This window comes from Pseudoalteromonas sp. SWXJZ94C (assembly GCF_015864385.1).
GTDB lineage: Bacteria > Pseudomonadota > Gammaproteobacteria > Enterobacterales > Alteromonadaceae > Pseudoalteromonas.
In genome coordinates this window covers 1-115343 of the sequence record NZ_JADYXF010000007.1, presented here as the reverse complement: position 1 = coordinate 115343, position 115343 = coordinate 1, and the positions used below count along the sequence as shown (strand labels likewise).

105 protein-coding genes, 2 tRNA genes and 1 pseudogene (1 of these 108 running past the window's edge) are annotated in these 115343 nt (G+C 38.6%); 47 read left to right on the top strand and 61 right to left on the bottom strand.

Translation table 11 applies throughout. The features are described 5' to 3' along the window. The 3 genes from I6F65_RS04700 to I6F65_RS04690 all read left to right on the top strand — a co-directional run. Positions 1 to 988, top strand: partial view of a murein hydrolase activator EnvC gene (locus I6F65_RS04700; RefSeq protein WP_197111728.1) — the 3' portion only. Its footprint begins 152 nt before the window's first position; only the last 988 of its 1140 coding nucleotides appear in the window; the start codon falls outside the window, past its left edge; it ends in the stop codon at positions 986 to 988. Between the two features lie 34 nt (positions 989 to 1022). Continuing rightward, positions 1023 to 2282 (top strand): S41 family peptidase, encoded by a 1260-nt coding sequence (locus tag I6F65_RS04695; RefSeq protein ID WP_197111727.1) that lies wholly within the window; start codon positions 1023 to 1025, stop codon positions 2280 to 2282. A gap of 98 nt (positions 2283 to 2380) precedes the next feature. Then, the gene (locus I6F65_RS04690) at positions 2381 to 3130 is read left to right on the top strand and encodes a divergent polysaccharide deacetylase family protein (RefSeq protein ID WP_197111725.1); all 750 of its coding nucleotides are present in this window, start codon (positions 2381 to 2383) and stop codon (positions 3128 to 3130) included. A gap of 188 nt (positions 3131 to 3318) precedes the next feature. On the opposite strand, the gene rpoH is transcribed toward I6F65_RS04690, so the two are convergent. From rpoH to ftsY, 4 genes are all read right to left on the bottom strand, one after another. Then, positions 3319 to 4182 (bottom strand): RNA polymerase sigma factor RpoH, encoded by an 864-nt coding sequence (gene rpoH, locus I6F65_RS04685; protein ID WP_166108810.1) that lies wholly within the window; start codon positions 4180 to 4182, stop codon positions 3319 to 3321. 296 nt (positions 4183 to 4478) lie between these two features. After that, positions 4479 to 5465 (bottom strand): permease-like cell division protein FtsX, encoded by a 987-nt coding sequence (gene ftsX, locus I6F65_RS04680; RefSeq protein WP_197111723.1) that lies wholly within the window; start codon positions 5463 to 5465, stop codon positions 4479 to 4481. Next, positions 5462 to 6139: a cell division ATP-binding protein FtsE gene (gene ftsE, locus I6F65_RS04675; protein WP_024612449.1), complete on the bottom strand. Its 678-nt coding sequence runs from the start codon at positions 6137 to 6139 to the stop codon at positions 5462 to 5464. Before ftsE ends, ftsX begins: the two co-directional genes overlap by 4 nt. Positions 6140 to 6223: 84 nt before the next feature. Further along, positions 6224 to 8605, bottom strand: coding sequence for a signal recognition particle-docking protein FtsY (gene ftsY / locus I6F65_RS04670; protein WP_197111721.1), 2382 nt, complete (start codon positions 8603 to 8605; stop codon positions 6224 to 6226). A 210-nt stretch (positions 8606 to 8815) separates the two neighbouring features. On the opposite strand from ftsY, the gene rsmD reads away from it, so the two are divergent. The 14 genes from rsmD to I6F65_RS04600 all read left to right on the top strand — a co-directional run bounded on the left by rsmD (position 8816) and on the right by I6F65_RS04600 (position 24535). Beyond that, positions 8816 to 9421, top strand: a complete 606-nt coding sequence (rsmD, locus tag I6F65_RS04665) for a 16S rRNA (guanine(966)-N(2))-methyltransferase RsmD (RefSeq protein ID WP_024612447.1) — start codon at positions 8816 to 8818, stop codon at positions 9419 to 9421. Positions 9422 to 9566: 145 nt separating this feature from the next. Then, complete coding sequence (gene rpsU / locus I6F65_RS04660) at positions 9567 to 9782, top strand: 30S ribosomal protein S21 (RefSeq protein ID WP_002957797.1); 216 nt, start codon at positions 9567 to 9569, stop codon at positions 9780 to 9782. Positions 9783 to 9801: 19 nt separating this feature from the next. After that, positions 9802 to 10248 (top strand): GatB/YqeY domain-containing protein, encoded by a 447-nt coding sequence (locus tag I6F65_RS04655; RefSeq protein ID WP_008171091.1) that lies wholly within the window; start codon positions 9802 to 9804, stop codon positions 10246 to 10248. Positions 10249 to 10489: 241 nt separating this feature from the next. Further along, positions 10490 to 12241, top strand: a complete 1752-nt coding sequence (gene dnaG, locus I6F65_RS04650; protein WP_197111719.1) for a DNA primase — start codon at positions 10490 to 10492, stop codon at positions 12239 to 12241. Between the two features lie 124 nt (positions 12242 to 12365). Next, positions 12366 to 14213: an RNA polymerase sigma factor RpoD gene (gene rpoD / locus I6F65_RS04645; protein ID WP_166108807.1), complete on the top strand. Its 1848-nt coding sequence runs from the start codon at positions 12366 to 12368 to the stop codon at positions 14211 to 14213. A 67-nt stretch (positions 14214 to 14280) separates the two neighbouring features. After that, a complete protein-coding gene (prmA, locus tag I6F65_RS04640; protein ID WP_166108806.1) occupies positions 14281 to 15162 on the top strand; it encodes a 50S ribosomal protein L11 methyltransferase in 882 nt (293 codons plus the stop codon). A 281-nt stretch (positions 15163 to 15443) separates the two neighbouring features. After that, positions 15444 to 16415, top strand: coding sequence for a tRNA dihydrouridine synthase DusB (gene dusB, locus I6F65_RS04635; protein WP_197111742.1), 972 nt, complete (start codon positions 15444 to 15446; stop codon positions 16413 to 16415). Positions 16416 to 16434: 19 nt separating this feature from the next. Next, positions 16435 to 16725 carry a DNA-binding transcriptional regulator Fis gene (gene fis, locus I6F65_RS04630; protein ID WP_002957804.1) on the top strand — a complete coding sequence of 97 codons (291 nt, stop codon included), beginning with the start codon at positions 16435 to 16437 and terminating at the stop codon, positions 16723 to 16725. Between the two features lie 190 nt (positions 16726 to 16915). Continuing rightward, positions 16916 to 18502, top strand: coding sequence for a bifunctional phosphoribosylaminoimidazolecarboxamide formyltransferase/IMP cyclohydrolase (gene purH, locus I6F65_RS04625; RefSeq protein ID WP_166108804.1), 1587 nt, complete (start codon positions 16916 to 16918; stop codon positions 18500 to 18502). Between the two features lie 106 nt (positions 18503 to 18608). Then, the gene (locus tag I6F65_RS04620; RefSeq protein ID WP_024610498.1) at positions 18609 to 19430 is read left to right on the top strand and encodes a class I SAM-dependent methyltransferase; all 822 of its coding nucleotides are present in this window, start codon (positions 18609 to 18611) and stop codon (positions 19428 to 19430) included. Between the two features lie 15 nt (positions 19431 to 19445). After that, the gene (gene purD / locus I6F65_RS04615) at positions 19446 to 20729 is read left to right on the top strand and encodes a phosphoribosylamine--glycine ligase (protein ID WP_166108803.1); all 1284 of its coding nucleotides are present in this window, start codon (positions 19446 to 19448) and stop codon (positions 20727 to 20729) included. Between the two features lie 117 nt (positions 20730 to 20846). Further along, the gene (locus I6F65_RS04610) at positions 20847 to 23387 is read left to right on the top strand and encodes an EAL domain-containing protein (RefSeq protein ID WP_166108802.1); all 2541 of its coding nucleotides are present in this window, start codon (positions 20847 to 20849) and stop codon (positions 23385 to 23387) included. Between the two features lie 22 nt (positions 23388 to 23409). Continuing rightward, positions 23410 to 24219, top strand: coding sequence for a DUF2797 domain-containing protein (locus tag I6F65_RS04605; RefSeq protein WP_166108801.1), 810 nt, complete (start codon positions 23410 to 23412; stop codon positions 24217 to 24219). 22 nt (positions 24220 to 24241) lie between these two features. Then, entirely contained in the window at positions 24242 to 24535 is a 294-nt protein-coding gene (locus I6F65_RS04600) for a DUF4144 family protein (protein ID WP_166108800.1), read from the top strand. Between the two features lie 12 nt (positions 24536 to 24547). Here the strand turns inward: I6F65_RS04600 and I6F65_RS04595 are convergent, their stop codons facing one another. The 6 genes from I6F65_RS04595 to I6F65_RS04570 form a co-directional block, all read right to left on the bottom strand. Next, complete coding sequence (locus I6F65_RS04595; protein ID WP_166108799.1) at positions 24548 to 25465, bottom strand: histone deacetylase family protein; 918 nt, start codon at positions 25463 to 25465, stop codon at positions 24548 to 24550. A gap of 403 nt (positions 25466 to 25868) precedes the next feature. Next, positions 25869 to 27410 carry a serine hydrolase gene (locus I6F65_RS04590; protein WP_197111717.1) on the bottom strand — a complete coding sequence of 514 codons (1542 nt, stop codon included), beginning with the start codon at positions 27408 to 27410 and terminating at the stop codon, positions 25869 to 25871. A gap of 15 nt (positions 27411 to 27425) precedes the next feature. Next, the gene (locus I6F65_RS04585; RefSeq protein ID WP_197111715.1) at positions 27426 to 27920 is read right to left on the bottom strand and encodes a gamma-glutamylcyclotransferase family protein; all 495 of its coding nucleotides are present in this window, start codon (positions 27918 to 27920) and stop codon (positions 27426 to 27428) included. Between the two features lie 26 nt (positions 27921 to 27946). After that, on the bottom strand, positions 27947 to 28597 hold the full coding sequence (locus tag I6F65_RS04580; RefSeq protein WP_024592503.1) for a LysE family translocator: 651 nt from the start codon (positions 28595 to 28597) through the stop codon (positions 27947 to 27949). A gap of 11 nt (positions 28598 to 28608) precedes the next feature. Continuing rightward, entirely contained in the window at positions 28609 to 29382 is a 774-nt protein-coding gene (locus I6F65_RS04575; RefSeq protein WP_166108795.1) for a hypothetical protein, read from the bottom strand. A gap of 29 nt (positions 29383 to 29411) precedes the next feature. Beyond that, entirely contained in the window at positions 29412 to 29897 is a 486-nt protein-coding gene (locus I6F65_RS04570) for a CreA family protein (RefSeq protein ID WP_166108794.1), read from the bottom strand. A gap of 240 nt (positions 29898 to 30137) precedes the next feature. Here I6F65_RS04570 and I6F65_RS04565 point away from each other — a divergent pair, with 240 nt between their 5' ends. After that, entirely contained in the window at positions 30138 to 30467 is a 330-nt protein-coding gene (locus tag I6F65_RS04565; protein ID WP_024610490.1) for a 5-carboxymethyl-2-hydroxymuconate Delta-isomerase, read from the top strand. A 487-nt stretch (positions 30468 to 30954) separates the two neighbouring features. Here the strand turns inward: I6F65_RS04565 and I6F65_RS04560 are convergent. Both I6F65_RS04560 and I6F65_RS04555 read right to left on the bottom strand, forming a co-directional pair. Beyond that, positions 30955 to 31031, bottom strand: a tRNA-Ile gene (locus I6F65_RS04560). Between the two features lie 243 nt (positions 31032 to 31274). Next, positions 31275 to 31772 carry a hypothetical protein gene (locus tag I6F65_RS04555; protein ID WP_024610489.1) on the bottom strand — a complete coding sequence of 166 codons (498 nt, stop codon included), beginning with the start codon at positions 31770 to 31772 and terminating at the stop codon, positions 31275 to 31277. A gap of 232 nt (positions 31773 to 32004) precedes the next feature. Between I6F65_RS04555 and I6F65_RS04550 the strand changes: the two genes are divergently transcribed. Beyond that, positions 32005 to 33624 (top strand): L-lactate permease, encoded by a 1620-nt coding sequence (locus I6F65_RS04550; RefSeq protein WP_331461415.1) that lies wholly within the window; start codon positions 32005 to 32007, stop codon positions 33622 to 33624. 123 nt (positions 33625 to 33747) lie between these two features. Here I6F65_RS04550 and I6F65_RS04545 read toward each other — a convergent pair whose 3' ends face one another. After that, entirely contained in the window at positions 33748 to 33906 is a 159-nt protein-coding gene (locus I6F65_RS04545; protein WP_033024301.1) for a YqaE/Pmp3 family membrane protein, read from the bottom strand. Between the two features lie 70 nt (positions 33907 to 33976). After that, positions 33977 to 34546 carry a BON domain-containing protein gene (locus tag I6F65_RS04540; protein ID WP_197111713.1) on the bottom strand — a complete coding sequence of 190 codons (570 nt, stop codon included), beginning with the start codon at positions 34544 to 34546 and terminating at the stop codon, positions 33977 to 33979. Positions 34547 to 34864: 318 nt separating this feature from the next. Here I6F65_RS04540 and I6F65_RS04535 point away from each other — a divergent pair, with 318 nt between their 5' ends. After that, positions 34865 to 35527 (top strand): LiaF domain-containing protein, encoded by a 663-nt coding sequence (locus tag I6F65_RS04535; RefSeq protein ID WP_024610486.1) that lies wholly within the window; start codon positions 34865 to 34867, stop codon positions 35525 to 35527. Between the two features lie 92 nt (positions 35528 to 35619). On the opposite strand, the gene I6F65_RS04530 is transcribed toward I6F65_RS04535, so the two are convergent. Continuing rightward, positions 35620 to 36036 carry a VOC family protein gene (locus I6F65_RS04530; protein WP_166108791.1) on the bottom strand — a complete coding sequence of 139 codons (417 nt, stop codon included), beginning with the start codon at positions 36034 to 36036 and terminating at the stop codon, positions 35620 to 35622. A gap of 275 nt (positions 36037 to 36311) precedes the next feature. On the opposite strand from I6F65_RS04530, the gene suhB reads away from it, so the two are divergent. After that, entirely contained in the window at positions 36312 to 37115 is an 804-nt protein-coding gene (gene suhB / locus I6F65_RS04525; RefSeq protein WP_024610484.1) for an inositol-1-monophosphatase, read from the top strand. Between the two features lie 44 nt (positions 37116 to 37159). On the opposite strand, the gene I6F65_RS04520 is transcribed toward suhB, so the two are convergent. The 6 genes from I6F65_RS04520 to queA all read right to left on the bottom strand — a co-directional run bounded on the left by I6F65_RS04520 (position 37160) and on the right by queA (position 43828). Next, positions 37160 to 37969 carry an ABC transporter substrate-binding protein gene (locus I6F65_RS04520; protein WP_166108790.1) on the bottom strand — a complete coding sequence of 270 codons (810 nt, stop codon included), beginning with the start codon at positions 37967 to 37969 and terminating at the stop codon, positions 37160 to 37162. Between the two features lie 326 nt (positions 37970 to 38295). Further along, positions 38296 to 39243 (bottom strand): protein translocase subunit SecF, encoded by a 948-nt coding sequence (secF, locus tag I6F65_RS04515; protein WP_166108789.1) that lies wholly within the window; start codon positions 39241 to 39243, stop codon positions 38296 to 38298. Between the two features lie 9 nt (positions 39244 to 39252). Continuing rightward, positions 39253 to 41112, bottom strand: a complete 1860-nt coding sequence (gene secD / locus I6F65_RS04510; protein WP_024610481.1) for a protein translocase subunit SecD — start codon at positions 41110 to 41112, stop codon at positions 39253 to 39255. 19 nt (positions 41113 to 41131) lie between these two features. Then, positions 41132 to 41470, bottom strand: a complete 339-nt coding sequence (gene yajC / locus I6F65_RS04505; protein ID WP_024610480.1) for a preprotein translocase subunit YajC — start codon at positions 41468 to 41470, stop codon at positions 41132 to 41134. A 26-nt stretch (positions 41471 to 41496) separates the two neighbouring features. Next, a complete protein-coding gene (gene tgt, locus I6F65_RS04500; protein WP_166108788.1) occupies positions 41497 to 42624 on the bottom strand; it encodes a tRNA guanosine(34) transglycosylase Tgt in 1128 nt (375 codons plus the stop codon). Positions 42625 to 42796: 172 nt separating this feature from the next. Next, positions 42797 to 43828 (bottom strand): tRNA preQ1(34) S-adenosylmethionine ribosyltransferase-isomerase QueA, encoded by a 1032-nt coding sequence (queA, locus tag I6F65_RS04495; RefSeq protein ID WP_166108787.1) that lies wholly within the window; start codon positions 43826 to 43828, stop codon positions 42797 to 42799. A gap of 200 nt (positions 43829 to 44028) precedes the next feature. On the opposite strand from queA, the gene I6F65_RS04490 reads away from it, so the two are divergent. After that, the gene (locus tag I6F65_RS04490) at positions 44029 to 46545 is read left to right on the top strand and encodes an EAL domain-containing protein (protein ID WP_197111711.1); all 2517 of its coding nucleotides are present in this window, start codon (positions 44029 to 44031) and stop codon (positions 46543 to 46545) included. Positions 46546 to 46746: 201 nt separating this feature from the next. Next, positions 46747 to 46959 (top strand): hypothetical protein, encoded by a 213-nt coding sequence (locus tag I6F65_RS04485; protein ID WP_024610477.1) that lies wholly within the window; start codon positions 46747 to 46749, stop codon positions 46957 to 46959. A 90-nt stretch (positions 46960 to 47049) separates the two neighbouring features. Here the strand turns inward: I6F65_RS04485 and I6F65_RS04480 are convergent, their stop codons facing one another. From I6F65_RS04480 to I6F65_RS04450, 7 genes are all read right to left on the bottom strand, one after another. After that, positions 47050 to 47976 (bottom strand): hydrogen peroxide-inducible genes activator, encoded by a 927-nt coding sequence (locus I6F65_RS04480; RefSeq protein ID WP_166108785.1) that lies wholly within the window; start codon positions 47974 to 47976, stop codon positions 47050 to 47052. An 82-nt stretch (positions 47977 to 48058) separates the two neighbouring features. After that, entirely contained in the window at positions 48059 to 49327 is a 1269-nt protein-coding gene (locus tag I6F65_RS04475; protein WP_024610475.1) for an inorganic phosphate transporter, read from the bottom strand. A 39-nt stretch (positions 49328 to 49366) separates the two neighbouring features. Further along, positions 49367 to 50044: a TIGR00153 family protein gene (locus I6F65_RS04470; RefSeq protein ID WP_024610474.1), complete on the bottom strand. Its 678-nt coding sequence runs from the start codon at positions 50042 to 50044 to the stop codon at positions 49367 to 49369. Positions 50045 to 50194: 150 nt separating this feature from the next. Next, positions 50195 to 50896, bottom strand: coding sequence for a phosphate signaling complex protein PhoU (gene phoU, locus I6F65_RS04465; protein ID WP_024610473.1), 702 nt, complete (start codon positions 50894 to 50896; stop codon positions 50195 to 50197). A 46-nt stretch (positions 50897 to 50942) separates the two neighbouring features. Next, the gene (gene pstB / locus I6F65_RS04460) at positions 50943 to 51770 is read right to left on the bottom strand and encodes a phosphate ABC transporter ATP-binding protein PstB (protein ID WP_024610472.1); all 828 of its coding nucleotides are present in this window, start codon (positions 51768 to 51770) and stop codon (positions 50943 to 50945) included. A 27-nt stretch (positions 51771 to 51797) separates the two neighbouring features. Continuing rightward, a complete protein-coding gene (gene pstA, locus I6F65_RS04455; protein ID WP_024610471.1) occupies positions 51798 to 53447 on the bottom strand; it encodes a phosphate ABC transporter permease PstA in 1650 nt (549 codons plus the stop codon). A gap of 15 nt (positions 53448 to 53462) precedes the next feature. Further along, positions 53463 to 55697, bottom strand: coding sequence for an ABC transporter permease subunit (locus I6F65_RS04450; RefSeq protein WP_024610470.1), 2235 nt, complete (start codon positions 55695 to 55697; stop codon positions 53463 to 53465). A gap of 380 nt (positions 55698 to 56077) precedes the next feature. On the opposite strand from I6F65_RS04450, the gene I6F65_RS04445 reads away from it, so the two are divergent. Then, positions 56078 to 56584, top strand: coding sequence for a glycine cleavage system protein R (locus I6F65_RS04445; RefSeq protein WP_024610469.1), 507 nt, complete (start codon positions 56078 to 56080; stop codon positions 56582 to 56584). Between the two features lie 177 nt (positions 56585 to 56761). On the opposite strand, the gene I6F65_RS04440 is transcribed toward I6F65_RS04445, so the two are convergent. From I6F65_RS04440 to I6F65_RS04410, 7 genes are all read right to left on the bottom strand, one after another. Continuing rightward, a complete protein-coding gene (locus I6F65_RS04440) occupies positions 56762 to 57217 on the bottom strand; it encodes a hypothetical protein (RefSeq protein WP_024610468.1) in 456 nt (151 codons plus the stop codon). A gap of 193 nt (positions 57218 to 57410) precedes the next feature. Continuing rightward, positions 57411 to 60530 carry an efflux RND transporter permease subunit gene (locus I6F65_RS04435; protein WP_024610467.1) on the bottom strand — a complete coding sequence of 1040 codons (3120 nt, stop codon included), beginning with the start codon at positions 60528 to 60530 and terminating at the stop codon, positions 57411 to 57413. Between the two features lie 8 nt (positions 60531 to 60538). Continuing rightward, positions 60539 to 62131 carry an efflux RND transporter periplasmic adaptor subunit gene (locus tag I6F65_RS04430; protein WP_197111710.1) on the bottom strand — a complete coding sequence of 531 codons (1593 nt, stop codon included), beginning with the start codon at positions 62129 to 62131 and terminating at the stop codon, positions 60539 to 60541. After that, complete coding sequence (locus I6F65_RS04425) at positions 62121 to 63497, bottom strand: TolC family protein (protein ID WP_197111708.1); 1377 nt, start codon at positions 63495 to 63497, stop codon at positions 62121 to 62123. The genes I6F65_RS04430 and I6F65_RS04425 overlap by 11 nt, the downstream gene beginning before the upstream one ends. A gap of 259 nt (positions 63498 to 63756) precedes the next feature. Next, positions 63757 to 64119, bottom strand: coding sequence for a hypothetical protein (locus I6F65_RS04420; RefSeq protein WP_331461414.1), 363 nt, complete (start codon positions 64117 to 64119; stop codon positions 63757 to 63759). 94 nt (positions 64120 to 64213) lie between these two features. Further along, positions 64214 to 64828, bottom strand: a complete 615-nt coding sequence (locus I6F65_RS04415) for a paraquat-inducible protein A (protein ID WP_166108779.1) — start codon at positions 64826 to 64828, stop codon at positions 64214 to 64216. 2 nt (positions 64829 to 64830) lie between these two features. Continuing rightward, positions 64831 to 66099, bottom strand: coding sequence for an EAL and HDOD domain-containing protein (locus I6F65_RS04410; RefSeq protein WP_024610462.1), 1269 nt, complete (start codon positions 66097 to 66099; stop codon positions 64831 to 64833). Between the two features lie 168 nt (positions 66100 to 66267). Here I6F65_RS04410 and I6F65_RS04405 point away from each other — a divergent pair, with 168 nt between their 5' ends. The 3 genes from I6F65_RS04405 (at position 66268) to I6F65_RS04395 (ending at position 68611) form a co-directional block, all read left to right on the top strand. Then, positions 66268 to 67017 (top strand): ABC transporter substrate-binding protein, encoded by a 750-nt coding sequence (locus I6F65_RS04405; protein ID WP_024610461.1) that lies wholly within the window; start codon positions 66268 to 66270, stop codon positions 67015 to 67017. A gap of 79 nt (positions 67018 to 67096) precedes the next feature. Continuing rightward, complete coding sequence (locus I6F65_RS04400; RefSeq protein WP_166108777.1) at positions 67097 to 67663, top strand: alkylphosphonate utilization protein; 567 nt, start codon at positions 67097 to 67099, stop codon at positions 67661 to 67663. A gap of 135 nt (positions 67664 to 67798) precedes the next feature. Beyond that, the gene (locus tag I6F65_RS04395; protein ID WP_166108776.1) at positions 67799 to 68611 is read left to right on the top strand and encodes an META domain-containing protein; all 813 of its coding nucleotides are present in this window, start codon (positions 67799 to 67801) and stop codon (positions 68609 to 68611) included. Positions 68612 to 68670: 59 nt separating this feature from the next. On the opposite strand, the gene I6F65_RS04390 is transcribed toward I6F65_RS04395, so the two are convergent. Beyond that, positions 68671 to 69510, bottom strand: a complete 840-nt coding sequence (locus tag I6F65_RS04390; protein ID WP_024610459.1) for a 23S rRNA (adenine(2030)-N(6))-methyltransferase RlmJ — start codon at positions 69508 to 69510, stop codon at positions 68671 to 68673. A gap of 238 nt (positions 69511 to 69748) precedes the next feature. Between I6F65_RS04390 and zapB the strand changes: the two genes are divergently transcribed. From zapB to I6F65_RS04350, 8 genes are all read left to right on the top strand, one after another. After that, entirely contained in the window at positions 69749 to 69979 is a 231-nt protein-coding gene (gene zapB, locus I6F65_RS04385) for a cell division protein ZapB (RefSeq protein ID WP_024610458.1), read from the top strand. After that, positions 69979 to 70284 (top strand): cell division protein ZapA, encoded by a 306-nt coding sequence (locus I6F65_RS04380; protein WP_024610457.1) that lies wholly within the window; start codon positions 69979 to 69981, stop codon positions 70282 to 70284. The genes zapB and I6F65_RS04380 overlap by 1 nt, the downstream gene beginning before the upstream one ends. A 63-nt stretch (positions 70285 to 70347) precedes the next feature. Further along, on the top strand, positions 70348 to 71370 hold the full coding sequence (locus I6F65_RS04375; RefSeq protein WP_197111706.1) for an MBL fold metallo-hydrolase: 1023 nt from the start codon (positions 70348 to 70350) through the stop codon (positions 71368 to 71370). Positions 71371 to 71425: 55 nt separating this feature from the next. Then, positions 71426 to 72898, top strand: a complete 1473-nt coding sequence (locus I6F65_RS04370) for a LysM peptidoglycan-binding domain-containing protein (protein ID WP_024610455.1) — start codon at positions 71426 to 71428, stop codon at positions 72896 to 72898. 65 nt (positions 72899 to 72963) lie between these two features. Then, on the top strand, positions 72964 to 73452 hold the full coding sequence (locus I6F65_RS04365; RefSeq protein ID WP_024610454.1) for a peptidylprolyl isomerase: 489 nt from the start codon (positions 72964 to 72966) through the stop codon (positions 73450 to 73452). Between the two features lie 21 nt (positions 73453 to 73473). Further along, positions 73474 to 74202, top strand: a complete 729-nt coding sequence (locus I6F65_RS04360; protein ID WP_166108772.1) for an SDR family NAD(P)-dependent oxidoreductase — start codon at positions 73474 to 73476, stop codon at positions 74200 to 74202. Between the two features lie 10 nt (positions 74203 to 74212). Next, complete coding sequence (locus I6F65_RS04355) at positions 74213 to 75052, top strand: amidohydrolase (protein WP_197111704.1); 840 nt, start codon at positions 74213 to 74215, stop codon at positions 75050 to 75052. A 49-nt stretch (positions 75053 to 75101) separates the two neighbouring features. Beyond that, a complete protein-coding gene (locus tag I6F65_RS04350) occupies positions 75102 to 75473 on the top strand; it encodes a hypothetical protein (protein WP_166108770.1) in 372 nt (123 codons plus the stop codon). An 88-nt stretch (positions 75474 to 75561) separates the two neighbouring features. Here I6F65_RS04350 and I6F65_RS04345 read toward each other — a convergent pair whose 3' ends face one another. From I6F65_RS04345 to I6F65_RS04330, 4 genes are all read right to left on the bottom strand, one after another. Beyond that, a complete protein-coding gene (locus I6F65_RS04345; protein ID WP_024610450.1) occupies positions 75562 to 76737 on the bottom strand; it encodes a mandelate racemase/muconate lactonizing enzyme family protein in 1176 nt (391 codons plus the stop codon). Positions 76738 to 76763: 26 nt separating this feature from the next. Beyond that, positions 76764 to 77531 carry a class II aldolase/adducin family protein gene (locus I6F65_RS04340; protein ID WP_197111702.1) on the bottom strand — a complete coding sequence of 256 codons (768 nt, stop codon included), beginning with the start codon at positions 77529 to 77531 and terminating at the stop codon, positions 76764 to 76766. Between the two features lie 142 nt (positions 77532 to 77673). Further along, a complete protein-coding gene (locus I6F65_RS04335) occupies positions 77674 to 77997 on the bottom strand; it encodes a c-type cytochrome (RefSeq protein WP_197111700.1) in 324 nt (107 codons plus the stop codon). Positions 77998 to 78190: 193 nt separating this feature from the next. Next, positions 78191 to 78730, bottom strand: coding sequence for a DUF2058 domain-containing protein (locus tag I6F65_RS04330; RefSeq protein WP_197111699.1), 540 nt, complete (start codon positions 78728 to 78730; stop codon positions 78191 to 78193). Positions 78731 to 78928: 198 nt separating this feature from the next. Here I6F65_RS04330 and I6F65_RS04325 point away from each other — a divergent pair, with 198 nt between their 5' ends. Continuing rightward, a complete protein-coding gene (locus tag I6F65_RS04325; protein ID WP_197111698.1) occupies positions 78929 to 80077 on the top strand; it encodes an MFS transporter in 1149 nt (382 codons plus the stop codon). Here the strand turns inward: I6F65_RS04325 and I6F65_RS04320 are convergent. Together I6F65_RS04320 and I6F65_RS04315 are read right to left on the bottom strand one after the other, a co-directional pair. Next, the gene (locus tag I6F65_RS04320) at positions 80044 to 80544 is read right to left on the bottom strand and encodes a prolyl-tRNA synthetase associated domain-containing protein (RefSeq protein ID WP_197111697.1); all 501 of its coding nucleotides are present in this window, start codon (positions 80542 to 80544) and stop codon (positions 80044 to 80046) included. The genes I6F65_RS04325 and I6F65_RS04320 overlap by 34 nt on opposite strands. 1 nt (position 80545) lies before the next feature. After that, complete coding sequence (locus I6F65_RS04315) at positions 80546 to 80941, bottom strand: hypothetical protein (RefSeq protein WP_024610445.1); 396 nt, start codon at positions 80939 to 80941, stop codon at positions 80546 to 80548. Between the two features lie 167 nt (positions 80942 to 81108). Between I6F65_RS04315 and I6F65_RS04310 the strand changes: the two genes are divergently transcribed. The 4 genes from I6F65_RS04310 (at position 81109) to I6F65_RS04295 (ending at position 88112) form a co-directional block, all read left to right on the top strand. Next, positions 81109 to 81184 (top strand) — tRNA-Ala (locus tag I6F65_RS04310). A gap of 181 nt (positions 81185 to 81365) precedes the next feature. Next, the gene (locus I6F65_RS04305) at positions 81366 to 82628 is read left to right on the top strand and encodes a PotD/PotF family extracellular solute-binding protein (protein ID WP_024610444.1); all 1263 of its coding nucleotides are present in this window, start codon (positions 81366 to 81368) and stop codon (positions 82626 to 82628) included. After that, a complete protein-coding gene (locus I6F65_RS04300) occupies positions 82628 to 85846 on the top strand; it encodes a hybrid sensor histidine kinase/response regulator (RefSeq protein WP_166108764.1) in 3219 nt (1072 codons plus the stop codon). Before I6F65_RS04305 ends, I6F65_RS04300 begins: the two co-directional genes overlap by 1 nt. Positions 85847 to 85904: 58 nt before the next feature. Further along, a complete protein-coding gene (locus I6F65_RS04295; RefSeq protein WP_197111738.1) occupies positions 85905 to 88112 on the top strand; it encodes an EAL domain-containing protein in 2208 nt (735 codons plus the stop codon). Between the two features lie 83 nt (positions 88113 to 88195). On the opposite strand, the gene I6F65_RS04290 is transcribed toward I6F65_RS04295, so the two are convergent. After that, on the bottom strand, positions 88196 to 89443 hold the full coding sequence (locus I6F65_RS04290; RefSeq protein ID WP_024610441.1) for a glutamate-5-semialdehyde dehydrogenase: 1248 nt from the start codon (positions 89441 to 89443) through the stop codon (positions 88196 to 88198). Then, positions 89440 to 90546: a glutamate 5-kinase gene (gene proB, locus I6F65_RS04285; RefSeq protein ID WP_024610440.1), complete on the bottom strand. Its 1107-nt coding sequence runs from the start codon at positions 90544 to 90546 to the stop codon at positions 89440 to 89442. The genes I6F65_RS04290 and proB overlap by 4 nt, the downstream gene beginning before the upstream one ends. A gap of 871 nt (positions 90547 to 91417) precedes the next feature. On the opposite strand from proB, the gene I6F65_RS04280 reads away from it, so the two are divergent. Next, complete coding sequence (locus tag I6F65_RS04280; RefSeq protein WP_166108762.1) at positions 91418 to 93265, top strand: sodium:proton antiporter; 1848 nt, start codon at positions 91418 to 91420, stop codon at positions 93263 to 93265. 70 nt (positions 93266 to 93335) lie between these two features. Here I6F65_RS04280 and I6F65_RS04275 read toward each other — a convergent pair whose 3' ends face one another. The 15 genes from I6F65_RS04275 to cutA all read right to left on the bottom strand — a co-directional run bounded on the left by I6F65_RS04275 (position 93336) and on the right by cutA (position 109038). Next, positions 93336 to 93974, bottom strand: coding sequence for a tetratricopeptide repeat protein (locus I6F65_RS04275; protein WP_024610829.1), 639 nt, complete (start codon positions 93972 to 93974; stop codon positions 93336 to 93338). Positions 93975 to 94085: 111 nt separating this feature from the next. Beyond that, entirely contained in the window at positions 94086 to 95399 is a 1314-nt protein-coding gene (locus I6F65_RS04270; protein WP_197111696.1) for an adenylosuccinate synthase, read from the bottom strand. A gap of 213 nt (positions 95400 to 95612) precedes the next feature. Then, positions 95613 to 96491, bottom strand: a complete 879-nt coding sequence (gene hflC / locus I6F65_RS04265) for a protease modulator HflC (RefSeq protein WP_024610827.1) — start codon at positions 96489 to 96491, stop codon at positions 95613 to 95615. A 5-nt stretch (positions 96492 to 96496) separates the two neighbouring features. Continuing rightward, positions 96497 to 97666 (bottom strand): FtsH protease activity modulator HflK, encoded by a 1170-nt coding sequence (gene hflK, locus I6F65_RS04260; RefSeq protein ID WP_024610826.1) that lies wholly within the window; start codon positions 97664 to 97666, stop codon positions 96497 to 96499. Between the two features lie 100 nt (positions 97667 to 97766). Further along, positions 97767 to 99056: a ribosome rescue GTPase HflX gene (gene hflX / locus I6F65_RS04255; protein ID WP_166108761.1), complete on the bottom strand. Its 1290-nt coding sequence runs from the start codon at positions 99054 to 99056 to the stop codon at positions 97767 to 97769. Positions 99057 to 99072: 16 nt separating this feature from the next. After that, on the bottom strand, positions 99073 to 99336 hold the full coding sequence (hfq, locus tag I6F65_RS04250) for an RNA chaperone Hfq (RefSeq protein WP_024610824.1): 264 nt from the start codon (positions 99334 to 99336) through the stop codon (positions 99073 to 99075). A gap of 80 nt (positions 99337 to 99416) precedes the next feature. Next, positions 99417 to 100334, bottom strand: a complete 918-nt coding sequence (miaA, locus tag I6F65_RS04245) for a tRNA (adenosine(37)-N6)-dimethylallyltransferase MiaA (protein WP_024610823.1) — start codon at positions 100332 to 100334, stop codon at positions 99417 to 99419. Positions 100335 to 100344: 10 nt separating this feature from the next. Then, positions 100345 to 102189 carry a DNA mismatch repair endonuclease MutL gene (mutL, locus tag I6F65_RS04240; protein WP_166108760.1) on the bottom strand — a complete coding sequence of 615 codons (1845 nt, stop codon included), beginning with the start codon at positions 102187 to 102189 and terminating at the stop codon, positions 100345 to 100347. A 37-nt stretch (positions 102190 to 102226) separates the two neighbouring features. Further along, entirely contained in the window at positions 102227 to 103570 is a 1344-nt protein-coding gene (locus tag I6F65_RS04235; RefSeq protein WP_024610821.1) for an N-acetylmuramoyl-L-alanine amidase, read from the bottom strand. 58 nt (positions 103571 to 103628) lie between these two features. Continuing rightward, entirely contained in the window at positions 103629 to 104093 is a 465-nt protein-coding gene (gene tsaE / locus I6F65_RS04230; protein WP_166108759.1) for a tRNA (adenosine(37)-N6)-threonylcarbamoyltransferase complex ATPase subunit type 1 TsaE, read from the bottom strand. A gap of 249 nt (positions 104094 to 104342) precedes the next feature. Next, positions 104343 to 105683, bottom strand: a complete 1341-nt coding sequence (accC, locus tag I6F65_RS04225; RefSeq protein ID WP_024610819.1) for an acetyl-CoA carboxylase biotin carboxylase subunit — start codon at positions 105681 to 105683, stop codon at positions 104343 to 104345. A 26-nt stretch (positions 105684 to 105709) separates the two neighbouring features. Beyond that, positions 105710 to 106165 (bottom strand): acetyl-CoA carboxylase biotin carboxyl carrier protein, encoded by a 456-nt coding sequence (gene accB, locus I6F65_RS04220; RefSeq protein WP_024589567.1) that lies wholly within the window; start codon positions 106163 to 106165, stop codon positions 105710 to 105712. A gap of 37 nt (positions 106166 to 106202) precedes the next feature. After that, on the bottom strand, positions 106203 to 106655 hold the full coding sequence (gene aroQ, locus I6F65_RS04215; RefSeq protein ID WP_024610818.1) for a type II 3-dehydroquinate dehydratase: 453 nt from the start codon (positions 106653 to 106655) through the stop codon (positions 106203 to 106205). Between the two features lie 227 nt (positions 106656 to 106882). Continuing rightward, positions 106883 to 108718: a protein-disulfide reductase DsbD gene (locus I6F65_RS04210; RefSeq protein ID WP_166108758.1), complete on the bottom strand. Its 1836-nt coding sequence runs from the start codon at positions 108716 to 108718 to the stop codon at positions 106883 to 106885. After that, entirely contained in the window at positions 108718 to 109038 is a 321-nt protein-coding gene (gene cutA / locus I6F65_RS04205; RefSeq protein WP_024610816.1) for a divalent-cation tolerance protein CutA, read from the bottom strand. The genes I6F65_RS04210 and cutA overlap by 1 nt, the downstream gene beginning before the upstream one ends. A gap of 178 nt (positions 109039 to 109216) precedes the next feature. Here cutA and I6F65_RS04200 point away from each other — a divergent pair, with 178 nt between their 5' ends. The 6 genes from I6F65_RS04200 to I6F65_RS04175 all read left to right on the top strand — a co-directional run bounded on the left by I6F65_RS04200 (position 109217) and on the right by I6F65_RS04175 (position 113476). Further along, positions 109217 to 109693, top strand: coding sequence for an FxsA family protein (locus tag I6F65_RS04200; RefSeq protein ID WP_024610815.1), 477 nt, complete (start codon positions 109217 to 109219; stop codon positions 109691 to 109693). Positions 109694 to 109802: 109 nt separating this feature from the next. Next, positions 109803 to 110090 (top strand): co-chaperone GroES, encoded by a 288-nt coding sequence (locus I6F65_RS04195; protein ID WP_007580032.1) that lies wholly within the window; start codon positions 109803 to 109805, stop codon positions 110088 to 110090. A 48-nt stretch (positions 110091 to 110138) separates the two neighbouring features. Next, entirely contained in the window at positions 110139 to 111785 is a 1647-nt protein-coding gene (gene groL, locus I6F65_RS04190; protein ID WP_024610814.1) for a chaperonin GroEL, read from the top strand. 199 nt (positions 111786 to 111984) lie between these two features. Then, positions 111985 to 112398, top strand: a complete 414-nt coding sequence (gene rnk, locus I6F65_RS04185; protein ID WP_024610813.1) for a nucleoside diphosphate kinase regulator — start codon at positions 111985 to 111987, stop codon at positions 112396 to 112398. Positions 112399 to 112597: 199 nt separating this feature from the next. After that, positions 112598 to 113029, top strand: a complete 432-nt coding sequence (locus I6F65_RS04180) for a VOC family protein (RefSeq protein WP_024610812.1) — start codon at positions 112598 to 112600, stop codon at positions 113027 to 113029. A gap of 9 nt (positions 113030 to 113038) precedes the next feature. Further along, positions 113039 to 113476 carry a hypothetical protein gene (locus I6F65_RS04175; protein ID WP_024610811.1) on the top strand — a complete coding sequence of 146 codons (438 nt, stop codon included), beginning with the start codon at positions 113039 to 113041 and terminating at the stop codon, positions 113474 to 113476. Positions 113477 to 113489: 13 nt separating this feature from the next. Here I6F65_RS04175 and I6F65_RS04170 read toward each other — a convergent pair whose 3' ends face one another. Then, entirely contained in the window at positions 113490 to 114965 is a 1476-nt protein-coding gene (locus I6F65_RS04170; RefSeq protein WP_024610810.1) for a bifunctional ADP-dependent NAD(P)H-hydrate dehydratase/NAD(P)H-hydrate epimerase, read from the bottom strand. A 307-nt stretch (positions 114966 to 115272) separates the two neighbouring features. Beyond that, positions 115273 to 115343: pseudogene (locus I6F65_RS04165) on the bottom strand (elongation factor Tu); the annotation flags it as partial.

The following is a 115343-nucleotide window of genomic DNA, read 5'->3' as shown; positions in this document are numbered from 1 at the left end:
ACGTAAAAAAATAGCTAAATTACAAAAAAGCCTCAAAAGTCACGAACTCGATATAGCTAAAAACGCCAAAGCCTTAAACATGGCAGAGCAATCAGTTAAAGAAACCCAACAACAACAAAAACAGCAGCAGCAAAAAGCTGGACAACTTGATGAAAAGCATACTGAATTTCAACGCATTTTAGCCGCGCAAATAAAAAGCGCGTATATGGCTGGTGGCGATGACTACTCTAAAATGATGTTGAACCAAGAAGATACGGCTAAATTTGAACGAACACTTAGCTACTACAATTATTTAAATAAAGCGCGAATAGAACAAATTGAAGAGTTAAAAGAACTTCAGCAGCAAATAGTACAAAACCAAATTGAACTTGCTAAAACAGAGCAAAAATTAGTCGCCTTACATGATGAACAAAAAAGACGACAAACAGCGTTAGTTAGTGCGCAAAAAGAACGACAAACTAATTTTAAAAACTTAAAAGCACAGATCAACGGCACCAAAAGTTCGATTAACTATTTAAAAGAAAACCAACAAACCTTAATTACCACCATCGAAGAACTCGAAAAAGAAAAAACACAAAAAATAGAATTACTCGGGCTAAATAAAAGTAAAGGCAAACTAAACTGGCCAAGTAAAGGTAAATTAGAGCATACGTTTGGTCAGCGCAAACATGGTGGCATTGATTGGAAAGGCGTATTAATCGGCGCAAAAGAAGGTGCAAATATTAACAGTGTGCAAAATGGACAAGTTGTATTTGCTGATTGGTTAAAAGGTTATGGTTGGGTAATAGTTGTAGATCATGGTGAAGGTTTTATGAGCCTATACGGTCATGCTCAAACACTTCTAAAAGATGTGGGCGATATGGTACGTGAAGGCGAAACCCTTGCTTTAGTTGGGCAAAGCGGCGGACAAGCCAGTTCTGGTCTATACTTTGAAATACGCCATAAGGGACGTGCAGTAAATCCTGTAAAATGGTGCAGACGAATTTAATTAAATTAACCGCTGCGCCGCACTGGAGCAGCTAATGAATAATAAAACCACTACCCCATACACTTTAAAAAATACAAACACAGGCTTAGCACTAAGCCTGTGTTTGCTTATCTTAATAATCCTCTTGGTACTGTCGAACAACGTATTTGCAAGTTCAGTAAAAGAATTAAAAAATAAAAAAATCAATGAGATTTTATTTAATATTCAAGCTTATTATGTAGAAGATTTAGCACTTAAAAACAGTGAGCATATAGAATATGACAACCAACAATTTGAGCTTTTATACGCAAAACTCGATCCCTACTCTAAGTATTTAGATGAGCAAGAACTCACCGCGTTATTTGATAATACAAATGGACGCTATACCGGTTTAGGAATTGAAGTTAAAAATATTGAAGGAAAAATGACTATCGTAGATGTTGTTAATAACTCACCCGCTAAAAATGCAGGCGTTTTACCTAACGATATTATTATAAGTGTAAACAAGCAAACTATTGAAAGTCTTACAATTGATCAAGTAGCAGCTTTAATAAGAGATAGTGAATTTGCAAATATAAACCTAACTGTGCAACGAAATAAAAATAATATTTCTTTTAATGTGACTCGAACTGAAATAAACCTAGAAAGCGCTACAAGCCAACTTTTAGACTCCGGTACCGGTTATTTGGCAATTAATGCTTTTTCTAATCACACATTACATGAAGTGGCTATGCAGGTTGCTGCAATGCAAAGTAACTATGGTCACTCACTTAAAGGGCTTGTTATTGATTTGCGTGATAATCCAGGAGGGACATTGCAAAGTGCAGTAGCAGTATCTGATTTGTTCTTACAAAGCGGCACTATTGTTACAACCAAAGGACGCTTTTATGACGCTAATCAAGCTTTTTACGCTAAGCGTGGAGATATTTTAAAAGGAGCGCCAATCGTGGTGCTTATCAACGAAAATTCAGCCTCTGCCGCCGAAATTTTAGCTGCGGCTTTAAAAGATAATAAACGCGCTAAAATTGTAGGAAGCCAATCGTTTGGCAAAGGGTCAGTACAAACACTCATTCCTTTAGCTGACGGAAATACAGCAATAAAACTCACTACCGCTAAGTACTTCACACCATCGGGAGCATCAATAGATGGCATAGGTATAACGCCCGACGTGGCGATTAATCAAACAACTCTTTCACAAAGCAATAAAGCCGTTATAATAAAAAATGAACAAGCTAATGGTACTCAGCAATTACACTTTGATAATTTAGCCGATCTACAATTAGTTAAAGCAAAACAATTACTCAGTATGCAATAAACGAGCTTTATTTAGGGCTATGTACTGACATTAAAAAGATAATAATAATTATAAACGTGAAAACTATACCGGTGAAAAACATAAATATAAGAATAATAATGTCGTTTTTATTCGTTGTTTGCTTTGCATCTACTGCTGTTAAAGCTAAACAAATAGCGATAGTGATTGATGATATAGGCTATCACCAACGAGATTTAGAATTTCTCTCCTTACCTGGGCAATTGACGTATTCAATTTTGCCTCATACCCCTTATTCACAAATTTTTGCAACACTCGCCAGTCAATCAAATAAAGAATTATTATTACACATACCTATGCAGGCATTAAATGGCAAAGAACTAGGTCCGGGCGGGCTCACGTTAAATATGAATAAAAAGCAGCTTCAACAGACGCTCGGTACGGCTCTCGCAAGCCTACCGCAAGTAAAAGGCGTTAATAATCATATGGGATCAGCACTAACGCAACAAAGCCAGGCAATGCAGTGGACGATGGAAGTACTTAAAAAACGAAACTTATACTTTTTAGATAGCCGCACAACGGGTTTAAGCCAAGCCCAAAACGCCGCTAACTTTTTGGGTGTTGCGAATATTAGCCGCCAAGTATTTTTAGACAATATAACCACAACAGAGCAATTACAACTCAGATTAAATGAGTTAAAACAACAAGCAACAGATCATAACTTTGCCATTGCGATTGCCCATCCCTACCCTGAAACTATTGAATTTCTACGCCATGCATTGCCTAGACTAACAGAACAAGGTTTTGAATTAGTACCTGTGTCGCAGTTGGTTGAGCGAAAGTATATTCAGTTAGCGCAATCTGAGGGAAAGGCGGGAAATGCTAGATAAGTCATAACGCTTAACTCAAAACAAAAAGCACTTAAAGCGGTGTTAATTGAATACTTAAATATTGGCATTTAAACTTATGATATTTATTACTACTTAGCATCTGCTATTTTTTGTTTTTATAAGGCTTAAAAGCAAAAAAGCCCCGCATTTTCATGCAGGGCTTTTTAAATTTTGTAGCTTGAGCAGTATTAACTCATAGCGCTTTGTAGCTTTTTCATCGCTGTTTTTTCTAATTGGCGAACACGTTCAGCAGATACACTGTACTTTTGCGCAAGCTCTTGCAGTGTTGCCTTGTCATCTGACAACCAACGAGCACTAACAATATCTTGCGAACGTTCGTCTAGTGTTTTAAGTGCACTAAACAAACGAGTATGTGCTTGCTCTTTCCATTGTTGTTGCTCAACGTCGTCAGCTAAATCGGCTGCGCCATCTGTTAAATACTGTACTGGTGAGTAAGTGCTTGTTGGCGCGTTATCATCATCGTCACCAGTTAAGTCAAAGCCCATGTCTTGGCCGCTCATACGCGACTCCATTTCACGAACTTCTTTTTCACTTACACCTAGCTCGCTAGCTACAGTGCTAACCTCTGATTGGTTAAACCAACCTAAACGTTTTTTATTTTTACGAAGATTAAAAAACAATTTACGTTGCGCTTTAGTGGTCGCAACTTTAACTATGCGCCAGTTTTTAAGCACAAACTCATGAATCTCTGCTTTAATCCAATGCACTGCAAACGATACTAAACGAACACCCACTGCTGGGTCGAAACGTTTAACCGCTTTCATCAGGCCTATATTGCCTTCTTGGATTAAGTCTGCTTGTGGTAAACCGTATCCCGAGTAGCTTTTAGCAATATGTGCTACAAAGCGTAAATGCGACATAATGAGTTGCTTGGCAGCACTAAGATCGCCTTCGTCTTGAAGCCTTTTAGCAAGTTCTTGCTCTTGTTCAACTTTAAGCATAGGGATAGTGCTTACCGCTTGAAGGTAACCGTCCATGCTTGCGCTTTGTTGTCCGACTGTAAGTGCCATTGCGTATAAATCTTTACTCATTTTTCACCTCGGTGATAAACATTTGAAACTATCTTAGCACTCTTTCTCTAAGAGTGCTAACCCCAATTTAAAACTTTTTTGAAGTATAAATCAAGGAGTTTTTTAGTATGTATTTAGTCTACTATAAGCGACTGAATAAGTGATGAATTAAGGGATTGCAGGAGGTTAACCTCAGCGTATCACCTTATTTACAACTCATTACTTTACGGGAGGATAGTACATAAATATGACAGTTTTAATAACGCGAGGTACAACCCAAGTCGATACTATACGCGTATCAAGTTGGGTTGGTTCACTTATACTTTATCGGGTTCTATTTCTTTAATATACCGATTTACAGATAAATACGAGCCTACAAAGCCTAAACTTGTAGCAAGTAAAACTAAAAAACCGAACTCTTTTAATGTTAAACCAATTAGCGAAAAGCTGGTTTGGTAAACCCCTGCTACACTGCTAACAGCGCTCGACAGCCACCACATCATTAAAGCTATACAAATAAAAGCAAATAAACCACCTATTACGCCATACCAAATACCCGTCCATAAAAATGGCGCATGAATAAATGTATTAGTAGCACCAACTAATTTCATCACTTGGATCTCTTCTTTTTTATCCATAATTGATAAACGAATAGTATTACCAATAATTAGCGTGACGGAAGTAAGTAATAGTAACGTTATAGTAATTACACTTTCTTTTAATAAACTAAGTAATGCATTTAAGCGCTCTAACCAAGCTATATCGAGCTTACCAAAGTCTACCTCACGTTCACCTTCTAATTTAGTTAAAAGCGCTTTAGCTGCGTTAGGTTGACGATGACGCTTGGTTGGTGTTATCAACACAACATCTGGAAGCGGGTTGCTATCTAAATACTCTAGCGCTTGCCCAAAACCCGATACATCTTTAAATTCTGTTAATGCTTCTTGCTTTGAAATAAATGCAACGCCTTCCACTTCTGGGTATAGCGCCAAGCGTTTTACTAGCGTTTGCGTTTCTTGCTCGCTCATACTTTCTTTTACAAACAACGAAATTTCGCTCGCTTCTTCAAACCCACTACTTACTTGCTGAACGTTTTTAACGACCAAATAAAGCGTCGCCGGTAAAGTTAAACTTAAGCCCAACACAGCAATTGTCATTAACGAAGCTAATGGCGTACGCCACATTTCACCTAAGCTATGTACACCTTGGCGAAAAATATTAATAATAAAAAAGTAGCCGCCCGCTAATACAGATTTTTTTTGCTTTTGGTTTTTATTTGTTCGACCTTTAAAAAGTAAACTCATAAAGCCCCCTCAGCTAGCGGATCTTGGAGCATTCGACCATCTTTTAACGTTAGGCTTCTATACTTCATTCGTGCAACTAAACCTAAATCATGGGTGGCAATCAATACTGTTGTACCGTGCTTATTAAAGTCTTCAAATAATCGTAAGATTTCCATTGAAAGTTCAGGATCAAGATTACCCGTTGGCTCATCGGCTAATAAAATTGGCGGTGAGTTTACAATAGCGCGAGCAATACCTACGCGTTGCTGCTCTCCCCCTGAAAGCATAGATGGATGACATTTAATCTTATCAATTAAACCCACTTTATCGAGCGCTCCATGTACACGCTTTGCGATTTGATTATGGTGAGTACCTTCAATGATCAAAGGTAAGGCAACATTATCAAATACAGTGTAGCGCTCTAATAAGCGATGATTTTGAAAAATAATACCTATGTCACGACGAGCATAAGGAATTTGACGCGAGTTAACCTTATTTAAATCAACACCGTTGATAAAAACACTTCCCGCAGATGGGCGTTCCATTAAGCTAATTAGCTTTAATAGCGTACTTTTACCTGCGCCACTGTGACCGGTTAAAAATGCTAGTTCTCCAGGTTTAATATGAAAATTAACTTTTTCAAGGGCACGATGCCCTCCTGGGTAGGTTTTACTTACTTGCTGAAAATTTATCATTTTTTATTATGCCAACTCCATTAACACATTAATAAAATTGGTATTCCTCGCAATTAAAAAGGGAGCAAGCTCCCTTTTGGTAAATTAAACGTCGTCCTCATCTTGGCTAAATAATGCATCAATAAAGTCATCGCTTTTAAAGGCGCGTAAATCATCAATACTTTCACCAACACCAATGTAACGAATTGGAATATTAAACTTATCAGCTACCGCAAAAATAACACCACCTTTTGCAGTTCCATCAAGTTTTGAAAGCGTAATTCCCGTCAAACCAACACATTGGTTAAACAAGTTTACTTGGCTAATTGCATTTTGCCCCGTGCCTGCATCGATCGTTAACATAACTTCGTGAGGTGCATCTGGGTCAATTTTTTTCATTACTCGTGCTATTTTTTCAAGCTCTTGCATCAAATTGTCTTTATTTTGCAAGCGACCAGCTGTATCGGCGATTAACACATCAACCTTGCGCGCTTTAGCAGCTTGAAATGCATCAAAAATAACAGACGCACTATCAGCACCAGTGTGCTGTGCAATAACAGGAATACTATTGCGCTCACCCCATACTTGCAATTGCTCAACTGCTGCGGCTCTAAATGTATCGCCAGCAGCAAGCATCACAGATTTACCTTCACTTTGAAACTGCTTTGCAAGCTTACCAATAGTCGTTGTTTTACCAACTCCATTTACACCAACCATTAATATAACAAATGGCTTTTTATCAGCAGGTATTACCAAAGGTTGCTCTGCAGTTTTAAGCATAGTTGCCATTTCTTGCTTCATAAGCTCGTAAAGTGCATCGCCATCTTTTAACTGCTTGCGGTTAGCTCCATCAGTTAATCTGTCAATCAACTTCATGGTTGTATCAACGCCTAAATCAGCGGTTAATAACTGAGTTTCAAGCTCTTCAAATAAATCGTCATCAATCTTTTTACCACTAAATACAGAAGCAAAACCTGAGCCTATATTAATACGTGTTTTTAATAAGCCTTTTTTAAGACGAGAGAAAAAACCTTCTTTTTTAGGCTTCTCCTTTTTAGATTCATCGTTAGCTAATTTTTCTGCTTCGATACGCTCTTGTTCTAAACGTGCAACTTCTGCTTGTTCTGCCGCTATACGTTCTTGTTCTAAACGTTCAGCTTCTGCTTGCTCTGCTGCAATACGTTCTTGCTCTAAACGTTCAGCTTCTGCTTTTTCAGCCTCAATACGTTCTTGCTCTAAACGTGCAGCTTCTGCTTGCTCAGCCGTAATGCGTTCTTGTTCTAAACGTGCAGCTTCTGCTTGCTCTGCCTCAATACGTACTTGTTCTAAACGCTCAGTTTCTGCTTTCTCTGCCGCAATACGTTCTTGCTCTAAACGTGCAGCTTCTGCTTGCTCTGCTGCAATACGTTCTTGCTCTAAACGTGCAGCTTCTGCTTGCTCTGCCGCAATACGTTCTTGCTCTAAACGTTCAGCTTTTGCTTTCTCAGCTGCAATACGTTCTTGTTCTAAACGTGCAGCTTCTGCTTGCTCTGCCTCAATACGTACTTGTTCTAAACGTGCAGCTTCTGCTTGCTCTGCCGCAATACGTTCTTGCTCTAAACGTGTAGCTTCTGTTTTCTCAGCCGCAATACCTTCTTGTTCTATACGGGCAGCTTCTGCTTTTTCAGCCGCAATACGTTCTTGCTCAAGACGCATTTGCGCTTCTTGTTCTGCTAAACGTGTTTGCTGTTCTAATTGCTGCACTTGAGCATCAGCTTGTTCTTTTGCTAATAACTCTGCATTTGCTTTCTCAATCGCTAACTTCTCAGCTTGCTCTGCTTCGCGTTTTTCATCAGCAAATCTTACTTGTTCTAAACGGTTAGCTTCAGCTTTTTCAGCGGCTATACGTTCTTGCTCAAGACGCATTTGCGCCTCTTGTTCTGCTAAACGTGTTTGCTGTTCTAATTGCTGCGCTTGAGCATCAGCTTGCTCTTTTGCTAATAACTCTGCATTTGCTTTCTCAATCGCTAACTTCTCAGCTTGCTCTGCTTCGCGTTTTTCATCAGCAAGTTTTACTTGTTCTAAACGTTCAACCTCAGCTTTTTCAGCCGCAATACGTTCTTGCTCAAGACGCATTTGCGCCTCTTGTTCTGCTAAACGTGTTTGCTGTTCTAATTGCTGCGCTTGAGCATCAGCTTGCTCTTTTGCTAATAACTCTGCATTTGCTTTCTCAATCGCTAACTTCTCAGCTTGCTCTGCTTCGCGTTTTTCATCAGCAAGTTTTACTTGTTCTAAACGTTCAACCTCAGCTTTTTCAGCCGCAATGCGTTCTTCTTCGAGGCGCATAGCTTGTGCTTGCTTAGCTTCAATGCGCTCTTGCTCTAAACGTTCAGCTTCTTGTTGCTCAGCTAACGCTTGTTGGTTTTCAGCCTCATTTACTTGTTCTGCTTGTTTTTCATCTGACTTACCAAAACCGAACCAAGACAGGAATTTATTTTTTTTTGCCATACTTGCTAATAACCACTTATAAAAATCTGATAAACTAAAATTTGAAAATAGCTTGGCAATGCCTAGCAATATAGTTGCCGGCCAAACAACCGTTCAAAACGTGAATGCTAAATAGTAACACTTTTAATGCGGATGAAAAATGAAGCTATACATAATCTATGTACAATATTATCTGAGCTAAATCTCAGATACCATTTTTTAGTGAGCTAAATGAGAAAAAAAACAGCGCAAAATAAAGCAATTAGTAAATCCAGCGATGGCTTTATTAGAGTAATCAGCGGCCAATTTCGTGGCCGTAAGCTCCCAGTAAAAGACGTACAAGGTTTGCGACCTACGACCGATCGCATAAAAGAAACGGTATTTAACTGGCTAATGCAAGATACTCGAGATACAAATGTACTCGACTGCTTTGCAGGTTCTGGTGGTTTAGGATTTGAAGCGCTTTCTCGCTTTGCTAAAAGCGCACTATTTGTTGAACTAGACCATTGTGCAGCTAAACAACTTGAGCAAAACATTAGCACCCTAAAACTACAAAATGCACAAGTAAAGCACATCAATACATTGTCTTTTTTAGAACAAAAAAACTTAAACGAACCATTTAATCTTGTTTTTGTTGATCCTCCTTTTCGTAAAGATTTAGCACAAATAAGTTGTGATTTACTAGAAAACAACCAATGGCTTAACGCCCAAGCGTTAATTTATGTCGAAGTTGAATCTGAATTAAACACTTTCACCCCACCAAGCAACTGGTTGTTAATTAAAGAAAAAAAAGCAGGTCAAGTATTTTGCAGACTGTATAAGCGTCAAACAAATTAATACTATTTTAGATGATGCGTTTCTGTTAATATTGTCCTTTACATGTGGTGTTGCTTCGGATTACAATACCGCACCATTTTTGAACCACTTGATCAATGTTTGATCAACTTGAGCAACGCTCATAATTTAGGTAGGTGAATTTTTAATGCCAGTAATTAAAGTAAGAGAGAACGAACCGTTTGACGTAGCACTTCGTCGCTTCAAGCGTTCATGTGAAAAAGCAGGAATCCTTTCAGAAGTTCGTCGTCGCGAGCACTATGAAAAACCAACAGCTGAACGTAAACGTAAAAAAGCTGCTGCAGTTAAACGTCACATGAAAAAACTTTCTCGTGATAACGCACGTCGCGTTAAATTATACTAATATATTAGGTCTTGTATAAATGAGCCTTTTAATAACGCTAAAAGATGCGCAAAAAGATGCGATGAGAGCCAAAGACAAATTACGTCTTAACCCTATTCGCATGGTACTTGCTGCAATCAAGCAACGTGAAATTGACGAGCGCATAGAACTAGACGACGCAGGTATTACCTCCGTTATAGTGAAGCTTGTTAAACAACGTCGTGACTCTTACACTCAGTACAAAGATGCTGGGCGTGATGATTTAGCTGATATTGAAGCTAGTGAGATTACAGCACTTGAAACTTTCTTACCTCAAGCATTGAGTGAAGAAGAAATCATTGCTCTCATTGATGCGGCTATTGCTGATACTAACGCAGCAGGTATGCAAGACATGGGTAAAGTAATGGGTATAATCAAAAGCAAAGCTGAAGGTCGCGCCGATATGGGCAAAATCTCTGGTTTAATTAAGCAACGATTAACAGCCTAATACACCCACATACATTAAAGTATGATTGAAGCAAACCGAGCCTAGCGCTCGGTTTCTTCGTTTAAAATTTATTTAAAGTACATTTATATCCGAAGTTAAAAACGAAATTATTTATACCTACCCTATTTATTTAGCTGTCATTTTGGTAAGTTAAAACACACTTTTTTTTGCGCTAAGTTTGTATGAAAAGTAAATTTCGCTTTCGTTATTCATCTCATCATCTCAGGACTTTATTTTACTAATGGCTGGAAAGATCCCACGTAATTTTATAGACGACTTACTTGCCAGAACCGATATTGTCGACCTAATAGACTCAAAAGTAGGTCTAAAAAAAGCAGGTAAGGATTATCAAGCTTGCTGCCCTTTTCATAACGAAAAATCGCCTTCATTTACCGTATCGCAAGATAAGCAGTTTTATCACTGTTTTGGTTGTGGTGCTAATGGCAATGCTATTTCATTTGTAATGGAATACGAAAAACTTGAATTTGTTGATGCTATTGAAGAACTTGCGAGCATACTTAATTTAGATGTTCCTCGCGAACAAGGTACAAGCTCTGGACCTGAACGTACTGCAGCGCAAAAACGTTCTGACTACGATTTAATGCTTCATACCGCGCGCTTTTATCAACACCAATTAAAACACCATAGTAATTCTGCAGCCGTTATTGAATACGTAAAAGGTCGTGGTTTAAGTGGTGAAATAGTTAAAAAATTCATGATTGGTTATGCTCCAAGTGAATGGGATGGTTTATGCCTACAACTTGGTCGTAACAAAGAGCAAAAAGAGCAATTGGTTGAGCTAAAACTTGCCTCAGAAAAAACACCTGGCAGACAATTTGATTTTTTCCGCGACCGCTTAATGTTTCCTATCCGAGATAAACGCGGACGTGTGGTTGCTTTTGGTGGTCGTGTAATGCAAGCCGATCAAGGTCCTAAGTACCTTAACTCACCAGAAACCCGTATTTTTCATAAAGGCTTTGAATTATATGGTTTATATGAGGCTAAACAAGCTCATAAAAAACTTGATCATGTACTTATTGTTGAAGGTTATATGGATGTTGTAGCACTTGCTGAGCAAGGTATTGAATATGCCGTAGCCGCACTTGGTACCGCAACAACTAGCGAGCATATGCATACACTTTTTAGAACAACAGATAAAGTTATTTGTTGTTACGACGGTGACCGTGCAGGCAAAGATGCAGCATGGAGAGCGCTCGAAAATGCATTACCTTACTTAAGTGATGGTAAGGCGTTAAATTTTGTCTTTTTACCTGATGGCGAAGACCCAGATTCTTTAGTACAAAAAGAAGGTAGAGGACAATTTGAACAACGCTTAAGCGAAGCCGATGATTTTACCAAAGTACTCTTTAAAAAACTCAGCCAAGAAATTGATTTAACCCTTGATTCTGGTAAAGCTAAACTACTTAGTGCTGCATTACCGTTAATAGAAAAAATACCAAGTGAATTTTATCAAGAAAATATTCTTGAACAACTTGGTAGATTAATTGGTCGAACACGTGAGCAACTTAATAATCGTTTAAAAACACCTAAGCAACAACATTCAATTGAGCGTAAATTTAAAATAACACCTATGCGTCAAGCTATTGGTATTTTAATTCAACACCCAAAAATGGCTAAAAGCATTCCTTATTTGCCTGATTTAGCGCAAATGAATATTGCCGGTATTGGATTATTATTACGCTTACAAGAACAAGCGTTAGAAAAAGACGACGTTACTACTGCGCAACTACTTGAATTTTTCAGAGGAACGGAAGATTACGAGCCATTAATTAAGCTTGCGACGTGGCAACATCAGATAAATGAAGACCATTTAGAGACTGTTTTTAAAAATACTTTCAAATTTATTGAAGATCAGTGTTTAAATTATCGACTAGAGACCTTATTAATAAGAGACAAGACACAAGGTCTAAATAGCGATGAAAGACTTGAATGTCATTTGTTAATGACAGCGTTAAAAGCGACTAACAGCTAGTCAAATTTGATTTGTGCTGTTATACTACGCTATTCACTGCGTCACATTATACTAGTTAGCTTTAATGCAAGCTACATGATGGCGCCTGTTGTATCAACTTATCAGAGTGGAAGAAACAATCTCTATGGATCCAACTCCTCAGTCACAATTAAAACTTCTGATTCAGAAAGGTAAAGAGCAAGGCTACTTAACTTTTGCAGAAGTAAATGATCACCTTCCACAAGACATTATAGACTCAGATCAAGTAGAAGATATCATAAGCATGATTAATGACATGGGTATTAAGGTTAGCGAAAACGCGCCTGATGCTGATGAATTAATGATGCAAGAAACAACGACAGACGAAGACGCAGCTGAAGCTGCCGCTGCAGCCCTTGCGACTGTAGAAAAAGAAATCGGCCGTACAACGGACCCGGTACGCATGTATATGCGTGAAATGGGTACTGTTGAACTTCTGACCCGTGAAGGCGAGATTGTTATCGCTAAGCGTATCGAAGAAGGTATTAACCAAGTACAGATTTCTGTTGCCGAGTATCCTGAAGCTATCACTTACCTACTTGAACAGTGGGACAAGTTTGAAGCTGAAGAAATGCGTTTAAGCGACATTATCGTTGGTTTTATCGATCCTAACGAAGATACAGCGCCAATTTCAGCAACTAATATTGGTTCAGAATTAAGTGCTAAACAGCTTGATGATGATAAAGACGATAAAGACGATGCTGATAGCGACGATGAAGATGAAGAAGAAATTGACACAGGACCAGATCCTGAAGAAGCTCGTATTCATTTCGAAAATTTACGTGATTTATATAATAAAGCACGTGATACATTTGAAGCTAAAGGTCGTTCGCATCCTGAATCTCAAGCCGCCATTTTTGAAATTGGTGAGCTTTTCAGAACGTTTAAATTAATACCTAAACAGTTTGATCGCATGGTTAATAACATGCGTGAAATGATGGACCGTGTTCGTATTCAAGAACGCCTTATCATGAAGCAAGCTGTTCAAATTGCTAAATTACCGAAGAAAACGTTCGTTAAGCATTTTGCTAACAACGAAACTGATGCTTCGTGGGTCGATTTAGAAATTTCAGGTAACGAAAAATACTCAGCTAAACTTGAAGAAGTTAAGCCAGAGATTATTCGCAGCGTTAATAAATTATCTGTTATTGAGCAAACAACAGGTTTAAGCATTGAGCGTATTAAAGACATTAACCGTCGAATGAGCATTGGTGAAGCGAAAGCGCGCCGTGCGAAAAAAGAGATGGTTGAAGCTAACTTACGTCTTGTAATCTCAATTGCGAAGAAATACACAAACCGTGGCTTACAATTCTTGGATTTAATTCAAGAAGGTAACATTGGCCTGATGAAAGCGGTTGATAAGTTTGAATATCGCCGTGGTTATAAGTTTTCTACTTATGCTACGTGGTGGATACGCCAAGCAATCACTCGCTCTATTGCTGACCAAGCAAGAACTATCCGTATCCCGGTACATATGATTGAAACGATTAATAAACTTAACCGTATCTCTCGTCAAATGTTACAAGAAATGGGTCGTGAGCCAAATCCAGAAGAATTAGCTGAACGCATGATGATGCCTGAGGATAAAATCCGTAAGGTACTTAAGATTGCTAAAGAGCCAATTTCAATGGAAACACCAATTGGTGATGATGAAGATTCTCACTTAGGTGACTTTATTGAAGATACAACTATTGATTCGCCAATCGATTCGGCAACAATGGAGTCTCTTCGTGGCGCAACTAACGATGTACTTGCAGGCTTAACAGCCCGTGAAGCTAAAGTACTGCGTATGCGTTTTGGTATTGATATGAATACCGACCACACCTTAGAAGAAGTAGGTAAACAGTTTGACGTAACACGTGAGCGTATTCGTCAAATAGAAGCGAAAGCGCTGCGTAAATTACGCCACCCTTCTCGTTCAGATTTACTGAAAAGCTTTTTAGACGCTAAATAATTTAGCGCTACTATATAAACTAAAAAGGCCGCTATAGCGGCCTTTTTTCTATTTGAAGGAAATAATAATGGCTTGGATCCAAATTCGTATTAATGCTAATGCTGAAAATGCCGATTTAATTAGTGATTTACTCGTTGAAGCTGGCAGCGCTTCGGTTACCTTTATCGATGGCAAAGATACTCCCATTTACGAACCTAAAATAGGCACTGTGCAGTTTTGGGCTGATACGACTGTTATAGGCTTATTTGATGCAAATCATGATATGGATAGCGTCGTTGCGCTAATACAAGCTGACGAGTCACTTACAAACGAATTAGTGTATAAAATTGAGCAATTAGAAGACAAAGATTGGGAACGCGAATGGATGGATAACTTTCATCCTATTCAATTTGGTGAAAAGCTGTGGATTTGCCCTAGCTGGCGTGATATTCCTGACCCTGATGCGGTAAATGTATTACTTGACCCTGGTCTTGCATTTGGTACTGGAACACATGCTACAACTGCACTGTGTCTTAAGTGGTTAGAACAACAAGATTTGCACGGTAAAACGGTAGTTGATTTTGGTTGTGGCTCAGGCATTTTAGGGATTGCAGCTATAAAGTTAGGTGCAGAGCGTATGATTGGGATAGATATTGACCCACAAGCGCTAGAAGCAAGCTTAGATAATGCTAACCGAAATGGTGTTGCTGATAAGCTAGAAGTATACCTTCCTGAAAACCAACCAGAGTTTAGTGCTGATATTGTAGTAGCTAATATTTTAGCGCAACCACTTCGTGAATTACATAGCGTTATTTTAGGCTTACTTAAGCCCGGTGGCAAAATTGCTATGTCTGGAATCTTAGAAGAACAAGCTCAATCAGTTGCTGATATTTACGCGCCTTTTATTACGCTAGATGATATTGCTGTTGAGGGTGATTGGACACGTGTAAGTGGCACTAAAAAAGCATAACTCTCCTCCAATACAAATTTAGAGTATTAACTCAAAACTCTTATGTAAAGCCTGTATTTAACAGGCTTTACTATTTTTTTACATAATAAAAAATAAACTGATTTTGTTGCAAAAACAAAACATGCTCAATTTTCAAACAAATTAAGCGATTCCTCATGAGGTTATCAAATGTCAATACGGAAAGAGCAAAAAAAAGTCACTTTTGTTCAATTTATAGCCTTTGATTTTTGTGAAAAAAACCGTAAACTTAGCGCCCCTTGAAAAGAGGCCTATTGAATATAGTGCGTATCGGTAAATACCAACTTGAGAATAATGTAATTGTCGCGCCAATGGCAGGCATTACAGACAGACCATTTAGACAACTTTGTCGCCGCTTAGGTGCGGGGCTAGCTGTGTCTGAAATGCTATCGTCAAATCCAAAGGTTTGGAAGACCGAAAAGTCGATGAATCGTATGGATCACAGCGGTGAATCGGGTATACGCGCGGTGCAAATTGCAGGAGCAGATCCTGAGCTTATGGCGCAGGCCGCACAATTCAATGTTGCTAACGGTGCACAAATCATAGATATCAATATGGGGTGCCCAGCAAAAAAAGTGAACAAGAAACTCGCAGGCTCTGCCTTATTACAGTTTCCTGAACTTGTGGAAGAGATTATTGATGCGGTAGTAAATGCCGTTGATATACCTGTGACACTTAAAATCCGTACAGGATGGGATCCGGATAACCGTAATGGTGTAGAGATTGCGAGAATAGCTGAACGTTATGGCATTGCATCACTTGCTGTACATGGGCGTACACGCGCATGTATGTATAAAGGTGAAGCTGAGTACGCTACGATTAGGGATATAAAACGTTCAGTGTCGATTCCTGTTGTTGCTAATGGTGATATTACATCACCAGAAAAAGCAAAACAGGTATTAGACTATACGGGTGCAGATGCCATTATGATTGGTCGAGCCGCCCAAGGTCGCCCTTGGATATTTAGGGAGATAGACCACTATTTGCGAACTGGGGAACATTTACAGCCACCTGCTATTTGCGAGGTGCGCAGTATTTTAATGGAGCATTTAACTAATCTTCATATGTTTTACGGTGAGCCAATGGGAGCGCGAATTGCTCGTAAACATGTATCTTGGTATTTGCAAACGCATGACAGTGATGGTCAGTTTAGGCGAGTATTTAATGCGCTCGATAATCCACAGGCACAAGTTGACGCATTAGAGCAATACTTTAAAACACTAGCAGCTAATTAAGAAAGAAAGAGACTAAATGATGTTCGAACAAAACGTGACTTCTCCATTTATCACTAACCCTCATGTTCAGTCACACGAGAAACCGCAGCCATTGCGTGATGCAGTAAAAAAAGCTGTTCACCACTATTTAAAACAGCTTAACGGTCAAGATGTGCAAGATGTTTACGACCTTGTTCTTTCTGAGCTAGAAGCGCCATTACTTGAAGAAGTAATGACATACACACGTGGTAACCAAACACGTGCAGCTATTTTACTAGGTATCAACCGTGGTACTTTACGTAAAAAGCTTAAAAAATACGGCATGAATTAATATGCTGGCTGCAATTTATTGCAGCCATTATTAAAAAAGCACCTTAGGGTGCTTTTTTTATGCCTACAGTTTATTAACTAAATTGCAAAATGCTCACGCTTATTGAGCCTTTATAAGTCGTTTTTTGAGTAGTAATCAGTTAAAATGCCCGCTTCTAAGCTAGCTCATTAACTGAGGAAATCAAACTACAATGGATACTCATCGTCCCATTCGTCGCGCACTATTAAGTGTGTCTGATAAAACCGGTATTGTTGAATTTGCCCGCGCACTAGAAGCGCAAGGTGTTGATATATTATCAACAGGCGGCACATGTAAACTTCTTGCTGATAATGGCATTAAAGTGACTGAAGTGTCTGATCACACAGGTCATCCAGAAATCATGGATGGTCGTGTAAAAACACTTCATCCAAAAATTCACGGCGGTATATTAGCCCGTCGCGGACAAGATGAAAACGTAATGGCAGATAACAACATTTCTGCTATCGACATAGTTGTAGTTAACTTATACCCCTTTGCGAATACTGTCGCTCAAGAAAACTGCAGCCTTGAAGATGCTATCGAAAACATTGATATTGGCGGACCAACAATGGTTCGTGCAGCCGCTAAAAACCATAAAGATGTAACAATCGTGGTAAACGCGAGCGACTACGACCGTGTTATTAGTGAAATGCAAAACAACAATGGCTCAACAACGTACAAAACACGTTTTGACTTAGCGATTGCTGCTTACGAGCACACTGCCGCATACGATGGCATGATTGCTAATTACTTCGGTAAAATGGTTCCTGATTACACCGAAGAAGCTGCAGTAGAAACTAAATTCCCACGTACTATTAATATGCAGTTCACTAAAAAGCAAGATATGCGTTACGGTGAGAATTCTCATCAAGATGCTGCTTTTTATGTTGAAAGTGACATTGCTGAAGCATCAGTTGCCACAGCAACTCAACTGCAAGGTAAAGCACTTTCGTTTAATAACATTGCAGATACCGACGCAGCACTTGAGTGTGTTAAAGAATTTGACGTACCAGCGTGCGTAATTGTAAAGCACGCTAACCCGTGTGGTGTTTCAATTGGGGGCAATATTCTTGAGGCATACGAGCGCGCTTTTAAAACAGACCCTACATCAGCATTTGGTGGCATTATTGCCTTTAACCGAGAGCTAGATGCCGCAACTGCACAAGCAATTGTTGACCGTCAGTTTGTTGAAGTAATTATCGCACCAAGTATTTCGAGCGAAGCTGCAAAAATTGTTGAAGCTAAAAAGAACGTTCGTTTATTAGAATGTGGACAGTGGACAGGTAAAGCCGCTGGCCAAGATATTAAACGCGTTAACGGCGGCATTTTAGTTCAAGACCGCGATTTAGGCATGGTTACGCAAGGCGATTTAAAAGTTGTTTCTAAGCGCCAACCTACAGAGCAAGAACTTAAAGATTTACTGTTTTGCTGGAAAGTAGCTAAGTTTGTTAAATCAAACGCAATTGTTTATGCCCGTGACGGTATGACCATTGGTGTAGGCGCAGGCCAAATGAGCCGCGTATACTCAGCTAAAATTGCAGGCATTAAAGCAGCAGACGAAAACCTTGAAGTTAAAGGTTCAGTTATGGCATCTGACGCATTCTTTCCATTTCGTGATGGAATTGACGCAGCAGCCGCCGCTGGTATTACTGCGGTAATTCAGCCTGGTGGCTCAATGCGTGATGAAGAAGTGATTGCAGCCGCTGATGAAGCTGGCATGGCAATGGTACTTACTGGTATGCGCCATTTCCGCCACTAATCACACAAAGGGTTAAACGTTAGTTTAGCCCTTTTTGTTTGCTATAAATTCACGTATTCTGACTATTCAATAACCTATTTAAAATTATAATGTGAAGGAACAAACGATGAAATTTGCGCTAAAATCGCTACTTGTAGCCACACTAACGATGACATCGACTATGGCTTTGAGCCATAACCACGAATCAAGCCTTGAGCATGCTCTTCAATCAAGTGAACGTAGTGCTAAAAGCAGTGCTCGTGACGAATATCGTCATCCGGCTCAAACACTTGCATTTTTTGGCTTTAAACCAACCATGACAGTTGTTGAAATTGCGCCAGGCGGCGGTTGGTATAGTGAAATTTTAGCGCCAGCACTAAAAGAGCAAGGCACTTATTATGCCGCGCACTTTCCTGCTGATTCATCAGTTGACTACTACCAACGCTCTCTTGCGGGCTTTAAACAAAAAGTAGCTGAAGATGAGCGCTTTAGTAGCGTTAAAATTACTGAGTTTGCACCTGTAACACATTTAGATATTGCGCCAGCTGACAGTGCCGATATGGTTTTAACTTTCCGTAATGTACATAACTGGTACATGGGCAAAGATAAAAGCGGTGCATTAAGTGCATTCCAAGCTTTTTATAAAGCCCTTAAACCAGGTGGTACATTAGGTTTAGTTGAACACCGTTTAGCTGAAGAACGTGCTGATGAAGATCAAAAAACATCAGGTTATATGAAGCAGAGATACGTAGTAGACCTTGCTGAGCAAGCTGGGTTTGAGTTAGTAGCAAGCAGTGAAATAAATGCAAATCCAAAAGATACAGCCGATCACCCTAAAGGTGTATGGACACTACCACCAAGCTTACGTTTAGGCGAACAAGATGCCGACAAATATAAAGCCATTGGTGAAAGTGACCGAATGACGCTGAAATTTAAGAAACCGCTTTAAATAGGAATTTTCGCCATGAATGTTTTAGTCATTGGCAGCGGCGGCCGCGAACACGCACTTGCGTTTAAAGCCGCTCAAAACACCAAAGTAAATACTGTATTTGTAGCCCCTGGTAATGCAGGTACTGCACTTGAACCAAAACTTGAAAACGTAGCAATAAACGTTGACGACTTAGATGGTTTACTTAGTTTTGCACAGCAAAACAATGTAGAGCTTACTATTGTAGGTCCAGAAATACCGTTAGTACTGGGTGTTGTTGATAAGTTTCGTGAACATAACATGGCTATTTTTGGCCCAACGGCAGGCGCAGCCCAGCTTGAAGGTTCAAAATCGTTTACTAAAGATTTTTTAGCACGCCACAATATTCCATCAGGCGATTATCAAACGTTTGAACAAATTGACCCAGCCCTTGCTTATTTAAAAGAAAAAGGCGCGCCAATTGTTGTAAAAGCAGATGGTTTGGCTGCGGGTAAAGGCGTAATTGTAGCAATGACGGAAGCCGATGCCGAAGATGCTATTCGCGATATGCTTGCGGGTAATGCTTTTGGCGATGCGGGAAGCCGTGTTGTTATTGAAGAATTTTTAGAGGGTGAAGAAGCGTCTTTCATTGTAATGGTTGATGGCAAAAACGTATTACCTTTTGCAACAAGCCAAGATCATAAACGTGCATATAATGGCGATGCAGGTCCTAATACTGGCGGCATGGGTGCATATTCACCAGCGCCAGTTGTTACTGATGAAATCCACCAGCGAATTATGAATGAAGTGATCTACCCAACGGTAGAAGGTATGGCAAGCGAAGGCCATCCGTACACAGGATTTTTATACGCAGGTTTGATGATTGACGAAACAGGTACCCCTAAAGTAATTGAATACAACTGCCGATTTGGCGACCCTGAAACTCAACCAATGATGCTACGCTTACAATCAGACTTAGTTGAATTGATTGAAGCAGCTAACCGTGTTGAACTTGATAAAACAACGATTAAGTTTGATTCTCGCGCAGCTGTAGGTGTTGTACTCGCAGCTAAGGGCTATCCTGGCGATTACCCTAAGGGTGATGCTATATCGGGCTTACAAGTTGACTACCCTGCTGGTGAAAAAGTTTTTCATGCGGGTACTAAACAAAGTGGCGAAGACGTAGTAACTGCTGGCGGACGTGTATTATGCGCAACAGCGCTTGGTAATACAGTCACCGAAGCACAACAACGTGCCTATGAGCTTGTTAAACAAATAAGCTGGGATGGCATGGAATACCGTACAGATATTGCTTATCGAGCCATTGCTCGCGAGCAATAAATTAATATACTGATAGAAACTTATTGGTTTTATTAATTAATTTAACTATAAAAGCGCAGTTTACCTGCGCTTTTATAGTGCTACACTATTTAAAAGGGCTTTATAAGTGCGCAAACGTTGGAACTAAGAACTTTACGTTATCATGCAATTGCTGTTGCCATACTAATATTCATATTTTTTATCATTAGTACATTGGCATCAAACCTTATCGTGCCCACAAAATATACAATCGATAAAACAGCCCCAGTATATCTTCAATATGCTTACTATCTTGATGAAAGTAAAACACTCACATTAGATGATATTCTCCGCCAACCAGAACTGCTTACACATGACTCCTTGTCTAAAATATCATGGAGCTTTACACAGCAAAATTATTGGTTGTTTATTGATTTAGAAAACAAAAGCTTAAAAAAAGAAAGCATAGTCGCCCACTTTGACAACCCCATGGTCGATCACCTAACAGCTTATCTCTTAACAAAAGAAAATAAAGTAATTGATACGTTCAAGCTTGGCGATAAAGAAGACTTGCCTACGTTGTTTCAATACAGTGTGCCACATATTCGCTTTTCGCTTGATAGTAAATCATCCCAACGCTTGGTAATTAAAGTAGATACTGTTGGTATTAGTAAAACCCCTGTAAACCTATATCGGAATAAAGAATTTATCGATTTAGTACGCTCGCAAGCAGGCCTTTGGGGAATATTTGTTGGCGTAATGCTTATGGCTGCGCTTTACAATTTAGTGCTCTATTTTGGTATTAAAGACCGCGTTTATTTAATTTATATTGGTTATATTATCAGCGCAATACTCCTAATGGGATCAGTCCTTGGCTTTGGTTTTTATTTATGGCCTTTAGAGTGGCAGTTATATTTTAATGAAAAAGTGGTCTTTGGTAACCATGCTGTCTCCTTTTTTACCCTTGCGTTTTGTACAATGTTTTTGCGCTACCATAAAGACAAATGCTGGCGTTATAAAATGAGCATTATACTACTGTCTATTATGTTTATATTGGCAGTAATTAGCTTATTGATTCCCGAAAATGTAGCCGCTCCTATCTTCTTTTTTGTAATGGGACTGCTTTATATTTCGTGTATTATTTTAATATATAACAAATTACGAAGTGGTTTTAGATGGGCTAAATTTTATGTTTTCTCGTGGATACCTTTAATATTTGGTGCAGCAATTCAAGCAATGGAATTGACTGGTTTTCTGCCTTATAGCTTTGCCACGCGCAATGCCTTTTTAGCCGCTATATTGTGTGAGGTTATATTAATGGCGATGGCACTTGCAGACAGAGTACGCTATCAACGCGAATATGCGCTTTACCTTGCTACGCATACACAGCAAACTAAATTACTTAATAGCTCAAAGCTAAAGCAAGCATTTATGGCACTGCAAGCCCAAAGCCGTTCAACAACATTGTGTTTTATTAAAATACGTCACTTTAACTCGCTCAATACTATAATTACGCCCTCTCAAGGCTACGCACTTACAAAATATATAGCAAAAGAGCTCGAACTTGAATTAAGTCACGAACGCGAATTTGCAAATCTCGAAACTGATTTAAATACTAGACGACGCTTAGCCGACTTAAGCAGCGGCGTATTTGCCTTTATCTCAACTAAAACACAAAGCCAAGAAATACTAGAAAGCCTGCTTACAAAAATTATTAGTAGTTTGCCCAAGCAATATGAAATTAAAGGATTAAACCTGCAGCTTAATTACAGCATAGGCATTAGCTCTGCGGGTAAAAGTAACGACTTTGAGTATTGGTTAAAGCGTGGTTACTTAGCGCTTAAAGATGCCAAGAGCAACACTAATCAAATAGGTTCATCCTCAAGCGATAATAATTTAATGATGGATGTGACTCTAGCTGCCAAGTTGCAAAAAGCGATACAAATGAACCAACTAGCGCTTTATTATCAACCTCAAATAAATTTACTCGATAATAAAGTAAGTGGTGCTGAAGCATTATTACGCTGGCCCAATCCTACTTTTAGCAATTTACCTATTGAAGAACTAATTACCCTTGCTGAGCACACCGGTATTATTAATGAACTCACCCTGTGGGTTATTGAACAGGCTTGTAAGGATATTGTTGAATTTACAAAAAGTGGCTACGTTGATCATACTATCAGCGTAAACTTGAGTGCTAAAAATTTAACTATTAATAACTTAGCCGAAAAAGTAGAAAACATTTTAATTAAATACCAAGTCCCTGCACACTTACTTAAATTTGAACTTACCGAGTCAGCCTTTGTAGAAAGCCAAGAAGCACTTATTAAATTAGTTGATAACTTAACTGCTCTTGGAATTAAAGTTGTTCTTGATGACTTTGGAACAGGTTACGCGTCACTTAGTTATTTAGTTAATTATCACTTTAGTGAGCTAAAAATAGATAAGTCATTTGTATTTGATTTAATTAATAATCATACCCATCAAGTTATTGTACAAACAGCGATTGATATGGCGCATAAGCTTAATTTATCAATCACAATTGAAGGTGTTGAAACGCTAGAAATACATCTGTTACTTAAAGATATGAATGCCGATAGAACACAAGGTTACTTATACGCAAAAGCACTGCCTTACACCGACTATTTACACTTCTTAAAAAGCCAATATAGCTTAAAAATGTTAGACTCCTCTTTTTAACATCTTTAGGGGCCAAGTAAAGATGCAAGGCACACTGCGTAAATTAAAATCGAGCTTAACCGAACCAGTACAATATCACTTACCTGTAGGTGAACACCTAGTAGACTTAAATGCATTTATAGGTAAAGAGCTTACGCTTACCTTTAGCGGAACCATTTTATGTTCTAACTGCGGTAAAAAAACCAAAAAAAGTTATTCTCAAGGTCACTGTTTTGTATGCATGCGCAAGCTCGCTAGTTGCGATATGTGTATTATGAAACCAGAAACCTGTCACTACGACCAAGGCACGTGCCGAGAGCCACAGTGGGGCGAAGAAAACTGCATGATCCCACATTATGTGTACCTCGCTAATACTTCAGGGTTAAAAGTGGGTATTACTCGCCATACACAAATACCGACTCGTTGGGTTGATCAGGGGGCGACTCAAGCATTGCCTATTTTTAAAGTGCAAACTCGCCTGCAATCAGGTTTAGTGGAAGTTGCATTGGCTGAGTTTATTGCCGACAAAACTAATTGGCGCAATATGTTAAAAGGTCAAAACGAAGCAATTGACTTAAAAGCAGCTGCAGCCGAACTGATCCCACAAATTAGTGAAAAGCTAAACGAGCTAAGTGAGTTATTTGGCGCAACAGCAATAGAACAACTTGATGAAGATGTGATTGATTTAGATTTCCCAGTAACCGAATACCCAACAAAAATCAGCTCATTTAACTTTGATAAAGACCCTGTTGTAAGTGGTGTTTTACAAGGTATTAAAGGTCAGTACTTAATCTTTGAAAAAGGCGTTATTAATATTCGTAAATTTACGTCTTACGAAATAACGGTAGGCTAAAGCGCCTAAGGAGTTATATTAAATGCTTAATCAATTTCCACAGCTCGTTATTGTTTATAACGAACTTGAAATAGCTCACACACCACAAGAGCGCGAAGAACACTTACACAGTGTTACACCAAGCGACTTAACTGATGTAGTTATACTTAATAAACGTGGTGAGTACTGCACTTTAAAAAATGCACCGCGAGAGCCGTTAAGCGCAGAGCAACTTGCAGTACTCGTAACAAGTTACTTATTAAATGAAGGGCATTGTTGTTTAAGTAAAATAACAACCCTAAGCGTTGAGCAAGCATTTAACTTACTTGAGCTATAAAGCGCAGCACAATTAAACCTCGGTAAGCACTTTTATATGCGCTACAGCACTTCTACCCAAAGCTGATAGCGCATAGCCACCTTCTAAATACGAAATAACCCCTTTGCAGCCGCCCTCTTTAGCAACACCACATAGTTGCTCGGTAAGCCAAATATAGTCATCCTCTACAAATTTTAAGCTTGCCATATCGTCTTCTAGGTGTGCATCAAACCCTGCACTTATAAAAAGTAACTCAGGCTTAAACGCTTTTAATTTTGGTAACCATTGCTGAGTAAACACGTCTTTTAGGTCGTCGCCATTACTGGCAATTGGCAAAGGAGAATTAACGACATGGCTATTATTTTTAACCGCTGTATTTGGGTAAAACGGATACTGAAATAACGAGCAAAGCAGTACGTTTTCATCATCAATGAAAATGTCTTGTGTGCCATTACCGTGGTGTACATCAAAGTCCGCAATCGCAATGCGTTTAACCCCTTTGCTTTGTGCGTACTTAACGGCAATAGCTAAATTATTAAACACACAAAATCCAGATGATGAATCTTTATTCGCATGATGCCCTGGCGGGCGTACTGAGCAAAAAGCAGCATCGAGTTTATCGGCAAGTATTTCATCAACAGCTAACAACCCTGCCCCCACTGCGCGTTCAATCGCTTTAAACGAATCGGGGCACAGCCAAGTATCGCCGTCTAAATTAGCGAGTCCTTCGGTTGGTAGTGTAGTTTCTACGTGTTTAACTAAAGCCTCATCGTGAGCAAGTAAATAATGCTCACGCTCGGCTTTAGGTGCTTGAAGGTGTGTTAAGCCAACATCTACACCGCTGGCTAATAATCTATCGGTAATTGCATCTAAGCGCTCTGGGCACTCAGGATGGTCGTCTATCATTTTATGCTTACGGCAATGAGGATGTGAAATAACTGCTGTACGCATAAAGTGCTCCTAACCAAAGTAAATTGAATGCTTAATATAACAAAGCCACCGACGGGTGGCTTTGCGACTTTGGTTTATATCGATACTTTAAATATTGATACTTTAAATATCGGTACTTTAAATACTAGGGTCTGTTGATCTTTGCGGATTAAAATTTGTTCAAACTAGGGGCTATTTAATCGCGGCGCGAGATTTGTAACCTAGTGGGCTAAGTCAAAACCGAGCAACAAAGAGTAAATAGCCCCTAGGAAGAACCCTTTGGGCAGCGCCTGTTTGGTATTAATGCTACGTTATCGCCTATTTATGGGGAATAACCACACTGTATAGGCTCTGCCTTGCCTAAATACCAAACAGACTGCTGCAAATTTAACCTTGAAAGATCAACAGACCCTAATGTTATTAGCTATTTTGCTTTTAAATGTAGGTTTCTAAAATCAAAGCTAAAGTCGGTAACTTGTGTTGATACTGCACGCATTTTAGCGCTGTTTACACGGTTTTGTGAGCTCATTTCAAAACGAATAAATGCATCCGCTTCAAGTAGCTTTTCATCCCACTTAACAATAAATGTATTACCAGTGTAATGCTCAAGTGTGCCTTTTAAGCGCTTGGTATGCGTAAAATCAATATGCAATTTACTATCAAGTTGTTCAATAATTACATCGCCATACCAATCATCATGTAATGTACCGGTATAGTTAATATTTGGTAATTGTGGTTGATAGTCAGCGGGTGCTTCTGGTTTTGCATGAGCATACGCGTGTTGTTTGCCTTCAAAATGACTTTTAGCTAAATCCTCTACCCAGTCTTTATCTTCAAGCTCAAGCGCATCTTCAAGTACTTCATGGGTTACCGCCGAAAGCGCACCAAAAGCTTGTTGATTAGATAAAATAACAATACCGAGTTTTTTCTCAGGCAATAAAGTAACTTGCGATACCATTCCTAAAATACCACCGCCGTGACCTAGCTTTTTAAAGCCATGGTAGTCTTCAATGCTCCAACCTAATCCATAACCTCTAAACTGTTGATGATACGACTCAAACGCGCTTTTAGACGCCATAGACGTAATATGTGGGTGCCACATTTGCGCTTGTTGTTTTTCGCTAAACAACTGCTCGCCACTTGGCATTTTACCGCCTGCTAATTGCGTACGAAGCCATTGGCTCATATCGCTTACACTTGAAGCAATTGCACCTGCACCTCTAAAATCTTCTAAGTAGTTCACAAAAAATGGATGAAGCGTACCATCCATAGGAATATGACCTGTAGCCCAGTTTTTATTGCTTTTTGGAATACGTGAAAAGCCCGCCCGTGAGTTGTCCATGTGTAGCGGTTGTAATATATTTTTTTCGATATAATCGTTCCAGCTCATACCCGACACACGTGCAACTACTTCACCAGCGGTAACAAACATCAGGTTGTTATAAGCGTATTTACTACGAAAACTGCTCGCTGGTTTTAAATACTGTAATCCCGCTAAAATTTCATCAACTGACTTGTCGGTACTTGGCCAAATCATTAAATCGCCTTGCCCAAGCCCTAGCCCACTGCGATGGCTTAATAAGTCACGAATACGCATTTCGCGTGTTACGTATGAGTCGTATAATCTAAACTCTGGTAAATGATCAATTACGCGGTCATCCCAGCTTAATTTCCCTTCATCAACCAACTTGGCAAGTGCTGCTGTTGTAAACGCTTTCGTGTTTGAAGCAATACCAAACAAGGTGTCTTTGTTTACTTTTTTGTTGGTATCGAGATTAGTTACACCAAAACCTTTAGCAAAAATTACTTTATCGTTTTCAACAATGGCGACTGCCATACCGGGTACGTCAAAACGCGCCATTGAGGCTTTAATAACGTCGTCAATTTTGTTGGTATCAACTTGTGCCCAGCTGCTAAACGTAGTGCCTGCTAGTAGTGCAATTGCGGCAAGTTTGGTTAATTTCATATCAATCCTATTTTATTATTGTTGATGAACTGCAAATTCAATTGCTGCGCGCTCTTGATTGGTATCGCTTTTTTGTGCGCGATTTAATATCGCATCACTGTATTCTTTTGGTACGCCCGCTTCAAGTGATCCGCGATGAACGTGTTTTATGTACCAATCGTATGGGAGTACATCGCTGTCGTGTGTATTAGCTATATAACAATGTGCAGTTACAGCCTCACCCGTTAAAAGCGTTGGGGCTATATCTACGCAGTCGTAACCTACGCCCTCAATACCATCTAAAATAACTTTTTCATCTTCATTAAGCTCATAAATAACGCCGTAAACCAGCGCACCTTTTTTATCGCTTGGGCAAATACTGCATTTGCCTGAGCCATCTTTAAATAGCATATCAAAAGTTAGCTCGTAACCTTTAAGTACCGCGGTTCCTACACGCTTTACATTAGGTAAGCGCGCTAACAAACGGTTAGATGACATATTAGAACCAAACGAAAAATTATATAACGGCATTTTATCTCCTGTACTTTTTAAATAAGTTAAATAACAACACGTACTGCAAGGGCAATTAAAATAACGCCAATTCCACGGTCAAACCAATAACCACGTCGCTGGAAAAAACCCCTTACGCTATTTCTAGAAAGCATTATTGACAGCATTGAAAACCACGCCCAAGTAGCCAGTGCCATGTATACGCCGTAACCTACCTGTACACTAGTGGGTGTTGTTGGGCTAATCACGAGTGTAAATAACGACATAAAAAATAACGTTGCCTTTGGGTTTAATGCATTTGTTAAAAAGCCACGCCTAAAAGCAAGCCAAACGGGTTCCTCTTGAACGGTTTTGTTTTTAATATCGTTTTCAATATTGCCTTCATTATTGTCTTTAATACTTGTAGGAGGTTTTGCTGCTCTAAGTGCTTGTACGCCTAAGTAAGCTAAATAAGCACCTGCAAGATATTTAAGCGCCATAAATAAATTAGGTGATTGCGTTAAAATAAGCGCAACACCTAAAACACAATATGCAACATGTAGTAAAATAGCAGCACCAACACCTGCGCTTGTCCACAATGCGTTACGCCTACCTTGTTGCACGCTTTGCTTAAGCACTACGGCAAAGTCAGGTCCAGGGCTTGCTACTGCAAAAAAATGAGCAATAACAATCAGTAAAAATTCATCTAAGTATTCCACGCATGTCCTTGCTAGTTTGGCGAATAAGCTAGTAACAGCGGGTTAGCCGAGTTACTTATCAGTGCTTTAATTTCTTTTTGTGCTTTTTTAAATTGGCTGCGTAAATGCGGTTTTAAATGCTTTTTAGAGTCTTTATCGTTTTTAAAGTAACTAATAAGTGCATGCATAAACACGGTGTGTGTTTCACTTAGTTTAGCTTCACGGTTAGCGTATGGGTTGTAACAAGAACCACAACCGCCCTTAAACTGATACACCGTGTTGCTCATCATCACACCAAACCCTAAAAAACAGGCAAGCGCATCGGCAGCTTGTGGTAAATACTCTTTACCACCTGGCGGTAACACACCAACGTGATGAATAAGTATGGTGGCAAGCGTGCCTGCATAACTTGCCACTAAATCCTGTGGCTGATTAATCTGATTAGGATTAAAAGAAATATTAATAGTATGGCTAGGCGGCACAATTAAGTGGCTTCCTTCTCCACGTATTTCATTGCTAAATTCAAAGTGCGGAAAAACCTGAGGCTGTAATTGCTGAGGTGCAACTAGCTGAATAGGCCACGCGCTCATACCTGCATAATTAGTAACGCGGGTAAAAACGTTCGTCGCCATTTCTTCAATACTCGATACCGAATCAGGAAAAAACGCTGCTGTCGGCAATACTATTTTTGTTTGCTTAGTAAAGTACTCAGCATCAAAATTCTCTACCGCCCAAATAAACGTATCAATAAGCCATTGCTGTTCTTGATCTTCCAATAATGGTGCCGATTTAAATAAAGCTAACATAAGGTGCTCTTATAAGTTTTAGTGCTAGTTTAGTTTTTTTGTGTAAGCGCCCATTCCCACGCTTGAGTGTTATACAGCGGTACAGTAGATAACGCATGATGATGACTACCACTAGATTCTTTAGTTGAATACGATAAGTACAATAATGTACGGTTTTCGGCATCGTAAATGCGGCGCACTTTTAATGATTTAAATAAAATACTTTTAGACGATTTAAATACCACCTCGCCCGACTTACTTCGGTCAATTTCTTGTAACTGTTCTGCTGTAATTGGCCCAGTTTGTCGACACGCAATAGACATATCAGATGGATCTGAAAAATCTAAATCAGCCTCAATGTGGCTAATGTGGCAAGTAACGCCTTTGATGATTGGATCTTGCTGCGAATTAACAACTACATCTTTGGTAGTAAACAATCCTAAACTTACCGATGCTACATCATCAGAGCAAGCACTTAACGTAATAACGGCACTTGCAAGCACAGCCAAACGTTTAAATTTTTGTGGTAATTTCATACTCATCCTTAATAGCTTATTAAAAAGTGAAATGTTGAGCCCATTATTTAAGTTAATACAATTTAGTACCTGTTAATAAGTTTGGGTTCACATGTATGTACTTATATTAACATCAAAAATAAATACGGCTAAATTACTTTAGAGTAAAGGTTTTCAGCCGTTCAGGGGTTAGCGAGCATCAGTGTATTTGGTATAATAAGGCTCGCACCGCAAGTAATAACTTATAATAGGAAAGCCGAAATGCCGCATATTATTATTGAACACTCAGAAGATCTTCCTGTATTACCACAGGTACTCGTAGAGAAAATTCATACCACCGCGTTCCAAAGCAACTTATTTGATTTAGAAACCATAAAAACACGCGCTATTGTTTATCAGCAGTATCAACTTGGTGCAGGAAAATCAGGATTTATACATATTGCGGTACATATTTTAGAGGGAAGATCGATTGAAGAAAAACAAATGCTGAGTGAAAGCTTACTCGATTGTTTAAAAACTTATTGCCGAGATTCAGACAGCTTAAGCGTTAATATTTACGACATTAAGCATGAGATATATCGTAAAAACTAATTAACTCTTTTAGTCCTTAAGCAAAAAACTGACTCTAATTACTAAAAAATCCCAGAGGGGTTTTTTAGTAATATTTGATAAAATAGAAGCTTTCAAAGAGGTGCGATTAAAGATATAAATGGTTTTATGTTTGCCCATTATTAAATTTTTCTCGCTTTAATTTTATAAAGCAATATTCGTAAGTATTTTTAGTGACAAGTTCATTACCAGCTAGAATTTAATTTCAAATAAGCTCTTCAAAATTGTCATATGCAAACCTACCTTCCCCTAGAGTTACACTCTTTTCATCAATACCAATTAGTTTTAGTTTTAAAGATAAAGATAAAGATAAAGATAAAATGATATGTCGCAGAAAAAATGTAATCAAAATCTGATATTGAACTAATTTAGTTAAATTTAAAAAGCATGCTATCTATTTTAAATTAATAGTAATTGTTAAATCTAGATAAAGTATTTGGTTGATATTTACTTGGGAAGTTTGTAAAAGTGGTGGCCCCTCCCAGACTCGAACTGGGGACCTAACGATTATGAGTCGTGTGCTCTAACCAACTGAGCTAAGGGGCCAACTTTTATATAACTGTAAAACAGTTAATTTTTGAAGCGTTCAATCACAGAGCGACTAAAGCGGACTGCAGTATAAAAACTTTTTAGGTGCTTGTCACTACCAAAAACCTTTATTTTAACAATCAATAAGCTAACTGCTTAAATAGTAATCTTTTTAGCGGGTATATGTATTAAATATAGATATTTTTTACTTTAATGATTATTCAAAAAGCCTTACTTAAATAAAAGTTAGTGTTCTGGTGGTTACTTTTTAAGTAAAGCAAACATATATGTGTAAGCGTACAGGGCTGTAAAAAAAATACTTGGGGCTACAGTAAGTGCCAAATTAGGTGTTTGGTTTATAACATTAACCGTAATAACCAAGATTGACTGCACAAAAATTGGAATGATTGGGGCAAATAACGTTCCTGCCACCCTCTTATTGTTTAAATACGAAGCAGATAAATTAATCGCGTTATTAAAACTTTGTCGTATGGCTATATTTTGAGGTGTTTTAGAATGGAACATACAAATAATAGGGCTTACAAAAGCTAAAGATACATAACTCGTTTTATACTTATTTACGACTTTCTCTAAAATAAAAGTAAAAAACAGGGTCACAAAACCACTGTATGAGCCTTGTACCAGAGCAGCTTGTAGCGTAACTGACTGAGCAATATCATCTGCGCTATTTGCCCAATAAGCCCAACCAAAATAAAAAACAAATGACACGATGCCAGATAATATAAGACGACTATTCAATTAAACCTCTTAGAGCATTTTTATACACGATGACTAAATAAAAGATAGGCGTTTATTGTAGTCAAAAATAAACGTTTAAGTCGAAATTTTATTATTTTAAGTAAAACGCTACATTACATTCATAAAAAATAAGATCCATATCATAGTTATTACTAAATCTTGATACTTACATACTGAATAAGAGTATATTTTATACAAAGTATAATTAATTCTACTATAAGAGTTTTTAAGTATGATGTGGTATCAAGATACTAATCCGTTAAATGGGCTATGGTTATCAGCTTTGGTTGCCGTACTCCCTATCCTTGTCTTTTTATTATGCCTAGTGGCTTTCAAAATGAAGGGCATAACAGCAGGTATTATTGCACTTATTTTACAGGTAATTATCGCTATGTGGCCTTTTGGTATGCCTGTGGCAAGTATTGCTGGTGCGGGGTTTTTAGGCGTGCTTACTGCAATTTGGCCTATTGCTTACATAATAGTGCTGGCAGTGCTACTTTATCGTTTGACCGTAGCAAGTGGCCGTTTTGATACTGTGCGAAACAGTATTGCAGGTATTTCTGCTGATCAGCGTATACAAGTACTTCTTGTTAGCTTTGGTTTTGGTGCGTTTCTTGAGGGTGCTGCGGGGTTTGGCGTTCCAATCGCAATCTGTGCTGCGTTATTGGTGCAACTCGGGTTTAAGCCCGTTAAAGCAGCAATGCTTTCTTTAGTGGCAAATGTTGCTGCCGGCGCATACGGCGCAATAGGTATTCCTGTTATCGTTGCTGCAAAAGTTGGGGGCGTTAACCTAGCTGATTTATCATTCGATTTGGTATTAGTACTTCAACTCGTTTCTTTTGCAACCCCTTTCATTTTGGTGATGATTCTTGATGGATGGCGTGGATTTCGTGAAACCCTGCCAATAACCTTAGCCGTGAGCGTTACATATAATGTATCACAAGCTTCTCTATTAATATTTCTTGGACCTGAACTTGCCGATATTCTTCCTGGTCTCCTTGCTATGGTAATGATTGTTATTGTAGGTCGCTTTTGGAAACCTTCACACATTTACCGCGAGAATAACAGCCCAGCGCCAACTCCTGTAAAAGAGAGTTTTAAAAAAATACTCGTAGCATGGAGCCCATTTTATATTCTAACCGCAGCAATTTTTGTATGGAGCATTCCTGCTTTCAAAGCGCTTTTTTTGGAGGGAGGTGTATTGTCCTCCCTCGTTTTAAAATTTTCACTACCAGGAATTACCGGTGTTATTGTCTCAAGTGGTGCTACCCAAGCAAGTACTGCAACATGGGCTTTTACACCAATTAACGCCACTGGCACTGCTATTCTTGTTGCTATCATCATCATTTTTGTTACGACTAAGCAATTACACCTAACTGATGTACTAAAAACATTCAGTAAGACTGTCTGCGATCTTTGGCAATCAATTGTGCTTATTGCTTTGATTCTTGCGTTAGCGAATATTGCTAACCTTTCGGGAGGAACAGCCTCTATTGGTAACGCTCTGGCCGCTGTTGGGATCGCGTTTCCGCTTTTATCTCCGATTATTGGCTGGTTTGGCGTGTTTATTACCGGCTCTGTTGTTAACAACAATACTTTATTTGCCCAGCTTCAATCGATTACCGCAACTAAAATAGGTGTCGATCCAACATTATTAGTCGCTGCAAATACTGCGGGAGGAGCTGTCGCTAAAGTCATTTCGCCACAATCTATTGCAATTGCAGCAGGTGCAGTGGGGCTTACGGGTCGTGAAGGCGATATTCTTAGGGCATCAATTAAATACAGCTTGGGTATGCTTGCATTTTTGTGTGTGTGGGTAATGCTTTTATCGCTTGTTACTCACTCATTATAAATATTGTATTTAAGTAGTAATACTAAAGGTTAAAAATATAGTGTTCTATGTGAGTCAATTAATTAAAGTACAGCTAGGTAAAGCTCACTTTAATTAATTGACTACACAACAAGCCGCGTGGGATTACTTTTTCGCAATAATATAAATTGCATGTATTAACCCGGGGAAATAACCAAGCAGCGTTAATACAATATTTAGCCAAAAGTGTAAACCTAAGCCAACTTGTAAAAACACACCCAGTGGCGGTAGTAAAACAGACAAGATGATACGAATGATATCCATCATTAAACTCCAGTAAAGTTAAGTGTTAAAAAGCAAAAACCCAGCGGTGCTGGGTTTTCATAATGCAAAATTATTCAGCAACGATAGCTAGTTTATCTACTACGTCACGAACATCTTCAGCATTTTTAGCAATTTTAACTGCTAGCTGCTTTTCGGCTTCTGACTTAACAGAACCATTTAGGGTAACTACACCGTTGTCGGTATCTACATCAATATCTGTACCGCCAACTTCCGAGTCAAATAAGAAGCGAGTTGTGATTACTGTTGTGATTTTAGCGTCGGTTAGGTCGTTATCATCATTGTCGTTCATCATGCTTTTATCAGTGTTTTTCGCATCCATGTTGTTAACAACCGTTAGGCTATTATCAACGTCGGTTACGCCGTCTAGGCTAAGTACAAGTTCTTCAGCAAGCTCTTTATCTAGTTCGCTATTTACTTTACCTGTAAGTACTACCTTTCCATTTTTTACATCAGTGTTAATGTCAAAGTTGTTTAGATTAGTGTTCATAAGAAGCACTGTTTCTGCCTTACCATCAATCCAAGCATCTTTACTTTCGTTTTCCCAGCTGTTTGCTTGGGCACTCATAGCCGTAGTACCAAGAACTAAAGCCGCGATAATAGATTTGTTAAATGTTTTCATAATCTTTCTCCTTTTGATTAAAGACACTTTAACTAATGCGAACTTCACGCCAACCTTATTTAAATATATATATCAACAACTTAAAAAATAATAACCATAAACACTATGATCGTTGTGAGTAATTATTTACAGGCTTATCGGTAAAAATTTCTCAAGTAGTGAAAATAGCTAGATAATTGCTGTTTTGGTTAATCTATCGTTAATATAACAAATACATTTTTAATACATAAAACTTAAGTAATTGATTAATTAAAGCTTTATATTTGGTACGTGCCTTGCTTATACATAAACAATAGTTAATATAATAAGGAATGCCCCATGTCAGTAAAACTAGAAGATCGTCCAATAGAACAGGTACGTGAACAAGTGATTGATCAATTAATTTATAATTACAGCCATGGAGTTATTTCTGTTGATGCATTTGAACGACGTTTAGATAATGCGATGGATGCAACCAACAACAAAGCCCTACTAATGCTGGTTGAAGATTTAACGCTTAATACTGATCAACAATATAAAGCTGAAAAACAATCTCAGTTTTCGCCAAACTACAGCGCGCAGCAAACAAGTGATGATGACTTTACGCTGCGCAGCATTTTAGGCTCTAACGAGCGCAGCGGTCAGTGGGTCGTGCCAAAAAATATATATTTGAGTAACTTTATGGGATCGGTTGTACTTGATTTTACTGATGCCATTTTTGCTCATCAAAACGTAACTATTCATGTTAACTGTATTTTTGGCAGTGATGAAATTTACGTACCTGAGCACGTAAATGTAGTCTCTAAAATGTTTTGCATTTTAAGTAGCCTTGAAAATAAGTCGGTCTCACTAAACAAGCGCCAAGGTCCAACAATTCATATTGAAGGAAAAGCGGTAATGGGATCGGTTGAAGTAAAAATAAAACGTACTATAAAAGAAAAGTTTATAAGCTTTGCTAATGAGCTAAAAGCACAACTAGGTGGTGGTTCTACGCATCAATAGTTAGCGTTAAAAATTATATCTACAATATAAATCACGTATTTACTTTATTAGGCACCGCATGCTGCGGTCTTAATATCCACGACTAATATGCGTCATAAGTCGTTATTCCTCTCACTTGGAATATCACTTAAGTATTCAACAAATTCAATTTCGAAGCCCGCTGGGTCAATAAAATAAACGTTTTTTCTAAATGGGTTTTCACTTCCTTTTTTAGCTACTTTAAAATCGGCTTTTTGTAAACGCTGTACTGTAGCATCTAAATTATTTGTCACGTAGGCAAAGTGCGCAAAGCCAACTTGATGCCCTGATAAATCTCTATTTTCACCCTCCCCGTGATCGCTTATTGCAATGTATTGCGTCGCATCTCCAAAGTGTACCCAACGCCTTGGTTTACCATACCAAGTACCAGTTCCCTCGCTTCTTATAAACCAATACGGAAATGCTGCTTGGTAAAATTTAAGCATACTATTTATATCATTCGCGACTAAGTTTACGTGCTCTAAATACATAATGTTGTCCTATCAATTAAGTTAGGAACACGGTAAAACCTCAAGCTAACTTTAGGTAAAGCATTATTTAAAATTAATTCGATTTGATTAATACACAAAGGAACATAATGACTTATTAATTGCTCATTATTATTTTTTAAAAATATATAAATTTTCAATATAGTATAAAAAACAAACATAAGTATTTAGGGTTTATTGTTTACTTTATGTCAAAAGTCGCTAAAATACGCCGGCTGAAATATATAAACGTTCTTTTACAACCCAAAGGTAATACCATGCATCCAATGTTAAACATTGCGGTTCGCGCTGCGCGCAACGCAGGCAAAATTTTACTTCGCGCAAGTGAAGATTTATCAAAAGTTGAAGTGCAACAAAAAGGCGCTAACGATTTAGTAACTAACATTGATAAAGAAGCCGAAGCCGTAATTCGCGACACAATTTTACAGTCTTACCCTACTCACTCAATTGTTGGTGAAGAACTAGGTGAGCATAAAGGCAAGGATGATGATTACCAATGGATTGTAGATCCTATCGATGGAACAACTAACTTCATCAAAGGTATCCCTCATTACGCGGTCTCTATCGCACTTAAAGTTAAAGGTCGTTTAGACCAAGCCGTTATTTATGATCCAATTCGTGGTGAGCTTTTCACTGCATCTCGCGGTCAAGGCACTCAACTTAATAGCAAACGTCTACGTGTAAGCAAAACTACGGTTCTTGCGGGCACTGTACTTGCAACTGGTTTCCCTTTCAAAAATAAACACCACATGGATGCATACACAGAAGCATTCAAAGCATTGTTTGCACACACAGCTGATATTCGCCGTGCAGGTTGTTCTGCATTAGATATGGCATATGTTGCTGCTGGTCGTGTTGATGGCTTTTTTGAAATTGGTTTAAAACCTTGGAATTCTGCAGCGGGCGAACTTATGGTTAAAGAAGCTGGCGGTATGGTTGTAGATTTTGCTGGTGGTAATAACTATAACCACAGCGGTAATATTATCTGTGGTTCACCAAAACTTACTCAAGCAATTATTCGTGAAATTCGTCCAGTACTAACTGAGTCGTTACTTCGCTAATAAATAGCATGACGAAAAAGGAGCTTAGGCTCCTTTTTTTGTGCTTAAAAATAAGGGTTATCTAGCTTAAGTTCTACTGTTTTACCTTTTGCGTAAGGTAATGTATTTAAATCCTTTGCAAAGTATTCATCAAACAACGTATCAAACTCACCATTTTTTTGCATTATTTTAAGCCCTTTTTCAATTGCCACTGCAAGCTCTGGCTTACTATTTGATACAAAATAATAGAATCCTGTTGGGTAACTTATATATAAGTTAGGTATTATCACTAGGTTGCTTTGTTTATTAGCTAGAAGCTCTGAATTAACCTCGATAAATGAACGTGGAAAGTAATCAATACGCCCTGCACTTGTTAAGGCAAACATAGCTTGATAATTTGCAAGCGGCCTTATATGTAAGCCATTAAACGCCATTATTTTTGTATCTGGCCAATCATGACCTTGCACCGCAGAAAGCTTACCTAACTGCTCTAAACTAGTAATACCTTTAAATCTAGTAACGCTGTTTTTACTTGTTAATAACGCCCTTTTACCTATGTAGCCTTTAAATAATGGGATTTTAATCGCAATAGCTAGAGACTCTCTCTCGGGGCTGCTCATACTCCAGTATAAATCTAAATTTTTTGTATCTAGCGCTATTAAAGTGCGTTGTTGATGGGGATGAATTAAAACGGGGTTAATCTCTGCAGGGTATTGTGCGCTCACCAATGCTTTTTCTAATAGCTCGTTAAGGTAATCGTCACGAGCATATTGCACACGCTGCTCCTGCGCTATATTTACTATATTTACCTCACTCGCTAAAGCGCTGCATACAAACAAACTTACTACGTTAATCAAATACTTTAATGGCAACATAATTATCACCTTAGTTATTATCGGTAGTTTTAACAGTTATTATTGATAGTTTAAATTATCGCGTTATTTAAGCTAAATAGCTTCCAGCGCCTAAATATAAGATAACGATGAAGATATTATGTAACTGTACTTATTAATAACCGCGCTATTAATACTTATTTTAAATACATAGTACATAGTACAGAGTTACACTCATGGTGTGCTCTACAAAGTTAGCACTGTTTATTCATACTTGCACAGTAAAGCTAAAAAATCGTGAACATAAATATATTACAGACAATAAAAAACCGCTCAATGAGCGGTTTTTTAAAGTAGTTACAAAACCATTACGGCATAGCGTCTTGGTCTGCGCCTTCTTTTTCAATTACTTCTGGTATTAAATCTTCTTTACTTACACCCATCGCAATAGCAACAGAGCTCGCAACATAAATAGAAGAATAAGTACCAATAAATACACCAAACAGCAATGCAGTTGCAAAGCCATGAATAGTTTGTCCGCCCCAAGCAAACAAGGCAATCAATACTAAAATAGTGGTGATTGATGTTACAAGAGTACGATTAAGTGTTTGAGTAAGTGAAATATCTATAATCTCTACTGTATCGTCGATACGTACCTTACGGAAGTTTTCACGTATACGGTCTGATACAACTATTGTATCGTTAAGTGAGTAACCAATTACCGCAAGAATTGCCGCTAATATAGTTAAGTCAAACTCCAAACCTAGTATCGAAAATAAACCGACAGTAATAATAACATCGTGTAATAGTGCACCTACCGCACCAACAGCAAAACGCCATTCAAAGCGAAATGCAACGTAGATTAAAATACAAATAAGCGCAGTTAACATGGCTAGGCCACCCTGCTCTTTTAAGTCTTCACCTACACTTGGACCTACAAACTCAATACGGCGCATTACTACGCTGTCATCAGCTTTTTTTAGGGCATCAATTACTTGGTTACCAATTACTTCGGCTTTTACATCGTTACCACGTGGTGCTAAGCGAACTAAAATCTCTTGGCTTGAACCAAATAGTTGCACCGATGCATCTGCAAAGCCGTTATCAGCTAGTGCATCACGTACTTTTTTAAGGTCTGCTGGTTGTGAAAAACCAACTTCTACAGCAGTACCGCCTGTAAAATCTAAACCAAAGTTTAAACCCTTAACAAAAATTGATGCAAACGACGCTAAAATTAATAACGTCGAAAAGCCCATAGCCACTTTGCGAAGAGACATGAAACGAAGGGTTCTACTACCCAAACTTAAAATTTGCATGTCTGCTCCTTAAATCGAAAGTTTATCAACACGTTTACCACCAACAAATAAGTTGATTACCGCACGGGTACCAACAATGGCCGTAAACATTGAAGTTAAAATACCAATCGCAAGTGTAACCGCAAAGCCTGCTATTGGACCTGTGCCCACTGCAAACAGTATAACGGCAGCGATCAGAGTAGTGATGTTGGCATCAAATATGGTGCTAAATGCGCTATCGTAACCAAAATGAATCGCCTGTTGAGGGCTACGACCATCGGCTAGCTCTTCACGTATACGTTCAAAAATAAGTACGTTAGCATCTACAGCCATACCAACCGTCAATACAATACCTGCGATACCAGGCAGAGTAAGTGTAGCGCCTGGAATTAAAGACATAACACCTACAATCAGCACTAAGTTAGCCGCAAGCGCAAGGTTTGCAACCATACCAAAGCCTTTGTAGTACACAAGCATAAACACAAGTACAAACGCAAAACCAAGTGCAACCGCAGTCATACCCGCTTCAATATTTTCTTGGCCTAAGCTTGGACCTACTGTGCGCTCTTCAACAATTTGAATTGGCGCTACAAGTGCTCCAGCACGTAGTAATAAACTTAAGTTATGCGCTTCAGCAGGATTATCAATACCAGTAATACGGAACGAGCGATCAAGACGAGCTTGAATAGTTGCTACGTTAATGACTTCTTCAACCTTAATCGGTGGAAGTGCTTTACCGTCTGAATCTTTTTTACCTGATGGCTTGTACTCAATAAATACCGTTGCCATGCGCTTACCAATAGCACGTTTGGTAAAGGCATTCATTTTTGCCCCACCTTTGCTATCTAACGTAATACTTACTTGTGGGCGTTGGTATTCATCAGCGCCAGATTGCGCGCCAGTTATATGGCTGCCTTCTAAAATAATACGTTTTTTAAGAACCACAGGATAACCGTCGCGGCTCATAATCATTTCAGTGCCTGCAGGAATTCGACCTTGGGCAGCAGCACTTGCATCGGCATTTTCGTCTACTTCACGAAATTCAAGTGTTGCCGTAGCGCCTAATATTTCTTTAGCGCGAGCAGTGTCTTGAATACCTGGAAGTTGAACAATAATACGCTCAGAACCTTGACGCTGTACGTTTGGTTCAGCAACACCAATTTGGTTGATACGATTACGAATAATCGTTTCATTTTGCTTGATAGCGTAGTCACGAATTCCTTTGAGTTTTTGCTCACTCATCGTCGCAAAAAATGCTTTATCGTTACTGCTGTCATCAATGTAAACGTTTAGTGGGTAGCGAGTTTCTAAAACACTTTCAGCTGCGTTTTTATCTTCCTCGGTACGCATTTCTACACGCATACGCTCAGAACCGGCTACACGTCGAACACTACGGTAACGTAGTTTTTCTTCGCGTAAATCACTACGAAAATCTTGTTCCATTTGCTCAAGTTGGTTATCAACCGCCGTAGCCATGTCGATTTCCATAGTGAAATGTACACCACCACTTAAATCAAGACCGAGCTTCATTGGTTCTCCACCAACCGCTTTTAACCACGCTGGTTGAGCTGGAGCCATATTTATAGCAGAAATGTAGTCGTCGCTAAGTGAGTCGCGCAGCACATCATGCGCTTTTAGCTGCTCTTCAACATTTTTTAAACGAACTAAAATTTGTCCATCTTCAAGTACTGTTGATTTAGCGGTTACGTTATGTTGTTTGAGGATTGAATTTACTTTGTCTACAACACTGAGATCGACATCAGCGCCTTTAGCACCTGAAACTTGTATAGCCGGATCGCGACCATACAAGTTTGGAGAGGCATATAAAAGGCCAATGGCTACCACAGCTAAAACAAGTAAATATTTCCAAAGTGGAAACTTGTTTAACACGGAAACGTCCTTATTATTTTTATAGCGACTTCATTGTGCCTTTTGGCAATACCGCAGATACAGATGACTTTTGTACTGTTACTTCTGCTTGCTCATTTAGTGAGATAACGATGAAGTCTTTATCTTCAGATATCTTTATAATTTTACCCACTAAACCACCTTGAGTAAGTACTTCATCACCTTTAGCCATCGCATTCATTAAGCTTTTATGCTCTTTAACACGATTAGCTTGTGGGCGATAAATCAAAAAGTAAAAAACTAAACCAAAAATAGCTAACATTATTAGCATTTGCATAGTTCCGCCGCCAGCGCCAACAGCTCCAGCACTTGCGTGTGCGTTTGAAATAAATAAACTCATGATACTTCCTCTTTAATTTTTAAGTTTTAATTTGTGATATTAGCAAGCTCTGGCACATCTTGGCCTCGGCGAGCATAAAAATCTTTTACGAATTCTTCTAATTTACCTTCGCTAATCGCGTTACGTAAACCTTCCATAACACGTTGATAGTAACGTAAGTTATGAATTGTATTTAGTCGTGCACCTAAAATTTCGTTACACTTATCAAGGTGATGTAAATACGCGCGTGAATAGTTTCCACACGTATGGCAATCACACTCAGGGTCAAGTGGACCAGTATCTGTTTTATGCACAGCGTTACGAATTTTAACAACACCGGTAGTAATAAATAAGTGACCGTTACGAGCGTTACGCGTTGGCATAACACAGTCAAACATATCTATACCACGGCGAACCGATTCAACTAAATCCTCTGGCTTACCAACACCCATTAAATAACGAGGTTTGTCTTCTGGCATTTTAAACGCGCAATGATCAAGAATATTCATCATTTCGTTTTTAGGCTCGCCTACCGATAAGCCACCTAATGCATAGCCATCAAAACCAATGTCTTCAAGACCGGCTTGCGATTGTGCACGTAACTCTGGGTACATACCACCTTGAATTATACCAAACAAAGCAGATGGGTTATCGCCATGACCTTCTTTAGAGCGCTTAGCCCAACGAAGAGATAGCTCCATAGAGTCTTTCGCTTCTTTTTCGGTAGCAGGGTATGGTGTACATTCGTCAAAAATCATAACGATGTCTGAGCCTAAATCACGTTGTACTTCCATTGATTTTTCTGGCGACATCATAATTTTTTCACCGTTTACCGGTGAGCTAAATAACACACCTTCTTCGGTAATTTTACGCATTGCACCAAGGCTGAAAACCTGAAAGCCACCTGAATCAGTTAGAATTGGGAAATCCCAATTCATAAAGTCATGTAAATCACCGTGTTGCTTGATGATTTCAGTACCTGGGCGAAGCATTAAATGAAAAGTATTACCTAAACATATTTGTGCACCGGTTGCTTTTACTTCATCCGGTGTCATACCTTTAACAGTACCGTAAGTACCTACAGGCATAAATGCGGGTGTTTCTATAACACCACGGTCAAAAATCAAGCGGCCGCGGCGCGCTTTTCCGTCAGTACGGTCTAATTCAAATTTCATATCATCCTCAATGTCAGAAAAACAGTCCAACAAGCTATAATTTAACCGCTCGATTCTACCCTTTTTGCTAAGTTAATACTATTAGCTGCGGTGAATTCGATCTCGATTAACTATCCTAAACACAAACCCCAACAACGTTGCTGGGGTTTTTAATCATTTTGGTTGAGCTTAATTACTTACGAGTTAAAAACATTGCATCACCATAACTAAAAAAGCGATATTGTTTTTCAATCGCGGTGTTGTATGCATTCATTATGTTGTCTTGCCCGCTAAATGCACTAACAAGCATAATAAGTGTTGATTCTGGTAAGTGAAAATTAGTTATCATGGCATCAACAACGTTAAACTGATAACCCGGGTAGATAAATATATCTGTATCACCAAAGTAAGTATCTAATTTACCGCCATGTACCTTTGCTGCAGACTCTAATGAACGAACCGACGTTGTACCTATAGCAATAACTCGACCGCCTCGAGCTTTAGTTTGCGCCACTGCATCTACAACTTCATCAGGTACTTCTATATACTCTGAGTGCATAATATGTTCATCAACACTGTCAACTCGTACAGGCTGAAACGTACCAGCACCAACGTGCAGAGTAACAAAAGCCATTTGAACGCCTTTACTTTTAAGCGCTGCCATTAACTTATCATCAAAATGCAAGCCAGCAGTAGGGGCTGCTACAGCACCTGGTTTTTCACCATAAACTGTTTGATAGCGCTCACGGTCTGCTTCATTGTCTGGACGGTCTATGTACGGCGGTAATGGCATATGACCAATATCGTTCAGTATGTCGAGAACATTTTGACTATGATCAAACTCAAGCTCAAATAATGTATCGTGACGCGCAACCATAACTGCTTTTGCTTTACCTTCAAGAATGACTTCGTTGCCTGGTTTCAATGATTTGCTTGCGCGCACATGCGCAAGTACACGATGCTCATCAAGCACTCGCTCTACTAACACTTCAACTTTGCCGCCAGACGCTTTTTGACCAAACATGCGTGCAGGTATTACTCTGGTGTTATTAAACACCAATAAGTCATTTTCATTTACTAATTCAAGTATGTCGCTAAATACTTTGTGCTCAACCACTCCACTTGGTCCATCGAGACTAAATAAGCGACTACTCGTTCGATCCGCTTTAGGAAAACGAGCTATTAATTCATCAGGTAAGTCAAAGCTAAAATCAGCCACGCGCATAATCGGTTATCCACATCATTTAAAATCGCGCCAAGTGTATAACTATCGTGTATTAAGCTCAAGAAATCGGTCTAACTTCTATTAATTTAAAAAAAGTATTTTAAATATGTACTTACGCTGAATTACCTTGTTCTTATCAAAAAATATCATTACTCTAACTTCGTTAAATAATTTTAAGTTTTGGTAGGAGTACCCAGCACGTGGAAAATCAGCTTAAGTTGCTAATATTAAATGCAAGTAGTGCTGAACGACGTACTATTCGTACCACTTTAAATAATTTAAATGTATTTAATTTTATTGAAGCGCAAGACAGCCAACAAGCTTTAAAAATCTTAAAACAACAACCTGTCGATATTATTATTACTGGGCTAAATGTTGGTAAAATTGATGGTTGGCGCTTTTCACGAATGATTCGTTCAGGCTTATTAAAAACCCCTAAAAATACGCCAATATTACTTATTCCCCCTATCTATTGCGAGCGAATAGCTGAAACAACGGCACGCAGTTATGGTATTGATGCAGTATTACCTTTTGAACATCAAGACATGTTGCCACAGGTTTTAGCTAATGTACTGTCAACTCATTTAGAAAAAAGCAGTAGATTAAACCTATTATTATTAGAGCCACTTCAAAGCAAAGCCGATAGCATTAGTGAAGAACTCAAACTAAATTTTGCAATTACACATGTAACATCATGTAAATCAGCTCTTAATGCTTATAACCAGCAACAATTTGCAATAGTACTTTTAGATGCCACTGCAGACAGAGCCGATAGAGCTAGCGTGTTAGTAGAAAACATTCTGCAACACAACTCTAAACAAGCCATTGTGACAATTATAGATAATGCTGATGCCGACTATGCCGAGCGACTTTTACTATCTGGCGTTACTGATTTTATTCGCGCACCTTACGACTCTTCTTTTTTAAATAAAGTCTGTGATCACGCTGCTCGCCGCGAAGATTTTATGGTTAGCTACGCTGAGTTTGCTCATAAAGTAGAGCAACTAAGCTTAAGCGAAATGAAATATAAAGAGTTGTTCTCTGCCCACCAACGTATTTTATTACATTTAAATACCGTTGTGCTTGAGCTTGATCAGCAAGGTCATATTCGCTTTATAAACCCAGCATGGGAAACACTAAGCGGGTTTGGCGTTAAAACGTCTTTACAGAAATCATTAACTGATTTTTGTACTGACGAGTGTCGAAAAAAATTACAAAGTACAATAAATGATATTCTGCATGGTGGTGAACAAAAACAACAGATTGAAGTTAAAATAAATCAAAAGAATGGTAGTAAAATTTGGGTTGAATGCAGGCTACAGCTTATTAAAAACAGCCATAATAATGCCACTATTACAGCGACAATCGATAATATTCATGAACGAAAGCAAGCTGAACTACAACTGCGTCATTTAGCATTGCACGACACTCTTACCGGTTTGCACAATCGCTATTACTTTGACCAACAACTTAATCGTATATGCCAACCTAAACATACACACTCAAATATCGAACATGCTTTAATTTATATCGATCTTGATCATTTTAAAATAATAAATGACAGCCAAGGTCATCACCAAGGTGATATTGTTTTAAAAGAAGCGGCAAGGTTGTTTAAAGAAAATATTGGCGATGAACATCTTGTTTGCCGAATTGGTGGAGATGAATTTGCTGTAATCTTAACCAACATGAACTTACTTGAGGCGCACTTAGTTGCTGAGGGCGTATGTAGCGCAATCGAAAAACATGCTTTTAAATCAGACGATCAAGTTTATACAATAAGTTGTTCTATTGGTTTAGCTCAAATAACATCAAAAAATTGCGACCCTAATGAATGTTTAAAACAAGCTGATATCGCACTATATATTGCTAAAAATTTAGGTCGTAATTTAGTTCACTGTTATTGCAAAGAAGATGCACAAAATAACACGCTGCAAACGGGTTTAGAGTGGGGTCATGAAATTCGCCAAGCGCTAAAACAAGATAATATAGAACTTCATTATCAACCAATATGGGATTTCAAAGAAAGTAGAGTTGCTTATTTTGAAGCCCTTCTGCGCTTAAAGCTTAATGATAAGCTGATATACCCTGACCAATTTATTCCCTCATTAGAGATGTTAAATGATACATTTTTAATGGATCAGTGCGTTATTCGTAACGCTATTGAATGTGTATCAAAACACCCAGAACTCAACCAGGTGGCAATTAACCTATCCGCTCAATCATTTTTAGATGAACGATTACTGCCTCTTATAGAATCGAATTTAGCAAAGTACCAAGTATCACCTAGCCGTATTATTTTTGAAATAACCGAATCAGCAAGCATTAATAACTTAAAGGCAACACGCAAAATGATCGAAAAGCTTAATAGCTTAGGCTGTCACTTTTCGATTGATGACTTTGGAACAGGCTTTAGTACTTTTAATTATCTAAAGCAATTACCTGCACAGCATGTAAAAATTGATGGCTCGTTTGTACGTGACATGCTAAATGATCCTATAGACCTAGCATTAGTTAAAGCCATTAACGATATAAGTCGCTCACTCGATAAACGCTCTGTAGCGGAATATGTTGAAAATAAAGAAATATTTTTCGCACTAAAGGAGATTGGTGTAGATTACGGGCAAGGCTACTTTATAGCGCGCCCAATCCCTGTTGAAAAAGTAAAAGCGGAGCTTGAAAAAGTTTTAAACAATAAAACTTTTTACCAACAATAACCTAGCTAACAATAAACATTATTAAACAATTTTAAGCATTTTATTACTACCATTATTACCTTTCTTACCTATACTTTCCTTACTGCTCAACAAATGTCACGCACTTTAATGTATTACATGTTAAAGAAGTAACATTACCACTTATCAGTACATAACTATGATGATGAGCTTACTGCTACTTTGGATTTTAAGGAGAAAGGTATGATGCAATTAGTTATTTTATTACTGATTATTCACTTTACCATTGCTTACCAATGTTACCGTTACGCATGTATTAAAGGCTACCCTGTTAAAGTATTTACCATATTGGGATGCATACCTTATTTTAACTTAGTAGTTTGGATTTACTTATTATTTTTACCTGAACTAGAACCTTTTGAAAGCCATTCCCATGAACAAAAGCAGCCTTTATAGGCTGCTCTACTTTTTAAATTATACTAATTCTATAAAGTAAGTAATCATTATTACAGCAAGTAATATTTTAATAACTACCTTTAATTAATATTACTCTGCTTTGGTAAAATCTAAGCTACATTGATGCTTTAAAAATAACTCAAGCTGTTGGCTAAACAATTTAAAATCACGAATTCGCCCTGTCGTTTTACGCCACAAAATACCAATATCTCGGTATGCATCACTTTGTGATGGTGTTGCCACCATATTCTTATTTTCTAAAATTCCGGCATTAATTGCCATCTGAGGTAAAAAAGTTACCCCTAGCTGATACTCAACCATGCTAAGTAATGTGTGTAAGCTTGCCGCTTCAAATGGATTAATACAACTAGCACGATTTAAATGACACGCACTAAGCGCATGGCCTGTCATACAGTGCTCACGCTCTAATAAGAATACGCTAGCCTCTGGTAAGAGGTTAAAGTCTACTACGTCTTTTGCAGCGGTATAATTTTTATGATGCACCAAACTAAACTGATCTTTTGCGAGAACTTGCGTATGAAATTTATCAGTTTCGTAAGGCAAAGCTAATAGTGCTAAATCGATATGACCATGCTCAAGCTTATCGAGCAGTTTATCGCTTGTATCTTCTATTAATATAAGTTCTAAATCACAAAAGGTTTCTTTGCAAAAATGATACAAAGGAGCGGCTATAAAGCTCGCTATAGTGGGTATTACACCAACGGTGAGTTTGCCACTTAGTGGTGTTAAAAAGCTTTTAGTAAGCTCTTTTAAACTAATTGTATCGTTAATTATTTTACGAGAGCGCTCTACTACTTCCTCACCAATACTGGTAAACATAAGGCTGCGATTTTCGCGTTCAATAAGCTGACAACCCAAAGTTTCTTCGAGGTTTTGGATAGCACTGCTTAAGGTAGATTGCCCTATAAAGCATGCACTTGCTGCGCGACCAAAGTGTTGATGCTGATGTACAGCCAATAAATACTGTAGTTGTTTAATACTTGGAAGATTAGTCATTTTTTCTTTCCACAAATAAAAAGACCCCAACACCTAGGGCATTGAGATCTTTTCAAGCTAAAAGTCTTTGAGTACTTTTTTGTTAAACCCCAAAAGCGGTTCTTAGTACGTAGAAAATAACAATAGCAAGGGCAGCACCAACTGGCAATGTAATTACCCAAGAAACTACAATGTTTCTAATAACGCCCATATTAAGAGCACCAATTCCACGTGCCATACCTACACCTAATACCGCGCCAACTAAGGTTTGAGTAGTAGAAATTGGCATACCGGTACCAGATGCAATAACAACTGTTGAAGCAGCAGCTAGTTCAGCAGCAAAACCACGGCTAGGTGTTAAATGTGTAATACCTTCACCAATCGTTTTAATTACTTTTTTACCTAAAATAGCAAGACCAGCAACAATACCAAAACCACCTAGAGGTAGAATCCACCAAGCAATAGCAGCTTTCTTAGCAATTTCACCGTTGTTTTCAACAATGTTTACTACAGCAGCTAGTGGACCAATTGCATTTGCAACATCGTTAGAGCCATGTGCAAAAGCCATACAACATGCAGTTAATACCATTAATACAGCAAATACTTTTTCAACATTGTTGAACTGCATTTGTTTGTCTGCTTTAGGATCAATGTTTAAGCGAGAGATAGCAATCTTACCAATTATACCAACAACAACTGCTACAGCAATTGCTAAGGCATACCCTTCAACTGCGCCTAGGTCTACACCAACGTGCTTTAAACCTTTTTTAATTGTAACCAAAGCCATAATAAAGCCAGCTAAACCCATATAAAGTGGTACATAGCGTTTAGCATTTTTTAGCGGTGCATCAGTATTAAAAATAAGTTTTTGTGCACTCATAAATATTAAGTATGCAATAAAGCCAGATATAGCTGGGGTTATAATCCAACTACCAACAATACCACCAACTTTATCCCATTGAATCGCTTCAGTGCCCACTGCAACAAGAGCGAAACCGATGATTGCACCAATAATTGAATGAGTAGTCGAAACCGGCCAGCCTAAAAATGAAGCCATTAATAGCCAAGCGCCTGCTGCGAATAAAGACGAGATCATACCCAAAACCATCAGTTCTGGAATATCTAAAAATGGTGTTGCGTCGATAATTCCTTTACGAATTGTCGATGTTACTTCTCCACCAGCTAAGTAAGCGCCTGCAAATTCAAAAATCATCGCTATAAAAATAGCTTGTTTTATCGTTAACGCTTTAGAACCTACTGATGTACCCATGGCGTTAGCTACGTCATTCGCGCCAATACCATAAGCCATAAAAAAGCCGACTGCTGCGGCAATTAAAATTAATACCGTGCCGTAAGATGCAATGATATCCATTGTAAAACCTTAATCTTTCGTGATTGAACTGAGTGTAAATTAACGAGCTAACATCAGCTCAAGACGTGATCCTACGCGCTCTGCAATATCTGCAAGCTCGCCAACCCATTCAATTATTTTGTATAAGAACATAACATCTATTGGGTTTAACTCACCTTCTACAGCACGTAGTTGGCGGCGTATTTTTATCTGCATTTCATCCGTGTCTTGTTCTATGGCATCCAATTCAACTAACATTTTTTCTACTAAGGTCACTTCTCGACCTTTAAAACCCGTTTCTAACAACTCTTCTAACTCATTAATTGCTTTTGATGCTTGTTTTGTCGCATCAACACAACGATTTAAGTAAGTTAAAAAGTCTGCTTGCATTACTTTTGGAATGGTCATTTCTCGACCAATCACACGACCAGCAATGTCTTTTGCTTTGTTAGCAATTTTATCTTGTTGGGTTACTAATTCGAGCAGATCTGTACGCTCTACCGGCATGAATAAACCACGCGGTAATTGTAAACGTATATCTCTTTTCATATCATCGGCTTCACGCTCTAAATTACGAATAGTGATACGAAGCTCTTCAGCCTGTACCCATTCTTCTTTAAATACGTGATTAAAAAAAGGTATCAAAGCTTTACTTGCTTGATGAACCTTCTTGATGTGTTCTTCCATTGGTTTGATAGGAGATTTTGCAAACACTCCTAAAAACGCGTTTGTAGGCATAACTGATCCTTTAATCAAATTGATATGCTTTGCGGCATGAATTTTACAGCATTCACAACGTTTGTGAACGCTTTTTATTGTTCTACTTGCGCTTACAATGCATAAAACGACACAAGGTCGCTTTAATACAAAAGAACGAAATAATGAAATCTACAATGATTTTTCTATATCTTCTTGAGATGTATGGCGAATATCTTTGCCATTTACAAAATATATAATGTATTCAGCAATATTCTGGCAGCGATCGCCTATACGTTCTAATGAACGAACAGACCAAACTAAGTCCATAATTTTCGGGATTGAGCGTGGATCTTCCATCATATAGGTCATTATTTGACGTGTAATGGCTTCATACTCTCTATCTACCTTGGCATCTTCTTTATGAACTTGAAATGCACGTTGCACATCCATACGAGCAAATGCATCAAGAACATCGTGAAGCATTTTTAAAACTTGGCGTCCCATATTCTCAATATTTACTAATAAGTCTTGTTGATCTTTAGTAAATGAGTCTAGTGCAACTTTTGCAATTCGTTTTGCTTCATCACCAATTCGCTCTAAATCGGCTATCGTCTTGGCAATTGCAACAACCAAGCGTAAATCGCTAGCTGCAGGTTGGCGACGAGCAATAATGCGCGTACATTCTTCGTCAATACTCACTTCCATTGCATTTACTTTGTAATCGTTTTCACGTACTTTTTGCGCAAGTTCCGCATCATTACGACTAACTGCATCAAGTGCGCTGTTTAGTTGCTGTTCTACTAAACCACCCATACTTAATACATGATTACGTACATTTTCTAGTTCTTGGTTAAAACGACCAGAAATGTGCTTATTAATATTATGTTCCATAATTACTTTCTCTCTTAAACTTTTACAACACGCTATAACGTACTAACTAGCCGTAACGACCGGTAATATAATCTTCAGTCTTTTTCTTGTTTGGCGTTGTGAATAAAGTATTTGTATCTGAATATTCAATAAGCTCACCCATATACATAAAGGCAGTTTGATCAGACACACGCGCTGCTTGTTGCATGTTGTGCGTAACAATAACAACGGTAAATTTGTTTTTTAAATCGTTTATAAGCTCTTCAATTACTAAAGTAGAAATTGGATCAAGTGCCGATGTAGGTTCATCTAATAAAAGCACTTCTGGCTCAATTGCAATTGAGCGAGCAATAACCAAACGCTGCTGTTGACCACCCGATAGACCAAAGGCACTATCGTGTAACCTATCTTTTACTTCGTCCCACAAAGCGGCACCACGAAGTGATTGCTCTACCACTTCATCAAGTTTACGTTTCTCTTTTATACCTTGTAAGCGTAGACCATATACCACATTCTCATAGATTGATTTTGGGAATGGATTTGGACGCTGAAATACCATGCCTACGTTACGGCGAAGCGCTGCTACATCTACGCTTTTATCATAAATATTTTGACCATGAAGTATAATTTCACCTTCAATTCGGCAAATATCCACTAAATCGTTCATGCGGTTGATACAACGTAAAAGCGTTGATTTACCACAACCCGATGGACCGATAAACGCCGTTACCTGACCTTTAGGAATATTCATATTTACTTTATTAAGCGCCTGCTTGTCACCGTAGTAAAGATCAAGGTCTTTAATCTCTAACGCTTTTTGGTCATCAGTTAAGTTATCTAAGTCTAACTTTAAGCTTTTATTAGCTTGGTTTACTTTTGGAGCCACTGTAATCATGTTTGTTACCTATAAATTCTTTACTAATTAGTGTTCAAGCGATCTGTATTTTTCACGTAAGTGATTACGTATACCAATAGCAGTTATGTTGAGAGTAATAATCACCGTCACTAATAAAAATGCCGTTGCATATACTAGCGGACGCGCCGCTTCAACATTAGGGCTTTGGAAGCCAACATCGTAAATATGAAATCCTAAATGCATGAACTTTCTATCTAAGTGAAAGTACGGGAAGTTGCCATCAAGCGGTAACGTTGGTGCCATTTTTACAACACCTACCAACATCAATGGGGCAACTTCACCTGCAGCACGTGCAACAGCCAGTATTAAACCAGTCATAATTGCAGGACTTGCCATTGGAATAACAATACGCCATAACGTTTCAACTTTTGTAGCGCCTAGCGCTAATGAACCATCACGTACTGTACTTGGAATTCGAGATAGACCTTCTTCAGTCGATACAATAACAACAGGCAACGTTAATATAGCGAGCGTTAATGCCGACCACATAACACCAGGTGTACCAAACACAGGGGTTGGCGACGATTCTGGATAAAATAATTGGTCTAAGCTACCACCAAGCATATATACAAAAAATCCTAAACCAAATACACCATATACAATAGACGGCACACCGGCTAAATTAATTACCGCAATGCGTATCATTTTAGTGACTGCATTTTTAGCTGCATATTCATGTAAGTAAATAGCAGCAACCACACCAAATGGCGTCACAATTACAGCCATAAGCATAACCATGAACACAGTGCCAAATATTGCTGGAAATACGCCACCTTCGGTATTAGCTTCACGTGGGTCATCTGATACAAACTTACCTAACTGTATAAAGTAATGACCTAACTTTGCAAAAAAGCCCATATCGTTCGGAAACCAAACATCGAGTACTTGATACATTGGAATAGTAACAATTTCGCCGCGCATATCTTTTACAGTTACATGGTCACGTTTAGCTTGCTTACGAAGAGCAAATAACTCTTCTTCAAGTACACCATACTGCGCACGTAAATCTGCTCGCGATTGAGCAAGCTCAGCAACGCGCTCATCTGTTAATTCGTTATCAAGTAAATAGCTTTTCTCTTTTAAACGTAAGCGCTCAAGTTCATAGTTGATATGCCCAATGTCGCCATTTTGTAAATCAAGTGCTTCATCATTTAAATCAACTGCGCGCTCAACAAGATCATGTAAAGTTGTAACCTTATCGCCAGTAACAATCTGACCATCTTTAATTACGCTTTCAACATAGCCATAAAAGTTACCATTTTTACTTCGCTCAAATACTGCAAGCGCTGCTGGAGTCGACTTTTCTTTTATGTCAGTTTCTAATATCCAACGAAAATCTAAATCTACGTATTCACGGTTACCCGTTTTAATTAGTAAACGCTCAAATTCTTCTTTATCGAATGCCGAAACATCAACGCCTGTTGCTGCTAAACGCTCTTTTGGCACCATTTCACGGTCATATACTTCACCAATAACGGTTTGTTTTGCAATTGACCCTTCAAGCTCATACTGCATAACCTCTGAAGGCCAAAAAAAACTTAATCCTTTCCAGGCTATCATTGCTAATAAACCTAAAACCGAAATTAAACTGATGCTCACTGCACCACCGGTCATCCAAATCCAAGGAGAACCAGACCTAAACCACTGCTTTACCATGTCGTGTCTCTCCACTTACATTGAGCTGTATTTTTCACGCAATTGCTGACGAACAAATTCAGCGATTGTGTTGAAAATAAAGGTGAATATGAATAGTACAAATGCTGCCAAGAACAATATTCTATAGTGTGAACTGCCTACTTCCGATTCTGGCATTTCAACCGCAATATTTGCTGCAAGCGTACGCATACCCTGAAAGATGCTCCAATCCATAATAGGTGTATTACCTGTTGCCATTAATACAATCATGGTTTCGCCAACTGCGCGACCAAGTCCCATCATTACAGCAGAGAAAATACCAGGGCTTGCCGTTAATAAAATAACGCGTACCAGTGTTTGCCACTGCGTTGCACCTAATGCTAATGAACCATTTGATAAGTGCTTAGGCACACTAAATACGGCATCTTCAGCAATCGAAAATATGGTAGGAATAACCGCAAAACCCATCGCAATACCAACTACCAGCGAGTTACGCTGATCGAACGTCATACCTAGCTCGTTCGTTAAGTATTGACGTACATTGCCATCAAACATCCAAAGTTCAACAACTCCGCTCATAGCAAACGAAAGCCAACCAATAAATAAAACAACCGGAATAAGGATAATTGAATGAGAACCTTCAGGAATTTTATGACGAATTTTTGCTGGCAATTTAGTCCAGGCTAAACCTGTCGCTAACATACCTAGAGGTAATAGTATGAGTAAGCCAACAATTGCAGGTAAATGTTCTTCTATTAATGGTGCTAACCAAAGACCCGCTAAAAAACCTAAAATAACCGTTGGTAATGCTTCCATAATTTCAACGGTAGGTTTAACCACTTTACGTAATTTGCTCGACATAAAGTATGCTGTGTAAATTGCTGCCGAAAGCGCAATAGGTACAGCAAAAAGCATGGCATAAAAAGCCGCCTTTAAAGTACCAAAAGATATAGGCACTAACGAAAACTTAGATTCAAAGTCATCACTGGCTGATGTTGATTGCCAAATATAACCAGGCTCAGGGTAACCTTCGTACCACACTTCTTGCCAAAGTGCTGACCATGTTACTTCTGGATGCTCGTTATGAATTTCTAATACGGTTAGCTTGTTGTCAGCTAAAATTAACGCTGCATTTGAACGCGGTGCAATTGCAAAGTGCTTAATTGCACCTTCACTTACTTTACCCTGCCATAATTTTGCTTCGCTCGTTGTGTAATACACACCTAGCTCACCATTATTGCCGGTAGTAAAAAAAGTACGACGGTAAAATTCAGTAAATATATTTAGCTTACTTTGCTTAGTTGTTTCAAACGAACGTATTTTTTGGTATTCACGTCCCGTATCGGTGTTTACTTCAAACCACTGCGAAATCTCACCGTTGTCGTTAGCAAGCATAAGTGAGTTTGCGCCTGCTAGCAGTTGTGCCGATACAATGTTTGCATTTTCTTCGTTAGCCGAAAGTAACTGAATTTGCTCTATCTCACTTGGATCACGTGTATCGTATACATAAACTTGATTAGCCGAGCGAACAAACACACGAGTGGTGTCTGGTGACATTAAAAGCTCATCTACACGACCTTCAACATCAAGCTCTGTACGCTCTACAACCCACTCAACTTCACCACTAAACATATTTTCTTCAGCAATAAAGCTACTAAATAAAACACGCTTATCGGCAGTTAGCGCCACAACCGCTGTTTTGTCTTCATAATGACTAAATGCAAAACGCGTTATTGCCGCACCTTGCTCGTCTACTTCTAACCCCATTTCACCTAACGGATAATCAACTCGTGGCGTTAGTTTGCGTTCGTTATTTGGAAATGTAACCAAAAATTTAGGTACGACTACCATTACAGTGCCGTTTTCTAAACCATATGCATATTGCCCTTGAAACGGCGCGCTTGTTGCAAAGCTGCTTACTTCGCTTGGAAGTGCTATATCAAGTGTTTTAAGCTTTTTGCCAAAATGCTCTTTTTCGACATTATAAAAATCAACTTTACCTTGCTGACTTAATAAATAAGCAACCTCGGTTTGTTCTTCAACACCTAAACCTACTATTTGTTCTGCATTCGTAATATTTAAGCTATCGCGCTTTTCAACTTTAGCTGATTCAAAAATTGGTTGTACTACATAAAGAAGGTAAAAGAAGATTAATAGCAGCGCTATTAATACCATTACTCCGCCTGCGGTTATGCCAAACTTGGCAACCCGATCTTTAATTAGACGGCTTCGATCCGCATTAAAAGTCGGTTTATTCGGATTGGAAGTCATCAAAACACCTTTATATCTTAACGTTGTATAAATTATATTTCATCAAGATGACAGTAATGTTACAACGGTAACAATAAGCACTTTAAAACGGTTTTAAATAAAACTAGCGAGGGAAAACTCTAAATTAGCTTCAAATGGATAATTTATAAGTGAACTAAATTATAAAATAATTGGACAAAGTATTTATCGAGGTCAATACTAAAAGAGTACTTAGTAAATAATAATGATTATTAACACTGCGTATAGTCAACACAACTATATCCATTTTTATTAATTTAAAATCAAATACTTATAAAAAATTGCGACAACACAATTTAAATTAGACAACATACTTAATGCCTATGCATTTACTTTCTTTGGGCTTAAAAAGAGAATTATTTATGAAGCAGTTGGTTATAACCATATTAGGAAAAGATCGTCCCGGTTTAGTGGAAACTATTTCATCGGTTGTGTTAAAAAATAATGGTAACTGGCTTAGTAGTAACTTAAGTCATTTACTAGGTCATTTTGCAGGCATTATACAACTTGAGGTAGCAGAAGAGCATTTTCAAGCATTACAAATTGCATTAAGTACATTACCCAAATTAGACGTACGTATAGAAACAGGTAATACAGAAGTTGAGTCTTCGTCTCTTGAAAAAATTAATTTAGTCATAACAGGTAACGACCGTCCTGGTATTGTTCAAGAATTGGCAAGTGTAATACGCCATAAAGGCGCTAATATTACTCACTTAAATTCAAGACAACAAAGTGCACCTAATTGGGGAGTGCCTATTTTTAGCGCTGTTGCTACCGTTACTTTGCCAAATGGTATGGATAAAGACGAAGTTATTGAAGCATTGGAATCAATTACAAGTGATTTAATTGTAGATACGGAAGAAGTTTAACCTCCCTTTGTGCGTGTCATACAACTGACACGCATGTTATTTTAGTCTCATCAAAATGCTCTGCAGGTTATTTAACGCAGACATAAAATAAGCCGATGTAAACATCAGCTATTTTAAATAATCACCTTAAAGCTAATAAGAGCAAGATAGACTCAGTAACCCTGCTCTTTTGTAAAGCTACATATCCATATGACGATTAGTACTTTGCATCATTTGCTTTATACCTTGCTTTTCAAGCTCTAGTATTTGTTGAAGCTTTTCTTGCCCACTTTCGGTTTCGGCGCGTTCAAGTAAGTATTCATATAGCTCAATCACTTTTTGATGCTGCTGTGCTAAATAGCCTTGAATAACTTGCTCATCGAATTGCTGATCTTTACTAATATCTTCAAAGGTAATTAGTTCAGGATTTTTAGCAAAGTATTCATAACTGTACGTATCGAGCGTATTTATTTCGGTTATCGCTTTAAACCCGACTAAATCTTCAGCGAGTTTTTTTTCGTAATTTAGGTAATAGTCCACCAGCATTGCATTATGTTCATCGAGTAAATCCTTTACGCTATAGAAATTAGCCGCCATTTGCGTATGAAACAAAACGGTCCAATCGTATACCTCTTTAATTGTTTTAACTTGCATGTGCATTCCTTACTTAGTTGACTGTATAGGTAATACACTGCGTAAAGCGTGCCAATTAAAAAGCTATTTAAAAACAGTTGGTTAATTTAAATATGAGTAATAACTCGCTATTTAATAGAACAACTTACAAATTATAGGTAATTTTTATAGAGCAATGCGCGGGTAATAACGGCATTGCTCTATCGTTTTGTTATTATTTAAGTCCTTGTTTGCGCCACAGCAAGTAAACAGCAGGAATAACAAGTAAGGTGAGTACAATTGCACTGCCCATGCCGCCAACCATAGGGGCTGCTATTCGGCTCATTACTTCGCTTCCGGTGCCTGTACCATAAAGTACAGGTAATAAACCGATAATAATGGTCGCGACAGTCATCATAACCGGGCGTACTCGAAGTCCTGCACCTTCAATAATGGCTTGCTGTAATTGCACTAAGCTAAGCGGTTTTCCGGCTTGCTCTGCTTCGAGGCACTTTTCTTGATAGGCTTGGTTTAAATACACCAACATAATGACCCCTATTTCTACCGCAACACCGGCTAAGGCAATAAAGCCTACTCCTACTGCAACTGAAAAGTTAAAGCCCTCTAAATACATTAACCATATGCCACCAATCATCGCCAATGGCAATGTAGCAATAATGATAGAGACCTCAGCAAAGCTTCTAAAATTAAGGTAAAGCAATACAATAATTATTGCTAATGTAAGTGGTAATACATAAGTCAGTTTGTCTTTAGCACGTTGCATATATTCGTACTGCCCAGCCCACGTAATTGAGTAGCCAGCAGGTAGTATTAGGTCTTTATCGAGCACTTGCTGAGCGTGCTCAACGTAAGTACCTATATCAACGCCGTCTATATCAATAAAGCTCCAACCGTTTAAGCGCGCATTTTCGCTTTTTATACCTGGCGGTCCATCTTCAATAAATACATCAGCTACATCAGCAAGTGCTATACGCTGCCCAGTAGGCGTTACAATAGGTAACAACATTAGCTCTTCTGGCGAGTCTCTGTATGCTTGTGGATAACGTAAATTAACAGGATAGCGTTCTTGCCCTTCTACCGTTTGTGTTACGTTTGTACCACCTATTGCAGTAGATACAACTTGTTGTACGTCGCTAATGTTTAAACTATAACGCGCGGCTTTTTCTCTGTTGATATCTACTTTTATATAACGTCCACCTGCCACTCGCTCTGAGTAAACCGATGCGGTGCCTTGCACATCTTTTAAAAGCACTTCTATTTGTTGACCAATTTTTTGAATTTCACTCAACTTTGGTCCCGCAACTTTAATTCCCACAGGGGTTTTAATACCCGTTGCAAGCATATCAATACGCGTTTTAATTGGCATTACCCACGCATTCGTCAACCCAGGAAACTTAACCAAACCGTCGAGTTCTTTTTTAAGTTTTTCAAGAGTCATACCCTCGCGCCATTCGTCTTTTGGCTTTAGCTGAATAAACGTCTCTATCATTGTAAGAGGTGCAGGATCTGTTGCAGTTTCTGCTCGCCCTACTTTACCAAAAACCGTTTTAACCTCGGGTACTGTGGCAATTAACTTGTCGGTTTGCTGTAGTATTTCGCGCGCTTTACCTACCGATAAACCTGGATACGTTGTGGGCATATACATTAAATCGCCCTCATCGAGTGGCGGAATAAATTCACTGCCTATTTTGTTTACCGGGTAAAAGCCAATAACAGAAACAACCACCGCGAGTACCAATGTCATTTTTGGAAATTTAAGCACCCAGTTAAGTAGTGGGCGATACGCTGCAACAAGTAATCGGTTAACTGGATTTTTTTGCTCCGAAATGACTTTACCTCTAATAAAGTAGCCCATTAATACCGGCACTAAGGTAATCGCAAGCCCAGCAGACGCTGCCATAGCATAGGTTTTAGTGTAAGCCAGTGGCGCAAACATACGCCCTTCTTGCGCTTCTAAAATAAATACCGGCATAAAGCTGACGGTAATAATTAATAAACTAAAAAATAATGCAGGTCCTACTTCACTCGCCGATTTAGCCACAACTTCCCAGCGATTTTCGTTGGTAAGGGGCGTTTTTTCCATATGCTTATGCATATTTTCAATCATGACGATAGCGCCATCGGTCATTGCGCCTATGGCTATTGCAATCCCCCCTAAAGACATAATATTGGCGTTAATCCCCTGCCAATACATAATTATAAATGCCGTTAAAATTCCAAGCGGTAACGTAATAATCGCTACAAGTGATGAGCGCACATGAAATAAAAACACCACACACACTAAGGCAACTACAATAAGCTCTTCAATTAGCTTACTTGTTAGATTATCTACCGCGTTATTTATTAAGTTGGAACGATCGTACACAGGGACTATTTCAACGCCCTCTGGTAATCCCTTTTTAAGCGATTCTAACTTTGCTTTTACGAGTTCAATGGTTTTTTGTGCATTTTCGCCATAGCGCATAATAACAATGCCGCCGGTTACTTCACCTTCGCCATTTAGCTCTGCTACACCACGGCGCATTTGCGGTCCGACTCGAATATCAGCTACATCACGCAATTGCAGCGCAGTACCATTAGCGTTTACGCCAAGCGGAATAGCTTCCAAGTCGGCAACACTCTTAATGTAGCCGGTGCTTGTTACCATGTATTCAGCTTCAGCCATTTCAACTACTGAGGCACCCATCTCTTGGTTGCCTTGTTGAATAGCCGTTTGAATAAGGCTAAGCGGGATACCATAAGCACGTAATTTATCAGGCTCTACATTGACTTGGTATTGCTTAACCATGCCACCAACAGCAGCTACTTCAGAGACTCCAGGCACGGTTTGTAGCTCAAACTTTAAAAACCAATCTTGTAAACTTCGTAGCTGACTAATATCGTGTTTATTTGTTTTATCAACTAGTGCGTATAAGTAAATCCAACCTACGCCTGTTGCATCAGGGCCAAGCTCTGGCGTAGCGCTATCGGGCAATCGGTTTGCTGCTTGGCTTAGGTATTCTTGTACTCGGCTACGCGCCCAATACAAATCAGTTTTTTCATCAAAAATAACGTAAACGTACGAGTCACCAAAAAACGAAAAACCCCTTACAGTTTGTGCACCCGGCACAGAAAGCATTGCTGTGGTGAGCGGAAATGTAACTTGGTCTTGCACTACTTGCGGTGCTTGCCCCGGGTAAGTGGTTTTTATAATGACCTGAACATCAGATAAGTCAGGCAAGGCATCCACGGGAGTATTTTTTACCGCAAACAATCCTCCACCCAGTAAAATTAATGTAAGCAACAACACAAAAAAGCGATTGCTAACAGACCAGCGAATAATGGCAGTTATCATAATGGCTCCTAGTGAGAACTATGTTGCATAGGTTGCATAGGTTGCATAGGTTGCATAGTAGAATGATCAATCGGCTCTGCGTTTTGCGCTCTAGTAATTACAAATTCATCGTTAATAATGCTAAAAGTAAAATTAATATACTGGGCATTTTCAAACTGACTAATATCAATATCTGGCGCTAATACAAAGTCCATTGTGGCGGGTTCTCGATTCCATTTTTCAATGGCTTCTCGGCTAATATTAATAATGCGATTTTGTGTATCTATGGCATTAATAGTGCCGTTAACCGTGGCGTTTTGTGGCTGCATATCCATGTTCATATTTGAGTCTGAACCAGAATCCGAACTCATACCTGAGCTAATACTAGAGCTGATACCAGAGCCAGGCATTTCCATTCGTTTAAAGTCGGAGCTTTTACTCGATTCAGAGTCTATTAAAAATTGTGCCGAGGTCACTACCGTGTCACCTGTCATTACACCTGACAAAATGACCGCTTCATTACTATTAATTTGCCCAACGTCTACTTCTACCGATTTAAAACGACCCTCACCTAATGCAATAACCACACGGTTTTGATGCTGCGTGCGAATTACCGCTTCTTTAGGAACTGTAAATTGCGCCTTACTCGCTTTAGCGTGAATGCTCACTTGTGCAAACATATTTGGTTTTAACCGATGATCTGCATTTTCAAACCTAAGCCTTACACGCAGAGTCCGGTTTTTAGCATCAAGCGCGGGATAAATATAATCAACCTTACCTTCCCACTTTTGACCTTTTAAGTAATCAAGCGTCATCGTTACAGGTAAACCAACGCTCACTTGTTCTGATTGGCGCTCGAACACTTCCGCCTCTACCCAAATTTCATCAAGCTGGGCAATGCTCATCATTGATGTGCCTGGTTTAACGTAAAAGCCCTCTCGTACTGTTAGCTCATCTACCACACCACTTTGCTTTGCGTAAAAAGTAATATTTTGCATTACCTTTTTATTTTTTTGTAAACGTTCAATAAATCCATCAGACACATTTAACGACTCTAAACGTGCCTTTGCAGCGCGAATTAACACGGTATTATTACGATTAACCGCCAGTAAAAATTCTTCCTGTGCGTTCACCAATTGCGGTGAGTACAATGTATATAAAGGCTCACCGGCTTTAACTTCTGCGCCTTGTGCTTTAACGTATAAACTTTCAATCCAGCCTTCTACACGCGGATGAATATGAATAAGTTGGTCTTGGTTATACTGCACATAACCCACAGTATTTATATCGCTGTGAAGTGTTTTAAGCTCTACTTTGGCAGTTCTTACACCAAAGTTATTAACGACTGCAGGCGAAATAGTTACAGCACCAGGTCCATCCTGAGCGTTGCTATCGTTTTCATACACAGGGACTAAATCCATTCCCATTGGCGAAAGCCCTGGCGTTTCACGCCTGTAATTACTATCCATAGGCGCAACCCAGTATAAGGGTTGTTTGTCAGCATTTTGCTGTTCATTCATTGGCGAGTTACTAGGTAAAAGCTGCATTACTAAGCCCCCAATTAACCCAAAAGCGCCTGCGCCAACTAAGGCGGCAACAAGTAACTTTAAATTAGTATTCATTGTGTAATTCTCCAGTTTTCTCGCTCATTACTTGGGTGTCTAAGCTACTTGCATAATAATTAAGGCGGGCGGTAATAATATGTTGATCTACTTGAATATTAAGTGCGTCAATTTTGGCGTTTAGCTCACTAATACGCGCGCGCATCACGTCAGAAAAATCCCCGTCGTCGCGTGTATAAGCATTAAGTGTTGCCTGAGATTGCTCTGACATTTGCGGTAATAACGTATTTTGATAAAGCGCACCGCGTTTTTGCAAACGAGCGAGTTGGCTAAACTCCTTAAAGTACATGCCTTTGAGTTTTTGAAGCGCCACCAGCTTTTGTGTTTTAGTAGCTTCTGCACTAGCAATAGCCGATTTAACCTGTTGATCTTGTCTGTTATCGGTAAACAATGGCAAATCAATACTAAACCCTACCGAGAGTAAATCAGCTCGCGACTCACCCATCGGGGTATCATCTCGGTAACCATAACCCACATTAACGCCCATTTGAGGTTTGTAGCTTTGCTTAGCGAGCGCAACTTCAGTTTGCTTTGCTGTGACGGTTTTGTCTATCGCAATAATTGCGGGATGCGCCATAAGCAACTGTATTAATTTATTAAATTCAAGACTCGCAAAATCAACAAGCCCCGCAGTTTTAGTAAATTCTGTATCTAAAGGCTGCATAAGCATATTAATAGGTAACCACTGTGCTAAACGACCTTTAGCACTTTCAAACTGCTGCTCAAGCATAACCAGCTTATCTTCAAGGCGGGTGAGCTCTAATTGCGCACGAATAATATCTTGCTGACGTGTTTTACCTAAGGTACTTGCGTAGCTTGCTTCGGTAATTTCAATAAGCTGAGTAAATAGCCCTTTATCTTGCTCAATTAAAGCAATACTACGCTGAGCACGATACGCGTTTAACCACGACTCAATCACAATTGCTTTTACTTGTGCTAAGCGATCGGCGCGCTGCCAAGGGTATTGTTGAGCAGACTGTGCTAATGCTTTTTGTTTAAGCGCTAAACTATTCCCTCGGCTAAACTTTTGGCTCAAATCAACTTTAAACTGCGTCATCCCTTCTTGATCAAACGCATAACCGTTAGTAGGTAAGTTGAGTAAGCCAACCGTTAGAACAGGATCGGGTAAGGTGCCTGCGGCAATGCTTTGCGCTATTGCGGCATCTTCTTGGTAGCCACTCGCTTTTAGCCATGGCTCATGCGTTAGCGCATAATTAAGCGCTTGCGTTAAGCTAAGCGTTTGCTCATTACTAGATTGCTTTAGTATTTCGGTATTTAGGTTATTTGAATTGTTTTGCGCATTAACAGCGGTGCTAAATAACACAACACTACATAATACGACTTTAATACTTACAGCGTGGTTCATCACCTGCTCCATCTAAAAATAAAAGAAAATCTTAAATTAGGAAGCAAAAAAGGTGTTTAGGAGTTTTACAAAAACCTTTTATATCAATTGCATTGAATTAATGATCTATTATTGCGGTAGGGGAAATAGCTCTATAACAAGGAAAAAATTACGCAGTATAGTTGCTTTATATAAGTAATTTTTAACGCAGTTAGAGAGTTATTTAACTCGCTAGAATGAGCATGTTTTCAATAAAATTGATATTACACCTATCCTGCTATTAAGCAGACATAGGAGGGCGATAGAGTGAACGAGGTATATTAATTTGTGTAGTAAATACACGTACATTTACTTTTTCAGATTCAAGTAAAGTAACGCTAAATAAAGTATCAACATTAAGCATTGAGTTAGCAGCGCAGCCACTCATAGGGCATTTACAATCATTTTGTGGCGTACTTTCGTCGTCGCAACAATCCATCTGCATCATATTATCAGACATGCTAGCAACAGCTGTTGCATCACTACTTTGTGCCATTGGCATTTGGGCATGCATTGCTGTTTTAGTTAGCATATGTGGCATTTCGCATACCATAGCTACAGACGCAACTGCCTGACCCACAAAAGTGAGTAGCAAAGTTATCATGAGTAAACTAGAGTAAAAACGTTGCAACATTATGCCTTTTAATAAACTTTAAAATGATTGTAAGGTAACCTAACGGCAACCACAAATACTTTAATTATATAGACTGCGGTTTAGCAGGTGTTTTAATTAAGTTACTCGCGATAATTGCAAATATACAATATGCGCTAAAATACCAAAACCCTTCACCAAATTGTGCATTCATAACAAGTAGCTCGCCACTTTTACCATGGGCGTTACCTGCTAGATAAGTCACTATTAATGCAATAACAAATACATCAACCATGCTCCACTTACTTAACGCACAAATAACCAGACCGAGCTTTTGCTTAAACCTATTCAAAGGTAGGCAACAATAAAGCAATTGTAATAGCAGCTTCAAGCTTGGAATAACAATAGAAAACAACCCCACTAAAGCGGCTACAAATAAATTATTATTGCTAGCAAGCTCTTTAACTGTGCCTAAAATACTTTGTGTTTTGTTATAGGCGCTAATCTCGCCTTCTAGCTTATCAAGCCCTAGCATGTTCGAGAACATCATTAGCATGCTGCGAGTTCGACCATCGCCCTCTTCAGCCAGCATTTCAATACCCGCTTGCGCTAGTTTTGATTTATCTATGTTGCCCTCTATTGTTAATACCGGTTTTGTAATACCAGGAAACAATAAACCAAGCGCGATTATAATACTTAAAACAGATAACCAATTACGCATACTTAATCACCAGCCACAACTTCAATAACATCATCACTATAAAGCATCGATTCTAAAACAAAGCTATAAACTTTCTCAATAGAGATTTGCGGGTTTACCTGTTTAAGTTTATAACTTGCAATTACCCAGTCTTTTTCTTGTATTGCTTTAGCAAGTAACAAACAATCACCGAGCACACCAGTGTGAGCTAATAATGCATTGTTTATAGCAACATCAAGTGCAAACTCTTTTACAATAACGCTTAATTCTATATCTAAAATAGCATCAAGCATCGAAAACAAGCCCACCAAATAACCTTGCTGCGCCAACTCAACATTTTGCTCGCTTAAAATTAGCTCCATTAATCTTGCACGAATAAGAGCATACTTAGTAAGCTCTGTTGGCTTATCAATTCCCAAATCACTTAATGCTAAAACTCGTACAAACTGACGTATTGTATCCTCACCCAAATAAACAACAGCTTGAGAAATAGATGTTATTACTAAATTACTATTACCAGAGCGTGCATTCGCCAGTTTTAAAATACGTGCTGTAATACCTATATCTCGAGCTACTCGTTGGTGTATTTCTTCAAAACATAAAGAGTCTTTAGAAGTGCATTTTAGTAAATCAAATACTGTAACTTTAGAGGGATCAACGCTGTTATACGTTAGCATCTCAGGGCGTGAAAAAAAGAACCCTTGAAAGTAATCACATCCGGCGCCTTTGAGCGTCAAAAATTGCTCATGGGTTTCTATACGCTCAACAATCACCTTACATTTAGGGTAATTACGTTTGAGTTTTTTAACACGCATATTTGTTTTGATGATGGCTTCATCAACTTCTATTTTTATATAATCAACTAACGCTAATAATGGCTCCCACTTAATATCGCCATCGTAATCATCTAATGCAAAAATATAACCTTCTTTTTTTAATGCCTGCACACGCCTTGCAATAGCCGTTATATTAACTACACGCTCTACGATTTCAATAACCGCAGTTTCTGGTTTTAATAATTTAGGGAAGTCATCTAGCAGTGCATCAGTTGATAAATTAATAAATGCTCGATGGTTAGCGGTTAATTTTTCAATTCCAACTAACATTAGTGTATTAAAAAATAAGCGACTCGTTGCCTTTTCGTCGCTCATGCCAACCGGAAACGCATTATTTGATGAATCTCTATATAGCAACTCATATGCAAAAACGCCTTTAGCAGCATCAAAAATAGGCTGCCTAGCTACATATTGTGTAATAACCGGTTGTTCAGGCAATTTTTTTGAGGGTTTCAATATATATAACCTTTATAAGACGCTTTAATGTTCACCATTAATCCTAACACTTTAATATAAGCTGCATAGAATATACATAGTATAAATATACTATTCGTTACAAAAAAACTATAATACTTAACACTAAAGTTATAGTTTCACTAAATTTAAACCTATTAAGGAAAGCATTTGATTAACTTAAAAGGGCTATTAATAGCCTGCTTGTTATTATTCTCTTTTCCTATATTAGCTGAATTAAATAACCCAGCTTTAAAATATAATATTACTTCATCAGGGAACTACTACCCTTATTATACAAATAACCCTGTAGAGCCTGGTGTACTGCCAGAAATTATCGAAAAAATACTTAGTGATGCAGATATATCAGCATCGCACGTAAACCTACCAACAAAACGAATTACAAAATACCTTCAAGATGAAGTAATCGATTTTGATGTAATTACACTTAAATGGTTACCCGAAAGTGAGCGAAACAACCCTCAATATATTTTTTCTGAGCCATTAGTTAATGCAACAGAAATGGTTGTAAGTCTGTCTGAAAACATTAATAACTGGCAAAGCGCTAATAGTTTATATAATAAAAACGTAGGCACTGTTTTAGGTTACTACTATCACAACGATAATTTATTTAATCGCATAGATTTTCCTTCTGAAAAAGAACTTATGATTGCACTTGCTCGCAAACGAGTCGATGTAGCAATTATTGGAAAACTACCCGCTTTACATTGGTCTAAACAATTAAATGTTGATATTGCTTTTGGTCCGCAGTATTCACATGGCTTATTAAAAATACGCTTATTGAGCAAACATAAAGCTTTATTGCCAGCAATTAACAAAGCTATTAAAAACCTCCATAGCAGCGGCTTCATTCAGCAAGTTGCCGATAAATATATGGCAAATATACCCACACAAAATTAAGGGACTAATGGCACAAAGCCACTATGATGGGGTATAATAGCAACAAATGTTAACTCGACCAGAACGAGAAAGAACCTCCATGAGTATTGAAAAAGCCTTAATTGAACGCAGTAGTAGTCAATGTGAATTATGTGCAGCAACCGAAAACCTTTCAGTTTACGAAGTACCACCTGTAACCGAAACCCACTCAGACAAATGTATTTACACATGCCAAACATGTAAAGATCAAATCGAAAACAGTAGTGAGCTAACACCAACACATTGGCATTGTTTAAACGACAGCATGTGGAGTCAAACTCCTGCCGTACAAGTTGTAGCTTACAGAATGCTTTCGCGTTTAGCGCCGGATAATGGCTGGGCACAAGACGCTCTAGACATGATTTACCTTGAAGAAGACACGCTAGCTTGGGCTAAAAAAGCACTTGCAGAAGATGACGACGTAAAGCACGTTGATAGCAATGGTGTAGTACTTCAAGCTGGCGATACAGTTACCCTTATTAAAGACTTAGATGTTAAAGGCAGCAGCCTTACCGCTAAACGTGGTACCGCAGTACGTAATATTGGCTTAACAAGTAACCCTGAACACATCGAAGGGCGAGTTGATGGTCAACGTATTGTAATTTTGACTAAATACGTTAAAAAATAAGACCGAGTAATTAATTTTATTAAGGACGCATTTGCGTCCTTTTTTATTTTAAACAACCAATTAAGCAATGATTAAGTCACTTATTAATACAATTACTTTAATTTGTTTAAGTAATACTTTTAATTAGGGATAATTATGCCAAAGCGCAAACCTGCACATACAACTATAAAATCATTTGTTGGTTTTAGTTTGCTAGCCTGTGGTACTTTTATACTTGCTGGTTGCGACCAACAAACTCCATCATCAAGCACGGAGCAAGTAAAAAAAACGACAATCTTAACCACACAAGTTAGTTACTCCGATCGCTCAATGCTACGCCCAGGCTCACAACTTATAGTTACCCTTTCTGATGTATCAAAAATGGATGTAAGAGTTGATATTATTAGCCAACAAATACTCGATATAACCAAGACGCCACCTTACACTGTTGACCTTATATACGATGCAAGTAAAATTAACTCTAAACATCGTTATAGCTTAAGTGCCCGTATTATTAATAAAGATCGCGTGTTGTATACGAGTGCTGCCCATTACAACCCCTTTACTGAGTCAAAATCTACTAACCCGTATAAAATAGAATTATCAAAAGCCTCAACTAATAAGCCAAATGTTGATTTAGTAAATACTTACTGGAAAGCTAAAACGTTAAATGCAGAGCTGGTTAACGTTATTACTAAAGAACCATTTATTCAGTTTGATAAAAACAACAAGGTACATGGCTTTTTAGGGTGTAACAACTTTACTGCAAGCTACCAATTAGATAAGCAAACCATTGCTTTTAATCAACTCGGAAGTACAAAAAAAATGTGCAGCGAAGCTATGGACCAAGAAGCTGCATTATCTAAAGCATTAAACAAAAGCGCCCAGTGGCAAGTCACCGGTGAAACACTCACTCTAAATAACAGTGACGGGAAGCGTTTAGCTACTTTTGGCGCTGTATATTTTTAATTAATAAAAAAAAGCCCAGCGTATGCTGGGCGTATATCAGTAACTTAAATATTAACGGATTACTCGTCTACCAATTGCTCACTGCGATAAAAGCCACTTGGCTTACTTAATAAAGTCATAAGCTCTGGTAACACTTCATCCATAGTATGCTTTAATTTCCACGGCGGGTTTATCACAATCATGCCTGATGCAGTCATACCGTGCACATCAGTATCATCCTCAGTACCTAATTCAAATAACTGAATGTTGCGCATACCTGAATCAATTAAACCCTGCTCCATATTTTCAATGCGCTCTCTATCTACAACTGGATACCAAATCATATAAGTACCTGTAGAAAAACGCTGGTAAGCTTTAACTAAGGTTTTTACAACTGTTTCGTAGTCATCTTTAATTTCGTATGGTGGGTCGATTAACACACATGCCCTGCGAGATGCTGGTGGCAACAAGCCAACTAAACCTGCAAAACCATCTTCTCCACGCACACGAATAGAGCGCTTACCTTGCATGTTTTCTTCAAGTAACAATAGATCGCGAGGGTGAAGCTCAAAAAACCAACCTTTATCTTGGCGGCGCAAAAAGTGCTCTGCTATTTTTGGAGAACCTGGATAAAACGCAAGTTCATCAGTGTCGTTAAATGATTTAATTAGATCAATATATTCATTAAGCGCAGCGTGCTCACTTTTATGCTGCCAGAGCTTTTCAATACCATCTTGATACTCTTGTGTTTTTTGCGCATCAGCGGCTGCTAATTCAAAAAAACCCGCACCCGAATGCGTATCTATATAATCAAGCGGTTTATCTTTAATTGTTTGATAGCCTAGCACCTGTGCTAACACTAAATGTTTAAGTACATCGGCAGGGTTACCTGCATGAAATGAGTGTCTATAACTAAGCATTATTTATTTTCGCCATACGCAATTTAATATCGTAAGTGAACCATAAGCACTGTGCTTTGGCAACTTACACCATTATATGAGAGTGTTTAAGTGAACCATTTCTGAATGAAAAAGCCCATATGATGAATTATCCCTTAACGCAGAAGAAAAATCAGCTAAAACCACCGTAAATGCTGGCAAATCAACACACTTTGCTTTACATTTGCATGACATTAATTACAGTTATATGAGCGCATTTATGAATAACAACACTCTTCAACAACTCGAACAACTGATCGATTCACTAATTGATCGTAATAATCAATTACAAACTGATGTTTCTAGCTTAAAAGAGCAAAATAGTAAGTTAGTAGACGAAAACGAGCTACTACAACTAGAAGCTCTTGAAAACGAAGAAAAACAAAAAGATGCCAGCACTACTTTATCTGGCCTTCTTGATAAGCTACAAAGCGCACAACAGGCTAGCTAATGTCTGAGCTGCAAAACCAGCGGGTCACTGTTGAGTTGCTAGGTAAAGAGCAGCAATTTGCTTGCCCTGAAGGACAAGAAGAAGCGTTAATAGCAGCAGCTAAAAATCTAAATGACTTAGTTGAACAAATGAAACAGCGTTCATCCGTTAGAAACGATCAAAAAGCTCTGCTTATGGCTGCGCTTAACTTAAGCCACGAATTGCTAGAAGCAAAAACGCTGGCAACCCTTGATCAGCAACATCAAGACCAACTCGTTGACAAACTCAGTCAATATTTGGCAAGTGACCCCAAACATAAAAAATAAAAAGCGCAAATTGCGCTTTTTGTTTATTATTAAAGTAACTAAACGCCAGCGTCGAGATACTAAATGCAGTTATCACTTTCTTCTATAATCACCTCATGTAAACACTTACTTCTCTTGTGTTCATTATCTGCTTTAGCTACACAAGCAAATGCAGCGGTTAGCTGGGAGACAATAAACCCCAACATACAATTTTTAAAACAAGAAAATAAACTACGCTTTTACGACTCAAATCAACTTCTTATTGAAGGCGATGAATGTGCATTACTTGTTGATGCCAGCGGAAACTTCGCTGCGGTTGAGAAATTAGCCAATGATTTAAAAAAACGCCTTAAAACGCCTTTATGCTATTTAGTTGCTACGCATTATCATGACGATCATTTGCTTGGTATGGCGGTTATGCAGCACTTTTATCCAGACGCTAAACTGATTGTTCATCAGCAAGTAGACAAAAATTTTAGTGTGTATCAAAAAGCATTTAGCGACCAGCTCGATAGCTACGAAAAAAGTATTGAACTGAGCTATCAACGCTTGGCAAATATTCCAAAAGAAGAGCAACCTCAGTGGCGAGCAAAGTTAGATTTAGCCAAAAAACGACTTTTTCGCTGGCAAGAATACCAATTAAATACACCGCAAATAACTATAAATAAAAGCAGAACTCTTAATTTAGGTGGATTTGAAATAACACTTGAACCCCATAAAGCACATACCAATGGTGATTTAACTATTAGCACTAATAATGGCAGTATTTTAATTGGTGGTGATAGCGTTGATTGGCTTCCCTACCCTGGACATGGTGAGCTTGAAAGTTGGCAAGCACTTCTTAAGCAATACATTAATGATGATAAACTTACTTTAATTATACCTGGTCACGGCGGGACACTTAATAAATCTCAGCTCAAGCAACCCTTATCGTTTTTAACAGCAATGACTGAGCACGTTAAAAACAATAAAGAGCAGACTATAGAGCAACTTATGTTGTCTTTTCCTGAGGAAGTAATGAAGCCTTATAGAGAAGAATCTCTTAGCGCTAAATCAAGTAATTTATTTTTACAATCAGGGCTAGCTCGCGCTAAAAGTACGCAGTAACTCAACACAACGGATTGTGTTAAAATAATAAAAGGAATTTATAAAAGTGATCACTATGCGCTGTTTGATCTTATGTTTTTTGGGTGTTTTTTTATTTGGTTGCGAAACCACAGAACCAGAGTTACGAGAAGCTCCACAAATATTTACTCATTTTGAGCCTAGCTACGAGTATCAAAATGAGCCAGTACCACAGACAGAGCAACCAACTACCGTTAGTAAGAAAATAACACCACCACTTAAAAGAACGGTTATTAAAAAGCGCCCACCGAGAACAACTGATTTATGGGTGCACATTGCTAATAACTTACATTTTACGGTGTATCAAAATCGTGCTTTAAAAAGTCGTATTAACTGGTATTTAAAACAACCCAACTATTTACCTACAGTTAGTAAGCGCGCTGCTCCTTACCTGTATCATATTGTAAAAAAAATAGAGCAAAAGCAGTTACCTATGGAACTTGCACTATTGCCATTTGTTGAAAGTGATTTTAGACCAACAATTGCATCATCACAGCAAGCCGTTGGTGTTTGGCAATTAGTTGGAGCAACCGCACACCACTTTGGTGTTAAATCGGATCAGTGGTATGACGGTCGTCAAGATGTACTTGCCTCTACCGATGCTGCGCTTAATTATTTAAGCTATTTACATGAGCGTTTTGATGGTAACTGGCTGCATGCTCTTGCGGCTTATAACAGTGGTGAAGGACGTGTTAAACGCGCAATAGACAAAAATAAAAAACGCGGTAAAAGCACCGATTATTGGTCATTAGATTTACCTAAAGAAACTGCCGACTATGTACCTAAATTACTTGCCCTTAGTTATTTAGTAAAACATCCGCAAAAAGGAATTAACCGTCCACGATTAGCCTATAAACCACTTACAACGACTATGAATGTGGGACAGCAATTTGATTTTTCGGTAATCGCTAAACTCTCCGGTGTTGGTTCAAAACAATTACACTCACTCAATCAAGGCTATCTAAAAAATCAGAGTTCTCCTAATGGTCCGCATACATTACTACTTCCTATTGGGCAAGAAACGCTACTAAAAAGTCAGTTTTTTAGATCTAACTTTGCTGGCGAATACATAGTAAAACAAGACGATACCCTTTATGGTATTGCTAGACATTTTGATATGTCAGTAACCGCATTACAGCATTTAAACAATAAGCAAACGAGCCAAATTAGCGTTGGTGAAAAGTTATTAGTAGGACAACCCAAAACACTCCCAAAATCATTAACGGTTGATTATAAAATAAGCCCCTATCTAGAGTATCAAGAAGTGGCTATTCCAACTCTCGAGATTGATTATGAAGTAAAGCAGGGAGACACTCTTTGGAGCATTGGTCAACTTTACGATGTACCTCATAGTGATTTAGCTAAGTGGAATAAACTTTCTGCATCAAGCGTGTTAACGCCTGGCACCTCATTAATATTGTTTATCCCTCAAGCAGAAAAACCAAAAGTAGCACCAATAGAAAAAGATTTACTGTTAGATCTACAAAAAACGTTAAATCAACCACGTTAAGTTTATAAACGAATATATTTCGCGTAAAATTACGCCCTAACATAGTCAAATTTAAAGAGACAAGCATGCAAATTAGTAAAAATTCAGCAGTTGAATTTCATTACACCCTTAGCGAAGCCGGTGAGCAAGTAGAAACAAGTACAAGCGAAGCGCCACTTACTTACATTCATGGCAGTGACGGTATGCTTCCTGGTTTAGAAAAAGCACTTGAAGGCAAAGAAGCTGGCGAAAAATTTAGTGTAACCCTAGAGCCAAGTGAATCGTACGGCGAACGTGTTGATGACTTGATTCAACGTATCCCACTAAAGCACTTACAAGGCGACGTTAAAGTATGGAAACCAGGTATGACAGCAATGGTTAGCTCTAACCAAGGTCGTCATCAGGTAACTATTGTTAAGGTTGGTCGTTTTAATGCTGATTGCGATTTAAACCACCCATTTGCTGGTAAAACGCTAACGTTTGATGTTGAAGTTGTATCAGTACGTGAAGCAACAAGTGAAGAAGTTTCTCACGGACACGTGCACGCTGCAGGCGGCTGTGGTCACTCTCACTAGTTAGCAATAAAGGAAGTAAGTATGTCTAAAGTTGCAATAGTTACAGGTGGTACAAAAGGTATTGGTTTAGCTGTAGTAAAGCGCTTGCTAAGTAATGGCTATAAAGTACATAACCTTGATATAGAGCCAAGCGAAACTGGTACATTTCATCAGTGTGACGTAAGTGATGTATCAGCGGTACAAAGCTGTATCAATGCAATCTGTGAACAAAACCAACGTATTGATGTACTTGTTTCTAATGCTGGAAAACATTTAAGCGCAAATATAGAAAGCACCGATGAGCAAACTCTCGATGCGCTTTTTGCGCTTAATGTTAAAGGCGCTTATGCGGCAGTACAAAGCGTATTGCCCAGCATGAAAGCGCAAAATGGCGGCACTATTATATTAGTCGCATCCGATCAGGCAATTATAGGTAAGCAAAACTCTTTTGCATATAACCTAACAAAGCATGCCCTTGCCTCAATGGCTAAAACAACGGCGCTTGATTACGCGAGCTTTAATATTAGAGCAAATGCGGTATGCCCTGGCACAATAGAAACCCCGTTGTTTCATAACGCAATAGATGCATACTGCGCAAAAAGTGGCGCAAACAAAGCTGAAATAGTTGCTGAGGAAGCAAGCCTGCAACCACTTAACAGATTAGGTCAAGCTGATGAAGTTGCGGCCCTTGTGAGCTTTTTAGTAAGCGACGACGCCAGCTTTATTACCGGCAGTCTGCAAAGTATTGACGGTGGCTACACAGCCCAATGAGTACAGTGCAATGAGCATAAAAATTATTGACCCGCACGTACACTTTTTTAACTTAGTAGAGGGTCAGTACTCATGGCTACAAGGAACTCATCCACCAGCCTGGCCAAATTTAGATAAAATAAAAAAGCCAGTAAGTGCACAGCAACTTATTAAAAGTACCGACTTTGAACTAGCAGGGCTTGTTCATATAGAAGCAGGGTTTGATAACACATCCCCTATTAACGAGCTAAACTGGCTAGACTCGCATTTAAAAGATATTCCATTTAAAGCCATTAGCTACAACCAAATTGACTCACCAGCTGAACAGTTTATAAACTCGTTAGAAGCTTTAGCTCATCCTAGTTTATGTGGCATTAGAGATATAACCGAAGGTGCTGATGCAAAACGTTTATTAAGCGCTAATAGCTTTAAAAATCTAACAACATTATCAGATACCCAACTGCATTTTGAAGCGCAATTTGATATTGAAAACAGCGAAATAACCAAACAAGTGGCTTACTACGCTAAGCAGTTACCGCAACTTCAAATTATAATTAATCACGCAGGGCTGCCTAGTAATTTAAATACTTGGCAACAAGCTGTTGAGCTACTTGCTCAATATAACAATATTGCGATTAAATTTTCTGGTTTTGAATTACTACATCTCACCAGCCAACAGCAAGCAACATGTTTTAATTTTCTTTTTAATCACTTTGGTGAGCAGCGTATTATGTTTGCTAGCAACTTCCCTGTGTGCCAAATAAATACAAGCTACAGCAATCTATGGCACTGTCGTAAAGCATTGTGCTCAAGCGATAAAGTATGGCACAGCCTCGGCTACGCGAATGCCAAACACTACTATCAAGTATGAGTAAAAGTCGTTATATTAAATTATCTTTTGCTAATAATGCGAGTAGTTTATGAAGGTGTACTTTTTACTAATCGTTGTATTTTCAGCAGCTCTACTCAATGGCTGTATATCTCAAGGCGCAGACCCTACACCTAAGCTTCAACATGCCTTACTTGTTAGTCCAAATAAAATGGCCGTTAGCAACGCAATCAAAACTCTTATACACATGCAGCAGGTTCAACTAGCTGACAATGTATTTACTACCAGCAGCACAGTCACACTTAGCAACGTAAATAATAACAACGCAATAGACACTCAAAGTCTTAATAATCCCGATAGGTTTGAACTGATGATAAAAGGTGAGCAGTGCTATATACGCCACCTTGATAGTAAAGCAACGATCGAGCTTAAAAATGCAGAATGCAAAATTAATGAGCTATAACGAGCGTACCCAAACAACAAAAAAGCCAGCAAGTAAAAATCACTTGCTGGCTCTTTAATATGTAACTCAAATTTTAACTAAAAGATTACTATTTAATTTCTACGCGTTGAGAGCGCATAACAATCTCGTCATTTAGCTCAATGCCAAGCCCTGGTTCTTCTGACACTTCAAAGAAACCATTTTTAGGTTGTGGGTCTTGTAAACACAATTCACGGTTCCACTTTTTAATCGCATAAGTATGATGCTCATGAATCAAAAAGTTAGGAATAGCGGTCTCTAAGTGCAGTGATGCTGCTGTTGCAACCGGACCACCACATACGTGAGCTTGAATACGCACATCAAAAATATCTGCGTAGTCACATACTTTTTTAGTTTCGGTAAAACCACCACACAAACCAATATCCGGCTGTAGTACATCAATACTTTGATCTTCTAAATACGGACGTACACCCCAACGATTATACAAACGCTCACCACCAGCAATAGGCACTGATACTTTATCAGCTACTTTTGCGTGTAATGAATGGTTTAAATAGTTAACTGGCTCTTCAAAGTACATACAGTCAAACTCTTCTGCAATTTCACCTAACTGAATGGCCGTTGTAACGCCTGGTAAGCTATGGCATTCAAAAATAATATCAACTTCGTCGCCTACCGCTTCGCGAATAGCTTGCATACGTGCACGGTATAGCTTCATTTCAGTACGTGAGATTATTTTTGTACGGTCGTAATAAGTATTACCGTCTTTATCATACTGAATTGGGTCTACTTTTACTGCATCGTAACCTTCAGCTATTGCCTTTAAAGCAGCTTCTGCATACTCTTGTGGCTGTACTAGCGCTTTAAATTCGCTATCCCAGTCAAACTGTAATTGCGATGCGTAAGTACGTAGCTTGTCGTTAACTTTACCGCCTAGTAATTGATAGACCGGTAATCCAAGCGCTTTTCCTTTAATATCCCAAAGAGCGGTGTCTATTGCGCTCATTGCGGCATACACAACAGGTCCGCCGCCTAAGCCCCAAAAGCTTTCACGTAACATACGTGACCATAGCTTTTCTGTTTGAAATGGGTCGTGACCAATTAAAAAAGCATCGGCCATTTCCTTTATCATAGCCGCTGCAGCACTATGGCCTAAATCGTAAGCAAGACCGGCTTCGCCAACACCACTAATGCCTTCATCTGTATGAATACGTACAAATACTGGCGTCCAAGAAGGTCTATCAGGACAGTGAATATCAAATACTTCAACGCGATTTACTTTCATTAAAATTCCTTATTAACCGCTATGGGTTATTTTGCAAAACTAGGGTCAAGTCGATACGCTTTACGTAACATAGCAGGCCACGCAAGTTGCCCGCCAGTACTGCCACTGTGCACTACGTTTGCTTGATTATAAATATTATCGATTATAGGCTGCGGTACTTCAATAACCTCTTGCGAGCTTGATTGCAATGCCAATTGTATTTCACACGCGCGCTGTAAATCATAAAAGCGCATAAACGCATCACCAACGGTAGGCCCTACAGTTAAGCCACCGTGGTTTACTAATAACATGTGGTTAGTGCTGCCTAAATCATCTTGCAGCACTTTTCGCTCATCGTCGTTTACCGCAAGCCCTTCGTAGCCATGATAAGAAAGCGATGGCAGTGAAAACATTGAATACTGGCTAAGCGGTAACAAACCATTTTTTTGCGTTGCAACAGCAATTGTTTCTTTAGTATGAAGGTGAATAACACAATGCGCGTCTTCGCGTACTTCATGAATCGCACTATGAATAGTAAAGCCAGCGGGGTTAATACTAAATGGTGTATCGTCGATAATATTACCGTTTAAGTCTACCTTCACTAAATTAGAGGCGGTAACTTCATCAAAGGTCAAACCAAAAGCATTTACTAAGTAATAATCGGTGCCAGGCAAACGTGCTGATAAATGCGTATAAATTAAATCGCCCCATCTAAAATGTTCTACCAGCCTATAACATGCGGCTAAATCAACGCGTAATTGCCATTCTTGTGCTGATACTTTGTTTTTTAAATCTAGTTGGGGTAAATCAAACATAATAAGCCTTTTAAAAACGTACATTATTAGCCTGTACGAATAGATGTTTAGAAGTCTAAAGCAGACTCGATGTTATAGCAAATACCAAACAAAACAGCCACACTATTGTGTGGCTGTTTATAAAGCTAAATAACTGCGTAAATTATTTTACGTTAGCTAGATAATCTGCAATTGCTTCAAATTCTTCATCAGTTACCGCTGCTACCATCGCTTTCATTGCTATGGTCATACCGTTGTTACGTGCACCTGATTTAATATCTTTCATTTGCGCTAATAGGTAATCTTTATTTTGACCATTTAGCTTAGGGTACATACCCATAATTGGTGCTTTACCTTCAGCCCCATGACAAGTTTGACAATTTTTAGCTGTATATAATGCAGCGCCATCGGCTGCGGCAGCGTTAAACGAAAAACTTGCGGCTAAACTAATGCCCGCGCCTAGTAATAGTGTTTTCATCTTGCTCATTGTATTTACTCTTCTTTTTGACGGTTAGAAAAAACAGTTCAATTGATTGCAATAAACAACCAAATAAAAAGCATACGTACGAAACGACGCTAGACGATCAACTTAACCACACACTGCTAACTCGTTTCTGCTCATCTTTGTTTGTTCAGCTTAACAAACAAAAATGAGCCGACACTTAATAATTAATAACTTCCTACCAAACTATATCATCTGGCACTTCAAAATCTGCATATGGATCGTCTTCATCTTTAGGTTTATTTTCTGGCTCGACATGAAAAACAATATATTTTTCATCTACTTCAGCTACTTTTCGTGCTGGTTCATCATCTAATACATAAAACAACCCTTCAAGTACACAAATAGCTAGACGACCACCCGATAACGCTTTTTGGGTTTTTTCGTTCACATCTATATTTTTTACTTTATTTTCAAAAGTAAAATTAAATGTTCGCTCACCACGAATAGCATCTTGGTTATGGTGCTCTAATATTTGTTTAACACGCGCTTCTTGCTCACGTTGCTTTAAACCACCTTGGCGTGTTTTATTAAGCTCTTCAGCCTTTTTTTGCTGCTCAAGTTTAGTTTGTTGAATATGCTTTTGTAAGTCACTAGGGTTGCTAGTAGCCCCTTTTTTTGGCTTTTTCTGTTGCTTACGCTTTTCTGACTTTGCAACCTTCGCTTTGTGCGATGTTGTTAATCCTGCTTGAAGCAATTGGTCTTGTAATGAACCCATGGCTTTGTTCCACTAAAAACTAATATTATTGCTATTTTAATCACCAACGAGTTCAAATAACAGCGCTATCGACATTAATCTATCAAACTAGTTAAAACAAACCATGATATAGCACAACTATTGAGGTTTTAAATATGAAATATAAGTGATTTTTAATACAATACACATAACTTACCAGCAAATGCACTGAGCCATATTATGCGACTACCTCACCTGCTTGTTTGCTCTGTGTTTATATTTTTTGTACTTTACGCACCACAACCTTTGCTTACTCTTTTTGCGAGCGAGTTTAATGTTGCACCAGCTGTTGCTGGCAGTTTAATGACCGCAGCCATGCTACCTTTAGCTATTGCACCGCTTGTTTACGGATTGCTTTTAGCAAAAAAAAATCCATTATTTATACTTCGTATTGCAATGATTTTTTTAGGTCTCAGCTGCTTACTGTTTATCTATGTACCAAGCTTTGAGCTTTTATTATTAGTTAGGTTTTTACAAGGTTTAACACTACCCGCAGCTTTAACCGCAATGACCAGTTACATAGGCATGAGTTATACCGCTGATACACTTCAAAAAAATATGACCCTTTATATAGGCAGTAGTATAATTGGAGGTTATTTTGGTCGCGTACTTGCCGCTTTATTTAGTGATTTATGGCATTGGCAAAGTTTTTATTATGTTATTGCTTTTATGCTTATTTTTTTAGCTTTAACAATTAAACATTCTCGCTTTATTAGCCCTACTACAAAGTCGCAACTCTCCCCACTTGACTACATTAAGCAACTTAAAGAAGGTGCTGTACTTAAAGTTTATGGCGCTGTTTTTTGTATGTTTTTTTGCTTTGCTGCACTACTCAACTATTTACCCTTTATATTAAAAAATACGTTTTTAATAACAAATACTCGCGACATAGGCTTGGTTTACAGTGGTTATTTAATTGGTGCTCTTGCCTCTGTTGCAGCACCTTGGCTACTTAAAAAAGCATCGTCTCCTTGGCACCTATTAGCGGCTGTATTTAGCTTTTATAGCATGAGTATTATTTTATTAATGAGCCACCAACTCGTATTGTTTTTAACTGCATTTACATTATTTTGTGGTGCTATGTTTGTAATTCACTCAACTGCCGCGCCGCTCGTTAATAAAATAAGCAAAGCCCCACCAAGCGTAACCAACGGAGGATATGTGTCGTTTTATTACAGTGGCGGCGCATTGGGTTCGTTATTACCCGGAGTGGTATACCAACATCATGGTCAAACGGCATTTATGTTTACTTTACTAGCCGTTTGCTTATGTGGTTTGTCATTAATTATGTGGGCTTATTTTGAGGGTAAAAATACAACGCGTGGCTGATGATTTGTGTGATTAAAAAATGTGTTTAAGTCTGCTTTACTAAGCAACCATGTTTGGGTGTTTTCAAACGGATGGCAATGAAATAAATCGCCGCTGTAAATATCTTGGTCAACCCATAAGCTCACTTCGTTTTGCTTGTCGTTTAAAAGCGACAATATTGATACACACCCTGGTGCTACTTTTAAATACTTAGCTAATCGTTCACTCGATGCAAATCCTAAACGCGAAAGCCCTTGTTGTTTTGAGAGCGCTTTTAAATCGAGTTGCTTATTGTGTGCTGTAATAACTAAAAAGTGTTGTTTACCCTGGTTATCACGTAAAAATAAGTTTTTTAGGCGAGTACCAGGACGCTCAATCATAAATTCATCAGCCGCTAAGCTCGTATGTAACGCCGGATGCTCTATTACATCGTAATTAATATTTAGGTGCGTTAAAAGCTCTGCTAACTTAGTTTTATCCGCATACATATTACAAACAACGCCCTCTTAATTGCACACTTAAATCTCGCCATATAACATCATTTACTTCATGCTTATTATCGCAATATTTACGCTCTTTTAATTCTTGGTTTAATAACTCCACCGCTTGGTCTTCTAACTGCAGCTTTAAAACACTCGACTCTTCGAAATGCTCTTGTTCAATATACTGCTTAACCTCACCACGGCTTGGTCTATTGTTAGGACCGCGATCAAGATTAAAATTTTCGCGATTCTTTGCTTTTACCGAAACAACATAAGCAAAAAGCTTATTTCCTTGTTCATCTTGTTTTTCATGAAACTGTTTATTATTTATTTCAAAAGGCGGCTCATCAATTGAAGAGCAACCAGCAAGTAAAACCATGAGCGCTAGAACACATTTTTTCATTGTTTTTTATCGTTTTAGTTTCAAATTAAGCTGAGTCTATCAAAAATTGACGTAAACAGTGAAAATTAGTAAAAAAATACTTGACCAAATATGTAAAAAAACTTAAAGTTCGTCCCGCTTGAAACTCAGCAGTCAAGCTTTTATGTAATACATAAAATTAGGAATGTGGGGCTATAGCTCAGCTGGGAGAGCGCCTGCCTTGCACGCAGGAGGTCAGCAGTTCGATCCTGCTTAGCTCCACCACTTTCCTACACTTCACAAAGCAAAATCTCTTTCTTTATTTCCTGTAAATATATTCTTAGTAAATTTTTATTCTGCCTCTTAATACACAAAATTATTTATTTATAATTAGTAACTTCAACTTGAGCATTTACAAGTTCTTAGCTATACATAATGTTACGTGTATTAATACTTTAGGCTTAAAATGGATACCCCTAAGCGCTCGACGCTAAAAAAGCTAGCAGTTATAGGCTTAACCGCAGGCGCTATTACACACGCACCTTATGTATTTGCTCGTAAAAAAGTAACTTTAAGAGTGCTTGGCACACACGTTACCTTGCAAGAAGCTATTCGAAAGCAAGCAATGAGCGACCTAGGTATCGATATACAATTTACCCCAGCAGGCAGCGCAGCTGTATTACAAAAAGCATCAATGAACCCCGGCTCATTCGATTTATATGAGCAATGGTCTAATAGTATAAATGTGCTCTGGGGTGCTGGCTCTATTCAGCCAATAGAAAAAAAACGACTAACCCACTTTAACGAAATAAACTCACTCACTAAAACGGGCAAACTTACAGCAAACGCCAATATTGGTGCTGGCGACGCCCCCTATAAATTATTAAATGTGCAAGCAGATGGCAGTTTAAGCGCACAAGAAAGCGATCATATTAGTTTTTTACCTTACGTACACAATGTTGATTCATTTGGCTACAACACTAAATTTATAAAACCCGGTATAGCCTACGAAACAGAAAGCTGGAGTTGGTTATTAGATGATGCCAATAAAGGTAAAGTGGGTATTGTAAACGAGCCTACAATTGGTTTATTTGACCTAGCACTTGCCGCTCAAAGTAAGGGGCTTATTAAATTTAATAATATAGGCTCAATAACTCGCTCAGAACTAGACAGACTTTTTAAAATTTTACTCGATTTTAAACGCCAAGGTCATTTTAATGGTTACTGGAACTCAGTACCTGAATCAATCGAATTTATGAAAAGTGAACGCGTGCATATTGAAAGTATGTTTTCGCCTGCCGTTGGGGCACTCAATAGCCAAGGCGTAAATGTACGCTTTGCTGCACCAAAAGAAGGCTACAGAGGGTGGCACGGTGTTATGTGTTTATCATCACAAACGCAAGATAGCGTAAAAGATGCTGCCTACGATTATATGAACTGGTGGCTCTCAGGTTGGCCTGGTGCTTTTATAGCTCGCCAAGGGTATTACATTAGCAACCCACAGCGCTCAAAAGCTCTGCTATCGTCTTCTGAATGGGACTATTGGTATGATGGTAAAGCAACCAATATTGATTTATTAAACACTAATGGCGAAATAGCAGTAAAAGCGGGAGAGCAACGCAATGGCGGAAGCTATCTAAAACGCCTTAGTAATATTGCAGTATGGAACACCGTTATGCCAACATATGACTATAGTTTACAAAAATGGTATGAGTTGATTAGCCGCTAATGAAAATACGATCTATAAAATCAAAAATAATTTTAGCTTTATGCCTACTGATAAGCTTATTAATTTTACAGAGCTACTTTTTTAATTATTCACAAAAGTCACTCTTAAGCTTACAAAAAAAACAGCATAATGCGCTTATTCAAAACGAAAGCGTAGCTAGCTTAGAGAACGATGTTATTTCTTTGCAAAGCCAAGCAATTGCATTTGTAGATCACGCCAATGAAAATACAATTGAAAAGTTTAGCTTTTATTTATCAGCTGCACACTTAAACCTAAACTTATTAAAAACAAATACCCTTCAACGTACACCTGAATACCAAAAAACATTAACTCGTATAGGCGAATACCTAAACAACTACCAAGAAACATTCGATCAAGTTGTTATTAACAGAGCTAAGCGAGAGTTAGTTTACGCAACACAGTTTAAACAACCTATTACTGACTTAAAAAAACAAATAACAAATTTAGAAACCAACGCCAACATTAAAGATAAAGGCGCCTACACAGATATATTACTGACGATTAGTAACTTAGAGCATGCATCTGTAAGTTATTTATACAAACCAAATTTTGATGAAGCACAAAATGTTAAGCAAAACCTCCAGCATTTACATTTAAGACTTATTAATATGCCACAAATAAAGGGAGCCCTTATAAATAATACAGCCGATTTAAAACAAGCCCTCAATCAACTTGTGCTATTAACGCGTGGCTATACCTTTTCGATTAATGTGGTACTGACTGGTATTGAAAATGAGCTACTTTATTTAGCTAATCAAGTTAAAGTTACCGAACGAAAAGAACTACAAATAACTGAAGACAAACTAACGTCTCAACTAGTTACAAATACTGAGCGAGCAAATATGTTTGCGGGGTTAATAATGATTATAATTGCATTAGTAAGTTACCTTATTTTTAAATCAATTATTAAACCAATTAACCAGTTAACTCAGTTACTTAAAGATATGAATAATGAAAAACAGATTACCTTATCAAACACTAATAGTGGTCAAACTGAAATCGCATCGGTAATAAGGGCAGCAAATACTCTTTATTTAAAAAACAAACAAACCAAAGAACTATTAAGTGAAACTCAAACACTTAATATTCAAATGGAAAAAATGAATAAAGACCTTACCTCCTCAATGGAGCAAACCCACGAAGCTAATAAAGCCAAAGGCGACTTTGTGGCAAATATGAGTCACGAGCTTCGCACACCAATGAACGGCATACTCGGTATGTTACAACTTTTACAAAGTAGCGCCCTACCCTCAAGACAAAAGCATTATGTTGATAAAGCATTTTCAAGTGCTTATAACTTATTGCATATTTTAAATAATATTTTAGATTTTTCTAAACTTGAATCAGAAAAGGTACAACTAGAGACTATTCCATTTACGCTGCATACTATTATTTCAAATGCACAAAACCTTTTTTCAACCAGTGCAAAACAAAAAGGACTAGCCCTTAACTTTACTTTACACGTAGATACAAGTTTAGAACTTATAGGCGACCCATTACATTTAAGCCAAATTATTAATAACTGCATTGGTAATGCTATAAAATTTACAGAGCACGGCGAAGTATCTTTAATAGTAGAAGCATCATCTCAGCATAAAAAAACAATAAATTTACGCTTTACAATAAAAGATACCGGTATAGGGATGACTGATGAGCAGTCAAAACGGGTGTTTCAATCATTTTCTCAAGGTGACTCAAGCACAACCAGAAAATACGGTGGTACTGGGCTGGGCTTAACCATAAGCAAGCAATTAACCACGTTACTTGGTGGAGATATACAGGTAAGAAGTGCATTAAATCAAGGCAGTGAATTTTTCTTTACTCTACCTTTTGTACTGTCGGAGCAACAAGCTCTTAAAAAACATGCTTTATTAATTAGCCCCAGTAGCGAGCAAATTAATAAATTAATGGACTTATTAAGCAGCACAAATATAACAACCGAAACAACGCAAGAACCGCTAAGGGCGATTGCTAAAATATCTCAACCTAACAACCCTTTTAGTATTGTTATTATGTCGCTTGAGAAAAAAGAGTTAAAAGATAATTTTATTTTACAGCAACTAGAAACACAAAATAAAAGCACTGAAAATAAACTGCTACTGATATTGCTTATCAGTGATGAAGAACATCCCGAGCAACTCCCTAAAAATAATAATATAGATATTACTGTTATTGGAAATATACATACAGAAACACAACTTTTAGAAAAGTTGTCTCCAAAAGCACCTAAAACTGAAAGCATACAATCTTTTCCTCAGTTTTCGGGTTTTAGTGCACTTATTGTTGACGATAACAAAATAAATCAAGAAATAATGGCAGCACTTTTAACAAAGTTAGATATGAATGTCATTATTGCAAATGATGGGGCTGAATCACTAAAGCTTGCTGATGAAAATGATTTTGATATTATTTTTATGGATATTCAAATGCCGATAATGGATGGGCTTGAAGCAACAAGAACCCTGCGTAGCAGAGGTTACACAACACCAATTATAGCAATTACTGCAGCAGCACATACAAACGATAAAAAAGCGGCCTTAAGAGCCGGTATGGATGACTTTTTAGCTAAACCTATTCTTTTAGATACACTGCATAAAAACATAGAAAAACACTTACAAAGCAATCGCACTTTAAGCACAATTAACTTGCCTTTAGCTAAAGAAAACATAGACAACAATGATGAACTATTAGAAAAGTTATTCTCTAAATTTATTAACGATTACAGTAGCTTTGCAAATAAAACCGAAAAGTTAATTAAGAATAATGAGATAAATAATCTTACGATCCTAATACATACGTTAAAAGGAATTGCTGGCACATTAGGGCTTGAGCTATTAGAGCAAAGTACAATAAAAGTAGAGAAAAAATTAGTAAATGAAAAAACAATTGAATTAGATAACTTTAATGAACAACTAACATTAACACTTTATGCAGTTAAGCAATTTTTAGTAACGAAAAACTTTCAGAATAAGAGTAAACAATTAGGCTCTCAAAAAGAGGATATTTCAGCTGTTGATGAAATCTACTCATTAGCTTTAACATCTCGACCAATACCAAGTAGTTTGATTAGGCAATTAGAAATGAATCAATATGATAGGGATCATCCCTTACTTAAACTTAAAGAAGCAATTGATTGCTTTAATTACCATTTAGTTATAGAGCTCATTGATCAGTATAGAAATAATAATAAAAACTAGACAATTATTGCCAATTTGAACTAGATTTAATATGCATAGAACAGAAGAAGGATTAAAAGTGCATTCAACGTATATCGCTAATAGCAATAAATTAAAAGATGAGCAAAGGCAAAAGCCTTTAATTCTTATTGTTGATGACGAACCTAGTAATTTACACGTATTAGTTGAAGGGCTTTTAACTGATTACGATGTACGTGTTTCTACCAGTGGTGAGCAAGCTTTAATATTTGTAGAGTCAACACGCCCCGATTTAATTTTGCTTGATATTATGATGCCAGGCATGGATGGCTACGAAGTATGTAACAAATTAAAAGCTAAACAAAACACTAAAGGCATCCCGGTAATATTTGTAACTGCTTTAACTGAAGAAGGGGCTGAAGAAAAAGGCTTTGCAATGGGCGCTATTGACTACATCCATAAGCCTTACAAATTAGCACTGGTAAGAGCGCGTATTCGCACGCATATAACAGCTCAAGGGATGCTAGACCGCCTCATTGAAAAAAACTTTGACTTACACGACAAGCTTCTCGAAATAGAATCTCTATCACAAGAATTGACCCAACGAGAAGAAGAATTAAAACTACTTTCCTCTAAGCAACAGTTGTTTTACCAGGCTTTAACAGGTACAGCTGACGGTGTAGTAATAACAGATAGCGATGGTAAAATAATTGCCGTTAACCCTTCTTTTTGTCGAATTACAGGATACTGTGAAGCTGACTCTTTAAAAATGCAATTACACGATATTAAGCAAAACAATCATCCTAGTATTAGTTTTGACCAAGTGTGGGGTCATGCAAGCAAAGCCGGTTACTGGAGTGGCGAACTTGTTACAAGACGAAAAAATGGCGAACTATATCCAGAGCTTTTAACACTAACAATGGTTAAAGGTGAGCAAGACACTAACGTACACTACATTGGTGTATTTAGTGATATATCGAGTGTTAAAATAACTCAAGAGCGTATTGATTATTTAACATGGCATGATGAGCTAACAGGTTTACCTAATCGAAATGGCTTTTTAAAGCAATTAGAGCAACAGCTTCAAACCTGCAATACGGATAAAACCTACGCTTATATTTATATTATCGATATTGATAGCTTTCACTCAATAAATGATGGTTTAGGGCTCCTTGCAGGAGATAATATACTTAAAGATCTTACTAAACGTATTCATACTCATATTGATAAAAAAGATGTTATTGCCCGTTTAGGCAGCGATGAATTTGCAACACTGTGTATTGTAGATAAAGGAATTGGCAGAGCTAGAGCCCAAACAATTGCAGAGCGAAAAGCCCAAGAGTTACTTATAGCAATAAATCACCCGTTTATAGTTAATGAGCAAGAAGTAAGCTTAACGGTAAGTATTGGCACTTATATTTTTCCGCGTGAGGATCAATGGGAAAGTGCTATAGAAACAATTAGAAATTGTGAAGCTGCCTGCTACAAAGCAAAAGAAAAAGGTGGTAACAGAATCACCTTTTTCGATACTTCATTTGGCGAGCAAGCAAAGCGCCGCTTCGAAATAGAGCAAGATTTACGCAAAGCAATTGCACAAAATGAGTTGTCTCTGTATTTGCAGTCGCAATTTGATCGCAATCAAGAACTTAAAGGTGCTGAAGTTTTACTACGCTGGGAGCATCCTCAAAAAGGGTTTATAAGCCCTGGTGAGTTTATATCTATTGCTGAAGAATCCGATATTATTTACGACCTAGATTGCTGGGTCAGCTCCAATGCACTTAAAATACTGGCTAAACTTGGGGAAACCCATCCACATTTAAATTTATCTATAAATATTAGTGGCAGACATTTTCATGAGGCACGCTTTTTAACATTTATCAGCCAACAAATTAAACAACACGGAATTAATCCTCAACAGCTTACAATTGAGATTATTGAAGGTACTCTTTTAAATCATATGGAGGCTGCAATTGAGGCTGTTCACCTTCTTAAAAAGTTAGGTGTTAGAGTATCTATAGACGATTTTGGTACAGGTTATTCAAGCTTAACCTATCTGAAACAACTGCCGATACAAGAACTTAAGATTGACCGCTCATTTGTATTAGAAGCACCAACTGATAATAACGATAAGTTAATTGTTGATATGATTGTGAGTTTAGGTCGTTTATTTGAATTAGACGTTGTTGCTGAAGGGGTAGAAAATCAATCGCACTTTGATTTATTACAAGAATATCCTGAGGTTATATTGCAAGGTTACTATTTGCATAAACCAGAGCCAGCAAATGATTGGCTCGAAAAACTAAAGTAATAAGCAATGGCTAAACTATTAGCCATTAAAATAGAAAAGCCGAGCATAGCTCGGCTTTTCTATTTTAATTTTATACTATTAACTTATTCGCGTACTTGGCCTTCACCATTCACTAAGTACTTTTCAGTTGTTAGTGATTCAAGACCCATTGGTCCGTAAGCATGAAGCTTAGAGGTTGCGATACCAATCTCGGCACCTAAACCTAACTGTGAGCCATCTGAGAAGCGTGAAGATGTATTAACCATAACTACTGACGCATCAACGCTACGTTGAAATAGTTCTGCTGCAGTTTGGTTTTTAGTACAAATTACTTCAGTGTGGTTTGAGCCAAATTGAGCAATATGCTCTACCGCTGCTGTAAAGCTTGGTACTACACGAATAGCGATTTCTAAATCTAGGTATTCTTCACCAAATTCATCATCAGCTAACACTGTTGCGTTATCAAAATACTTAGCTGCTTGGCTATCTGCATTTATTTTTACACCCTCTTGGCGTAATACCACGGCACACAGATTTAAAAACTCATCAGCAACATCTTGGTGAACAACTAAGCCTTCAAGCGCATTACATACGCCTGTACGCTGTGTTTTACCATTAAGTAATAAGTTAATTGCCACTTCTAAATCAGCGTCCTTATCTACATACAAATGACAAACACCTTTGTAATGCTGGATCACTGGAATGGTACTGTTTTCAGTTACAAAATTAATTAAACCTTCGCCGCCACGCGGTATTATTAAGTCAATACTCTCACGTTGCTGCATTAATTCCATTAATAGTGCACGGTCTGGATCGGGTATTACCGAGATAAGCGCTAAAGGTAAATTGTGTTTTTCAAGCACGCTATGCATTACGCTCGCGATTGCTTGTGAACTTTTAAGCGCTTCTTTACCGCCACGTAAAATAACACTATTACCTGATTTGAAACACAATGCGCCGGCATCCGCTGTTACATTTGGACGCGCTTCATAAATCATACAAACTACGCCTAGTGGTACGCGCATTTTACGAATTTTAATACCATTTGGACGTTCTGTGATATCACGCAGTTGACCAACTGGATCATCAAGGCTAACTATAACTTCAATGCCTTGCGCCATTGACTCAATACGCTCGTCGTTTAGTGTTAAACGATCAATCATTGCTGCTGGTAAACCGTTGTCGCGAGCAGCGCTTAAATCACTTTCGTTTTCTTTAATTATAAATGCTTTTTGAGCTCTAAGTGCTGCTGCTATCTCTGTTAATACTTGATCTTTTGTCTCGGTATCGAGTAAAGCAAGTGTTAATGCAGCTTTAGCTGCCTGACGTGAAATGTCTGTAATTAAGCTCATGACTTCTCCAATAATGCGATATATTTCTCAGATATTACAGGTCCAATTGAATCCTGCATTTTTTCACTGAATTCACTTTGTTCGTTGTCTGCAATAAAGTTCAACAAACAACTACTATAATTTGCGGTCGCTTTCGCTAACCGAGTGCCATCTTCACTACGAACTAAAATAGTGTCACCAACGGCAAACTCGCCGTGTACTTCCATTATTTCATCGCCGCGAATACAGCCTGTTTCACCTTCTAATGATTCATCAAATGATCCATCAACAACAACTTCGCCTTGCTCGTTTGCTGTGTGTGTCATCCAATGAACAGAATCTTGCATTGGTTTTTCGTATGGTAAGAATATACTACCAGGGTTTTCGCCAGCTAATAGTTGTGTAAATGTTTCTTCTTTAAAACCATTTATAATATATGTTGCGATACCATGTGAAGTCGCTTTTTCTGCAGCTTCTATTTTGGTTTTCATACCGCCCGTGCCTACTGAACTTGTAGCACATCCTGCCATAGCATAAATAGATTCATCAATTGATTTTATTTCAGGCAATAGCACTGCATCATCATGTAAATTTGGATTTTTATCGTATAACCCATCAACATCTGAAAATATTAATAATGCATCTGCATCTGCCGCAGCTGCTACCATCGCTGATAAATTATCGTTGTCACCTACTTTTAGATCATCCGTCGTTACAGCATCATTTTCATTAATGATAGGTAATACACCGTGCTCTAGTAAGGTAAATACGGTTTCGCGAATACTCTGATAGCGGTCATGGTCACGTAAATCACCATGAGTTAGTAATAATTGCGCTGAAGGAAAATCAAAAAAGCGATCCCACATTGCCATCATTTCAGTTTGACCTGCCGCCGCCATTGCTTTTTTCATAACAACAGTACGTGGTTTATCCGATGGGAATAAGTGTGCGCCTGCTGCTACAGAACCCGATGAAACTAAAATAACTTCAATACCACGGGCACGACAACGAACAATAAACTGTGCGATAGTTAGTAAATAGCGTGAACGACAGCCATCTTGATCTGGTGCAATTAAAGCACTACCTACTTTAAGTACAATACGTCGCCAATTTAACTTTTGCATAAGAGCTCAACTTTCCATTTTATCTGCGCTCATCTTTACTCGATAAGCTAAAACTAGGTAGCTACGTATAAAACATAGCTTCGAATTTGTCTTGTCATTTAGGCAACACTTTTTTACGCACGCGAAAAGGCCATATCTAAAACCATGGTTGTAGATTTAAGCTCGAGTATAAAGTAGCAACAACTCAATAAAATTGAGCGGTACTAAATCAGAAAATTTAAAAAGTGTTGTTTATGCATCGCTGTAAAAAGCTGTGTGAAGCTTTTCTATTAACAACATACATAGAGCCTCTAAAGTCTGATACACCGACAGATAGGGTGAAGACTTAAGGACCGAGATTTAACCGCCACGATGGGGATTAAATATTGAAAGGTAATAGTTCAACTCAAACCTTTGCTTACTTAAAAAATTAAATAAACTTGTTTAGCAAAACCATACCAAAGAGTTCGGTAAATGACATTTTGAGTATTCAAACTCAAATTTAACTGTTACTGCATGATTATAAGGTTTAAATATGACGCTAACATTAACGAGTCATTATTTAATAACAATAAACATACTTAGATAACTAATTGTTTGAACACGAAGTATAATACGTCATTTTGGGGGGTAAGATCAAGGCTAAAATTTAAACGGCATTGGTAATATTGTTTAAAACCTCTATTTTTATCCTTTATAATCAAAATATTAAGTTCCTTTTATGCGCTTTAATAAGGCTCTTCGGTACTTTAGCAATAATTAAAGCTCACTAATCTTTTATAAGCAGCTAAAATTCATTAGTAATATTTGAGTTTCACGTGTATACCCCTGTACTAATAATTAACAAAAGTTATACTTTAAAATATCGTCATAAATAAGGAATTCTTAATCTATGTCAGCAATTTATATAGCCGGTATCGCACTTTGCTCTGTGCTTGCTCAATGGGTAGCATGGGCGTTTAAAGTGCCTGCTATTCTTTTTTTATTGCTTACGGGACTGTTATTAGGGCCATTTAGTGGCGTATTAGACCCAGATGCACTTTTAGGAGACTTACTGTTTCCAATTGTATCTTTAAGTGTTGCGGTGATCCTGTTTGAAGGTTCACTCACATTACATTTTCGAGAATTAAAAGGCATTGGTAAAGTTGTTAGAAACCTCTGCTCTATCGGTATGCTTACTACCTGTATTGTTGTTAGCCTAAGTGCTTATTGGCTACTAGAGCTCAACTGGCGAGTTGCCGCAGTGCTTGGTGCTGTACTTGTTGTTACGGGACCTACCGTAATTGCACCTTTGCTAAATTCTATGCGACCAACGCAAGATATAGACCGCATACTTCGCTGGGAAGGGATTGTAATTGACCCTATTGGCGCATTGTTTGCTGTATTGGTATTTGAAGCCGTTATGCTTGTTGGGCAAGGCGAAATACTAAGCCATACAATTATCGCTTTAGTTAAAACACTCGGTGTTGGTTTAAGTATAGGTGTTGCTGCTGGTTGGATTACAACACAACTTATGCGTCGTGAGTGGCTACCATTTGAATTACATAAGTTTGGTATTTTAGCGTTAGTACTTATTAGTTTTTCTGTATCTAATCATTTAAGTCATGAATCTGGTTTATTAGCCGTGACTGTATTTGGTATTTGGCTTGCCAATCAAGACGATTTAGAAATTGATTCAGTCCTTGAGTTTAAAGAAGACTTATCAATGATTTTAATATCAACACTATTTATTTTACTCGCTGCACGCTTAAAGCTTTCGGATTTAATGATGCTCGACGGTGACGTATTTATATTTTTAGCTGTTGTGTTATTTATTGCGCGCCCGCTGTGTATTGCAATATCAACCTTTGGTACCGACTTACCAATGAAGTCGCGCTTAGTGCTCGCGTGGATTGCTCCGCGAGGTATTGTTGCTGCTGCAGTAGGTTCTGTATTTGCTTTAAGCATGATGGAAGCCGGCGTTGCCGACGCCGAAAAAATGGTACCGTTAATATTTACAGTAATTATCATTACAGTGGTACTACAAAGCTTAACAGCAATTCCTGTTGCTAAACTTTTAGGTGTACGTCAGCCATCTGCAAATACCATATTAATTATAGGCGCTAACCATGTATCGCGTGCAATTGGTCGTGGTTTGAAAGATCAAAATATTCCAGTGCATTTATCAGACCCAGCATGGGAAAACTGTAGGATGGCACGTATGGACGGCTTAGCCTGTTATTACGGTAACCCGCAATCAGAGCATGCCGAGCGTTATTTACCACTAACAACCATTCGTAGTGTATTAGCATTATCGCCAAATCGTCATCATAACGCGCTGGGAGTTCAATATTTTTCTCATTTACTTAATGAAAAAAATGTATTTTCGCTTCGCTCTTCAACGTCACATGCAAAAGCAAATAAAGACAGCGCAACGTTTTTATCACGACAAATACTGTTTGGTGATGAAGGCTCATACGCACGTTTAAGCAGCATGATTGCAAAAGGCGGAAAGGTGAGTGCGACTCGTATCTCTGATGAATTTAGTTGGGAGCAGTACCAGGAAATGAACCCTGAAGCTATTCCATTATTTATTCTCAAAGGCGATAAAGACAGCGATGACGATACACCAATTAAGCTAAGACCTTTTACAATTAACATGGAAAAGCCACCACAAGAAGGCGAACGCATAGTTGCATTGCAACCGCCTAAAATGTCGGTTTTGAAAGATCCGCAAACCAAGGCTAAAGAAGAAGTTTAAATACTTTTACTGCCTGTAGAAACGCAAAAACCCTAACTTAAAAAGTTAGGGTTTTGTTTTTTAAGAACCATTAAATAGGAAGACGAGCTCGGGCAACTACACTATCTGGCATTTTTTGCGCTAACTTAGTTAACGCTCGCTCAATTTTTTTATGAGTCGCCTTATCTGCCACCATGGAGTTAAATAACCAACGATACGCGTCTTCAAAGTCACGCGGGCTGCCATAGCCATTATTAAATAATTTAACTAAACGCAGCTGTGCTTTCAAATTACCTTGCGACGAAGCTTCACGCAAATAAGTAATTGCCATTGCTTTATCTTGTTGAACTAAACGCCCAGTGTCGTAGTAACGCCCTAGTTGCTCTAATGCAGCCGCTAAGCCTTGCTGAGCAGCTTTTCGCATATAATACACACCTAACTCTACATTTCGATCAACACACACGTTATAAGCCAGCATATCGCCATATAAAAACTGATAAGACGGCAGTGCCATTTTATTGGCTCGCGCCTCTATATCTTGCACTAACTGGCAATCATCTGCCTTTACACGCGCCAAATGCGTATTTTTATTTATTAATGCAATTAGCTCAGATTCAGTATACAGCGGTACTGCAGCTGGGCTTTCTGTAGCTAAGCTATTGGTTGATATAAATAAAGATAACGAAATTAACGAAAGCCTTAATACGCAATTATGAGTAAATAAACGCATGCTCACCACTTATAAAAATAAACTTATTAAATGATATACAAAGATCGTTCCAAGGTGAATTTTAGACACAAAAAAAGCTGCACTAGGCAGCTTTTTTTAATCTATTAGTAATTACGCAAACGGGTTGCGAAGTACCATAGTTTCTACACGATCTGGACCTGTAGAAATAATATCAATTGGAACACCCGTAATTTCTTCGATACGCTTGATGTAATCAATCGCAGCTTTTGGTAAACCGTCAAGACTAGTTACACCAACTGTGTTCTCTGACCAACCTGGCATCTCTTCGTATACTGGTGTTACTTTATCGTAACCTTCAGCTGCTAATGGCGTTATGTTAGTAACAGTGCCATCTTCAAGCTTATATCCAGTACAGATTTTAAGTATTTCTAAGCCATCTAAAACATCAAGCTTAGTTAAACAAAAACCTGAAATACTGTTGATTTGAACTGCACGGCGCATTGCCACTGCATCTAACCAACCAGTACGACGAAGTCGACCTGTTGTCGCGCCAAATTCATGACCTTTATCACCTAAGTGCTTACCTACTGGGTCTTGTTTTTCAAGACCGTCGTAAAGCTCTGTAGGGAAAGGACCTGAACCAACACGAGTAGTGTACGCTTTAATAATACCTAAAACGTAATCAAGGTGTAATGGACCAAAACCTGCACCAGTAGCAACGCCACCAGCTGTAGTATTTGAAGATGTTACATATGGGTAAGTACCATGATCAATATCAAGTAACGTACCTTGTGCACCTTCAAACAAAATGTTTTCGCCAGCTAAACGTGTTTCATCTAAAAGCTCAGTTACATCTACAACCATTGCTTTTAGAATATCTGCAACAGCCATTGCATCATCAAACGTTTTTTGAAAATCTACTGCTTCTACTTTGTAGTAGTTAACTAAAGTAAAGTTATGGTATTCCAAAACTTCTGTTAGTTTAGCTGCAAATACTTCAGGATTAAATAAATCACCTACACGTAAACCACGACGTGCTACTTTATCTTCGTACGCAGGACCGATACCGCGACCTGTTGTACCAATTGGTTTATCGCCACGTGCAGTTTCACGGGCTACATCTAATGCTACATGGAAAGGCAAGATTAGCGGACATGCTTCACTAATTAAAAGACGCTCGCGTACAGGTACGCCGCGCTCTTCTAGCATGCCAATTTCTCTCATTAGCGCTTCTGGTGATAAAACCACACCATTACCAATCACACATTTAACATTGTCACGTAATACACCCGATGGAATAAGGTGTAGAACCGTCTTTTCACCTTCGATAACTAAAGTATGACCCGCATTATGGCCACCTTGATAACGAACTACTAAAGATGCTTTGTCTGTAAGGAGATCAACTACCTTACCCTTTCCTTCGTCACCCCATTGGGTGCCTAATACAACAACGTTTTTACCCATCGTAAATTCACTTAGAGAAAATTAGGACGAGATTTTACCAGAAAACTAAAGTAAAGATCACCCCTGTTCAGCTTATTTTTTCTGCGCAGTTTTTTTTGTACCTAAATAACAGCTAATAACCACATAAATAACAGTGATTTAAAGAGTTAAATGCAATTAACAAAAAGCCCCGCAAATGCGAGGCTTTTAACTTTTAAATGCTTAACGTAAAGCTTATTGAGCTTTAGCGCCTTTCATGTATTGAAAGAAGTCGCTATCAGGTGAAAGCACCATAACGTCTTGCTTGTTTTTAAAAGTCTTCTTATAAGCTTCAAGTGATCTTACAAAGCTAAAAAACTCAGGATCTTTATTATATGCGTTAGCATAAATCCCAGCAGCATCAGCATCACCTTGACCACGAACAGAGCGTGAATTACGTTCTGCATCAGCAAGCATTACCGTTACACGACGATCAACACCAGCGCGAATAGTTTCGGCTTTCTCTTGACCTTCAGAACGATGCTCTTTTGCAACAGCAGTACGCTCAGCGCGCATACGTTGATAAATAGAGCTACTTACTTCTTGTGGTAGATTAATTTGCTTAACGCGTACGTCTAGCACTTCAATACCTAACTCGCGTGCACTTTCAGAAGCTTGAACTAACGCCTCTTCCATTAACTCGCTACGCTCACCTGAAACAATTTCGCGAATAGTTCGTGTACCAAAGTTAGTACGCAGACCATTATTTACTTTTTGTTCAAGTAACGTTTCAGCATATTGCTTATCGCCACGAGCACGTAAGTAAAAAGCACTAAAGTCGTTAACACGCCATTTTACAAACGAATCAACAATTAAGTCTTTTTTCTCGCTAGTTACAAAGCGATCAGGTGTGCCATCTAGCGTTTGTATACGTGCATCAATACGACGTACTTGGCTAAAAAAAGGTACTTTTAAATGTATACCTGGGCTGTAGACTACCGCAGTTTCTTCGCTATCTTTTTGTACTTTACTGAATAACAAAACAATTGCTTTTTGTCCTTCAGGTACAACAAATACCGACGAGAAAGACATCACAATGGCAGCTAATAGTATTACTAAACTAAAGTTTTTCATTATGCTTATCTCCCGTCATTAAAGCGATCGTTGTTAAAGCGGTCACTACCACTATTAACAGTGCTGTTGCGTGACGTATTTACCTTATTGCGTAAATCTTGAATATCACTTGAGCTTGGTAATGCAACGCGTGTTGCCGTCCCTTGCTTATCCATGATTTTATCAAGTGGTAAATAAATCATGTTATTACCGCCTTTCACATCAACCAATACTTTAGAACTGTTACCTAGCACTTCTTCCATTGCATCAATGTATAGACGCTCACGAGTAACTTCTTTAGCTGCTAGATACTGAGGTAATAGCTTTTCAAATCGAGCAACTTCACCTTGTGCTTCTAAAGTAATACGTTCTTGGTAACCTTCAGCTTCTTGAGTCATACGCGTTACTTGACCACGAGCACGTGGTTCAATTTCACGAGCATATGCTTCAGCTTCACGGATGAAACGCTCTTCATCTTCTTGTGCAGCAATAGCATCATCAAACGCATCTTTAACTTCAGTTGGCGGACGAGAATCTTTAAAGTTCACGTCAGTTACAATTAAACCTAAGTTATATGGTTCAATAACCTTATTAAGCTCATCCCACGTATTTTGGCGTACAACTTCACGACCATTCGTTAGCACTTGGTCCATTTTTGCATGACCAACTACATAGCGTAATGCACTATCTAAAGCCTCTTCTAAACTGCTATCAGCATTAGTTACACTAAACTTATAAAGATATGGGTCAATAACGCGGTATTGCACCTGAAACTCAACGCTTACTACGTTTTCATCTTCTGTTAGCATAAAACCAGAGGCAGACAATGAGCGTACAGCTTCAATATCCACTGGAATAACCGTTTCAATAAAGGTCATTTTCCAACGCAAACCAGGATCAGCTATTCGGTCATATTTACCAAATTGAAGAACCACGCCACGCTCGGCTTCTTTCACTGTATAAATACCACTTAGCGCCCATACAATAACGGCGATAATGAGCACAAATGAAATACCTGCTCCGCCAAGTCCGCCGCCATTATTATTGCCGGATTTTTTCCCGCCAAATAAGCCACCAAACTTCTTACTGAATTTACGGAACACCTCGTCTAAATCAGGTGGGCCTTGATCACGTCCGCCTTTATTATTCCACGGATCTTTGTCATTGCCATTATTACCCGGTTCATTCCAGGCCATAGCTATACTCCATTGTTATCTAAATAAATTAGGATGTTGTGTTAAATCTAACAAATCTACTGCGTTTCTCATACAAAAACCGACATTAAAACGCTAATTTTTAATCTCGGTTGATAAAACCAGCAATTTCAGGACCAAATTCTTTAATTAAGCGATTCCATTCGACTACAGGTAATCTAACATCTAGCAGCCAATTACCTTGCTCATCAAAGCGTTCTTCATGAACTGCACTCAAACTAAATAACGATGCTCTTAAACGACCATATAATGGAGTTAACAGCAGAGTTTCACTAAACATCTGCTTAGCAAGTAACTCACTAATAGCCTCACTGAGTAACTCGCACCCTTCACCTGTTTGTGCAGAAAGCCATATTCTTATAGGCTGACCTTCGTCATCTCGATCAATTCGAGGGCTAACATTATCTAACGCATCAATTTTGTTATAAATTAATAATTGCGGTACTTCATCAGCTTCAATTTCTTTTAACACCGATTGTACTTCTTCGATGTTTTCTTTAAGACGTGCATCTGCCGCATCAATTACATGTAGCTGTAAATCAGCTTCACGAGTTTCTGTTAATGTTGCTTTAAATGCAGCAACTAAGTCATGCGGTAAATGACGAATAAAACCAACGGTATCAGCTAAAATAACAGGACCAACATCACCTAATTCAAGCTTACGTAAAGTAGGGTCAAGTGTTGCAAATAACTGATCTGCAGCATATACATCAGAGTTTGTAATTCGATTAAATAGCGTTGATTTTCCAGCGTTAGTATACCCTACTAACGATACTGTAGGAATTTCATTACGCGTACGAGCTCGCCTGCCTTGCTCGCGCTGCACGGCTACTTTATCTAAGCGAGAACGAATGTTTTGGATACGAGCACGTAATAAGCGCCGATCTGTTTCTAATTGGGTTTCACCAGGACCACGTAAACCTATTCCACCTTTTTGGCGTTCAAGGTGAGTCCAACCGCGAATTAATCGGGTCGACATGTGACGTAGTTGTGCCAATTCAACCTGCAACTTACCTTCATGGGTACGTGCACGTTGGGCAAAAATATCAAGAATAAGTGTCGTTCTATCAAGTACACGACATTGAAAAACGCGCTCTAAATTACGTTCTTGTGACGGTCTAAGTTGATGGTTGAAAATAACGACATCTGCATTGTGGATTTTAACAATCTCAGCTATTTCTTCTGCTTTACCGGTACCGACGAATAGTTTCGGATGTGGTGCTTGACGGCTGCCTTGCACAACCGCCAAACTACTAACACCAGCAGAAGATACCAACATCTCTAATTCATGAAGATCTTCACGATCCCCCTCCTTAGGTAAGTCGATATGAACTAAAATTGCCTGCTCGCCGGATTCATAGCGGTCAAACAAATATTACGCTCCTAATTTAAATATTTCCAGCTTCTGGCTCTTCAGTGCTCTCATCTCCTAAAACACCTTGGAAGTTGACTGCACGAGCAGGTACAACTGTTGAAATTGCATGTTTATACACCATTTGGTTTACAGTGTTTTCTAGTAAAATAACAAATTGATCAAATGACTGAATTTTACCTTGTAATTTTATGCCATTAACCAAAAAGATTGATACTGGGATGCGCTCACGACGTAGTGCATTCAAAAATGGGTCTTGTAACGATTGGCCTTTTGCCATGTTATTATTCCTTCGTTCTAGGTGTTATTATAATTAAGTGGCTGAACTAATTTAACAAAGTTAAATTGATTCAACTACTACTAGCTTAGCGAACTTACTACACGATGCAAGTTTTCTTCATCGCCCGTTGTTAACCAAGTAACATTGGGCCAGCTTCTCAACCAAGTTAACTGACGTTTAGCCAATTGACGTGTTGCTGCGATGCCGCGAAAAACCATTTCATCATGGTCAATTTCACCCGCAAGGTAATCCCACATTTGTCTATAACCTACACAACGAATAGAAGGCATATTGGGGTGTAAATCCTTACGTAGATATAGGGTCGAAACTTCATTTTCAAACCCCTGTTCGATCATTATTTTAAACCTTTCTTCAATTCGGGCATGTAATTCACTGCGTTCTTGCGGTGCAATAGCAAATTGATGAAAAGTATAAGGTAAAGCTGGCTGTTTTTGCTTTTGCAACTCAGTCATGGTCTTACCAGTTAGTCGATAAACCTCTAAAGCGCGATTAATTCTTTGTGAATCGTTTTCACTCATTTTTTGAGCCGCTTGTGGATCTATTTTTACTAATTCTTGATACAAATGTGGCCAACCATATTGGTTAGCTTGTGCTTCAAGCTCAGCTCTTATTACTGGATCAGCCTCTGGTAATGGCGATAACCCATCAAGAAGTGCTTTAAAGTACAACATTGTACCTCCAACCAGTACAGGTACTTTACCCTGTTCGTGAAATTCATCAATTTTTTTTATTGCATCTCGTCTAAAATCTGCAACTGAATAGGTTTCACTTGGATCAAGTAAGTCTATTAAATGATGCGGAGCACGGGCAAGCTCCTTTGAATCAGGCTTTGCTGTTCCAATGTCCATACTCTGATATACCAACGCTGAATCGACGCTGATTATTTCGGTATTTAAATGCTCACACAACGAAATAGCCAATGCTGTTTTACCAGCAGCGGTTGGACCCATTAAAAATATGACAGGTAAATTACTCAACAGGAACACCTTAATCTAATTGCGTTAAATAGTGATTTAGATCTATTTTAACTGCTTTTTCTTGTAAACGTTCAATAGTTTGGGGATTATTTTGTAAGCGCGCTTGTTGTGTTAAAAATGCATTACTTGAATAAAAACGTGCTGGTACGCATTTCATTTGCCACTCTAACCAATTTTCTATATTTTCGTATCCCGCATTACATGCACTAAGTAACTCACCTAATGCTGCACTTACATCTAATAAATATAAACACGCTGGCAACTTTTTAACCATTACAAACTGTTTTTCTATTACTAGCTCAAAGCCAAGCAAAGTAAACCATGATTGCTGAGCCTCTATAAGTAAGCAATCTTCTTTCGGTAAGTTTACTCGCACAGGTAACAACAAGGCTTTTCCTTCTAAGTTACCAAGTTCTTTAATTTGATTATGCCAGTCATCAACCAATGCATATTTAAAATGTGAGCAATACAATTGCTGCTCGGCACTAAATACGCATGCTCCATCATTAATACTAATGATAGAAACTACCTGTAAGACATTGTTTGCTGGCTCTAATTGGCTTTGCGCTGACGGCATGTTTGCTACATTATCAAAATGTGCTGCGTGTTGTTCGCTCACACCTTGATAAAATGCATTTACATCATGGTGATTCGCACTTGGTGAAGCTCGGTAGGAGCCACTCCCGGCGCCTTTAGAGCCTGATGACGAATTACCAGCGTTGCCAGAGTAAGAGGGCTGTAATTGCGATTTAGGGTAATCAAATACCCCACCGCTCTGCGTATTGTCAGAGTTACTATGTGTTGAGTTCATAAATACAGGTGCAGATTCAACCTGAATACTTACTTGCTCACTAGTAAACTCACCTTGCAGCGGTACTACTACCTGTTTAATCGCTTGTAATATAAAGTCATGAATTAAACGTCCTTGATGAAAACGCACTTCATGTTTAGCTGGGTGAACGTTTACATCAACTTGTCGTGGGTCAATATCAATATAAATAACAAACCCTGGCAGTTCTTGAGTACCACTTACTTCTTCAAATGCTTGGCGTATCGCATGTAAAATAAGCTTATCGCGCATCATGCGATTGTTCACATAAGTATATTGAGTTGTATTAGCTGAGCCCACAGGTAGCACCCAACCATGTAACTGTAAACTCCCCTCTCCGGATTGAATATGCAAACCTTGCTCTGAAAACGCCTTACCTGCAACTTGTGCTACACGTGTAATTGCCTGAGAAGGATCTGTTTTAGCACGGTACTGCCTAACCACTTTTTCGTTGTGGGTTAGTGTAATCGACACATCAAAGCGACTAAGTGCGATGCGTTTTATAAGCTCATCAATATGACTAAATTCTGTTTTTTCAGTACGTAAAAATTTACGTCGTGCGGGTGTATTAAAAAATAAATCTTTAACTTCAATGGTTGTGCCATCAGGATGCGCAACTGGCTTTACCTGCACTTCCATATCACGACCTTGTGCAAAGGCCTGCCAAGCGGTGTCTTGCTCTTTGGGTTTTGAACTAAGTGTTAAACGCGACACAGAGCTAATTGAGGCAAGTGCTTCTCCCCTAAAACCAAGCGAGCAAATATTTTCTAAGTCATCAAGCGACTTTAACTTACTCGTAGCGTGGCGAGAAAGCGCAAGCGTGAGTTCTTCTTTAGCAATACCATAACCATTATCACGAATTCGAATAAGCTTATGACCACCACGCTCTATATCAATTTGAATACGTGTAGCACCTGCATCTAAGCTATTTTCTACTAATTCTTTTACCACCGACGCAGGGCGTTCAACTACTTCACCGGCAGCTATTTGGTTAGCTAAGCGCGCGGGTAATATTTCAATATTCATGGTACTTCCTAGCAAGCATTACGCTGATAATAAATAACTAACTTTGCGGTATATCGAGTTCTTGCCCGATAAATAAAGTGTTAGAGCTGAGTTTATTAACTTGCTTTAACTTACTAACCGTAATGCCGTAACGACTCGCCAACATGCTCAAAGACTCACCAGGGCGCACTTTATGCTTGGTTGGATACTTTGACTTTAACTTAGCAAATAAAGAATCATCAGGTGGATTTTTTAAATAATAATTTTTTATTGAAGTAAATATCGCTTTTGCTAAACGTTCTTGGTGATTAGCGCTCTTAAGTAATTTTTCTTCTCGTGGGTTAGATATAAACCCTGTTTCGACCAAAATAGACGGGATATCTGGTGACTTAAGCACTGCAAGGCTCGCGTGTTGAGGGTCTTTTTTATGAAGCTTTGCAACCTTGCGTAGCTCTTTAACTACTTCATCGGCTACGCTTAAGCCGGTTTTCATTGAGTGATCCATCGACATATCAAGCAGTGCTTGCGCTAAATACTTTTCGTTAGCTGCATCTTTCATCACATCGGCTGCGCCGCCTAAAAGCTCAGAGTGCTTTTCTTTATCTTCTATCCACTTACCTATTTCTGAATTAGCGCGTCTTAACGAAAGCACCCAAACAGAAGCACCATTTGGTCCAGGGCTAGTAAATGCGTCTGCATGAATAGAAACAAAAAAATCTGCTTTTTTCTCTCGTGCACGGTTAGTACGAGTATTTAATTTTACAAAGTAATCACCGCTTCGTACCATGCGCGAAATCATACCGCGCTCGCCATCAATCATGCGCTCTAAACGTTTGGCTATTTGCAATGTTACTGTTTTTTCGTAGGTACCCGATGGACCAATTGAGCCTGGGTCTTCACCACCGTGCCCCGCATCAATTGCAATAACAATATCGCGTTCTTGACTCAATTGACGATTTTTAGCCGCAGTTTGTGCTGGTGATACCGCTGTTGTGTTTTCACTTTTATTATATAAATCAACAACCAGTCTGTTTTTATAGGGACCTGTTGGAGCCAGTGCAAAAACCACAGGTTTTACGGGTTCACTTAATTCAAATACCAAGCGAACACTTTGTTTATTTTTAGGCTTAGAATACCGTAATTTACTTATTATTTGATGCTTTGGCGGCACACCTGGTAGTATTTTCAGCTCACTGGTATTTTCTAAATCGACGACTAATCGACTGGGATTTTTAAGCATGAAATAGCTAAAATCTGGCTTGTTATCTAGATCAAATACCACCCGCGTGCTATCAGGAGAAGGCCAAACGCGCACACTATTAATCGTATTTTTTGCCAATAACGGCAAACTTATAGCAATAACCATAAGATAAATAAAAAATTTAATTACAATACGACTCATTGAACAATCACTGCCTTAACTGTTTTTATTATATTGAGCTAAAAATACTTTATGCAATTTAGCTATTTAGTTTTTCGACTATTGCGACACCGCGCTCACTGGCACTTTTAATAACAATTTTCCGCTCATCATCTACATAGCTTAGAGTAATATCTAAATCAGGCACAGGAATAAATTCCCCTCCTTTTTCTGGCCACTCAACAACACAAATTACATCCGCTGAAAAATAATCCCGTATGCCCATGTATTCAAGCTCTTCCGGATCGCCTAAACGATATAAGTCAAAGTGATAAACATTCGCTTTTTCAAGCTCATAAGGTTCAACTAAGGTATATGTAGGGCTTTTAACTTTGCCCGTATGCCCAAAACCTTGTACTACTCCGCGTGTAAATGTCGTTTTACCAGCACCTAAATCACCATGTAAATAAATCACCGCACCTTGCTCTATAATAGCTGCAATCTGATTGCCCATTGCTACTGTGGCTACTTCATCACTCAGGTGAGACTCAAAACTACGCGACATAACTACCTCAAAAATTTATACAAAGCGCTTGTTTGCTAATCATACCAGATTATTTAACTTAGGCGATAACGGAGCTTATACTCAAGCAACCTCAAAATATAGAATTCAGCGTTTCATAGCGACTTACAATTAATGCCTTACTAAAATTTTTTTACTTCAACTAAAACTCGTACCTTGAGATAGCTTAGATAGATGTAGAATCCAGACATAAAAAAACCGGCTAAGCGCCGGTTTTTATCAATCAAAGAATTATAATCCTAATTTCTTTTCAAGATAGTGGATGTTAGTACCACCATTTTGGAAGTTTTCGTCTGCAAGAATTTTCTTATGCAGAGGAGTATTAGTTTTAATTCCGTCAATTACTAGCTCATTAAGTGCGTTACGTGCACGTGCAATAGCTACATCACGGTTTTCACCGTAAGTAATTAACTTACCAATCATTGAATCGTAATGTGGTGGAACCGTGTAGTCAGCATAAATATGGCTGTCCCAGCGAATACCTAAACCACCAGCAGGATGGAAACGTGTAATTTTACCCGGTGACGGGATAAACGTTTCAGGATCTTCAGCATTAATACGACACTCAATAGCATGACCACGAATAACAACGTCGTCTTGAGTGAATGATAATGGCTGACCCGCTGCAATTTTTAACTGCTCTTTCACTAAATCGATACCAGTAACCATTTCAGTTACAGGGTGTTCAACCTGAATACGTGTATTCATTTCGATGAAGTAAAACTCGCCGTTTTCGTATAAAAACTCAAACGTACCTGCACCGCGGTATCCAATTTCGATACATGCACGAGTACAGCGTTCACCAATAAATTTACGTGTTTCTGCGGTAATACCTGGTGCTGGCGCTTCTTCAACTACTTTTTGGTGACGACGTTGCATAGAACAATCACGTTCACCTAAATGTACTGCATTGCCTTGACCATCAGCTAATACTTGAACTTCGATATGACGTGGATTTTCAAGGAATTTTTCCATGTAAACCATACCATTACCAAAGAACTGCTTAGCTTCTTGTTGTGTTAATGCAATTGAATCAATAAGTTCAGCTTCGCTACGAACAACACGCATACCACGACCACCACCGCCACCAGCGGCTTTGATGATTACCGGGTAACCAATACGCTTAGCGATTTGCATGTTACGTTCTTTATCATCTGATACCGGACCGTCAGAGCCTGGAACACATGGAACGCCTGCTTTTCGCATTGCTGCAATAGCAGACACTTTATCACCCATAAGACGAATGGTGTCGCCTGTAGGACCGATAAATACAAAACCACTTTGCTCAACTTGGTCGGCAAAATCAGCGTTTTCTGCAAGGAAACCGTAACCTGGATGAATCGCTACAGCATCAGTTATTTCAGCCGCAGCAATAATGCGCGGAATATCTAAATAACTTTCAGTTGCTGATGGTCTACCAATACAGATGGTTTCATCTGCAAGCAATACATGCTTAAGATCGCGATCTGCCGTTGAATGCACAGCAACCGTTTTGATCCCAAGCTCTTTGCAGGCGCGCAATATACGAAGTGCAATTTCACCTCGGTTTGCAATGACTACTTTATCTAACATTAGAGTTGGCCTTTTAGGTTACGCTATTATTCAATGATGAATAGTGGTTGATCAAATTCTATTGGCTCGCCATTTTCAGCTAAAATAGCTCTTACTGTACCGGCTTTATCTGATTCAATTTGGTTCATCATTTTCATAGCTTCGATAATACAAAGTGTATCGCCAACTTTAACCTGCTGACCAACTTCTACATATGCTGGAGCTTCAGGAGACGCAGCAGAGTAAAAAGACCCAACCATTGGTGATTTAACTTGATGACCAGTAGGTTCTGCTGGTGCTGCTTCAACTGCTACAGGAGCCGCTGCAACTGGTGCTGCTGGCGCTGGTGCATATTGTTGAGGAGCAAATTGTGGGTAACCTGGGCCTGCGCTCATATTGTTACGGTTAATACGTACTGATTCTTCACCTTCAGTGATTTCTAGCTCAGCAATACCTGATTCTTCTACTAATTCGATAAGCTTCTTTATCTTGCGAATATCCATTACACGACCCGCCTGTTAGTTTGTCTGTTAATTTAAATTAAATTGCGTTTTGCAACCGGCTAACCGCTGCATTTAATGCTGCGTGATAACCCATTGCACCTAATCCACATATCACGCCCTGTGCCACATCAGAAAAATACGAATGATGGCGAAACGCTTCACGTGCGTGCACATTACTTAAATGCACCTCAAAAAACGGAATATCAACACTTAACAGTGCATCACGTAATGCGACGCTAGTATGCGTAAATGCAGCCGGGTTGATAATTATATAATCAACCGCTTGCCAAGCATCATGAATTCGTTCAATGAGTGCTTGCTCACTATTACTCTGAAAATGCGTTAACTTAACATCTAGACTATCAGCGGCACTTGTAAGTTCGCTCATAATTTCACTAAGTGTTTGAAAACCGTATTTTTCCGGTTCACGTTTACCTAGCATGTTTAAATTTGGACCATTTATAACTAAAAGGTTAAATTTTGCAGTCATAATACGCGATATATCCTATAAGTAATGAGTTAAGCAGTTACTAACTAGTTTTTCACTTTTAAGTAAGCAGAAAAAGCAATGTAGCAACAAATTCTCACGTTAACCAACTATTATAGTGATTTCGACGTAAATAGCAGCAAAATACTGGTCTTATCAGTGTTGGAGGTACAAATTAAAGAAGAATTAAGGAGGTGCCACTCTCTAAATTAAGTGGCACCATTGCACTATTATTGTGCGCTGGCGCGCACTATAGCGAGGTGTTTAGCAAAATCATCAGCGTTTAAAAAGCCAGTCACTCGTTGCGTACTAAGCTCTTGCCCTTGAGTGTTAAAAAACAAAATACTAGGTAAACCAAACACCGTGTACTCTTCCATCAGCTCAACTGTTTTATTATCACTTTGCGTCAAATCTATTTGAATAAGTTGATAATGGCTAAATTCATTTTGCACTTTAGCATCAGGAAACGTGTAATGTTCAAACTCTTTACAAGCAACGCACCAATCAGCGTACAAATCGACCATAACCAATCGACCCTCATCGTTTGCTTGTGCTACCGCTTCTTTTAACTCCGTTAAATTGGCAACCTGTTTAAACTCATTATTTTGTGAGCTTACCTGTACTGTTTGTACTTGCGCTGGCCAAAAATAGTTTTTGCTTAAAGTGAAACCAGTGATAACTAAAAGTGTTGCTGCAAACCATAAAGCTGTTTTTAATTTACTTGGACCTTGGCTGCTTTGCCAATGGTGTAAATAAATTGCAGTTGCTAATGCAAGTACACCAGCCATTAGTAAAATAATATCAGCGTTTACAAGTCGCTCAAGTAATATAAGCGGCACAACTAACATTACAAACCCGAATAATGTTTTAACTTGTTCCATCCAACCGCCGGCTTTAGGAAGCAACTTACCGCCAGAGGTACCAAGTAATAACAGTGGTAATCCCATGCCTAAACTAAGCACATAAAGTGTTAATCCGCCCACTAAATAATCGCCACTTTGCGCTACAAATAATAATGCTGCCGACAATGGCGCAGTAGTACAAGGTGATGCTATTAACCCCGAAAGCACGCCCATTAAAAATACGCCTACGTAATTACCACCTTTTTGATTGTTACTAACCTGCGTTAGTTTACTCATCATACTGCTTGGTAGTTTTATTTCGTACCAACCAAACATCGACATAGCGAGCAATACAAACAATAAGCTAAAGCTAATAAGTACATATGGGTGCTGTAAATAACCCTGAACCTGGCCACCAAGTGCAGCAACAACTAAACCTAATGCCGCATAGGTAACTGCCATTCCTTGTATGTATACAAACGATAACGCAAACGCTTTTTTAGTTGATAGGTTTTGCTGCCCCGCTATTAAGCTCGACAAAATAGGGAACATTGGAAATACACATGGCGTAAACGCAAGACCAACACCAACAACAAAAAATATTAATAAATTGGTCATCAAGCTCTGGCTTGCTAGTTGCTCAGTAAAGGTAAGTTCTTTTTCGGTATCACCCGAATCAATTGTTGGTTCAGCAGCCGGCTCATTAAGGGCTGCAAATGTGCTTGCAGTTGTGGCTACTTCATCATTAGCGTTATTTTGTTGTATATTTTTTACTTGGTCATCAACAATTACACTTAGCGGAATACTAATTACTTCTGGTGGATAACAAAGCCCTGCTTTGGCACAGCCCTGATAACGAACCTTTACCACAGCGCCTTCATTCACATTACTTAGCTTACTAACAACGCTTGCGGTATTAAAAAAAACTTCTGTTTTACCAAAAAATTCATCTTCGATAATTTCGCCACTGCCAGAGTCCCCCACCTCTATGGTGGCATCTTTAGCAATGAGCTCTATTTTCTTTTTATAAAGGTAATAGTCTGGCGCAATATCCCAACCCACAAACAAAGTGTTACCTTGTTGGTCAAAATCAAATACAAATGCTTGGTCTACCGGTAAAAAAGTGTGTTGAGGAGGCCCCAGTAAATCGCCAAGCACATTATTAGTTGCAGCCTTTACAGGAACAGTTAATAACGTTACCAATAATAAAAAGAAAAAACGCATTAATTCAGTACCTCATCCATCCAATTAAAATATGCTAAGTTTCCGGTTGCTACATCTATAACTTGTATCTCCGGTACTTCGTAGCTGTGCATTGCTTTTATGGTTAAAAACACATCGTTTGTTTTATCAGCCTTTGTTTTAATTAGTAGTTTAGCCTCTGTTGACTCTGCTACCTCACCTTCCCACATATAAATAGAGCTCATATTTGGCAAAATATTTACACAGGCTGCGAGTTTTTTCTCTACCAGTGCCTTTGCTAATGTGCGTGCTTCATTTTCATCTTTGCAGGTCGTAAAAATCATTTTAAATTGCGTACTCATTATGAACCTTTACTTATTTTATGGTGTCTAGCCTTATAGTATCTGATAGAAGGTACAATGTGTAGACGCTAAAACCACAGTAAAATAACGTTCCCCATGTGCTAACCTTGAAAAGAGACCTAGTCACCCTCACTTATATTTCATCAACTCTTTTGAGTGTCATTATTTAGAGAGCATTATGTTTAGATTTTTATTTGTGTTGTTTATTATCATCCCAATCATCGAAATCGCTTTGCTGATTCAAGTAAGTGATGTGATTGGTGGGTTTGCAACAATTTCGCTTGTCGTTATTACCGCGATTTTAGGTGCTAAAATGGTTAGAACGCAAGGTATGGGCGCACTACAAAATGTGCAAACCCAAATGGCACAAGGTCAAATGCCAGCCAAAGAACTATTTACCGGAATTTGTGTTGTAATTGCAGGTGTATTATTACTTACTCCAGGCATTATGACTGACGTGTTTGGGTTACTATTATTGACCCCTGCAATTCGTAACAAACTGGCCGCAGGCCTTGCTAGTCAAGCAACTGTTAGAATGAGCGCAGGCATGCAACAAGGGTCATCGCCGTTTGCTCAGCAACAACATGCTGAACGAGAGCAAGGGCAAATGGAACGACCAACAACTATTGATGGTGAATATGAGAGAAAAGATTAAATATTTATCGTTTTTTCTCTTGGAATTTTACACTCTACCCCCATTAATGAATGCAAATTAGAAAGCTTTTTTCTGTAATGTACAGAAACTGTTAGGAGAACTAAAAAACATGAACATTCGTCCTTTACAAGATCGCGTAATCGTTAAACGTCTAGAAGAAGAAACAAAATCTGCTGGCGGTATTGTATTAACTGGCTCTGCAGCTGAAAAGTCAACTCGCGGTGAAGTTGTTGCCGTTGGTAATGGTCGCGTTTTAGAAAACGGTGACGTTAGAGCTTTAGAAGTTAAAGCCGGTGACACTGTGTTATTTGGCTCATATGTTGAAAAAGTTGAAAAGATCGAAGGTCAAGAGTACCTGATCATGCGTGAAGATAATATTTTAGGCATTGTAGGCTAAGCCTACTTTTCGTTTATAAACATTTAAGAATTTAGAGGAATTTAAAACATGGCAGCAAAAGAAGTACTTTTTGCAGGTGACGCACGCGCTAAAATGCTAACTGGCGTAAACATCCTGGCAAACGCAGTAAAAGTTACATTAGGTCCTAAAGGCCGTAACGTTGTACTAGATAAATCATTTGGCTCACCAGTTATCACTAAAGATGGTGTATCTGTAGCAAAAGAAATCGAACTTGAAGACAAGTTTGAAAACATGGGCGCACAAATGGTTAAAGAAGTTGCATCTAAAGCAAATGATGCAGCAGGCGATGGTACAACTACCGCTACAGTACTTGCACAGTCTATTGTTAATGAAGGCCTTAAAGCTGTTGCAGCGGGCATGAACCCAATGGATCTTAAGCGCGGCATCGACAAAGCAGTTATTGCTGCTGTTGCAGAGCTTAAAGCGTTATCTGTTCCTTGTTCTGATACTAAAGCAATTGCACAAGTAGGTACTATTTCAGCTAACTCTGATAAAGAGATTGGCGATATCATTGCACAAGCAATGGAAAAAGTAGGCCGTAACAGTGGTGTTATTACTGTAGAAGAAGGTCAATCACTTGAAAACGAACTAGATGTTGTTGAAGGCATGCAGTTTGACCGTGGTTACTTATCTCCTTACTTTATCAACAGCCCAGAAAAAGGTACTGTTGAACTAGATAACCCATTTATTCTACTTGTAGATAAAAAAATATCTAACATCCGCGAATTATTACCAACATTAGAAGCGGTTGCTAAAGCAAGCAAACCACTACTAATCATCGCAGAAGACCTTGAAGGTGAAGCACTAGCTACATTAGTAGTTAATAACATGCGCGGTATTGTTAAAGTATCAGCTGTTAAAGCACCTGGTTTTGGCGACCGTCGTAAAGCAATGCTACAAGATATCGCTGTATTAACTGGCGGTACTGTAATTTCTGAAGAAATCGGCTTAGAGCTTGAAAAAGCAACAGTTGAAGACCTAGGTACAGCTAAGCGCGTAATTATTACTAAAGATGATACAACAATCATTGATGGTGCTGGTGAAGAAGCGGGTATTAGCGGTCGTGTTTCACAAATTAAAGCACAAATCGAAGAAGCAACATCAGACTACGATAAAGAGAAACTACAAGAGCGCATGGCTAAACTAGCTGGCGGTGTTGCAGTAATCAAAGTAGGTGCTGCTACTGAAATGGAAATGAAAGAGAAAAAAGACCGCGTTGAAGATGCATTAAATGCAACTCGTGCAGCGGTTGAAGAAGGCGTAGTACCTGGCGGCGGTGTTGCACTTGTACGTGCAGCTAGCAAGCTGGTTGATTTAGTTGGCGACAACGAAGATCAAAACCACGGTATTAAAGTTGCACTTCGTGCAATGGAAGCACCACTTCGTCAAATCGTAACAAATGCTGGCGAAGAAGCATCTGTTGTAATTAACGCAGTTAAAGGCGGCGAAGGTAACTACGGTTACAACGCAGCAACTGGCGAATACAATGACATGATTGAAATGGGTATCCTAGATCCAACTAAAGTAACACGCTCTGCATTACAATTTGCAGGGTCTATTGCGGGTCTAATGATCACTACTGAAGCAATGGTAGCTGAAATCCCAAAAGATGAAGCTGGCGGCGCTGATATGAGTGGCATGGGCGGAATGGGTGGTATGGGCGGCATGATGTGATAAACATCACCTGCTAAGCACCTAGCTCAAACAAAAACCCAGCTTCGGCTGGGTTTTTAGCTATTGGGCACAAATAAAGTAAAAGCCACAGGTGTGGCTAATTAATAAAATAACTTCGCGTATCCTTTTGCTTCTTAAATGCATGCCAAGCCATACTCAGAGTTAATTTTATTTATTAAAAATTATTAAGGATATTAAGATGAATAAAAAACCTGAACTAATCATTTCATCACTCGATGCAGATAGATTGTATGACTTAATGGAATCACTTCCTGCAGGTAGCTTTGCTAATAAAGAAGAATTGGAAGCTGAACTGGCACGAGCAACAATAGTCGAACCTAAAGATATGCCATCGTCAGTTGTAACGATGAACTCAACTGTAAACTTTATTGTTGAGTCTTCTAAAGAAGAATTTACGTTAACCTTAGTGTACCCAAAGAATAGTGACTCTAGCGGCGATAAAATATCGATATTATCACCTGTAGGTAGCGCATTACTTGGACTGTCACAAGGCGATGAAATTGAGTGGCCTAAACCTAATGGCGGCTTAATAAAGGTAAAAATAAAAGAAGTAACCTATCAACCGGAACGTGCTGGTGAATTACACAGGTAAACACTTTATGCACTTAGCACTAAAAATCGATTTAAAGTAGACCCAGCCTCAGCTGGGTTTTGCTTTTTATTATAAAGCAGATTGATACTGTTTAATTTATACCTATAACTAAGTTACATATTGGGGGCATATACCCTGCGTAATCGTTTACTAATATGATAAAAAGCACATTTATTTAAGAGTACGGAGTAAACTAAACATGACTAACGTTCAACAGCATATCGGCAGCATTGCATTAGTTGTTAAAGACTACGACGAGGCAATTGAGTTTTATACTCAAAAGCTTAATTTTGAGTTAGTCGAAGATACTGATTTAGGAGATGGTAAACGCTGGGTGTTAATTTCACCTCCAAATTCAAACGGGGCTTGTTCAAATGGGACTAATTCGAGCAGGACTAGTCTACTGCTCGCTAAAGCCACAACACCCGAACAGATCAGCGCTATTGGTAATCAAACGGGTGGTCGCGTGTTTTTGTTTTTGCATACCAATGACTTTTGGCGAGATTATAATTTAATGCTTTCTAAAGGCGTTACATTTAACGAAGAACCTCGAGTAGAACCCTATGGCACCGTAGTGGTTTTTGAAGACTTGTATAGTACAAAATGGGATTTATTACAGCTTAATAATTAGTGAGATAAAATGCTGTTAAATATAAAAGCAAAATTTTTATTAAGTGCGGGAGTAATTTCATTCTCAGCAGCTATATGGCATTTACTTTGTATATGGGGTGGCACTAGTTGGTTTATATTTGCTCGCGCCCCAATACAAATAATAGAATCATCACAGCAAGGTACATTCTTTGCGCCTTTAGGTAGTATTGCAATAGCTGGACTCATGTTTGCCTGTACTGCATTTGCCTTATCAGCAATTGGCTTAGTGCGTAACATAGTACTTACTAGAACCGCTTTAATTGCTATTGCAACCTTGTGTATCATACGAAGCTTAATAATTATCCCTGCATTAATGCGTGCCGATACGTGGAATATTATAGCAAGCAGTGTTTGGCTTTATGTAGGTGTATGCTTTTTAGTGGGTGCAATGACGTTTCACAATTTAAAACCGAACACTAATAGTTGAGTGACGCTTAACCTCACGTCACTTTATTAACTAACTCTCTTACAATTGAGAATAAATCACTGGGTAGCATTCCCCTTTGCCCGTCTCGCTCACTTGCGATATCGCCGGCTTTAGCGTGTAGTGTTACACCATAGCGTGCTGCTTCATCAATAGTTAAACCTTGAGCAAGTAAGGCACCAATAATACCAGTGAGTACATCGCCACTGCCGCCAACGGCGAGTGCTGGGTTGCCATCTTCACATACCCACGTTTGCTGAGCATTATCTATTAATGTTCCTGCCCCTTTTAATACACAAGTTGCTGTGTAACGTTTGGCGCAAAGACGAGCATAATTAAAACGATCTGACTCTATCTCGCTGGTACTAACACTAAGCAGTCGAGAGGCTTCACCAGGGTGTGGAGTAAGTACGCATTGCTCTAACATATATGATGAAGCTTGCTTAGCCAGTAAATTAAGGGCATCTGCATCTATAACCAATGGCATTTTATTGTTTTGGCAATATTGCATTACTTCATCGAATGTTTGTTGTGCCCATTCGTCTTGCCCAAGCCCTGGACCAATAACAACGCAGCTTGCCCACTCTAGCGCTTGATGTAAATTATTACTGCTTACCATAAGTTCTGGTCTGCCAATACTAATAGGCGCTATTGAGCTTTCGTGTGTATACACTCTTACCATGCCAGCACCGGCTCTAAGGGCAGCTTCACTACTTAGCCTAATTGCACCTGCAGTACCTTGGTTACCACCAACACATAAAAGCTTGCCATGGCTGCCTTTGTGGCTATTGATTGCTCGTGTGGCTATTCCTTTAAAGCTATTAATATTAATCAGGGTTCCTGATGATTGAGCTATACGAATAAACGCATCGCCAATTGCTAAATCATCAAATACTAACTTACCGCTATATTGTTTACCTGCTGTAGTTGTGAGCCCTTGCTTTATACCCACAAAAGTAACTGTTGAAGTAGCTTGTACTGCGCACCCCAATGGCTGTCCGGTATTAGCCTCAATGCCTGACGGTATATCAATGCTTATTACGGGCTTACCACTGTTATTCACAGCTTTAATAATGCCAGCAAAGTTATCACTCACTGTATTTTTAAGCCCAGTACCAAGGAGAGCATCAATAACTATATCGCACTCATTAAGGGCATCTTTTGTAAAATGAGAAACAAGTCCACCCGCTTCAATCCATAACTGCTGCGCTTTTACTGCATCACCTGTTAATGCCTTGTTAGGATCAACTGCGCATACACTCACTTGTTTTCCTAATTGCTTTATAAGCCTCGCAGCAATATAACCATCTCCAGCATTGTTTCCATGCCCTACAAGCACCAAGGTATGCTGGGCGTTAAATAACTGCCATTGATCCAATACAGCCTCTCCTGCGCGCTCCATGAGGGTAAATAAATCACAATGGCTATTTTTAGCTGCAAGCGCTTCGTTATCTCTCACCTGCTCTGCGCTAAATATGGTTTGATTAAGCATATATGCTCCTGTTAGCTGGCTTTGATTTTACTTTATCAAGACTCAAACCTATCGGCTAGATTAGTAATTAATTTTTATATGTTGTGAGAACTGCTGGGAGGTAAATATTTAGGTGAAAAAGTTATTTAGGTATTAAAAGCCCGAGATTAAACTCAGTTCTTAATAATTAGCTAGGTTAGTAATTACGCTACGATAGTTACTTTAGGCCAAAGGTAGGAACACCGCTTTTATATGACACTTTATTTTAGACATTAAAAAACCCGAGACTAAGCTCGGGTTTTTGGGTAAAAATTAGCTAGGCTAATAATTACGCTACGATAGTTGCTACAACACCAGCACCTACAGTACGACCACCTTCACGGATAGCAAAACGAAGAC

What these genes read in the sequence shown, in the direction of transcription:
- I6F65_RS04275 (WP_024610829.1), bottom strand. Translation starts at nt 93,974, where the DNA reads ATGCGTTTATTTACTCATAATTGCGTATTAAGGCTTTCGTTAATTTCG.
- yajC (WP_024610480.1), bottom strand. Translation starts at nt 41,470, where the DNA reads ATGAGTTTATTTATTTCAAACGCACACGCAAGTGCTGGAGCTGTTGGC.
- I6F65_RS04370 (WP_024610455.1), top strand. Translation starts at nt 71,426, where the DNA reads ATGCGCTGTTTGATCTTATGTTTTTTGGGTGTTTTTTTATTTGGTTGC.
- I6F65_RS04415 (WP_166108779.1), bottom strand. Translation starts at nt 64,828, where the DNA reads ATGCGTAATTGGTTATCTGTTTTAAGTATTATAATCGCGCTTGGTTTA.
- I6F65_RS04620 (WP_024610498.1), top strand. Translation starts at nt 18,609, where the DNA reads ATGAAATTTGCGCTAAAATCGCTACTTGTAGCCACACTAACGATGACA.
- I6F65_RS04690 (WP_197111725.1), top strand. Translation starts at nt 2,381, where the DNA reads ATGTCGTTTTTATTCGTTGTTTGCTTTGCATCTACTGCTGTTAAAGCT.
- I6F65_RS04175 (WP_024610811.1), top strand. Translation starts at nt 113,039, where the DNA reads ATGCTGTTAAATATAAAAGCAAAATTTTTATTAAGTGCGGGAGTAATT.
- ftsX (WP_197111723.1), bottom strand. Translation starts at nt 5,465, where the DNA reads ATGAGTTTACTTTTTAAAGGTCGAACAAATAAAAACCAAAAGCAAAAA.
- I6F65_RS04390 (WP_024610459.1), bottom strand. Translation starts at nt 69,510, where the DNA reads ATGCTTAGTTATAGACACTCATTTCATGCAGGTAACCCTGCCGATGTA.
- I6F65_RS04355 (WP_197111704.1), top strand. Translation starts at nt 74,213, where the DNA reads ATGAGCATAAAAATTATTGACCCGCACGTACACTTTTTTAACTTAGTA.
- accC (WP_024610819.1), bottom strand. Translation starts at nt 105,683, where the DNA reads ATGTTAGATAAAGTAGTCATTGCAAACCGAGGTGAAATTGCACTTCGT.
- I6F65_RS04445 (WP_024610469.1), top strand. Translation starts at nt 56,078, where the DNA reads ATGAAGCAGTTGGTTATAACCATATTAGGAAAAGATCGTCCCGGTTTA.
- I6F65_RS04365 (WP_024610454.1), top strand. Translation starts at nt 72,964, where the DNA reads ATGCAAATTAGTAAAAATTCAGCAGTTGAATTTCATTACACCCTTAGC.
- secF (WP_166108789.1), bottom strand. Translation starts at nt 39,243, where the DNA reads ATGCAAATTTTAAGTTTGGGTAGTAGAACCCTTCGTTTCATGTCTCTT.
- I6F65_RS04530 (WP_166108791.1), bottom strand. Translation starts at nt 36,036, where the DNA reads ATGTATTTAGAGCACGTAAACTTAGTCGCGAATGATATAAATAGTATG.
- I6F65_RS04380 (WP_024610457.1), top strand. Translation starts at nt 69,979, where the DNA reads ATGTCTGAGCTGCAAAACCAGCGGGTCACTGTTGAGTTGCTAGGTAAA.
- accB (WP_024589567.1), bottom strand. Translation starts at nt 106,165, where the DNA reads ATGGATATTCGCAAGATAAAGAAGCTTATCGAATTAGTAGAAGAATCA.
- I6F65_RS04600 (WP_166108800.1), top strand. Translation starts at nt 24,242, where the DNA reads ATGCTTAATCAATTTCCACAGCTCGTTATTGTTTATAACGAACTTGAA.
- I6F65_RS04280 (WP_166108762.1), top strand. Translation starts at nt 91,418, where the DNA reads ATGTCAGCAATTTATATAGCCGGTATCGCACTTTGCTCTGTGCTTGCT.
- I6F65_RS04170 (WP_024610810.1), bottom strand. Translation starts at nt 114,965, where the DNA reads ATGCTTAATCAAACCATATTTAGCGCAGAGCAGGTGAGAGATAACGAA.
- ftsY (WP_197111721.1), bottom strand. Translation starts at nt 8,605, where the DNA reads ATGGCAAAAAAAAATAAATTCCTGTCTTGGTTCGGTTTTGGTAAGTCA.
- I6F65_RS04325 (WP_197111698.1), top strand. Translation starts at nt 78,929, where the DNA reads ATGCGACTACCTCACCTGCTTGTTTGCTCTGTGTTTATATTTTTTGTA.
- I6F65_RS04440 (WP_024610468.1), bottom strand. Translation starts at nt 57,217, where the DNA reads ATGCAAGTTAAAACAATTAAAGAGGTATACGATTGGACCGTTTTGTTT.
- I6F65_RS04485 (WP_024610477.1), top strand. Translation starts at nt 46,747, where the DNA reads ATGATGCAATTAGTTATTTTATTACTGATTATTCACTTTACCATTGCT.
- I6F65_RS04695 (WP_197111727.1), top strand. Translation starts at nt 1,023, where the DNA reads ATGAATAATAAAACCACTACCCCATACACTTTAAAAAATACAAACACA.
- I6F65_RS04290 (WP_024610441.1), bottom strand. Translation starts at nt 89,443, where the DNA reads ATGAGCTTAATTACAGACATTTCACGTCAGGCAGCTAAAGCTGCATTA.
- purH (WP_166108804.1), top strand. Translation starts at nt 16,916, where the DNA reads ATGGATACTCATCGTCCCATTCGTCGCGCACTATTAAGTGTGTCTGAT.
- I6F65_RS04270 (WP_197111696.1), bottom strand. Translation starts at nt 95,399, where the DNA reads ATGGGTAAAAACGTTGTTGTATTAGGCACCCAATGGGGTGACGAAGGA.
- queA (WP_166108787.1), bottom strand. Translation starts at nt 43,828, where the DNA reads ATGCGCGTGGCTGATTTTAGCTTTGACTTACCTGATGAATTAATAGCT.
- I6F65_RS04585 (WP_197111715.1), bottom strand. Translation starts at nt 27,920, where the DNA reads ATGCCGTTATATAATTTTTCGTTTGGTTCTAATATGTCATCTAACCGT.
- I6F65_RS04340 (WP_197111702.1), bottom strand. Translation starts at nt 77,531, where the DNA reads ATGTTTGATTTACCCCAACTAGATTTAAAAAACAAAGTATCAGCACAA.
- I6F65_RS04305 (WP_024610444.1), top strand. Translation starts at nt 81,366, where the DNA reads ATGGATACCCCTAAGCGCTCGACGCTAAAAAAGCTAGCAGTTATAGGC.
- I6F65_RS04360 (WP_166108772.1), top strand. Translation starts at nt 73,474, where the DNA reads ATGTCTAAAGTTGCAATAGTTACAGGTGGTACAAAAGGTATTGGTTTA.
- rsmD (WP_024612447.1), top strand. Translation starts at nt 8,816, where the DNA reads ATGAGAAAAAAAACAGCGCAAAATAAAGCAATTAGTAAATCCAGCGAT.
- I6F65_RS04320 (WP_197111697.1), bottom strand. Translation starts at nt 80,544, where the DNA reads ATGTATGCGGATAAAACTAAGTTAGCAGAGCTTTTAACGCACCTAAAT.
- I6F65_RS04540 (WP_197111713.1), bottom strand. Translation starts at nt 34,546, where the DNA reads ATGAAAACATTTAACAAATCTATTATCGCGGCTTTAGTTCTTGGTACT.
- fis (WP_002957804.1), top strand. Translation starts at nt 16,435, where the DNA reads ATGTTCGAACAAAACGTGACTTCTCCATTTATCACTAACCCTCATGTT.
- I6F65_RS04210 (WP_166108758.1), bottom strand. Translation starts at nt 108,718, where the DNA reads ATGCGTTTTTTCTTTTTATTATTGGTAACGTTATTAACTGTTCCTGTA.
- pstA (WP_024610471.1), bottom strand. Translation starts at nt 53,447, where the DNA reads ATGGTAAAGCAGTGGTTTAGGTCTGGTTCTCCTTGGATTTGGATGACC.
- I6F65_RS04565 (WP_024610490.1), top strand. Translation starts at nt 30,138, where the DNA reads ATGCCGCATATTATTATTGAACACTCAGAAGATCTTCCTGTATTACCA.
- hfq (WP_024610824.1), bottom strand. Translation starts at nt 99,336, where the DNA reads ATGGCAAAAGGCCAATCGTTACAAGACCCATTTTTGAATGCACTACGT.
- dnaG (WP_197111719.1), top strand. Translation starts at nt 10,490, where the DNA reads ATGGCTGGAAAGATCCCACGTAATTTTATAGACGACTTACTTGCCAGA.
- I6F65_RS04605 (WP_166108801.1), top strand. Translation starts at nt 23,410, where the DNA reads ATGCAAGGCACACTGCGTAAATTAAAATCGAGCTTAACCGAACCAGTA.
- I6F65_RS04480 (WP_166108785.1), bottom strand. Translation starts at nt 47,976, where the DNA reads ATGACTAATCTTCCAAGTATTAAACAACTACAGTATTTATTGGCTGTA.
- I6F65_RS04595 (WP_166108799.1), bottom strand. Translation starts at nt 25,465, where the DNA reads ATGCGTACAGCAGTTATTTCACATCCTCATTGCCGTAAGCATAAAATG.
- I6F65_RS04335 (WP_197111700.1), bottom strand. Translation starts at nt 77,997, where the DNA reads ATGAGCAAGATGAAAACACTATTACTAGGCGCGGGCATTAGTTTAGCC.
- I6F65_RS04315 (WP_024610445.1), bottom strand. Translation starts at nt 80,941, where the DNA reads ATGAAAAAATGTGTTCTAGCGCTCATGGTTTTACTTGCTGGTTGCTCT.
- prmA (WP_166108806.1), top strand. Translation starts at nt 14,281, where the DNA reads ATGGCTTGGATCCAAATTCGTATTAATGCTAATGCTGAAAATGCCGAT.
- I6F65_RS04655 (WP_008171091.1), top strand. Translation starts at nt 9,802, where the DNA reads ATGAGCCTTTTAATAACGCTAAAAGATGCGCAAAAAGATGCGATGAGA.
- I6F65_RS04180 (WP_024610812.1), top strand. Translation starts at nt 112,598, where the DNA reads ATGACTAACGTTCAACAGCATATCGGCAGCATTGCATTAGTTGTTAAA.
- suhB (WP_024610484.1), top strand. Translation starts at nt 36,312, where the DNA reads ATGCATCCAATGTTAAACATTGCGGTTCGCGCTGCGCGCAACGCAGGC.
- I6F65_RS04550 (WP_331461415.1), top strand. Translation starts at nt 32,005, where the DNA reads ATGATGTGGTATCAAGATACTAATCCGTTAAATGGGCTATGGTTATCA.
- proB (WP_024610440.1), bottom strand. Translation starts at nt 90,546, where the DNA reads ATGCAAAAGTTAAATTGGCGACGTATTGTACTTAAAGTAGGTAGTGCT.
- hflK (WP_024610826.1), bottom strand. Translation starts at nt 97,666, where the DNA reads ATGGCCTGGAATGAACCGGGTAATAATGGCAATGACAAAGATCCGTGG.
- tsaE (WP_166108759.1), bottom strand. Translation starts at nt 104,093, where the DNA reads ATGTCGCGTAGTTTTGAGTCTCACCTGAGTGATGAAGTAGCCACAGTA.
- cutA (WP_024610816.1), bottom strand. Translation starts at nt 109,038, where the DNA reads ATGAGTACGCAATTTAAAATGATTTTTACGACCTGCAAAGATGAAAAT.
- I6F65_RS04535 (WP_024610486.1), top strand. Translation starts at nt 34,865, where the DNA reads ATGTCAGTAAAACTAGAAGATCGTCCAATAGAACAGGTACGTGAACAA.
- mutL (WP_166108760.1), bottom strand. Translation starts at nt 102,189, where the DNA reads ATGAATATTGAAATATTACCCGCGCGCTTAGCTAACCAAATAGCTGCC.
- I6F65_RS04475 (WP_024610475.1), bottom strand. Translation starts at nt 49,327, where the DNA reads ATGGATATCATTGCATCTTACGGCACGGTATTAATTTTAATTGCCGCA.
- groL (WP_024610814.1), top strand. Translation starts at nt 110,139, where the DNA reads ATGGCAGCAAAAGAAGTACTTTTTGCAGGTGACGCACGCGCTAAAATG.
- purD (WP_166108803.1), top strand. Translation starts at nt 19,446, where the DNA reads ATGAATGTTTTAGTCATTGGCAGCGGCGGCCGCGAACACGCACTTGCG.
- I6F65_RS04375 (WP_197111706.1), top strand. Translation starts at nt 70,348, where the DNA reads ATGCAGTTATCACTTTCTTCTATAATCACCTCATGTAAACACTTACTT.
- rpoD (WP_166108807.1), top strand. Translation starts at nt 12,366, where the DNA reads ATGGATCCAACTCCTCAGTCACAATTAAAACTTCTGATTCAGAAAGGT.
- pstB (WP_024610472.1), bottom strand. Translation starts at nt 51,770, where the DNA reads ATGATTACAGTGGCTCCAAAAGTAAACCAAGCTAATAAAAGCTTAAAG.
- rpsU (WP_002957797.1), top strand. Translation starts at nt 9,567, where the DNA reads ATGCCAGTAATTAAAGTAAGAGAGAACGAACCGTTTGACGTAGCACTT.
- I6F65_RS04545 (WP_033024301.1), bottom strand. Translation starts at nt 33,906, where the DNA reads ATGGATATCATTCGTATCATCTTGTCTGTTTTACTACCGCCACTGGGT.
- I6F65_RS04470 (WP_024610474.1), bottom strand. Translation starts at nt 50,044, where the DNA reads ATGCCTACAAACGCGTTTTTAGGAGTGTTTGCAAAATCTCCTATCAAA.
- I6F65_RS04570 (WP_166108794.1), bottom strand. Translation starts at nt 29,897, where the DNA reads ATGAAATTACCACAAAAATTTAAACGTTTGGCTGTGCTTGCAAGTGCC.
- rnk (WP_024610813.1), top strand. Translation starts at nt 111,985, where the DNA reads ATGAATAAAAAACCTGAACTAATCATTTCATCACTCGATGCAGATAGA.
- aroQ (WP_024610818.1), bottom strand. Translation starts at nt 106,655, where the DNA reads ATGACTGCAAAATTTAACCTTTTAGTTATAAATGGTCCAAATTTAAAC.
- I6F65_RS04420 (WP_331461414.1), bottom strand. Translation starts at nt 64,119, where the DNA reads ATGATAACTTTGCTACTCACTTTTGTGGGTCAGGCAGTTGCGTCTGTA.
- hflC (WP_024610827.1), bottom strand. Translation starts at nt 96,491, where the DNA reads ATGAAAAACTTTAGTTTAGTAATACTATTAGCTGCCATTGTGATGTCT.
- I6F65_RS04235 (WP_024610821.1), bottom strand. Translation starts at nt 103,570, where the DNA reads ATGAGTCGTATTGTAATTAAATTTTTTATTTATCTTATGGTTATTGCT.
- I6F65_RS04400 (WP_166108777.1), top strand. Translation starts at nt 67,097, where the DNA reads ATGAGTATTGAAAAAGCCTTAATTGAACGCAGTAGTAGTCAATGTGAA.
- I6F65_RS04300 (WP_166108764.1), top strand. Translation starts at nt 82,628, where the DNA reads ATGAAAATACGATCTATAAAATCAAAAATAATTTTAGCTTTATGCCTA.
- I6F65_RS04590 (WP_197111717.1), bottom strand. Translation starts at nt 27,410, where the DNA reads ATGAAATTAACCAAACTTGCCGCAATTGCACTACTAGCAGGCACTACG.
- I6F65_RS04345 (WP_024610450.1), bottom strand. Translation starts at nt 76,737, where the DNA reads ATGAAAGTAAATCGCGTTGAAGTATTTGATATTCACTGTCCTGATAGA.
- I6F65_RS04520 (WP_166108790.1), bottom strand. Translation starts at nt 37,969, where the DNA reads ATGTTGCCATTAAAGTATTTGATTAACGTAGTAAGTTTGTTTGTATGC.
- I6F65_RS04395 (WP_166108776.1), top strand. Translation starts at nt 67,799, where the DNA reads ATGCCAAAGCGCAAACCTGCACATACAACTATAAAATCATTTGTTGGT.
- I6F65_RS04350 (WP_166108770.1), top strand. Translation starts at nt 75,102, where the DNA reads ATGAAGGTGTACTTTTTACTAATCGTTGTATTTTCAGCAGCTCTACTC.
- phoU (WP_024610473.1), bottom strand. Translation starts at nt 50,896, where the DNA reads ATGGAACATAATATTAATAAGCACATTTCTGGTCGTTTTAACCAAGAA.
- I6F65_RS04425 (WP_197111708.1), bottom strand. Translation starts at nt 63,497, where the DNA reads ATGAACCACGCTGTAAGTATTAAAGTCGTATTATGTAGTGTTGTGTTA.
- I6F65_RS04330 (WP_197111699.1), bottom strand. Translation starts at nt 78,730, where the DNA reads ATGGGTTCATTACAAGACCAATTGCTTCAAGCAGGATTAACAACATCG.
- I6F65_RS04195 (WP_007580032.1), top strand. Translation starts at nt 109,803, where the DNA reads ATGAACATTCGTCCTTTACAAGATCGCGTAATCGTTAAACGTCTAGAA.
- I6F65_RS04450 (WP_024610470.1), bottom strand. Translation starts at nt 55,697, where the DNA reads ATGACTTCCAATCCGAATAAACCGACTTTTAATGCGGATCGAAGCCGT.
- I6F65_RS04435 (WP_024610467.1), bottom strand. Translation starts at nt 60,530, where the DNA reads ATGATAACTGCCATTATTCGCTGGTCTGTTAGCAATCGCTTTTTTGTG.
- zapB (WP_024610458.1), top strand. Translation starts at nt 69,749, where the DNA reads ATGAATAACAACACTCTTCAACAACTCGAACAACTGATCGATTCACTA.
- rpoH (WP_166108810.1), bottom strand. Translation starts at nt 4,182, where the DNA reads ATGAGTAAAGATTTATACGCAATGGCACTTACAGTCGGACAACAAAGC.
- tgt (WP_166108788.1), bottom strand. Translation starts at nt 42,624, where the DNA reads ATGAAATTTGAATTAGACCGTACTGACGGAAAAGCGCGCCGCGGCCGC.
- I6F65_RS04200 (WP_024610815.1), top strand. Translation starts at nt 109,217, where the DNA reads ATGTTTAGATTTTTATTTGTGTTGTTTATTATCATCCCAATCATCGAA.
- ftsE (WP_024612449.1), bottom strand. Translation starts at nt 6,139, where the DNA reads ATGATAAATTTTCAGCAAGTAAGTAAAACCTACCCAGGAGGGCATCGT.
- I6F65_RS04575 (WP_166108795.1), bottom strand. Translation starts at nt 29,382, where the DNA reads ATGTTAGCTTTATTTAAATCGGCACCATTATTGGAAGATCAAGAACAG.
- I6F65_RS04430 (WP_197111710.1), bottom strand. Translation starts at nt 62,131, where the DNA reads ATGAATACTAATTTAAAGTTACTTGTTGCCGCCTTAGTTGGCGCAGGC.